Below are 101,769 nucleotides of genomic sequence, written 5' to 3'. Positions count from 1 at the left end.
GAGGTTGTTAAATGAATAAAATAGGAAAAGATGAATTAGTAGTTACCTCACTTTTATCTATGCTTTTGGATGATACACTTGAATATTATAAAATTCATTTAAGTGATCCGAGTAAATCTACAAACGATAATGATCCTTATGCAAGAGCAAGAAGTATTATCGCAAAGCTATCAGATAAAGACCAAGAAAAGATTTTTAATTTTCTGCGTATAGTAATGATAGATACAATGTCAACAATTTTTGGCACCATAGATGGTTCATGTTTTCCTCCTAATATTAGTGGTGATTTCATTCTTGAGTATGATGGAGATGAAATACAAGGTTCATTGCAAGATGAGTTAATTGCCAAAGCGGAAGAGATTGGTGTCTACAATTAATGAATTAATCATTTTCCCCCGATCTGCTAGTAGGCGAAAAACACAACAAACAGGGATAGACCGACTACTGTTATGATTGCACCAACAGAATTGAAGCGATTGCCATCAAAGATACTGGGAAATTCTGCTATACGATGATACCCCAACCTATTAGCGGGATCGAAAGCGTGTTCCTAAAAAAAGAGGTCGATGCTAATTATGGCTAAACGTGTTGTTTGGAAGAAAAATGATCTAGTCAATATCCAATTACGTGATAATTTATACACAATTGGACAGATGCTAACCAGCCCTGAAATGCGCTTTTATGATATTTTCAATTCAGATGGTGCATGGCAGAATTTAGATTTAAATAAAATAGAACCCTTGTTCAGCGTTTTTGTTGGGAATGTGATTAATAAGTCGTTAATTCAAGGGAAAATAAAATCCACTACAGTAATACCCAGTTCAAAGCCTAGCGAAAGATATTGGATTGATGCCTATACTATTTTGGATGGAGATCATTACAAAGGTGACAAATTTAATTTTCATTTTTTAGGAGGAAAATTAATAGATCTTGTTCCTGATGCTAATGGCATTTTAAGTACAACTAGAGCACCAATTATCAAAGAAGATTTAACGCTTCCACAGGATCGTAAGCTTATTGAACAATATGAACTGACTAATATGTGGGGTGATGTGGATTTACGAGACCGCCTCTGTCGCTATTTTGATACAGGTATTAACCGTGATGATCTGAAGTTTGAAGTATTTCCTGGTTTATGGGATGACAGAGAAAAATTGCGTCCCCTGACACGCCACCTACCAGGGCCGCTTCGTTAAACAGATAATCAAAAGAAAACGAAATTTGATCCTCACCAAAATCTTAGACAATACTCGCCTCTATAGAGGCGTTATTAAAGTAATACGGCTTTTTATACTGCTCAGGCGATATCCAACCATGAGCTGACTGTCGGCGAACTTGTGTGAAGTAGATCTCAATATATTCAAATAGCGCTTTATTGGTTTACCCCGTATTTTGTCATCCACATCATGAATCATGTTATTTTTTAAACGTATGGAAAAAACTTTCAGTAACAGCATTATTCCAACAATTGCCAGCTCAGCTCATACTTTATCTCAACCTATGTTGTAACACTAACCATTTAAAATTCATACTGCAACATTGGCTTTATCAAGCACTAGGTAGTAATATCCCTTTAAGAAATTGACGACAGAATAAGACATTTTAAGTGTGTTACAAACTAAATGCCTATCAATATGCGAACTTGTTTGCTGTCCAATTACTTTTCGAGCAAATTAATCATTATCTAAAGGTATAACCAACGATTTAATGCATTGGACAACAATCATGAAATAGGCTTGTAACAAAAGGAGTAATGTTATTATTTTTCATCATTTTATAAAATAAAAACTTCAATAAAATCAATGGTTTTTCTGACTGATTTTTATCATGCCCAGCTAACCTTTCTCTCTGATATATCATAGCCGTTGACTCTGATATCATGTACTAAGCTTGTTGCACCTAAACGGGCTTTATGCTGCCAATAAAGCGCTTTGATATTATCAAACAACTTCCATTAATTTAAGCTCGCATTTTAGCCAAGCATAATAATCTGATACCCTCACGTTCAACTGACGACTAACTGGCAGTACCAGATACGATAACAACATTAATTAGTTTTCTTACATTTATTTTGCTTATTCTGTTTATTCAAATCAAACAATGTAGTTTTTATTATTTTCCATCATGTTTTGACGTGTCATTAATATGATAAATGCTAATTATGAATGGAAATAAACAATAAACTAATATAACCATAATTTTGTTATTTCCATTTTTTCCTTTTTATGTATCTACGTGGTGTTTCAAGAAAGCTAATAAAAAATACATACAATATAAAAATAAAAACAGCCAACCAGAAAAAAATAATATTTGAAAAAAAGCCTTCTCCAGGCTGACTCATCATTAATAAGCTATATAAAAAAATAAAATAAAAATAAAAAATAGCCCAACGTCGTTTACGATTTAACGTTTTATCATTAGCATAGTCCGTTGCAATATATCCCGAAAAATAGTACCGAATAAAGAATCCAACGATAGATAAAAAATAATAACTTATACAGACTAAAATACTCATGCACATCGACCTTATTTTATAATATTACCATCTCTATCTTTTCGATATGTTGAACCATCACTGCTTTCACAGCTATAATAATCGGGTGCATCGTCATTACCTATTGTGATTATCAATGAACAGTTCTCAACAATTTGTCTAACATTAATAATTGTTTCAGGCTCTTTAACAACCATACTTACTTGTTTGGTATCTTTATTAAGTATAAAAGCGTTTATTAATTTTTTAGATAAATCATATAAAGCCTTTACATCAATCATTGCTTCCAGAGCTAATAATTTTTTACTCATTTGTTTATAAGCACTTTCTAAATCACTGCGGCCATATCTAAAGAGTTTAAATGTCGGATCACCCAATTTATTAAATTTTTTCGGCACTAATTTAAAGAGATTTCCTACTGACATCGTTAAATCTAAACTATCATAAGCTATATCGCCAATTGAAGAATCGAAACCTAAAGCCTCGGCTGCATATTTATATCCACTTCTTAAAGGTCCATCAACTTCCATACTTCTGTTGCCACCTTCAATTTCGTTAATAGCACCATTAACAATTCCAGCGGTTCCTTCCTATATTCCATTTACTCCATGCGCTATCATGGGGGCTCCAATAAAACATGTCCAACCCACGGAACAAAGTGCAAACCCACCTGTACTCATTCCCGCACTACCGAAAATAAACAAACCGTTTTTCACCCATACAAGACTTTGTTCCCATAAATTATTTTCTTCAGTCTTTATTTTCTTTGCGCCTTCCTCATAACTCATTTCACCACTTTCAACTTTATTGAAAATATTCATGGCATATGTATCAACATCATCAATAAAAGCTTGTTTTATTTCGTTATAATAAAGGTGTTTTTCACATACTTCGTGGGCGCAGTCCATTAAGCGTTTGGCGTCCAATCGAATTTTTGAGGTGTCATCACTCATTTCAAGTGATGAGTCACTTTGCGTATACATTAGGTTTTGAAAGATAGGTAATAACGTTTCTGAAGGGCTAGGTATTTTAAAACTTGCGCTCTTTGCTGATGAAGAGCTTACAACATTCACATAAGCAAAGCTTTTAGTTGTGATAATTCGATTATTTCCTATTGGGCATCCGCAAGCCACAATGCAACCATCATAGGCAGCCGGTTTACCATCTACAATACAATCATATGTTCCTTCAATAATGGAACCATATCCTTTTGTACATTTAGGACAACTTGCGTAATCGCCTAAGCATGCGATACCTTGACCTTGAGAAAAACCACTATTTGATGCAGAAATTACTTTACCACCAGTTGTCGTATCATCGCCCAACATGGCTAATAATTTATTCATCCCTTTTTCTACTAAACAAATTTAATCGTTAAAATATTCTCAATATAATCTATATAAAATTAAGCTTACTATTAGATATCGTTTTCTAATTTAAAAAAATTGAATAAAAAACTGATTGCTGTTGTGATAATTTTTCGTTCATACCTATTACAACGTCATTAAAAGCTACAATGGCGTAACTTTAAAAAATTATGGTTTATGACTGCGTTGTTCTCGCTCAATCGCACGATAACCAATGTCTTTACGATAAAAACAGCCATGCCAGTAAATATCTTTTATTTGCTCATACGCTCGTTGCTGCGCTTCAAGTACGGTATTGCCCAAGGCAGTAACACACAGTACTCGCCCACCATTGGTATATACTCGACCTTTTTCTAAACTGGTTCCCGCATGGAAAATTTTGCAATTATCGGTTGCCTCTGTGGGGAGTCCAAGAATCACATCTTGCGTATTATATTCGCCTGGATAACCGCCTGCAGCTAGCACTACACCTAAGGCTGATCTTGAATCCCATTTGGATTTGACGGTATCAAGCTTACCATCAATGGCCGCTACACAAAGTTTCACTAGATCTGACTGCAATCGCATCATAATGGGTTGTGTTTCAGGATCGCCTAATCGGCAATTAAACTCAATAACTTTTGGGTTGCCTTCTTTATCAATCATTAAACCAGCATATAAAAAGCCAACATAGACATTCCCTTCTTGTGCCATGCCATTAACGGTTGGGTAAATAATTTCATCCATAATTCGTTGAAAAACGGCATCAGTAACCACTGGCGCTGGGGAATAAGCGCCCATACCACCAGTATTTAAGCCCGTATCGCCATCGCCAACACGTTTATGATCTTGGCTTGTTGCCATTGGCTCAACATTTTTGCCATCAACCATGACAATAAAGCTCGCCTCTTCGCCCTCTAGAAACTCTTCAATAACCACTCGATGACCAGCATCCCCAAAGGCATTACCCGCTAACATATCGCACACGGCATCTTCGGCCTCTTTGAGTGTCATTGCTACAATAACACCTTTACCCGCAGCAAGCCCATCGGCTTTAATCACAATTGGAGCGCCTTTCTGACGTATATAAGCAATAGCGGTGTCAATTTCTGTAAAGTTTTGATATTCGGCTGTTGGAATATTATGTCGAGCTAAAAAATCTTTAGTGAATGCTTTAGATCCTTCTAATTGCGCGGCGGATTTTGATGGGCCAAATATTTTTAATCCTGCTTTTTGAAAACTATCAACAACACCAATAACGAGTGGCGCTTCAGGACCAACAATTGTTAAATCTATTTGTTCTTGTTGCGCAAAATTGAGCAAACCGCCAACATCAGTTGCTTTAATATTAATATTTTCTAAACTAGGTTCAAGTGCAGTACCTGCATTGCCAGGAGCGACAAAGACTTTTGATACTAATGGTGATTGTGCGACTTTCCAAGCAAGTGCGTGTTCACGCCCACCATTACCTATGACTAAAACTTTCATAAAAGATCCTTTGAATACTAAAATCTGAAAAAAGGATTGTAAATTTTTATGTTTTACAAAACCCAGTGTAGTAATTTATTTTGAGTGAGTTAATGCCCACTCATTTTACTAACAATTAATGTCTAAAATGGCGCATATGAGTAAACATCATCGCAATATTGTGTTCATCTGCCGCTTGTATGACTTCGTCATCACGAATAGAGCCGCCTGGTTGAATCACACAAGTTACACCTGCGGCAGCCGCAGCGTCGACTCCATCCCTAAATGGGAAAAAGGCATCCGAAGCCACAACACAACCAGCAACATTTAGATTCTCATCTTGCGCTTTAATTCCAGCAATTTTGGCTGAATAAACGCGGCTCATTTGACCTGCGCCAATACCTATTGTCATTTTATCTTTTGCATAAACAATGGCATTGGATTTAACAAATTTAGCCACTTTCCAGCAAAATAGTGCATCTGAAAGCTCTTTTTTTGTTGGTTTACGCTTAGTGACAACCGTTAATTGATATTCGTCTATTGTGCCTAAATCACGTTCTTGAACTAGAAGCCCACCATTAACACGTTTAAAATCTAAACTAGCAGGCGATGATGTTGTCCACTCACCACATTCAAGTACGCGTACATTTTTTTTAGCTTGGATAATTGCAAGTGCTTCTTGAGTAACGGATGGTGCAATAATGACTTCTACAAATTGTTTATCGGCAATGGCTTTTGCAGTATCAGCGTCGAGTTGACGATTAAAAGCAATAATGCCACCAAAAGCCGATGTTGGATCGGTTTTAAAAGCGTTTTCATAAGCGTGCAAAATATTATCACTGACTGCTACACCACAAGGATTGGCATGTTTTACAATCACACAAGCAGGTTCATCAAACGACTTCACACATTCAAGCGCAGCATCGGTATCAGCAATATTATTATAAGAAAGTGCTTTCCCTTGCAGTTGTTTTGCAGTTGCAATTGATGCTTCTTTAACATTTTCTTCAACATAAAAAGCCGCTTGCTGGTGGGCGTTTTCGCCGTACCGCATATTTTGTTTTTTAATGAATTGCAAATTTAACGTTCTAGGAAACTCGCCCGCTGGCTCATTTGTCTGCCCCATATAAGGCGGCACTAATTTCCCAAAATAGTTGGCAATCATACCATCATATTTTGCTGTATGCTCAAAAGCTTTAATAGCAAGATTAAAACGATATTCAAAAGAAAGGGAATTGTGATTCTCATCCATCATATTGATAATATTGGTATAATCGCAACTATCAACTACAATGGCGACATCTTTATGATTTTTTGCGGCAGATCGAACCATTGTCGGTCCACCAATATCAATATTTTCAACAGCATCATCCAATGTGCAATGTGGATTAGCAACAGTTTGTGCAAATGGGTAAAGATTAACAACCACCATATCGATAGGTTCGATCTGGTGTTGCTGCATAACTTTATCATCAATACCTCTACGTCCTAAAATTGCTCCATGTATTTTGGGATGTAGCGTTTTAACTCGTCCATCCATCATTTCTGGAAATTTTGTATAGTCAGAAACTTCGGTTACTGGTATTTGGTTTTTGATTAATAATTTTGCTGTTCCCCCAGTTGAAAGCAGTTCCACATTTCGTTCTGATAAAGCTTTAGCAAACGCTAAAATACCCGTTTTGTCGGACACACTAAGTAAAGCACGGCGAATAGGACGAAACTGCTGCATAAGAGGCTCCGAAATTGATATCTAAATCCAAGTTATTGAATTGATATTATATATAAATTATACCTAGATGTTTAGCCCAAACTGATTAAAAAGCTCAAAACCATTGAATAATAAATTTGGATTTTGATAGCAAAACTTGCTGGCAGGTTCGTATTTAGTATAAAAATGAGTTTTTTAGCTGACCGTCATTTTAGGCATGTTAAGTTTTAGCAATAAAATAACTATTGATGATAACGTTCAGAACTACAATATTTCTTAAAATAAACCCATTTTATCCTATAAAAATAGCCTAGGAAAACTTTTAATTTTATAGAATTTTTTATTCTCAAAAATATCCCCTAATTAAAATATCGTTATCAACCTTTCCATAAAAAAAGCGCCTTTACTTGTTCATTGTAAAAACGCTTAACTCTAGTCCCCTTTGCAGGTCTCGCCTTGTCCTAAGCCTTGTTCTTTAACCACTTTACCTTAGTTAGCTCCATCATCCCTATACACAATAAGAATGAAGAACTAAAAGTTAATAGGTACAAACGGCATAACGGGGGTTATAAACAGAGCCCTGGATTATAGTGCCGCCAGATGGGCCGACAGAAAACTGAGTAGCTCCAACTGCATCACTAGTCCAGTAGCTAACCCTACTGATAAAACCTGCTCCAGAATAATCGTTCATCTTGCCCCACTCCGTAAATAAGCCGGCACCTATATTGCGGGCATAATTGTTTTTTAATGATATTGGTGAAGCACCTTTTATGCATGGGGAACTGCTTCCACAATTCGCATTGGTCAGCTCTTCTACTCTTGGCATACGATATCCTATCGCACTACACCATGCTAAGAGGTTAGAATATTCATCAATTACATCACCACTATTGACAAACCATTTTTTCAACACAAAACCGTATTTAATTACCTTAGCACCATTTCTATCATAACCCACTATCTCAAAGGTCTGGGGCAATGCAGGTTTAGCAAGTTGGCTTAAATTGCGGCTACCATTTGCCGATGGCCCTATTAGTGTAACTTTTAATCCATCAGCTTCAAAAAAACCACTACCTAATAATGGCCGACGACGTGGCTCTATTGTCATGCTGACCTCTATACCATCACCCGTTACCGTTGGCCAAGTTAATTCACGAGGGTCAATTCCGCCTATTTCTAAATAAAAATACATTTTATCAGCGCCCGTTGTCGGAAAATTCTTCCCATACGTTGATTGAACTAAAAATCCTTTATCTTTATTCCATATGTGTGATGGACCTGCATAGTCGTCATTACCCCATTGAAGATTTGGCCTTGCGAAACAAACAACAGGTGATGCTTTAGGATTGATATAATATGTTACCTTACTACTACCAAATGGACTATTATTTGGAATACCATACTCTGTACTTAAAACGCCATTTGTGCTACTTAATACAACTTTATAGGGGGCATTACATGGTAATAATTTTTCATTGCGATTCACGGGATTGTCATCTTTATCCGTAATATTGACTGATAAAATGCCCGTAGCTCTAATCCCATTAGCCCCCTGCCCATCACCATCATCATCGCGCCAATAATTATTAGGACCGATTAATGAATTTATGTCTATTGAATTCACATTCGGTGGAACAAACATACTAATATCTGTAAAACGTTCCTCCTCTTGCGGCAAAACAATTGGGTTTGTTTTCCTTGAATAATTAGTTTGTGGAGTAATAACCGAATCATCCGATAACTTAATGCTTAATAACCCCTCTGCCGTTGAGCTTCTCGTTCCCACATTATCAAAGGTTAAATACGGTGCACTACCTTGAATAACCTCCGAGGTCTGCGCCGATAATGCCTGCGAACCAAACGAACAAAGCAACAGTGGCAATAATATCAATCTTGTTTTTGATGAGGATGATTTTAATATCAACGGTGATTTAAACGGCGGTGATAATTTAACATTAAGTATTGTGGGGCTTTTGGCTCCATTTGAAGTTTCTTCGTGCATTACTTTGAAGAAACAAGTCGCAAATCGGCTAAATGTAAAATTATTCTTACGGAATATGTGATGTGATAACTTGAATGATTTAAGAGATAGACCGGCTAATGCCAGACAAATAGAATGGTACTGCATTACGTTCTCCCGTCAAGTAACTTTTGTTTTATTTCGCTTTTCTATGTTTTTTGATTATTAATTGATCTTAAAAAATTGACGAAAGTATAACCACTTAAAAAAAGTTTAGCCAGTCTTTTGGATGTTTTTTTGTAAAGAAATGTAAAGAAAGAATGATAGTTTACTTTTTCAGGCAGGCTTTATTTCAAGTATTTAAAGTATTTAAAGTTTTAGTGATAAAAATAATTATAAATGATAACGCCAGAAATGACATAAAATTCAAATAACCCCATTCAACCTTAAAAATCATTCAGCAAGATCATTGATTTTATTTTTATTTATCTTTTTAAGTTAAATCCAATAATTTTTGTAAAATGAATAGCGTTTCAGTATAAAATTAAATTTTGTTTTTGCTGGTATACTCTGTCATTGAATAAGACAAAACAACCTGTTTCAACTATAAACAATGAACGTATTTTTCTATAAAAACCACCTAGTAAAACTTTAATTTTATTAGGCGGTTAAAGAAAGTTAGGTATCTTTATACCTAATTTGTTACAAAAAATCGCTTAAAATTTTTAATCATCACTATAGCCTAAGCTTCGTAAAGCTCGCTCATCATCAGCCCATCCCGCTTTAACTTTTACCCAAAGTTCTAAATGGACTTTGTTGTCAAAAAAGGATTGCATATCTTTGCGGGCTTCGATGCCTATTTTTTTGATTTTTTCGCCTTTATTGCCGATGACCATTTTCTTTTGCCCATCGCGTTCAACTAAAATCAATCCGTTAATTCGGTACATTCCGTTGCGTTCATCCACTTTGAATTGTTCAATCTCAACCGTTACCGAATAAGGTAATTCATCACCTAAAAAGCGCATGAGCTTTTCACGGATGATTTCTGATGCCATAAAGCGTTGCGAGCGGTCGGTTATGTAATCTTCAGGAAAATGGTGTTCACCTTCTGGTAAATGTTTTTTGACGATATCTTTTATAATATCAATACATTCGCCTTTTTCAGCGCTAATTGGTACAACATCAATGAAATTTGCTTTTTGGCTGATCGTTTGTATATGTGGTAATAATTGTGTTTTGTCACTAACGTTGTCAATTTTATTAATCACTAGCAATATAGGGCTTTTGCAGTCTTTTAACTTGTTAGCGACCATTTCATCATCATCATTCCAATGTGTCCCTTCAACCACAAAAATAACAAGCTCAACATCACCAATTGAGCTACTTGCCGCTCGGTTCATTAAGCGGTTAATCGCCCTTTTTTCTTCAATATGAAGTCCTGGTGTATCAATATAGATAATTTGATCGTTATTTTGTGTGTCGATACCGATAATGCGGTGGCGGGTCGTTTGCGCTTTACGTGATGTAATCGAAACTTTTTGTCCAAGCAACTGGTTTAATAGCGTTGATTTACCTACATTTGGTCGCCCGACAATGGCGACAAACCCGCAATGTTGTGTTGTTTCTATCATTTTATACCTAATTGGTTGAGAGCTTCTTGTGCGGCAGCTTGTTCTGCTTTTCGGCGACTTAAGCCCCGCCCCAAATACTCGTGGCTATCGTCGTCAATTTTACATTGAATTAAGAACTCTTGTTCATGATTATCACCTGTGACTTCAAGAATTAAATAACACGGACGAGGGCGATGAGTTCCTTGTAAATATTCTTGTAATCTTGTTTTGGCATCTTTTTGTTTAATGCCAGGTTGGATTTGGCTTAATCGCGTTTGATACCATGATAAGATTAACAGGCGTATTGTTTCGATGTCGCTATCTAAGTAAATGGCTCCAATAATAGCTTCGACAGCGTCAGAAATAATGGATTCGCGACGAAACCCTCCACTTTTTAATTCACCTTGCCCCAAAATAAGGTGATCGCCCAACTTGAAATCTTTTCCAATTTCGGCAAGTGTTTGCCCACAAACCAAGGTTGCTCGCATTTGGCTTAGATCACCTTCATCTTGTTTGACAAAGCGATGATAGAGTTCATCAGCAATGACGAAACTTAAAATAGAATCGCCTAAAAACTCTAAACGTTCGTTATGCAGTTTATTAGCACTTCGGTGAGTAAGTGCTAATTCAAGTAAAGAGAGATCCTGAAACTGATAGCCGATAGATTGTTGAATTTCAGTAAATGTTTTCATAATGATTAATGTATGCCACCAATACGATTAAAGCGGATACCCGTAGGCCATTCGTTTGGTTGTTTTTCAAAGCTGATCCAAATTGCTGTTGCTTTACCAACAAAGTTAGCTTCAGGCACAAAACCGAAATATCGACTGTCGCCGCTGTTATCACGATTGTCGCCCATCATAAAATAATGACCTGGTGGTACGATCCAAGTAGCATCAGGTTGACCATCTTGGTGATAATAATATCTTGGGTTTTCTTGTGAACCTTGTGTGATTAAGATTTCGTGTGCTCTGTCGCCTAAGGTCTCTTGTTGAATTTTCATATTCAATGTCACAATAGATTCAGAGTCGACAATACCTTTATCAGCATATTGTTCTTCAGTATAAAAACTAGGGTTTGGTTTCAACTGTTCGTGAACTTCTTTCCAATTGCTTAGCTTAGGTTCGCTGTAATGCAAATCAAGTGGTTGCAATTGTTGGCCTTGGCAATTTATATCGGTTGGTTGGCAGGCCGGGTAGATTAGAACTTGCTTTTCTTTAACCTGATACACGATTTTATCGCCAGGCATACCAACAACCCGTTTAATCAGATCCATGCTTGGAATATCAGGGTGCTTAAATACAGCCACATCACCACGTTTAGGTTTTCCTGTAGGGATGATAACAGTATTGGTAATAGGATCACGCATGCCGTATGCATATTTTTCAACAGCAATAAAATCGCCAATTAATAACGTTTGCATCATTGAGCCAGATGGAATTTGAAACGGCTCATATATAAATGAGCGAATAACAAACACCACAAACAAAACTGGGAAAAATGATGATAAGTTTTCAACCCAGCCTTTAGGCTTGCCAACTTGAGCAAGGACTTTTCCATCGACTTCACCATCGCTTTGTGTGCGGATTTCTTCAACTTTGCGTTGTCTTGCTGGTTTCCATTTGAATTTTTCTAAAAACCAAAAAATACCTGTAATAAGTGTCGCTAATGTTAATATGATGGCAAATGTTCCAGCCATTTTTTTCCCTCTTTAAATAAATCTTTTTATCGATTTGTCTTTAATTGGTTAATCTTTCCCTACATGCAAAATCGCTAAAAATGCTTCTTGCGGTAATTCCACATTACCTACTTGTTTCATTCGCTTTTTACCTTCTTTTTGCTTCTGTAGAAGTTTCTTTTTACGGCTTACGTCGCCACCGTAACATTTGGCTAATACGTTTTTACGTAATTGTTTTACGGTTGATCGTGCTATAACATGATTACCAATAGCTGCTTGAATGGCGATATCAAATAGTTGACGGGGAATAAGATCTTTCATTTTTTCAACTAATTCTCGCCCTCGATATGGTGCATTATCTTTATGGGTGATTAAGGCTAATGCATCAACGCGTTCACCGTTAATTAATACATCCAATCTTACCATGTCGGCAGCTTGGAATCGTTTAAAACTGTAATCTAATGAGGCATACCCGCGCGATGTCGATTTTAACTTATCAAAAAAGTCTAATACAACTTCAGTCATTGGGATTTCATACGTTAAAGCAACCTGATTGCCATGATAAACCATGTTGGTTTGTACGCCGCGCTTTTCAACACATAATGTAATTACGTTTCCTAAATAAGTTTGTGGTACTAATATGTTACATTCAGCAATCGGTTCGCGTAATTCTTGGATGTTATTTACTGCCGGTAATTTAGCTGGGCTATCAACATAAATTGTTTCGTTCGATGTGGTTAGCACTTCATAAACAACCGTTGGCGCGGTAGTGATAAGATCGAGGTTGTATTCACGCTCTAAACGCTCTTGAATGATTTCCATATGTAGTAAGCCAAGAAAACCACAACGGAATCCAAATCCTAAAGCGCCTGAATTTTCTGGCTCATAAAATAGTGAAGCATCGTTTAGGCTCAATTTTCCAAGCGCATCACGGAAAGCTTCGTAATCGTCAGAACTGGTTGGAAATAACCCTGCGTAAACTTGTGGTTTGACCTTTTTAAAACCTGGTAATGGGGTTTGTGCAGGTGCTTTTGCCAAAGTCAGAGTATCACCCACTGGAGCGCCTAATATATCTTTGATAGCACAAACAACCCAACCTACTTCACCACAATTGAGGCGCTGTGTATCTACTTGTTTTGGAGTAAAAATACCTAGCCTGTCCACGTTATAAGTCATGCCAGTACTCATTACTTTGATCTTATCGCCTTTGTTTAACTCACCATTTTTAATGCGAATTAGTGATACTACACCTAAGTAGTTATCAAACCACGAATCGATAATAAGTGCTTGTAATGGTGCATTAGAGTCGCCTTCTGGTGGGGGGATATCACTAACTAATTGCTCAAGTACATCAATAACACCAACACCTGTTTTAGCCGAACAGCGAACCGCATTACTTGCATCAATGCCAACAATATCTTCGATTTCAGCCGCAACACGTTCTGGTTCGGCTGCGGGTAAATCTATTTTATTAAGAACGGGTACAACTTCAAGATCCATATCTAACGCGGTATAGCAGTTTGCTAGTGTTTGTGCTTCTACGCCTTGCCCAGCATCCACAACTAATAATGCCCCTTCACAAGCAGCAAGCGAGCGAGAGACTTCGTACGAAAAGTCAACATGGCCTGGCGTGTCAATAAAATTGAGCTGATAGGTTTCGCCATTTTTAGCATGATAATCAAGCGTTACGCTTTGTGCTTTAATGGTGATCCCTCGCTCACGCTCAAGATCCATAGAATCGAGCACTTGGGCTTCCATTTCGCGATCTGACAGCCCACCACAAATTTGAATGATGCGGTCTGAAAGCGTTGATTTACCATGGTCAATATGAGCAATGATTGAAAAATTGCGGATATTTTTATTCATATTAATAAATTAGTATCTTGGTTATTAACGGTTAACTATCTAAAGTGCCTTTTGGTTATTACCAGCATTGCTAATAATTACATAGACAGAAAGAGGAACATTTTACACATTTATCACTACTAAGCATAGCGTTATCGAGAAGTTTGTCTTTATTTCTGGATAATATTTTGTGCAATACGCTCAACAGTAGTTTGTGGCAAATTACCAATGATGATAATATTTTTGTGCCCAAAGTTCGTTGAATAAATAGTCCGCCCACCCTGTTGGATGATTTGATTTGATTGTTTAGCTTGCTCAGAAGATACATTAACCGTAAACGAAAATACACCATCTGAGTACAATTTAGTGGCAATATCAGAGCTATAAAAATTCAAATTATAGGCGGCTATTTCTTTAAACCCTTTAGGCAACCAAGCTAATCGCCATTGGCCAAGCACATCTTTTTGCTTTTCAATCGATAATAAAATCGGATAAGTTCGGCTATTGATGTAGTTTGCCAGTTCATTCTTATCAAAATCTTTCTCAAGTTGAACCACTTTTAGTTGGCTGATGACATCATTATTTTGATCTAATAAATCAATTCTCATCGGTAAATCGGTTTCATCATCAATCCAAATCACATAGCTATAACGGTCGTTATCTTTAGCGACAACTTTTACCAATTGTACGCTTCGGTTAGCAGTTCTAGTTTGACCTAATTCAATAAAATCATAAATGTCTTTAAGCGCATCGAAATTGTTATAGATCACATCAGGAAAAGCTTCCAAAATACGTGAGCTTGTAATAGAAAATGATGGGCTATCAGGCTGAAAATAACTGGTGACGCCTTTATGTAAAATGATCTCTTTATCAGGACCTTCAAGATAACGCAAACACGCATTAATATCTTCTTTTTTAGTAGCGCCCAAATGGCTATATTCAAATGTGCTTACATATTGGTTTTTATCTTGAGATAAAAAGTAAATTCGGTAATCTTGCGTTTTTACAGCATGATTCATTCTATTTAAGCGTATTAGGGCATCGTCGGTATCCTGAGCAAAAATAGACGCTGAAAAAAACACAAAAAACAGAGCAAATATAATATTTCTGCTCTGTTTTAGAGAATATATAACAAAATAATGTAATGATTTCATTTCGAATTAACGAGCATTTAATCTTTTTTGTAATTCATAATCTTGTACAAGCAATCTAATTTTGTCATATTGGCGTTTTTCAAGTAATTGCTGATCGTTTTGTTGGTGAGTTCCCCCCACTGGTGCAAGGTTTATCCCTACTGGTACTGTATTTAATATAGGGCTTGCGTTAACACTATCTGCTTGTCCTTGATGATATTGCACACCAACAATAATGCCAAGGGTTACACACGCTGCAAGCCCAACTTGGCTAGCTTTAGCAAAAAAGTCTTTAACGTGAATCCACATGAGATTTTCAGATTTTGGTGGCGCAGTGGCTTCAACATTAGGTTGATTTGTCGGTTGGTTATATAAATCTTCAGCCATAATTACATTAGCTACTTGCTTAGAAACATCTAGCGTTAATAAGCTACTATGCAACTCGCCACGCATTGTATTTCTTACAAGGTGGTAGCGCTGCCAGCATGATTGCAAACTTTCGTCATATGATACTGCATCAACAATATGATCATTGTCAAACTCACCGTCCATAAGTAGTGAAAGTTGCTCTTTCTGTTCTATTTGCATAGTAAATACCTTAAATTTATGACTACTGCTTATTAATTTGTTTGTAACCGTTAACTAAGTAATGGTTTAATTTTTTCATCAATTGCATCGCGTGCTCTAAAAATACGTGACCGCACTGTCCCTACAGGGGTATCCATAATTTTAGCGATTTCTTCATAGCTTAAACCGTCAATTTCGCGCAACATGATTGCCGTTTTTAAATCGTCGGGTAATGCCTCTATGGCAGCAAATACTGTTTTTTTCACTTCGTCTGAAAGCGCTAAATTTTCAGGATTATCGAGATCTCTCAATGAATCTGCACCTTCGTAACTTTCAGCCTCGTTAGCATCAATATCTGATGCTGGAGGACGCCTTCCTTGAGACGCTAAGTAATTTTTTGCCGTATTAACCGCAATTCGATACAACCATGTGTAAAAAACACTTTCACCTTTAAAAAGGCTTAATGAACGGTATGCCTTTATAAAAGTATCTTGCACAACATCAGGAACTTCAGACGCTAATACATAACGAGAAACCAAATAAGCCAATTTGTTTTGATAACGAACAACAAGTAAATTAAAAGCGTTTTTGTCTCCCTTAAGAACGCGATCAACTAGTACTTGGTCTGTTACTTGCTCCCCCATTAAAGGCCATTCCTTATTGTGTTAATAACTGTCGTTCGGCCCAAATTTGCGCATACAAACAGTTAGATTCTTAAATTGAAAAAAAGTTCCCACTATTTTAATAGAAATTTAATTATTTTACTCATTAATTGTAAATATTTAATCTTTATAAACTCAAAAATAAATTTTTCTGAAGTTTTTTGACAACGATTATTGCAAATAAGATCGGGTTTCGATTTTTTAATTAAGCGGAACGATCTCTCGCTCACCACGTTCATTATAAGTGATTTGATAAAATTGAGGTAGATTAAAATTAACCGAGCTACTGGTGGTAAACGTAAAACGATCGTCAGATAAAACATAAAATTCGTTGATATCTTTCACCATATTGTCTCTTGAACCGTTGCAGTTACGATAAATTTCAACTTGATTATGTTCATTTAAAATGAAAAGATCAAAGCCCGAATCGGTATTTTCAAAGAAGAATTGAATAATCCCTGCATAAGCAACACTATCAATTTCTTTCGGTAGTTCGTTAGTTTCGTCTAAAATATTCAGTGGCCTACCTTGTATTTTATTATTTGATACCGCGCCATAAAAATCAATTGCATTGTCAAATTGATGACTTGATACGCCTAGTCGTTCAAAAAACAGATACCAAGAAGCTCCTCCAACCCTTAATGGTTTAACTTGTGTTGAGTTGTTTTCAGTCGTGGTTAAACGTAAATCAATACATTCATCCATTAGCTTTTTCATGTCCTGTTTGATTTCATTGCTTAGGTACTCACTATAACAAAAAATTTCGATTGAACTGGGCAAGTCAGCGTCTTTGTGCATACGATTTAACAAAGCCTTAATCGCTTCAAGCACCGATAGTGTGCCACTAAAATGAAGTACACGAATTTCATTCCATGAATTACGATAAAGAAGATCTATCGATCCCACCAAGCTCAGCTCATGCTGACCATAATTAAGCACGCTATTAGTTACTTGGTCGTCTAATTCAATATTCACTGTTGGATCGTCTTCTAAATTTAAAATAATAGCTAAATGACGAATTTCACATGGTCCATATAACTGATCTTCAGTTGCTGTAGGCACATCAATAGGAAAATATTTTTTTAGATCCTCAATCAACTTATTAATTTTTGTGTTGTTTCGATTTTCTCCATCGCGATAATAAAAAGAGGTAGAATCAGCTATTAAGCCGTTAAAGTAACACCATCCTACTAATTTCACTAAATATTTGCTGTATTCTAGATATTGATGACCAACAATTGATTTCAACATAGGTTTTTGATTATAAACATACCATCCAGCTCGATTAATACGATCTTTGGCGACATGAATAAATGTTAATACCTCTTCTTGTAGATTATCAGATATATTAAGCTTTAAAGTGGTAATCTTTCCCGGTAGTACTTCAAAAGCAGCATAGAGCTTTCGTGTTAATATCGCCAAATCTTTAGGGCTAATCTGTGAGTCTAAATTATTACGCCGACCAAAATTAAGCAAATTTCGATAGCCCGCCATCATGGTGTGTAACAAAATTTCATGCATTTCTCGAACTTGCCCTATTTTCCATTTTTGGCAAGCATCTAATTTTGCAATTTGTTGTTTATTCCATCCCCAGCTTTTAACTAAGTTACTAAGTATAGCACGGCGCCAAGAAAGTGATTTCATTGGAATAGAGAGCTTTTCATTTATTTTTAAATAAAAACAGTTGCGAATTAACTCAAGTCGTTGCCAATCATTAATTTCAATGAGATAGTTACTAATTCTGTCTAATAGCATGTAATACGAATCTAGATACATTCCTTTATGTATTTCGCCGTTTTGAATGAGTTCTCTCATTTGATAAGCAATTGGTTTATTTTGTGGGTAAATCCATGAATACGCTTCTAATAACATAGTTTTAAGCACAGCTTTAAAAGGTGAATCAATGCTTTTATAAAGTTGCCACAAACTTGCACCAAAATACTCTTCAGCTGATAGATTTGTTAACGGTCCAAAATCAATCCACTGATCTCGTTCAATTAAATTAAGATCAACCATGGCGTTAACACATTCTTCATAAGTGGAGTAAATGACGTTATTCACAGTAAAGTTATGGGGCACCACAAACCACAACAAAAATTTGCCAGCTAATAAATTTGCGGAGCGATAAAACTCTTCAAGCAACAAAATGTGCTGTGCAGAACCACAATTCTCACCCATTAAGCATTCATGATGTTTATTAATAAACCGATCGGCATCAACAACAAATAACGTTAATTTAACCTGCAACGTTGCGGCCCAATCTTCAATTAGGCGACATTTTAACTGTAAGAATTCTTTTTGTTGGTCAGTTAAACTATTTTCAATGCATATCCAAATATCAAGATCCGATTGAACCGACTGCCCCATAGAACAGGTGCTGCCCATTGAATATAAAGCTGATATTGCAGGAACACGAGTCACTTTAGTTTTATTTTTGGTGGGAGCAAAATTAAATTTATGTTTAAGTAGTTTTTTTGTATCAGTAGATAATTGATAACAAGCAATCCCTGAAGGTATATTACCTTCCATATATCCGGGTAATTCAGGAGTATGATAGTGAAAAAGAGCAGGAAGCAACAAAAATACTTGTTGAAATTCATCAGGCATGCCAATAAGAGCCCGTTCACGCTTTAGATTGGCAAGCTCTTCAAGTTCTTTTTTTATGTTATTGATATAATATTGCATAGCTTCAATTAGGTAAAACACGCGTATTAAACTAACGCATTTGGTAAATCTAGCATGTTATTAGTGCAAGGTAAATAGGGCTAAAATTTAATCTTAGAGTAAAACACATTAATATGATCACAATTGAAAATATAACTAAGCAAATCCAAAAAAAGCAGGCAACCAAATTTGTCGATAATAAAGCTGCGGTATTGTTACCAATCGTCGAGGTTAATCACCAATTGCATCTGTTATTTCAGGTCAGATCAGAAAAACTAAAATGGCAACCTGGCGATATCTGTTTTCCTGGTGGTCGGGTTGAATTGACTGACCCCAATCCCGAATACACCGCCAAGCGTGAGACTGTTGAAGAATTAGGTATAGCCTACAATCAAATAACGATTTTAGGGCAATTACCTAAATTTATTGCAACATTAGGTATGATTATTTACCCATTTGTAGGCACAATAAACTCGCTAAATGATTTGCAACTAAACCATGACGAAGTAGAACAAATCTTTACCGTTCCGGTTGAGTGGTTTATTCATAACCGCCCAATGAGTGCAACAATGTTTGTAGGGCATAAACCTGCCGATGATTTCCCTTTTAATATCATTACTAACCGTTCACAAAGCTGGCAAAAACGCGAGCATCCCGTCTATTTTTATCAGTATCGTAATAGGGTTATTTGGGGGTTAACCGCTCAAATTCTTATGCGTTTCATCGAAACAATTCGTGAATAATCTATAGGGTAAATACAATTTTACAAAAGTAATCACAAGTTTAATCAGCAAAAAGTTAACACTTTTTTTAACAAATTATTTCATTTTAAGCAATTTGTGCTAGGCTCTATTCTATTTAATGAAAAGAGCTTGAGGATTATCACTGAACATCTTATAACTATAGATAGTTGTTTTACAATTCATTCAAACCAAAACAACTATTATATGTCTTAACACTTTTTACAAGTAGACAAGGACAAAACATTCTGGAGCTCCACAAGTTAGAACATTCTCAAAGCAACACTATATTAATATATCTGTAAATTAAATAAGCGTTAACAAAGTGATTTTCTATTTTAATAATTCAAAACGAAGGATTCAATCATGAAACGTTTTACCAAAACTTCTATTGCTTTAGCCGTACTATTATCTTTACCCGTTGCGAATCTTTACGCTGCTGAACCTTTAACAGCCAAAGAAAGTAGCCATTTAGTGCCATTAAAAGAAATTTCAGTGACTGGAAGTTACTTACAAGCCGATAACGCAGCTAAGGATATTTCACGTGCGGCCGACGAAGCGGGAGCTAAATATTACCACATTACTGCCATCGAAAGCCCAGCTAATGGCACTTCATCAGATCGCGCTATTGTTTATGCAAATATTTATCAATCTAATGCACCTATTGCCGTGCAGAAAGATGAAACCACCTATAATGGTGTAGTTTCTTATAATCGTTCAAAGGCGCTTTACTATTTACCATTTGAAATTGTTAAATTTAAAGGTAATTACAATAACACATCCGAAATCACTCAAGCAGCAAGTAAATTAGCCGCTGAGAAAAATGCTTATGCGTTTTATATCGATTCAATTTCGTCGGCTAATGCCAGCAGTCAAGCTGAAGATATCGAAGTTGCCTTATACAAACAAGATGCGCCAATCAGAGATTATATCGCTACAAATGCGATACAAGGTCAAGATGCTTACGAAATCAGTAGTGAAGCGTTTAAACATATGACCCCATTTAATACAATTAGCTTCCATGGTGTATTTAACAATACTGCAGAAATTAGTTCGGCTGCACAAAAACATGCTATCGCTAATGGCGCCCATTTTTATTACGTAAAAGAAGTATCTGCCAACCCTGCAAACACAGCGCAAACGGTGTTTGTAAGCCTATATAAATAAAGTCACAGTTTTCTAAAATAAGTTCTACATGAGCAATGTTTTTTGCTCATGTGGGCTTCACATCAAAAACGTTAATCTAAAACATTAACTTTCATGGTAATTGCTTAATTATTAATATCAATTTTTAACTAAAATCGGTCAGATATCCCAAATTAAGCATACAGATAAAATTCTGCCAACCTCATTTGGCAAAGACAAATAGATAGCAATTAGGAATTTTAATCGAAGGATACACTTTAGCAATCAAAATGATCAAAGTATGGCTGGGGTACCAGGATTCGAACCTGGGCGTGGCGGGATCAAAACCCGCTGCCTTACCGCTTGGCTATACCCCACTATAGAAAACAAATATCGTACACAATATACGTTAGTGAGAACTAGAATAAATCTAGCACATCTACCAGTTCCATCTATATGCAATAGCATTAATGGAATCAGCATGCTGGATATAAAACAGATTATAGAGTAAGATATCTTAAATATGCATACTGGAATGGCTGGGGTACCAGGATTCGAACCTGGGCGTGGCGGGATCAAAACCCGCTGCCTTACCGCTTGGCTATACCCCAATTAAAGGATAAACATTAAGATTAAATGGTGCGGGTGGAGAGACTTGAACTCACACACCTTGCGGCGCCAGAACCTAAATCTGGTGCGTCTACCAATTTCGCCACACCCGCACTGAATACTTCCGGTAAAAGTATTACCCAATCTTAATGGTGGCTACGACGGGATTCGAACCTGTGACCCCATCATTATGAGTGATGTGCTCTAACCAGCTGAGCTACGTAGCCATTCATTCGCAACGTCGTAACCAACATTGCGAGGCGCATTATGCTTGTGTTACGACAAATCGTCAACCCTTTTTTTAAGATATTTTGAAAAAAAGTTGCGATTGATTAAGATGCAATCAAATCCAGTTTATTAACGCTTCAATTCGCCTTTTTTGTAACTCGCAATGAATTTGTTTTCCAGTATAACCATCAGCAATAATGTGTTGCACGTTAACACCATTGGCGATGCTATAAGCTTCTTTTAAATAATTTGCTTGTGTAAACGATGTTGTTTTAGCGAAAGCTTGGCTTGCGATGATTAATTGATTTAGGTGCAAAGGGTTGCGCCATACATCAATGTTATTTAACAACGAAACAATTTGCTCAGCAGTGAGTGTCTGCGCTCTTTCAACATCGCCACGATATTGGCGAGTCATAATCGCAATTTTAGTATAGTTGTTGGGGGCTTTGATTTTTGCGCACAATGATTCGACCACAGACTTACTAGGCAACAGCCCACACAATACAGCAAAACGTATAGTTAAATCGTCAGTTAGTAGGGTTGATTTTTTTAGCGCATCAAGAATATCAGCTGATAGGCATAATAATGGAAACAACAACGTAAGCGCCCCACATTGCTCAAGTACTTGAAAATAGATTTGAGGATTTGAAGTTGACAATGCTTTTTCTGTTTCCTTCCATACGCGTTCTGGCGTTAAACAACTCACCTCACCAGCTGATACCATTTGTTTCATTAAGTCTAAGGTTTGTGGCGCTACAGTAAAGCCTAATTGATGAAAACGCGCTGCAAAACGTGCAACTCGTAATATACGTAGCGGATCTTCTCGAAAAGCTGGTGAGACATGGCGTAAGATTTTATGTTTGATATCATCAACACCATGATAAGGATCGATAATATTGCCATTTTCATCCATGGCAATGGCGTTAATGGTTAAATCTCGGCGAATCAGATCTTGTTCTAATGTAATTTCTTTACTAAAATCACAAATAAATCCAGTATAACCTTTACCGGATTTTCGCTCAGTCCGAGCCAATGCGTATTCTTCTTTTGTTTTGGGGTGCAAAAATACAGGGAAATCTTTACCGACTTGTTGATATCCTAATGCCAAAAGCTCCTCTGGCGTAGCACCAACAACAACCCAGTCATGATCAATAACAGGCAGATGCAACAAACTATCGCGCACACTACCTCCAACAAGATAGGTTGCACTCATCTATCGCATCCAACGATCTTTTTTACGTCGACTAGGTATAATCCTTGGTAATATAAGCCCTAAAATAAGGCCACCACCAGCTACAAGACCACCATAGGTGAACCAAGTTACAATAAGATCAAGGCGTTTATCATCCACTTGATTCAGCATTGATTCAATTCGCGTCCCCTGCTCTTTGAGCTGTTGTTCTAAAACTTCATTTTTACTTTGAAGTGTTTCAATTGTTTTTTCCGCTGATTGCAACTTTTGGATGTATTCATTGACCAATTTCTGTTGGTTCGCATCGGCGTTATCGGCTTTATCTTTATATTCTGCAAATTTTGCTTCTAACTCAGGAAAGCGTTCTTTATAGCTAGCTTGTTCGTTCAGTTTAGCCGTTTCTATCCAAGCAACACTACCATTATTAAGTTGAATACGACTGTATTTACCATCTGCACTTTTTTCTAGCTCAATGACCTTTTCTCCAGCTTTAACTACATTAGAAAACGCATACTGCGAACCAGGGCCTCGCCGCAAATAAATATCAACATCATCTGTCACATATTTGTCTATAGCGTAACTATTAAAAGCAATCGCAAAAAGCGGAAGCATTGTAATAACATTATGTTTTTTCATCATATTTACAACAATAACCTATAAATATTTACATAATAACATAAATAAATGGTAATTCGCATAATCATTTTATTTGTAAGTGGTTATCAATCTTAAAATAAAGTTAATATCCCCAGAAATGGAATTGGTTATATTTTGTGCTTTGCTAACCACCAAATAAGGAATTAAAGATACCCTTTAAGACACATAGCCATATGAATCACCACCTCAACAATCGCAATATAGATGTCTATTTTCGTACTGCACCTTAGCAGAGCTATATTATTTTGGTAAACGATTACAAAACTCACAACCACAAACAATTGACAAGTTGAGCCCAACTGAACCTAATTGTTGTATAAACGCCAATATGCCATCTACTCTGTGCCCAGAAGAAAGTTTAGGTAATTTTATGCACGTCAGGGCTTGAAAGTTACCAAAATAGTAAAGGCTGACTACCAATCTTTGCAATAAAAAAACTTTTTAAAACCGATAATGGCATACTATTATTAGCAAAGATTGTATTGCTAAACTGCATTAAACCAGTCACTTTATTTTAGGTAAAAGAGGCATATTGTATATGCCAAAATACTTTAATCAATTTAGGTGAAAAACCATATTAAGTTAATCGATTTTCAGTGATATTGCTTATTTTTGAGCGAACACAAAAGCTCATGACGTTTAGTGACTACTGGATTAAAGAATTCTTACCTCACAAAACCCCAATAACCCATTATGGTTCTTCATAAAAAAATCGCCACGCGCGAACATCACTTGCAAAAGTTGATTCACGTTTATATACCAGCTTTAGCTAAAAATAACGTAGGTCTACAGTAGGTCTACACCAGTAAACCGTTAACTTTTCATCTGAACTATATAAATAAGCGGTATTGAGCTAAACCTATAATAAAGTTCAGATGATAAGTTTTATATCATATCTATAAAATTACAATTAAAACCAGACTTCGGTTTGTACACCAAAACTAATTTGATGATCTTTACCATTAAAATCAAATTTACTGATATCATTTTGTAATGCCTCTATATAAGAAACATAAAAACGGATATCGGGTCGTGAAGATAAAATACTTTTTCCAACTTTGAACGAATGATAAAGCGTGGTTTTGTATCCTTCTTCAACATAAGTTTTATTTTTGACTTTGTTCTTTTGTCGAAAATAACCAAGCTCAACACCACTTTGATTATAAGTATCCCAGATATAAGCTGGTCTTATAGCTGATTTAAAGCTTGTAAAATCGGTATGTGGGCGGTTAAGATCGTAAGAGTAAACATCATTACCTGAAGTTAACGCCAAAGCATGAGCCACAATAATATCATTACTTAGATAAGCTTCCCCCTCTGATACAAAGCGATAAGCTTTACCTCCTGTATGCGTACCAATATAGTCATTATCTGAATTACTGGCAAATTCTGGATTATTCGTATTAATATTTGCTAACTGTGAAGCAACAGAATTGGTTGCTGTCTGCAATGTAAACTGATTAAATCCACCAAAAAATTTATTTTGACGCAAAACAAAACTACCAAGCCAAGCATTTTTTACAGATACATTATCTTGGATTTTAGATTTATTTGGAGCTGAATAACGAGCATTCACCCCAAGCGTTGCATCTTTCCATAATGGAATATCACGATAGCGGATTTCTAGTTCGTTTAAATCAACTTCTTCTTTTTTATGTTGAATAATTTCATTGCCATTGCTATCTATTTTAGCTACTCCTTTTTTGCTCTTTACATTTACATCTGCTCTTACTAAAGCGACATCAAAAGCGCCGATACCGACTTTAAGATTTTCAACACCAATCCCCCCACCAGCGGGTGTTTTTTGGGTTTTCCAATCAAGCATTTGAATTTCATTATAAGGTAATGAGTGCTTACCAACCCATAATTTTGCATCAGGAAAACTTGGTACAAATCCTTTTGTTTCTAAATAAATATCTGAAAATTGCATAAGATTGTCATCTTGAGTATTAAATAACCCCGCAGCTTTATTTGTCGCTACATTTCCATCAATCATAACAATTGTATCAACACGTCTTCCATCTTGATCATAGATTTTTTGCTTAAAGACAAGATCATACCAACCGCCATATTCATTACCAAATCGACCTAATGCTCCTTCAGCATAATTCTTAGGTTTACCATTACTTGAAGTTGACCAGCCACCACGAAAATAACCATTATAAGAAAAACCGATTTCATCTTTAATATAGTCTTTAAATTCAGCTAAAGTAAATGATCTCTTTTCTGGTGGATTTTCACCTAGTACGGTGTCTGCTTTTGGTGTATTAACTAGCACAATTTGATTATTACTTATTTGTGCAGGATTACTAGGTGGCTGTTGCTTTGTAAGTACTGTTTTTTGGCTATTTTTAAGTGCTTTTTTCTGATTATTTATAACAATTTGTTGTTTTTGAAGATGATTATTTAACTGAGCGAGCTGTTTATTCGACTCAATCACTTGCTTTTTCAAATCATTAGACTCTTGACTAAGTGCTAATAATTTTTGTTCTAATAATGCAATTCTTGCTTCTAATTCATCTTGAGTAGCAGCAATAGCATTTGGTAAATAACATAAACAAAGCATCGTCATTAAAACAATTCGTTTTGGTTTTACTTTACATATTTTTTTTATTGAATATTTCATTTTTCTCTACTCATTATTTTAAAGAATAAATAAAATCTTTTAGATTTAAAACAAAAAAAAACCTAAAGGGTAGCCATTACTGCCCTTTAGGTTTTGCCCGCTATAGATCGGTAACAATCCAATACTTTTTAATAAGCAATTTTAATATAGCGAATAAAAACGATTGTTCAAAAACTAAATACTAATAGTGTGATTGATATCACATTAAAAATTATCATTTTATATACATATCGTGCAAAATACAGCCAGCAGCCTTTAAAAAATAGGAAGTGACAAAAACATTTAATAATATATAGATACCATTCTATACAGGCTAATTAGATCGTTGTTTTTCATCAGATGTAATGGATAAAAATTGTTGGAGGGTGTGAGCATAACTATGATTAAAAATTATTATAAACAAGCCCTGCAAGTAGAGAATGTATAAATTTCCTTTTCATTAAAAATGATAATTAATTATCCAGAAAGTATATGGTAAAAAGTATCTTTGATTTTCTACTTTAATAATAAATATACCTATTGATTTAATAATAAATATACCTATTGAAAATTTTTATAAGTTGCAACTCCTTGAAGGTACAGCACTAAAAATTGATGATGCAAATAAATTAAACAATGTTTTCTCCATCAAATAACTTATCAAGCTCTTCAATAAAGGCTTGTTCAGGTCGATGGTAAAAGACGCCATGTTCAGGCATGCCACGCAAAAACAGGTAATAAACACCGCCAAAATGCGTTTGGTATTGGTAATTTGTTAAGCGATTTTTTAAAAAACGATGCAATGCTAAACAATAAAGTTGATATTGCAAATCATAGCGATGCTCACACATCACTTTTTCTAAAGCGGCTTGATGATAAGACTCAACGCACTTACCTAGCCAATTTGATTTGTAATCAACCACATAATATTTTCCTTCAAATTTAAAGACTAAATCAATAAACCCTTTTAGCATGCCTTGTACAGCGTCAAAGTCTAACTTTGGGCATAATTTTGACAAATTATCATATCGTTTACATAAGCTATCTAATTGCTGGCTAGTTACCATTTTGCGTATAGGGAGATAAAATTGCAATTCATTAATATGTTGATCCAATAATACTTTTGATAGGATTAAATTTGGCTTATGCAGTTGTGTACCCAATACTTGCTGCATCCATTTAGTTATTACGCTATGCCATGCTGGTTCTAAATTTAGCTTTGTCAACATGTTATTGCATAATGCATCAAGGTTATCTGGCGTGACCTCTTCCATAATGCTATGCATTAATGTACCGACATATGCCCCTTTAGGAAAATGATGAATATCATATTGAAAATCAGCTGGCAGGGAACTGTTTGTGTCAAGTTGTGGTTCGTCCCAGTCATTAATAATATCAGGATGGTAAGCCAATATTTGATCATTATGTTTTTGTAATTCCGTGTAACTTGTGACCCGCCAATCACTTGAGATATTGCGCGAAAATACGTTAGCTGACAAAACTGGGTTTGGCAAAATTTGAGGAATATACTGCTTACACTCTACGGGTAATTGTACATCGACTAAATTAGCCATACGTTCAATTGATCTTAATTCACTATTTAATAAATAATTAATAGCAGATTGATTGGCCTTCAATGAGGCAAGACCAATGTAACAATGGTAAACAGAGCGCGTCATTGCAACATATAATAATCGTAAATCTTCAGCAAGTCGTTCGTTTTCTATTTGTTGTTTAATCTCGTCAGTTAACCGCCATACATAATTTAGCTGATAATCATCATTTTTATCATGATAAAATTGGCTATCTGATATTCGACACAATGAAATAAATGGTAACCAAACAATCGGGAACTCCAATCCCTTTGATTTATGAATAGTAATAATCTTAACGAGATTTTCATCACTTTCGAGGCGTTGCTGATGATTTTCTAAGTTAAGATCTGGGCTAACTATTTGCTTTGTAAACCAACGAATTAACGCATGTGGGCTATCTAATTCATGTGATGCATCTTGTAGTAATTCCCCCAAATGCATTAAGTTGGTTAATATTCGCTCACCATCTTTGTGAGCTAATATGTTTTCAGCTAAATGACGTTTTTTCATCATTCGGCGTAACATAACTAACACACCATAATATTGCCAAATTGCTTGGTATTGTTTGAACTCTTCAACTAAACTTTCCCATTTGTCTTGATCGTCAGTGATTTGCTCTAGCTCGGTCATGGTTTGCCCTAGCAATGACGTCATCAACGCTAACCTTAGTGTTGCTTCGTTTTCAGGCATTAAAACAGCCTGTAGTAGATTCAATACATCTTTTGCCTCATTTGACGAAAAAACACTACTATGGTTTGATAGGTAAACACTTTTAACACCACAATTAGCCAATTTTTGTTGAATAATTTCTGCTTCACGCCCAGTGCGTACTAAGATGGCAATATCAGCCGTTGTTACGGGGCGCTGTTGTTTTTCATTATCAATTAATATTGATGAGTTAGATAACAAAGTCACAATTTGATCAGCACAACAATTTGCCATGTGATTTTGATAATCTGTTTTGGTTGTAATTTCGTCAGGCAATAAATATGCCGTTAAGGCACCTATTTCTTGGTTATTAATTTGCAAAGACTTTTGTTGATTCTGCTTTGCTACATCCATAGGTAAAAAAGGAATATCTTCAAATATGAATGGATTATCGCAATTAGCAAACAATTGGTTAACAGCGTTAACCATTGCTGCCGACGAACGATGGTTTACATCCATGGTAAAATAATTTTCTCCTGCCGATTGTTTAGCTTTTAAATAAGTGAATATATCAGCGCCCCGAAAACTGTAAATTGCTTGCTTAGGATCGCCAATAAACAGTAAGCCTCGATCGGTCTGTTTGTTACCATAGATATGGTTAAAAATTTGATATTGCGCAGGATCGGTATCTTGGAATTCATCAATCAAGGCAACACAGTATTTTGAAGCTATACTTTTCGCTAATCGTGCACCTGTTTTTGCATGTAATGCGCGATTAAGTTGCCCAATAAGATCATCAAAGCTCATTTCGCCATTTTTAAGTTTCTCGTTGTAAAGATCTTTTTGAATCACACTGACGATATCTATTAAAATTTGGCTACGTAAATCAAACGATTGTTTGAATAAGCCGTCAATCTGATCAAAAACAAAATGGTATGGCGCATTCTTTCCTTCTTTCGTTTTTTCAATTAAAATCGATTGCTTAAACTTTTCGAGCTCATTAGGTAATTGGAAAGATTGAGTTACATTATTTGCCCATGCTGAGACTTTAGTCACCCAATTAGGTAAATTTCGACGGCTATATGATTGTTTGCTGACACCTGATTGAGAAATGATATCGACTAACTCATCAACCGACGCTAGCCAAGACTGCTTAACATTTTCAATTTTCTCATAATTTATTTGATGAAATGCTTTAATTTTAGCTGTGATATCTGGATTTATCGGTTTATTGTCGTTTAGATCTAAGCCTAAATATGGGGTAATATCTTTCAATAATTCCGTTGGATCTTGCCATGTTGCAAGGACTAAATAGGCAAGCGATTTATCCAGTGGCGTAAAGTAGTGGCGCCAAAAGTCTTGTGTTACTCGCAATTTTAGTTGTGATTCATCTGAAACTAACTTTTGCTCAAATAACACGCCAGATTCAAACGCATGACTGGTGAGTATACGCTGGCAAAAACTATGGATAGTATAAATTGCCGCATCATCCATTGATTGTTGAGCAACGGTAAGTCGTTGCACCGCTAATTTTCGATCGTCGACTAATTCAATGAGTTGTTGATAAATAGGATCTTGATGTTGTCCTTCCAATAATCCAATTCGTAGTTCTTGTATATTTTTCCTTATTCGAGAACGTAGTTCTTGGGTCGCCGCTTTGGTAAAAGTAACCACCAGAATTTCGTTAACCTCTAAAGGTCTTGGGTAGCTATTTTGGCCAATGCCAAGTAATAACCTTAAGTAAATGAAGGTGAGTGAATAAGTTTTGCCTGTTCCAGCCGATGCTTCAATTAAAGCTCGACCAGTTAACGGCAAATCAAAAAGATTAAGTTTTTTTACTCCGCTTGATAAAACCATTCAAGTTTTCCTGCAGAGTCTAACGACAAATTAATACAAGCAATTGCCGCTGTAGGAAACATAGGAGGATTGATTTGCGGGCACAATTCATTAACTAAATATCCCACTAGCGGTAGATGTGATACCACTATTACATTTTCAGTTCCTTCAGCTAGCAACATCGTTAATATGCCAGCGACATGTGATGAGTTACCACCGGGCACTAAAAACTGATCAGTTTCAATCTTTGCAACATTAACATGTGATGATAATGCAGTAAATGTCTGTTGAGCACGTAAATAAGGGCTGACTAAACCAAGCTCAAATTGATAACCTTGCTCTTTAAGCCACATTCCAGCTTGATTCGACTGTTTTATGCCATAATTGGTTAAGGCTCTGCTAAAATCCGATGAAGCAGAAAACCCTGCTTCACCGTGTCTCATAATGCAAACTTTCATTTATAGTTAATTTTCATCTATAGTTAATTAACGTAATTTTAATTGAAAAATCATAGATTCTGCACCACAGCAAAAGGTAAATTTTACTGATAATTTAAATCCATCGTTAACTTTTTCAATATTGCTATCAATTTTGCATGGTTCTGTTTCAACATTTTTTGCAGCTTGTGTTAATGAAGCCAATTTAGCTTGAACTTCTGATTCTGTTGCAAAAACGTGCTCATACCCAGCAGTACAATCTTCGTTGTCAATTATTGTACCAACATCCACACAACAACATGCTGCTGTTTCATTAGCTTTACATTTATTTAAGGAATTTGCCATGCTATACCTCTGTTTACCGTTTAATATTAGCAACAGTATACTCTCAATCCTAACTTAGGGCAAAACACTAACATTGTTTTATTTTAGTTTCTTTCTCAGAAAAAATTTATGACTAATTCATTATGTCTATATTACTTATTTGCAATAACTAGACCGCTAACCATACTTACCTCGTATTGATTAACTTTTGAAGTTATATCATTAATTTTCTAACTCAATCTTGCATGGCCTCAATATTGCATGGCATATAGGGCGAACGACTTTGCTAGTAGTTGTTCAAAATGAGAGGAGATAAATTTACCTCTGCCAGATGGCAGAGGTTAACATCATTAAAATTTAGGTGCTGAAGGGCGACCACGTTTTTTTGCAAATCCTTTATCAGATATATCAGATTTGCCACTTTTACGGCCTCGCTTTGCTTCAGCCGTTGTGCCAGTACATAGACTCATTTTCATTGGTTGATTAAGAACTCTTACTTTTTCAAAATGTTTCAACATGTCTTTCGGCATGCCTTTTGGTAATTCAACAGTTGAATAAGTATCATAAAGTTTAATATTACCAATGTACCGACTACTAATATCACCCTCATTGGCAATTGCTCCAACAATATGACGAACTTCAATACCGTTTTCTTTACCCACTTCAATGCGGTACATATCCATATCGCCAACATCTCGGCGCTCTCGACGTTTGGGTGATTCACGGTTATCACCACGCAACCGACGCTCGCCTCCTCGGCTATCACGATCTCGCATTTCTCGCGCAGGTTTAAATACTGGATCTGGTGGTAAAATTAGTGGGCGTTCACCTTGCGCTAATTTTAATAAAGCAGTTGCAATTGTTTCTAAATCAGCTCCGCTATCAGATTGTATTTGTGCTAATAGATTTTGGTATTGGTCTAAATCGCTACTTTCAAGTTGTTTTCGGACTTGTTCAGTAAATTTAACTAAACGACGTTTTTCGAGTAGCTCTTTAGATGGTAATCCAACTTCTGGAATCGGTTTTTTAATAGTTTGTTCGATATTCTTAAGTAAACGACGTTCACGGCTATCAACAAATAAAATAGCTCGACCTGCTCGACCTGCTCGACCTGTTCGTCCAATACGGTGAACATAAGATTCAGAATCTAATGTGATATCATAATTGATAACTAAACTAATACGCTCAACATCTAGCCCACGAGCAGCAACATCAGTTGCAATTAAAATATCAAGCCGACCGTTACGTAAGCGATCTAAGGTCTGTTCTCGTAATTGTTGTGTCATATCGCCATTTAAAGCAGCGCAACTATAACCATTTTTTTCAAGTACATCAGCTACATCTAAAGTGGCTGATTTTGTTCGAACAAATATGATAGCGGCATCAAAATCTTCTGCTTCTAAGAAGCGAACAATCGCTTCGTTTTTACGCATACCACGAACAAGCCAATAACTTTGATCAATATCAGGTGCTGTTTGATTAGTCCCTTTAATTTGAACTTCCTTTGGATTATGCATAAATCGTTTAGTAATACGACGAATTGGTGCTGGCATTGTTGCCGAAAATAATGCTGTTTGATGATCTTCTGGGATCGTTGCCATGATGCTTTCTACATCATCAATAAATCCCATTCTTAGCATTTCATCTGCTTCATCAAGTACTAAACCTTTTAGATTGGAAAGATCCAATGTTTTGCGATTTAAATGATCAAGTAAACGTCCTGGTGTGCCAACCACAATTTGTGGACCTTGTTTTAAGGCACGTAACTGGACGTCGTAGCGTTGCCCACCATATAAAGCAAGAACTTTTACTCCTTTCATATATTTTGAATATTCAGAGCAAGCATCAGCAACTTGTATCGCTAATTCTCGTGTTGGTGCTAAAACTAAAAGTTGTGGTGCTTTTAAATTTGCATCAATATTCATTAAAAAAGGAATTGAAAACGCAGCTGTTTTACCGCTACCTGTTTGTGCCATACCCAATACATCATTACCATCTAATAATAGAGGAATACACTCAGATTGGATAGGTGATGGTTTGCTAAAACCAAGATCATTTAAGGCGTTAAGGATATCCTCGGATAAACCAAGGTCAATAAAAGAAACTTCTTTTGTCATGTAAACTCGCTTATAAATTTTGAATATATAAACTTGTTTATTTCGTTGGCAAAGATATTAATATTTATGAATAAACATCAATAGTTAACTATCTTATTTTGCCAAGCAAATAAACAAAGCAAATATAAATTTATGCCAGCTCACTAAATTGAAAATTTACAACTAACCCCAATAACTAACTGCCGATATTGACTTAACAACGATTCGATATAAAACAAAATAGATTTAAAACAAAATAGATTTAAAACTAATTAACGTTTATATAATCGAAAATAAAGCTAACAGCATTATTCAATGTTAAGAATATATTACTGGCAAATCAGAATACGCTATAACGACATTTTCACTTTTAAAACTGGCATGACCCTTGTTACTTTTCTTCAAGTAACTTCATTTCATAGAGTGCCTGTTGATGTTCAACATAATTATAAATATTATTTGCTAAAGCATATTTAAATAACATTTTGGCACGCTCGTCGTCACCTTTACTTTGGTAATACTTACCTAAGTAAAAGTAGGCTTCACAAAGGCGTTCGGCTAACTGCCGATTACTCTCAACGCCTTCTTGAAGGTTTTGCATTAATTTAGGCTCACTTATTTTTCCTAAATAAAATGCAATAATACTACCACTGTAACTCGTTTTATCATTAATCAGCTCATAACGTTTTTGTAGCTCATTTTGCGCAGACTTATTGTCTGTTTCTTTTTCGATCAAATAAAGCCATAAAATCCTGATAGGTTCATTCACATCATATTGATAAAACTGCAATGCATCACGTTCTGCTGCTTGGTAATGCCCAGTGCGATACAAGGTAATTGCCCGATTTAAATAGGCATAAGCATAAGTAGGATCAAGCTCTAATGTAGTATTAAAGGACGTTAAAGCCTCATCAAAATTACCTTCTCGCAGAGCATAAGTTCCCAAAAAATTATAAACATCAGGAATTCCAGGGTTAAAATTTAACAAATAAGAAAAATCACTTTGTGCAAAAGCTTTAAACCCTAATGAATCGTAAACAATTCCACGCTGAAAAATGAGCTGCATACGCGTTGCAGTGTCAATATTTTTTTGAGATAGCTGTTGGCTGATCTGAGCAATTTTTAACTCATCATCATAAGAAACTTGCTCAGGAACAGCCAGCAGGAGCTGAGAGTTAGTACAACCCGATAAAAGAATAACAGCCAGTAAAAAGCAGTATACAGTCCTCAGGTTGAATAATCTCACTTTTATCCCCCTAGTGAATAATATGTTTATTCTGCAGTCGGAGCTACGTCTACCGCTGGCTCAACAGCATCTTTCATACTGAGACGGATTCTACCTTGGCGATCAATTTCAAGCACTTTGACATTGACTTCTTGGCCTACTTTTAGATAATCAGCCACTTTTTCGACTCGATGATCAGCTATTTGGGAAACGTGGACTAGCCCTTCCTTTCCACCGATAACAGATACAAAAGCACCAAAGTCAACAATTCTAGTTACTTTTCCTGTATAAATTTTACCTATTTCAACATCAGCAACCAAGTTAGTAATGCGAGCCATAGCATCTTTAGCTTTATTTCCATCAGAGGCTGCAATCTTAACGGTACCATCATCTGCAATTTCAATGGTTGTACCTGTCTCTTCGGTTAAGGCACGAATTGTTGCACCACCTTTACCAATAATATCGCGGATCTTATCTGGATTAACATTCATCGTATAAATACGAGGAGCAAATTCAGAAATCTCTTGACGAGGTTGATTAATTGCTTGCTCCATCACACCTAAAATATGCAAACGAGCACCTTTAGCTTGATTTAATGCAACTTGCATAATTTCTTTAGTGATACCTTCAATCTTGATATCCATTTGAAGCGCACTTACACCGTCACGGGTACCGGCTACTTTAAAATCCATATCACCAAGATGATCTTCATCACCTAAAATATCAGATAACACAACAAACTGATCGCCTTCTTTCACTAGCCCCATTGCAATACCAGCAACAGAAGACTTAATTGGTACACCGGCATCCATAAGCGCAAGCGAAGCGCCACAAACCGAAGCCATTGAAGACGAACCATTTGACTCAGTGATTTCAGAAACCACACGCACAGTGTATGGGAATTCTTCCTTACTTGGCATTACCGCAGCAACACCACGTTTAGCTAAACGACCATGACCGATTTCTCGACGTTTTGGAGAGCCGACCATACCTGTTTCACCAACAGAATATGGAGGAAAGTTATAATGAAGTAAGAAGCGCTCAGTATATTCGCCTGTTAACTCATCTATGATTTGTGCATCGCGTTCAGTTCCTAAAGTCGCCGTAACTAATGCTTGCGTTTCGCCACGCGTAAACAATGCACTACCATGTGTTCTTGGTAAAACATTAGTACGAATATCAAGTGCACGAATCATATCTTTTTCACGACCATCAATACGTGGCTCACCGGCAATAACACGTTGGCGAACAATTTGGCTTTCTAAATCGACAATAATATTAATCGCTTCGTTTTCATCAAGCTCTTCATTTTGTTCTTTTAACGTAGCTAATACTTCTTCTTTGATTAAATCAATTTGTGCATAACGCGCTTGTTTTTCGGTAATACGATAAGCTTCACCTAAACGCTCTTTAGCTAGCTCAACAATCGCATTATATAATGCTTCGTTTTTTTCTGGAGCTACCCAATCCCATTTTTCACAATTGGCTTTTTCTACAAATTCATTGATATTATCGATAACAATTTGTTGTTGTTCATGACCAAATACCACTGCGGCTAACATTTGATCTTCAGTTAGTAGATCTGCTTCAGATTCAACCATCAATACTGCACTTTTGGTTCCTGCCACAACTAAATCTAAACGACTTGTTGCTAGTTCTTTTACTGATGGATTTAATACAAATTCATCATTAATAAAACCAACACGAGCCGCACCAATAGGACCATGGAATGGTACACCAGACAAACAAAGTGCGGCAGAAGCACCAATCATAGCAACTAAGTCAGGGCTTACATCAGGATTGACTGACACAACTGTTGCAATAATTTGGATTTCATTAACAAATCCTTCAGGAAATAATGGACGAAGTGGACGGTCGATTAAACGTGCAATTAAAGTCTCGCCTTCACTTGGTCGGCCTTCACGTTTGAAAAATCCACCTGGAATGCGTCCCGCTGCATAAGTACGTTCTTGATAATTAACCGTCAACGGAAAAAAGTCTTGACCATCTTTTACTTTTTTATTGGCAACAACTGTAACAAACACAGCTGTATCATCCATATTGACCATAACAGCTGCCGTTGCTTGACGAGCCATAATACCAGTTTCTAAAGTTACTGTATGACGGCCATATTGAAATTTTTGAGATGTCGGGTTAAACAAAATAATGTCCTCTTGTTCTTTATTATGTTGAAGTTGGATATTTCGACTGGGAGTAACCTTACATTACTCTTATTGATATTCTCTTCAACAATGTGGGGGATATTTTCAACAAAAAGATTATTTCACTATCACGACTAATGACAAATCTATAAGTTATAGAGCTCTCATTAGTCGCGCGAAACATGAGATACAATCTTCACTTTGTTGAATTACATAAAATGTTAATTTTTATTTTCGTGCTCTACATTATATCAGAACGCTGTTTTTTCACAACGAAAAAGAGGCCTAAGCCTCTTTTCAAGTAGATTATGAATTAGCGACGTAAACCTAGTTTCTTAATCAATTGACTATAACGTTCAATATCTTTACGACGTAAATAATCTAATAATTTACGACGACTAGACACCATACGTAATAAACCACGACGACTATGATGATCTTTCTTGTGCTCAGAAAAATGACCTTGTAAATCATTGATACGCGCAGTCAAAAGAGCAACTTGAACTTCAGTTGAACCAGTGTCGTTAGTTCCTCGCCCATATTCGGCAACGATTTTCGCTTTAGCTTCTACAGTTAGAGACATAACAAACCTCTTAAAATCAAAATAAAATACGGAATGACCGATCTCTAATTCAGACATTCCTCGATATTCATATAGTAGCTATATTAGCAGCTATATGAATTACGCGCAATTATACTAGAATTTATTAAAATAGCAATTCGATTTATTCTTAATTTAACAACCTTATTTCAACTTAAAACCATATTCTTCTTGAATGAGTTTTTTAAGCGCTTCAATATAATTTTGCGCTGATATACTTAATTGCGCTTTTTGTGAGGTGATCCAGCCAATTAGGATTTTTTCTTCTACATCTAACGGTATTGATAAAATATCAGATCCATTTAAATCCGTACTTAACACCCCAGTGCTAATAGTATAACCATTAAGACCATGCAATAGATTAAACAACGTGGCTCTATCACTTACATGAATACTTTTTTTATGATAAACCGTACTTAAAATCTCTTCAGAAAAATAAAATGAGTTATACTCACCTTGCTCAAAAGAGAGGTAAGGGTAATCTTCTAAATCATCTAACGTTAATGATTTCATTTCAGCTAATGGATGGTGAGTACTGATAAATACATGAGGATGCGCTTCGAAAAGTGGATAAAATGTTAATCGATGCTCTTTTAGTAAACGTAAAATGACCTTTTGATTGAAATCCGTTAGGTATAAAATGCCAACTTCACTGCGCAAATTGGCAACATCGGTGATAATATCATGGGTTTTTGTTTCTCTTAAAGTAAACTCGTACTCATCAGTATGGTTTTTTTTAATTAAATTAACAAAAGCATTCACCGCAAACGCATAATGCTGAGTAGATATGCTACATAATTGCTTAGAAGGCTCTTTTTTGGAATAGTGTTGTTCTAATAACTCGGCTTGATCTAATACTTGCTTAGCATATCCTAAAAACTCAACGCCATCTGGCGACAAAGAAACACCTTTAGAGCTACGCACAAAAATTTCAATGCCAAATTCAGTTTCTAAATCTTTCACTGCCGTTGATAAACTCGGTTGTGTAATGTACAAATTTTTAGCAGCCTCATTAATTGAGCCGGAACGTGCAATTTCTAAAATATAACGTAGTTGTTGAAGTTTCATAATATCAGTTAATGCCTTAACACAAACTATCTTGCTTAACACAAATATATACTAAATCATATTTAAGTGAAGTAAATAATTGTTAACGTTTTTATACTCAAACACATACTTTCCTGAAAGTTTTTAACAACGATTTTGTTGTGCTATTGTAAAATAGTGATGAAAAATAAATAGTAATGATTAAAATGGTGAGCAATTAAAAGAAGTTTTCGTAAATTAATTTTATACTCATAAGCGTTGAAACAGTAATTAGCATAGGTCTGATTAATTTGCGACCTTTAGCAATGACCATCTTAGCACCAAGTCTTGCACCTATAAATTGACCAACTAACATGATAAGTCCAATTGACCATATCACTTCACCACCAACAATAAAAAACAGTAAACCAGCTAAATTTGAAGTGAAGTTTAACACTTTGGTATGTGCTGTCGCTTTAGTTAAATTAAAGCCTGCCAATGTAATATAGGCTAAAGCATAAAACGAACCAGCACCAGGTCCAAAAAAACCATCATAAAACCCAATACCCAAAGCAGGAACAAAAGCAAATTGGATAAGTGTAAGTTGGCTTTTTCGATCGTTTTCACCAATGGTTGGAGATAGTAAAAAATAAAGCCCAACTCCGATGGTTAAAATAGGCAATAATAGTTTCAAAAAGTCAACTTGGACATGCATCACTGATAATGAACCCATTGCAGAGCCAATAAAAGCAAAAGCAATTGCCCATTTTTGTTGTGTTAGATCCACCATGCGCTGACGAATAAAATATAAGCTAGCCGAAAATGATCCGCCACAACTTTGTAATTTATTTGTAGCCAATGCACTTGCAGGCGGTAAGCCAACTGCTAGTAAAGCTGGCACAGTTAATAAACCACCACCACCCGCAATTGAATCAATAAATCCCGCTAAAGTAGCAATGACAAACAGTAAGATAAGTAATTCATAGCTCATAGCTGATTTACATCGCTACATTGAGCTCGGTAACGTAAATAATGATCCATTAGCACAATAGCAACCATTGCTTCAGCTATGGGTACTGCACGTATTCCCACACAAGGATCATGTCGTCCATGGGTTGAAACTTCAACTTGTTCACCATAAATATTGATTGATTGACCAGCAATTTCAATACTTGGCGTCGGCTTTAAGGCTATACTTGCTAATATCGTTTGCCCTGAACTAATCCCCCCTAAAATACCGCCAGCATGGTTAGATAAAAAACCTTGCTTGGTTATTTCATCTCGATTTTCACTGCCTCGTTTATTAACAACTGCATAACCATCACCAATTTCAACGCCCTTCACTGCATTAATACTCATTAACGCATGTGCAAGTTCAGCATCTAATTTGTCAAATACGGGTTCACCAAGTCCTACTGGAACATTTTCGGCAACAATACAAACTTTAGCGCCAATTGAGTCGCCTTCTTTTTTTAGCGCTCTAAGTAACTGATCAAGTTCTTTTAATTTACTTTCATCAGCGCAAAAAAATGGATTTTGTTCAACTTGTTGCCAATCTTTTAATTCGCATTTTACATCGCCCATTTGAGCTAAATAACCACGAATAGTTACGCCAAGCTTTTCTTGTAGATACTTTTTAGCAATAGCGCCTGCAGCAACCCGCATGGCTGTTTCACGGGCAGAAGAGCGACCTCCACCACGATAATCGCGTATACCATATTTATTTTGATAGGTATAGTCAGCATGACTTGGTCTAAATACATCTTTTATTTTGCTATAATCTTGGGAGCGTTGATCAGTATTTTCAATAAGCAAACCAATACTTGTGCCTGTTGTAACACCCTCAAACACGCCTGATAAAATCTTGACTTGATCTGCTTCACGGCGTTGAGTGGTATAACGAGATGAGCCAGGTCGACGACGGTCAAGATCATATTGCATATCCGATTCAGTTAAAGCAAGTCCAGGAGGAACACCGTCAACAACGCATCCTAATGCGATGCCATGCGATTCTCCAAATGTGGTCACTTTAAATAATTTTCCAATTGAGTTTCCTGCCATAATAAATTTATTCCAATTATTAAAAACAGCTTATTTAAAACAGTAATGGTATTGAACCAGCGCTTCACGTGTGATTGAAAATACTCCCAGCCCACCATGCTTAGTTTCAATCCAATTAAAAGGTACATTGGGGTATTGTTGCTGTAGGCTAACCCAACTATTACCAACTTCACAGACTAATACACCCTCAGGTGTTAAATAATCTATCGCATCTCGTAAAATTCTTTTTACAAGATCTAAGCCATAAACGCCTGCCTCTAATGCTAATTTAGGTTCATATAAAAATTCGTCAGGCAAATCACTCATATCTTCACTATCAACGTAAGGTGGATTTGTGACAATGAGGTCATATTGTTTTACAGGCACATCATTAAATAGATCTGACAAAATAGGCGTAACTCGAAAATCCATTTCGTGCATTTCAATATTTGTTTGTGCAATATCTAATGCTTCTAATGAAATATCGGTGATATCAACTTGAGCATCGGTAAACTCATAAGCACAAGCAATGCCAATACAACCACTGCCCGAGCATAAATCTAAGATATTTTTAGGTTCAGCGGATATTATCTGTTTAAAATGGTTATCAATTAATTCACCAATAGGAGAACGAGGAATTAATACCCGTTCATCAACATAAAAAGCGTGCCCACAAAACCAAGCTTGATTAGTTAAATAAGGCGTTGGCACACGATCTTTAATGCGTTTATGAATAATCTCCAACAGTTGATTTTTTTCTTCATCGGTCAGATTTGCGGAATAAAATTCTGCAGGGACAAATAACGATAATCCTAATGTTGCCAAAATTAATTGTTTAGACTCATCAATAGGATTATCCGTACCGTGCCCTAAAAAGACATCTGATAGGCTAAGTTGTGATGCCGTCCAGCGTATAAAATCCTGAACAGTGCGTAAATTTTCCATAGTAGCTCCAAATAATCTAGGAGAGGAAGGTATTATTTGTTATTGTAGCTAGCGACCCTCAATAAAGAGAATTTGTTAAAGCAAACTTAACGATTACTTCTAACAATAATGTTGAACTAAGGTGTTCTATTCTTCAATAACAAAATATGGCGGTGAGGAAGGGATTCGAACCCTTGATACGTTGCCGTATACACACTTTCCAGGCGTGCTCCTTCAACCACTCGGACACCTCACCTAACTGTTAGAGCCAGCTTTTTTTTAAAGCAGGCTGCATACTATAATAATCACAAGATAATTAATCAAGCTTTTTTAATTCATACAAACAATAATACCAAATGTCGCTAGTACAGCTAGTATGCCAACTGTTGTGATCAATGCATATTTTAAATTTAAGCACATTATTATTACCTCCACTTATTTATTATTAGTTAGCCTTTTCGATCGGTGAATCAAACGAAATAATTTCGTTAATAGATTTATTGCTTTCAATTTTCGGATATTTAGGCACAAAATCAAGCAGTATCTCGATAGATTCATCTAAGTAAGCATCAGGTTGTTTATAATCTTTGGGTAAATCGTCTAATTTATTAATTGATGGTAAACCAGCCTTCTTTAAACGCTCATTCATTCTTTTCAAATCGCGTTCATCATTTGTTTTTTGTTCTGCTTCTCGTTTATTTTTATTAAGCGAAACAATATATTGGCGATCTTTTTGATCATTGAACCTTTTAATATCTTCATCAATATAAATAAATTCAGGATTTTTTGAAATTCTAGCCAAGTGCAATGATTCAAGCTCAGGTAACAGTAACTTGATATTGGCAAGAGTCAAATAATTAGCTGACGGTATTTTATCCCAAGGTAACGCATTATCTAAGAATCGTTCACCTGTCTTATCAGCATACTTCATTTTATTCATTTCAATATCTGGTTTAACACCTTTTAATTGAGTGCTTCCACCATTAATACGATAAAACTTCTGAATAGTGTATTGAGCTCCTCCCAATTCAGGCCAATTCGGGTGTAATCTCGCATCAACTGGATAAGAAATGTTACGAGATGTTTGTACAGTTCCTTTCCCATAAGTTGTTTCGCCAACAATTAATGCGCGCCCATAATCTTGCATAGCAGCAGAAAATATTTCTGATGCTGATGCACTATAGCGATTAACCATTACAACAAGCGGTCCGGTATATTCGATACCTTTATTTTTATCATCATAAGTAATGACTTTTTGCAAATTGTCTCGAACTTGAACAACAGGCCCACTATCAATAAACAAACCAGTTAAAGTGATAACTTCCGCTAATGAACCACCACCATTATCACGTAAATCAATAACCAGACCTTGCAAATTTTCTTTATTTGCTTTCGATAAAAGAGATTCCACTTTTTCGGTTAATCCCATGTAGAAACTCGGTATTTCAATAACACCTACTTTACCTCGTTCATTATTAATGATCTTTAATTTAGCTTCACGATCTTCAAAATGAATTTTATCACGAGTAAGCTCAATGATTTTTGCCTTACTATTATTACCAGCAGGTAAAATTTCTAATTTGACTAAAGTGCCTTTTGGACCACGAATTTTATCGACAATATCATCTAAACGCCAACCAATAACATCTTCTATTGCAGAACGGCTTTGACCTACACCAATAATTTTATCGCCTACAGAAAGTAGCTTACTTTTTTCTGCAGGTCCACCTGTTACAAAAGACATAATTACTGTATAGTCATCTTGCTGGCTTAACGTTGCGCCAATACCTTCAAATGATAAACTCATTTCAGAGTCAAAATCTCGTTTTTTACGCGGTGCCAAGTAGCTAGTATGGGGATCGATTTCTCTTGCAAATGCATTCATAAAAATCTGAAAAGCATCTTCATTATTTGATTGAACTATCGTCTTTAAAACACGATTATAACGTTTAGTCAAAACTTCGCGGATCTCTTTCTCATTTTTTCCTGATAAGGATAAACTTAATTCGTCATATTTAACACGCTTATTCCAATAAGTATTAAGTTCAGCTTCAGAAGTTGGCCAAGCAATGTCTTCACGATTAAAATCAACTTCATCATTGGTAGAAAAATCCATTGGGCGTTGTAAAACTTCAAGTGCATATTGATAACGGCTATAACGTTTTTGTAAAAAAAGATTATAAATGTCATAAGCTGTTTTTAAATTGCCATCAATTAATTCTTGCCCTAAAGACTCTTGCCTATTTCGAAAACTATCAACATCGCTTTGTATAAATATAAACTTATTGCCATCTAATAATTTAAAATAGCGGTCAAAAATCTGAGCAGAAAAAGCACCATCTAAAGCAAAATTACGATAATGTGATTGAGTAAAAAAATTAGTTACACGTTTAGCAACAACTTGGTGGATTTCATCTTGCTTCAAAACTGGGATTTGCTCTTTATTATTTTGTGGTTTTGCCTGAACATTTTGACCAGCAACACTCAAAATAAGGCCAAGAGCAATGATACCTTTCAGTAATTTATTCATTCAAATTCTCTACTTATTGATAATATGTTCAGGTTTAACCGTTAATTCCATACCTGCCCCAATCTTTACTTTAATCTGCTCTTTTTCAATATTAATTATTTGCGCTTTTATAGGTTTTTTACCTATTAAAACTCTAATAAAATCACCATTTTTTAGAATTTTAGTTTTTTTAGAGGGAGCACGAGTAGTTTTACGTTTTTCTTTTGCTTGTTCTTTAAAACGCTCTTTAGCCTTTTCCTTACTCTCTTTCAACTGTTGTTGAGCATGTTCCATCTGTTCTTGGCTAATCGCCTCACTTGGGTTTCCATCTAAATCAACGCGATTAACCCCTTCTTTTATACTGTATAAGTAACGCCAACTCATTGTGTATGCTCTCAGTGCAGCACGTAACTTAGTTTTACTTAGCGCTCCATTCTCGTTTAAGCGAGAAAGTATATCTTGAAAAATTCCAATCTTTAATGGTTTTGCTTCACCTTCAAGGGTAAAACAATTAGGAAATTGTTGAGATAAATAAACAATAATTTCTTTACTATTTGTTAATTGAAACTGACTTTCCATTGGTTATTCCATAGCAATTAAATTGAACTCTACATAGAGTTAAAGTATATCGCAGCTTACACAATAACACTAATTATCTTTTTTCTGTTTGTTAATAAAAGTAATAAATTCTTTAATACCATTTCGCATCAACCATGAAGCAACAATAGATTGCTCATCAACGGATAACTGTTCAAACGCAGTCATCCATAGTTGTAAAGGCTCGATCGGCGAAACGACATAACTAGCACTTTCTTCTTCAATATATAACGCTTTTTTAACATTAAGCGGTAAACTACCTATATGATATTCTACAGCCTTACCGCGAACACCAACTCTTTTTCGGGCTGTCCAATTTTCAGCTCTCGCTTTTCGATTAACCCCTTGTATCGTTGATGGCATCCCTGCAATATTTGATAGCTCTTTTGATGAGAACCACTCTTTCATTTTTACTATCCCATTTTAACAAAATAAGAAAAAGTTATAGAAATTAAAGAAACTTTGATACAATAAATAAGAAATAAAAATTATTATTAGCTAAAGTCCAATTATAAACTTACACGTTTTAGTAACATAAGAGCATAACATAGATATACAAGGTTATAAACTAAGAGGAAATAAAAAATGAAAATAAAGTCTAATGATTGGCATCCTGCAGACATTATTGCCGCCCTAAAAAAGAAAGGTACAACACTTGCAAATCTATCACGCCAATCCGGTTTAAGCTCATCAACGCTTAGCAATGCGTTAGTTCGCCCATGGACAAAAGGGGAGGTTATTATTGCTAAAGAATTAAATTTAGAACCTCACCAAATTTGGCCTAGCCGTTATATCGATCGAAAAACTAAGCAGCCAATAAAGCGAGTGTTGCGACAGAGTAAGGAATAAACTTTCAACTAAACCATAATAAAAAATGAACATAAAAACACTATTAAGAAAAAATATGGAAACATAAAGAAACAAAAATAACTGTTTCCATATTTTTATTATTAACAGCCTATTCTAATTTAAATATTATTTGTCAATAATAAAAAATACAAGCTCACCTTGAACGTTGCCCAACATGTGCTATTATTGGCAAACATCAAGGTATTAACATTAAACAACGATACATGAAAAATTTAAAAAAGCTTCTTATTGCATTCCTATCGATCATAATTTTATCAAGTTGCTCAAAAAAGAATTTTTTAGAACAAGGAACCACATTAAATAAAGAAAAAGTGAGTAAAATAGTCGAAGGATCAACAACTGAATCACAAATGATTAAACTATTTGGTGAGCCAACAATTCGAAAAGAGATTAATTCAAATGAGATACAATGGACATATCAATATGTCAAAAAAAGTTCAACCAGTCATATGTTTATCGGTGAAACCCAATACGATATTGTTGAAGGAACTCTTGATGTTATCGTGTCAAAAGGCTTAGTCATTTGGTTTAATTATAATGAAAAACACAAACAGAAAAAATGGTAATTAAAAGACAATCCAGTCCTAGATTTAGCCCTATAAATAATTTTGTGTATTTGCTTACTTTTAATACCTTGTAATATAAAATAAAATGGGAATTATCACAACAAGGCTGTTTATACCCTACTCGCCCTGAATTTAGCAGCGAAAAAGAAAGCATTAGGTTTATATTTATCTGAAAACGAAAGGGTGCATTTTTGGTTATCTATTTTGACCGATTTGCAAAACAAATGAAAATAGCTTGCTCAAGCTGTGGTATTTGAGGTGGCAAAATGCAAGAAAATACGGGCAATACTAACCCTAAATTTGAATTTAGCATTGTCACAGTTGATGTTATTTTTCTCTAATCGTCTTGATAAGGTGCTCACTTTGTGAATAAAACTGACACAGAATTATGAACAATCTCCACTCGTTCTATTGATTGCCAATGCAAAAACATCATATTGATTTAATCATTTTCAGCGTAAATCTCTATAATCAACTGTTATTTAACTTAGTCTTACTGTCGCATGATCCTCGCCAAAACTTGAGATAGACTTTTAATCAAAGAATTAATATCATTACCCACCACCATAAAAAACTTAAATAAAATCAATTGGTTTTCTGACTGATTTTTATCATGCCGATTTATCCTTCTTACTGTCTCATCGCAGCCTTAGTCCCTGATATCATGGACTAAGCTTGGCGCGCTTAAACATGCATTAAATAAAGCATAATCCACAGCCTATTGTTTGAATACTATACTAAATTTTTACTTATATTGATTTAACATAGATATTGAGCAGATAATATACAGCATATAACCATAAGGATAAGTAATGCAGGTATTTATCAGCAAATGCGGAGGTATAAATCATATTGTATGCTTACTCGTTTTTTTGCTGAACTTGCTGAAAATTCAATATTGTTAGGTTTAAGCGGTGATGCCAATATTGAGGTTTATTGCTGATGTACCGTTATATGATAGGTGCATTTGTTGTTTTATGCATACTCTCTTTGCTGGTAGGCTCTGATCCGATTTCATGGACAGGTTTACTGGTCGGTTCAGATGCTGACTGGCTAACTTTGAAAGCCAGCCGTTTCCCGCGCCTGCTGGCGATTATTCTTACTGGTATGGGGCTTTCTATTGGCGGGGTAATTCTACAACATATTGTCCGCAATAAGTTTGTTGAGCCGGAAACGGCCGGCGGGCTAGATGCAGCTAAGCTGGGGATTCTGATGTCACTGGTACTGCTGCCTTCGGTTGGGGTATTAAGTAAGATGCTGGTGGCTCTGGCGTTCTGTTTTGTGGCTGAGCTGATTTATATCCTGATTATTGCCAGAATCCGCTATCAGCAAATTGTGCTGATTCCGGTAATTGGGCTGATGTATGGCGGTGTGTTAAGTGCCGGCGCTGAATTTTATGCTTATAAAAATAATCTTTTGCAAAATGTTCAGGGCTGGCTGCTGGGTGATTTTTCGCGTGTGGTACAGGGGCATTATGAGTTGCTGTATGTTCTGATACCGGTGATTGTGCTGAGTTATGTGTTTGCACAGCGGTTTACGGTGGCAGGTATGGGGCAGGAAGTGGCTACCAGTCTGGGTGTGGGCTATAAAAGCACGGTGGTGCTGGGGCTAATGCTTGTGTCTGTTACTGTTGCGGCAACGGTGATTACGGTGGGCTCCATTCCTTTTATCGGGCTGGTGATTCCGAATCTGGTGGCACTTAAGTATGGTGAACATTTAGCCAAAACTTTACCGATGGTGGCTCTGGGCGGGGCATGTCTGCTGCTCGTATGTGATATTAGCGGCCGTTTAATCATTTATCCTTTTGAAGTCCCTATTGGTCTTACTGCCGGTGCTGTCGGCGGTATTGTCTTTCTGCTGCTGATTTTGCGGGGGCTCCGCTAATGAATCGCAGATTCTGGCTGTTTTGTGGCTGCATCATTGCTCTGGCTGTGTTTTTTATGCTGTTTGATTCTGGCTTTGATGTTGATTATGTGCTGCCCAAACGTCTGTTACGGCTGGCTACTATTTTGCTGGCCGGTATCTGTATTGCGGTGTCGTCGGTGGTGTTTCAAACGCTGGTAACTAACCGGATTTTAACGCCGGCAATTATGGGCTACGAGGCGGTTTATCTGTTCTGGCAGGTACTGCTGTTGTTTTTTCTGGGGCAAAGTGGTCTGGGATTACTGGGGCTTAATGGCAATTTCTTTGCCTCGGTAGGCTTAATGCTGCTGTATTCGTGGATGATTCATCATTTTTTACTGCCGCGTGCACGTCATAATCTGTGGCTGTTGTTGTTATTTGGTCTGGTACTGACCATGGTAATCACTACTTTAACCCAGTTTATCCAGCTCAAAATCAGTCCGGGGGAGTTTTCGGTATTTCAAGGCATTAATTATGCTTCTTTTAATCATTCAGAAACGCTGACGCTGGTATATGCTGCTATAGCGATGCTGGTGGTGGGCTGGGTGGCCTACCCGTATCTGCCTATGCTGGATGTGATGGCTCTAGGTGAAGAACAGGCCATTTCGCTGGGCGTGGATTATGCCCGCTATGTGCGCTGGGGGTTTGGTCTGATTGCGGTGCTGGTGGCGGTATCCACCAGTCTGGTTGGACCCACGGCATTTATGGGGGTATTTATTGCCAATATGGCTTACGCCTTTGCCGGCCACTTTCAACATAAACGCATTCTGTTATTTGCCAGTGCTGTGGCTGTTGTGGTGTTTCTGGTGGCGCAGATTCTGGTGGAACATGTGTTTAATTACAGGACTACGGTAAGTATTTTAATCAATCTGATTTGTGGGATGTATTTTTTATTGCTTATTGTTTATCGTCGAGGAATGACATGATTCATATTCAAAATATTGGCAAGATTTATGGCAATAAGCCGGTACTAAATAATATTAATCTGGCGCTACCGCTGCATCAGGTGACGGCGCTGATTGGACCCAATGGCGCGGGTAAATCTACTTTGCTGATGATACTGGCACGGTTATTGGCACCTACTACAGGCAGTATTCTGTTTGAGCAACGGGATATTGCCAGTATCCGCATTGCTGATTATGCCCGCTTGGTGGCCACACTGCGATAATCGCCCAATTGTGACCTGCGTCTGACTGTAAAGGAGCTGGTGTCTTTCGGCCGTTTTCCATATGGACATGGATCGTTGTCGGCTAAAGATCATCAGCTAATAGATAAAGCAATAGATTTTTTAGATTTAAGTTCACTGCGTGATACATATATTGATGAATTATGTGGTGGGCTGAGGCAAATGGCTTTTTTGGCTACGACTATCGCTCAGGAAACGCAGATTCTTCTGCTGGACGAACCTTTAAACAATTTGGATATGAATCATGCGGTACAAAAATTAAAACGTAACAGTCATCATAGCTAAAAGCCATTTCTAAATAGCGACCTTCTAGTTTTTCATCATAGCAAACACCATCAACTTCAACAAGCGAGCTAATTTTACCTCTTTTGCTTTTAGGTAGCGGTTTTAATGTAATATTAGATATCGGTTTTATCATGTTTATCCCAAAAAATGCTTATTAATAAAAACCTATCAATAAGAAACTTAATAAAGTCAACAATTAATAAGCAAAATAATAAAATACCCATATTGAAAATAAATTATAAAACTAATTAATGAATAGAACTTGAATTAATATTATTACAATATAAAAACCAATATACACACAATTACATTTGAATTAGATTCATTAACGATTCTATTTTTGCAATTCTATCTTCAACTTTTTTGGCTGCACCATCCAATGAATATCCATCTTCCATCAATTCTTGAATTAAAACAATTTTTTTTATATTCGCTAAATCAAATTGACGAGACTTAGATTGTGGATCAACCGTTTTAATGATACCTTTTTCTTCCCAATATCGTAATTTTCTAACTGGAATTTTTGTCATCTCAGAAACCTCTCCAATACCAACAATCACGGTTGATAAAAAGTCATCATATGAATTTTTAACAGATATATCTTCCATAATAAAACCTTTTTCATCGTTTATTTTTTTATATTTTATCGATTAAATTATATTGTACAACAAATTATGTTGATTTAAAAACCATAATGGATATATACTCCAATTGTTGTAGTTTAAATACAACAATAAAACTTAAAGGACTCATCAATGAAATATAAGTTAATCGTAGGAACAACATTAATTCCTTTTATAGCACTTGCTGTTGTTACCCTTCTATACATTTTTTTACCCATTCCAGAAAATTTACTAATTTTTATCAAAGGTAGCACACCAAGTAATGTCAGCTTATTGACAAGTGTGTTTGGTATTTTTTACGCGATTGGACTAATTATTTGGGGAATTTTATCGGATAAAATAGGCAAAGATTTTACTTTAGCAATAGGCTTACTACTTTTAGCATTAATCACTTTTATTATTCCATTGATAAGTGGTTATTATTTATTATTGCTAGCACGTTCCATCCAAGGCTTTTGTGCAGCCTCATTTCCACCTGTTGCATTAGCGTGGATTTCGGTCAACCTTGCTGATGCAACAAAATCTAAAGCAATCTCAATTATTAGTTGTGCGTTTCTACTCGCAACAACCATTGGGCAATGGTTTGGTTCAATAATGATTGTTGATTCACTGCATAAATCTATGTGGTTTTTAGGTATTATTTACGCATTAGGCGCTGTATGCTTTTATTTCAACAGTTCAAAAAGCAATAGAAAAAAAACAACGCCCCAAAAAACAACAATAACTTCAATTTTTAGTAAACTTCCCAATATTTTGTTTAATAAAAAATTATTTCCTATCTATTGTTGTTCGCTCTTTGTTTTACTTAGTTTCGTTAGTCTTTATTCAATATTACACCATAGCTCATTAATCATTTATGTACCAACACTACGTAATATAAGCATTATTGCTATATTATTTAGTCTAACAGCTGGTTATATATTTAAGCTAATCAAACCATTATACGTATTATTCATGGCATTATGCCTAATGAGCATTTCGTTATTAATTCACTGTTTTTATATTAATGACCAATTAAATTTTGTTAGTTTTTTATTTATTATCCATTTTATATTTATTTTTGGACTAGCCTATGCCATTCCATCAATGATTACATGTATTACAATCGAATCTGAAGCTGAAAGTCGTGGCATTGCCATATCGCTATACACCTGTGTTTTATTTATTGGTGCGAGTGTAGGCGCCTTTTTACCAACCATTTTTGAAACAAATACTTTAATTTTACTCGTCACCCTTTTCCTATTTATTTGTGCATTGCAACTAATGTTAAATAAAAGAAATTACCATTAAGGTTTTTATAATGAAAAAAATATTTATTAGCTTAATAATTATAACAAGTTTTTTAAATTCAACTTGTTACGCCGAAGAAATGAGTACAATAAAGGAACCCACTATGAACTCAACGCAAATACAACAAGCAAAAAACATACTTGAACCAAATTTTCAAAAGTTATTACAAAATGCAGAACGCGATTTTAATTTTGTATTAACTAAACAAGGACTCCACAATAAACAGCCTGTCACTCTTTATCGTTTTGAACCCAATGAAAGCATACATCTTGAACAACAACATGTTTCATTATTAATAAATGATACTACTAAAAATTTACAAGGATTAGTAAGATTACTACCTAAATATCAGTCTTCTAGCCAACAAGTTTCCAAAGAAATCGCATTACAAATTACTCTAAATTTTCTTAAAGACTATGCACCAGATTTATTAGAAAACTATAATAATAATTGGATCAATACCCATAACGAAACTATTATTGTTGATGGCAAAAAAAACACACTAACTGGAATGAAAGTCAAATGCCGTGATTTAAATACTGGCCTCTATTTTTGGACTATTATAGGACCTGATCAAACAGTAATGGTTTTTGAAAGAGATATTGACTGGGATTTTATTCGAGCAGGAAGGCAAACTCAAAAATGGTTACATGATAGTTGGTTAGCTAAACACTTATAATAGAAAAACAACTCTAAAAAACAAACGCTACAATTATTTATCAAATAAGCAAATTTTATACTGAAACGCATAATTTCCTGAAACATCTTAACAAGTATATTAACTTGTTAAGATGCAGTTATTTATAATAAAGATATCAATTACGAAATTCGCATTCCTGGTTTAGCGCCACTATCTGGTGATAGTAGGTACACACCTTCGCCATCATCTTTACCACTTGCACAAAGCACCATACCTTCTGAAACGCCAAAACGCATTTTGCGAGGTGCTAAGTTTGCAATCATAATAGTTAAACGACCTATCAGTACTTCAGGATCTGGATAGAATTGCTTAATGCCAGAAAACACATTACGCGTTTCATCACCAATATCAAGCGTTAGTTGAAGTAATTTATCTGATCCTTCAACAAAACTGGCGTGTTTAATTAAAGCAACTCGCATGTCGACTTTAGCAAAATCGTCAAAATTAATTGTTTCAGCGATAGGTTCGGCAACTTGGGTTTTAGCTGGTGTTGCTAAGACAGCTTGTTGTTTAGTTTCTTCAATCATGGCTGTGACTTTGTCCATATCAATACGGTTAAATAAAGCTTTAAATTGATTAATCTTGTGGTTTGTTAACGCATCCCCAATGGTATTCCATTCTAATTTACTATTTAAAAATGCCTCAGTTCGTTCAGCTAATGACGGTACAATCGGTTTTAAATAGGTCATTAAAATGCGGAATAAGTGAATCCCCATTGAGCAAATATCTTGCAATGCTTGATCTTGTCCTTCTTGCTTAGCAACAACCCATGGTGCTTTTTCGTCAATATAACGATTCGCTTCATCGGCAAGCGCCATGATCTCACGAATGGCTTTACCTGATTCGCGTTGTTCAAAGAAATCGGCAATCACTTTCGCTTTTTCCACAAATAATCCATAAAGCGCTGGCTCTGCCACTTTATCCGATAATTTGCCCTCAAAACGTTTATAAATAAATCCAGCCGAACGTGAAGCAATGTTGACCACTTTATTAACTAAATCACTATTCACACGTTGCACAAAATCTTCAAGGTTTAAATCAATATCATCAATATGCGGTGATAATTTAGCGGCGTAATAGTAACGTAAACAATCGGGATCTAAATGTTTTAAATAGGTGCTTGCTTGAATAAATGTACCGCGTGATTTAGACATTTTAGCGCCATCAACGGTCACATAGCCATGAACAAAAATATTCGATGGTTTGCGATATTGGCTACCTTCAAGCATTGCAGGCCAAAATAAGCTGTGGAAGTAAACAATATCTTTACCAATAAAATGGTAAAGCTCTGTACTTGAATCTTTATTCCAAAATTCGTCAAAAATGGGTTTATTTTGTTTATTGCAGTAATTTAAAAAAGATCCCATATAACCAATGGGCGCATCTAACCAAACATAAAAATATTTACCTGGCGCATCTGGGATTTCAAAACCAAAATAAGGCGCGTCACGGCTAATATCCCATGGTTGCAAGCCAGCTTCAAACCATTCTTGCATTTTATTAGCGACTTGATCTTGCAACGTCCCAGAACGGATCCACGCTTGCAACATATTTGAGAAAGCAGGCAGATCAAAAAAGAAGTGCTCTGATTCTTTCATAATGGGGGTGGCTCCCGAAACAACAGACTTAGGGTTAATCAAATCAATCGGGTTATAAGTTGCACTACAAACTTCACAGTTATCACCATACTGATCTGGCGCTTTGCAACGTGGACAAGTGCCTTTTACAAAACGATCGGGCAAAAACATCTGTTTTTCAGGATCGAATAGCTGTGAAATGATTTTAGTTTTAATGTAACCATTAGCCTTTAAACGCTGATAAATCTGCTCTGATATTTCGCGATTTTCAGGACTATGTGTTGAGTGGTAATTATCATAACTAATATGGAACCCAGCAAAATCACGTTGATGTTCAGTTTTTACTTCACTGATCATTTGCTCTGGCGTGATACCTAATTGTTGAGCCTTAAGCATAATTGGCGTACCATGCGCATCATCAGCACAAATAAAATAAATTTCATTATCACGCATGCGTTGATAGCGTACCCACACATCAGCTTGAATATGTTCAAGCATGTGCCCTAAATGAATTGAACCATTGGCATAAGGAAGTGCACAAGTCACCAATATTTTGCGTTGAGTTGTCATATTAATTTATTGTCCCTTTTTATATAATAGCAGAAATAGTACATCAATCGTGGGATTATCGCTAGATTTATGCCATAATTTGATTAAATTTCTATACTCGATTGCGCTTTGTAAGCAAGTAAGCAATGATTCTTTTTGAGGATGAAAATAATGTGCTTGATGGTGTCCCACCATTTACGATGTTTTACCCTCTTAAGGAGAATTGATTGAAAGTGAAATGGGCCTAAATGTCGATACATAAAGAGATAGCCATAATGAACATTGAAGTCAAAAAAATTCTTGAAAATTTTACGCATCCAACTTTACAAAAAAATTTACTTGAACTTAAAGCACTAAAAAAATGTGAAATAGTTAATCATTGTTTATCTATCACTTTAGCTATGCCCTTTGTTTGGCAAACCGCTTTTGAGGAATTGAAAAAAAAATCCACTCCTGAATTACTCAAGCTTAACAACATTAACGAAGTTGACTGGCATATTGAATACCCAATAGCGACATTAAGGCGCGCTAATGACCAACATGCCATTAACAATATAAAAAATATTATCGCCATAAGTTCAGGCAAAGGTGGCGTGGGTAAATCATCAACAGCCGTCAATCTTGCACTAGCTTTACAAAAACAAGGCGCCAAAGTAGGTATTTTAGATGCAGATATTTATGGCCCTTCAATTCCAACCATGTTAGGCACAGAAAAACAGCAACCGTTAACACCTGACAATAAACACATGACCCCAATTATGGCACACGGATTAGCCAGTAACTCTATTGGTTATTTAGTCGATCCAGATAGCGCCATGGTATGGCGTGGACCAATGGCAAGCAAGGCATTACTGCAAATATTACAAGATACATTATGGCCTGAACTTGATTATTTGGTTATTGATATGCCTCCGGGTACTGGGGACATCCAATTAACCCTAGCACAAAGCATTCCAGTAACGGCAGCAATCATTGTCAGTACACCACAAGACATAGCATTAATTGATGCCCAAAAAGGCATGACCATGTTTAATAAAGTCAACATCCCTACACTAGGCATTATTGAAAACATGAGTTACCACATTTGTGAAAATTGTGGTCATCACGAAGCCATTTTTGGCGAAGGTGGAGCACAGCGTTTAGCTGAGCAATATCAAACAAAATTACTCGGGAAAATGCCACTCCATAAAATGTTACGCCAAGATCTCGATACAGGGCAACCTACTGTTATTAGCCATCCTGATAGCGAATTTACCCAGCTTTATTGCCAAATTGCCGGGCGTATTGCCAGTGAGTTATATTGGCAAGGCGAAGCAATTTTACCGGATATTTCCTTTAAGGCGCTATAATAAAGAATAAGCTTGGCTGTCAACAACAGCCAATGCTATTGATATTTTATAATTAATTTGGCATCACATCGCCATGATCAGCTGCGCAATAACTGCCCATTATCACCCTTATTTTAAATGGCGGAACTCGGCTTTTGCCTTCGTTAATTGTTGATTAAAAACGGTATTCGTATGTAATTGAGCAACCACCGCAGCTGCCATCACCTTAGCAGCATCAACATCACTTTGCCAATGATAGCCACAAATAACGCGGCTTTCGCCAATCTCATAACCTCGTTTTAAAATTTCATTTTGACGCGCTGGATTTATCTCTGCTAACACAAGTGAAATAGCAAACCCCATTGTTGTATGACCAGAGGGATAGGATCCATTGGTCGATAGCGCTTTTTCATCATCTGGGCGACAGGTTGGTTCATGGAAAAATGAAAACGGTCGAATACGATTATAATGGTTTTTAGCTGAGCGCGTTGCCAAATCCCCTGCATCTTCTTTCATTGTAGTAACTAATTTGTAAATTTCTGGTGTTTTCTTATCAGAAATTTCAAAACCAAAAGATGGTGAAAATTGCTTAGTGATATTATCTTTACTTGAATCAGCATCTAAATAGGCCTGTTTTCCACGTTCTGTATTACGAACAGACTTACCCCAATCGTACATTGCTTTATCGCGTAAAAAATCAATGCTGTCAAAAGTAGGAGGCGGTGGCAAAAGCAGCAAGCTATTAGGTGCTTGTTCTTCTTTAAGGAAAAAATCATTAGGATCTGTTGTTACATCTTTTCCCCCAGAAGCAAAAACATTTGAACATATTAAAGAAGCAACAAATAACGAACAAAAAATTTTTTTTTGCATATACTTCTCCTTATACAAATAAGGGATAACTATCAAAACATGTTATCGAAACAAAAAACGCTTAAATAACATCCAATTAATGATTTTGTATGAAACAATAACACGGTCAGCAAGATATCAATAGCTGTTCAACAATAAAATACAGCAACATATTAATAAAGATTGAGTATTTTTAATGTGATAGTCATCACAATTATATTTACAGTGGAATATTTGAAAGGCTAATTTAGATCATTACCGTGACAAATATGCTCAATATTTATCACGGTTCTAGAATGAATTTAAGCAAAAATCTTATCGCGGAACATAAAAAATACTGCACCTAAAAGACACAAACCCGCCCAAATATAGTCTGTCTTAAATGGCTCTTTTAAAATATAAATTGAAAAAGGGATAAAAACAGACAAACTAATTACTTCCTGAATAATCTTTAATTGACTTGCGCTGGCAACCTGAAAACCAATGCGATTAGCAGGCACTTGCAATAAATACTCAAATAACGCAATCCCCCAGCTAGCAAACACCGCCACTAGCCAAACTTGGTTATGTAAAAACCGCAAATGCCCATACCACGCAAAAGTCATAAAAACATTACTAAAAGTCAGTAAACAAACAGTAATAAGTAATTGATTCATAGTGTTGATATAAGAGTAAAGAAAGGGACTGGCATTATATACCATTGTCTAATAAACATACAAAATAGAAATAATTTAATTACATTAAAAAAACAACATTATTAACAATAGTTGAAATTGGCTAATTCATCACTAAAAACATGATAGCGCTATTGCTCAGTAGTCTGTTTAGGTCTATATTGAATCAACGCCAATAGGTGCAAAATCTTTAATGCATTGAACGTCGTTATCCTATCAACACTGAAATTTATTACAACACAATTATTATCCCCCCAAAGGAAACAGTTATGCAAAAAAGAGTCAATGAAGTTACTATGCGTGGAGCCCCCATTACTTTGTTAGGTCCCAAAATCAACGTTGGTGACATAGCACCTGATTTTATTGTGCAAGATTTAGTAATGAAACCCATTAAATTATCCGATTTTAAAGGTAAAATCAGAATTATTAATTCGGTACCATCCATTGATACTTCGGTATGTAGTGCCCAAGTTCACCGTTTTAATGTCGAAGCGGCAAAATTAACCGATACTATAATATTTTCAATTAGCCTTGATTTACCTTTTGCATTAAATCGCTATTGTGCTGCTGAAGGCATTAATGCCGTTAAAGTGACGTCAGATCATAAAGACCTTGATTTTGGCCTAAAATATGGCACTGTTATTGAAGAACTACGTTTACTTTCCCGAGCCGTATTTGTTATTGATAAAAATGACAAAATTGCTTATGTTGAATATGTTAAAGAAACATCTTCAGAACCTAATTATGACAAAGCCCTAGCGGCGGTTAAAGCATTAGCATAAATCAAAGCAATAATACATCGCCATCCTCTACAAATAGTGGTGGCGATGATTTACTTTAAGATTTATTTAGAGTAGCTATTTAATAGACAAAATTATTCAGTTATAATCCAATAAAAACATACCTCTTCCATAATCTTAATCATGAATAATAGTATTCCCCGATCTCGCATTTGGTCATCAATTCTTTGCCTTGCATTTGCGGCATTTATTTTTAATACAACGGAATTTGTGCCCGTTGGGCTATTACCTAATATTGCTGAAAGCTTTTCAATGGATGTCGCTCATGCTGGATTATTACTCACCATTTATGCGTGGGCTGTCTCGTTATTATCATTGCCACTCACAGTATTAACGTCAAAAATGGAACGAAGAAAGCTACTCATCCTTTTATTTTGCCTATTTATTGGTAGTCATATTTTAGCTGGGTTTGCGTGGAATTTTTACAGTTTGATGGTAGCAAGAATTGGTATTGCTTGTGCTCATGCGGTATTTTGGGCAATTACAACACCACTTGCCGTTCGGTTAGCGCCCAATGGTAAAAAAGCTAAAGCCATGGGCTTTATTGTTATTGGCGTATCGATGGCAACCATTCTAGGCATTCCAATTGGCACCATCATAGGACAACTCGTTGGCTGGCGTGTGACTTTTTTATGTATTGCTGGTATCGCTTTTTGCGTGATGATATTACTACTCCGCTTATTGCCTACTGTACCAAGCATGGATATTATCTCTATCAAAGATATTCCAATGGTATTAAAACGCCCAATACTGCTAAACATTTATCTATTAATAGCCATTATAATTGCTGGCCACTTCACTGCTTATACCTACATTACGCCATTTATGAAAGATGTTGGCGGATTTAATCAAAATGTTATCGTCGCTTTATTGTTAGTAGTCGGTTTTTCTGGCATGATTGGCAGCGTTATTTTTGCAAAATACGCCGAAAAAAATCCAACCGCCATTTTAGTGATCCCTATGTTGTCATTGATCGCTTGTTTATTATCACTTTATGTCTGTTCGTTCACACTTTATACCGCAATCATCCAATGTTTGATCTGGGGGCTTTCGATTACCATTATTGGCATGGTCATGCAAAGCAAAGTCATCGATGCAGCGCCCGATGCAACCGATATTGCCACATCTGTTTATTCAGGTATTTACAATATTGGAATAGGCGGAGGTGCTTTTATAGGTAGTAAAGTATTAATTTTACTATCAACGGAGGATATTGGTTTTGTTGGCGCCGTTTTCGTTATTATTGCGTTGTTATTTTTCTGTCTTTGTTCTAGAAAATTGTGGAATAATAAAACCATTTTATAAAAATCTTAAAGCTCAGAAACAGCATTATTTATTATATAGCGCCAATAAATAATGCTGAAAATAACACTCTTACATTATGATTTACTTAAAGACTCTAACTGTTCCCAGCGTTCAAAAGCAGATTCTAATTCGGCTTCTTTGTCGGTCAAAGATTGTAAGATTGGACCTGTAACCTCGTGGGGTTGATTAAAAAAGTCGCTTTGACTAATCTGTGCTTGTAAATCAGCAATGGCTAATTCTAATTGTTCTATTTTGCTTGGTAATTGTGTTAACTCTCGTTGTTCATTATAACTCAGCTTAACCTTCTTTTTAGTGGCTTGATCATTGCTTTTGTTATTCGCCGTGCTTAATGCTTTTTTAGGCTGTTTAACATCATTAACTGTCGCTACTTTAACCGGTTGTGCTTGTTGCTGTTGTTGCAGAGCATCGGCATAACCACCGGCATAAATACCAATATGCCCTTTGTCCTCAAAAAAACAACATTGGGTAACCACATTATCAACAAACTGCCGATCATGACTAACTAGTAAGACTGTTCCCTGATAATCATTAACCAACTCTTCTAACAATTCCAGTGTTTCAATATCCAGATCATTGGTCGGTTCATCAAGTATTAATAAATTACTAGGCTTTAAAAATAGTTTAGCCAGCAATAAACGATTACGCTCCCCACCTGATAATGCACGAACAGGTGTTCGGGCGCGTTTTGGCGGGAATAAAAAATCTTGCAGATAACCAAGTACATGACGTGATCGTCCATTAACCATCACTTCTTGTTTACCTTCAGCTAAATTATCCATCACGGTTTTTTCAGGATCGAGCTCTAACCGATATTGATCAAAATAAGCTACTTCAAGCTTGGTACCGCAATGCACACTACCTGATGTTGGCGTTAAATTACCCAACATCAGTTTTAACAACGTTGTTTTACCAATACCATTAGGGCCAATTAAAGCAATCTTATCACCTCGTAATACTTGTACAGAAAAATCATTAACGAGCAACTTATCCCCAATCTGATAGGTCACATTTTCAAGCTCAAAAACGATTTTTCCTGAACGTAATGCCTCTTCAATTTGCATTTTGGCACTACCCATCACTTGGCGACGCTCGCTATACTCTTGGCGCATTGCTTTTAATGCACGTACTCGCCCTTCATTACGTGTACGGCGTGCTTTAATCCCTTGGCGAATCCAGACCTCTTCTTGGGCTAATTTCTTATCAAATTCGGCATTTTGCAACTCTTCAACACGTAGTGCTTCTTCTTTGCCAATTAAATAGTTATCGTAATTACCACTCCAAGAGGCTATTTTGCCGCGATCTAAATCAATAATGCGTGTTGCCATTTGGCGAATAAAAGAGCGATCATGAGAAATAAATACAATACTGCCATTAAAGCTTTTTAAAAACTCTTCTAACCATTTTATAGTTTGAATATCTAAATGGTTGGTTGGTTCATCAAGCAATAAAACCGACGGTTGGCAAACCAAAGCTCTGGCCAATGCGGCTTTACGAAGCCAGCCACCAGATAGCGAAGATAGCAAAGCATCGCCATCAAGCGATAGCGACGAAATAACATTATGAATACGACTATCTAATTGCCAGCCATTTTGGTGATCTAATTGCTCTTGCATTTTAGCTAATTTGGTTAAATTGCTTTCGCAAGGGTCTTGCTCTACTTGATGTGCCAAATCGTAATAATCACGTAATAATTGCGCTTGTTCATGCAACCCTTCGGCCACAAAGTCAAATACATTGCCTTGCACATCGCGAGGAGGATCTTGTTGCAAACGTGAAACAATCACATTATTTTCATAAATAATTTGACCTTCATCTAATGGTATTTCTTTGTTTAATACTTTCAGTAACGTTGATTTGCCCGCACCATTACGACCAACAAGGCAAACTCGTTCGTTTGGTTCAATAGACATATCAATATGATCGAGCAGTGGCGCATCACTAAATGAAAGGTAAGCATTGGTAAGATTAATTAATGACATAATGGTGATTTTTATTTGGATATTAAGTAATAAGGCATTATTCTACCATAAAGTTAGCCAAGGCAAATAAATCAAAAAATAAAGAAGCACTAATAGGTCTCACAAATATTAGAAATCACTGTTCTATCCTATAAAAAAAAATAAATACTGTTATATTAATGAATAAAAATATTAATGAGTTTCGGTGTGGAGATTATTATGAGCCATATGTGGACATTCCAGCGCGTTGGTGGGTTGGATCAAGTTGTATTTAAAAGTGCTGATGACATTATCAATTTACCAGATTTAGACCCTAAATTATGGGTAGCATTAAGCTGCCCAACAACAGGGTTAGATTTTGACGAGCGAACCTTAGCATTACTTGATTCAGATCAAGATGGACGTATTCGCATTCCTGATATTTTAGATGCTATCAGTTGGACACAAGATAAAATCGTGTCATTTGATAGCATTTTAACAATGAGTGAAACACTACCTTTATCACAAATTAAAACGTCTACCCCACAAGGGGAAAAACTCTCTACTACGGCACGGAGTATTTTGGCTAGTTTGAATAAAAGTAATGTGGATTATTTAACACAAGATGATATATGGCAATCAATTAAAACCAATGCTGATAAACTTTATAATGGCGATTTAATCTTCCCTGCATCAAGTGAATTATCAAGCGACATGCAAACCTTTATTCAAACAGCAATCAAAACCACTGGTGCACAAAAAGATATGAGTGGACAAGAGGGGATTGATTTAAACATTGCCACCACATTTGTTGAAAACTTAAAAACTTGGTTGCAATGGCAAGCAAAAATAAATAATACCGATACACCATTTGGTGAAAATAGCGCTGAAATATGGAAGCTAATTCAACTATTAAAACCCAAAATTGATGATTATTTTTTACGTGTTGAATTGGCGCAATATGCCCCACAAGCACAAACAGCGCTTAACGTAGACGAAAAGTATATCGTACCGACACAAAATGGATTATTGTCTGATGAGGCTTTAGCCGAATTACCTCTATCAAAAATCGACACAGTTGAGGTGCTTGATTTAGTCAATGGAATAAACCCTCTTTGGAAAACTAAAATTAGTCGGTTTAAAACATTAGTAGAAACATCCTTATCCAATTCAGACCAGCTAACACAGCAAGAATGGCAACATATTCAACAGAGCTTGCAAGTTTACGCTAAACTGATTAGTTCTAAGCCCGAATTAGCACAATTAACTGTTGCAATTGAACCCTCTGCTAGCATAGAAGATATACCAAGCAATCTCATGATTAGCCTCGCTAACGACGATTTGTTAACCGAATTTAAGCAAATGGTTGAACAAGATAATAAAACACCAATATCGGCGTCAGATATTCTTATATTAGAAAAATTAGTTTTATTTCATAAACATTTATATCGTTTATTGGTTAACTTTGCGTCTTTTGCTGACTTCTTCTCACCAAATACGCGAGCTGCATTTCAGCTTGGTAAGCTTTATATTGATGGTCGCTGTGCAACCCTTTGCGTTGCAGTTGATAATATTGCTAAGCACGTAACAATGGCAAATTATTCCGAACTTTGTTTACTTTATTGTGAATGCACAAGGCATGGGCAAAAGCAACTCATTGCCGCGGCAATGACAGCAGGGCAAGGCGACTTATTGCTTGAAGGTCGCAATGGTGTATTTATCGATAATAAAGGAAATGATTGGGATGCCAATGTGGTTAAAATAATCACTAAGCCAATTAGCATTCAACAAGCAATTTTAGCACCTTATCAACGTATTGGTCGCTGTATTACTGAACAAATTAACAAATGGGCTAGCAGTAAAGATGCCAATATTGAAAAATCAAGTGAACAAGCTTTGCAAAACCCAGCAAATAAATTTGATATTGGTAAAAGCGTTGGTATTTTTGCCGCAATTGGTTTAGCTGTAGGTGCAATAGGTACGGCATTAGCCTCTATTTTTCAAGCAATTTTTTCGCTAACTTGGTGGCAATTTCCTTTATTCTTTATTGGATTATTCTTAATTATTTCAGGACCGTCTGTTATTTTGGCATGGTTAAAGTTACGACGTAGAACTCTAGGTCCACTACTTGAAGCATCAGGTTGGGCAATTAATGGCCAAGTTAAAATCAACTTAATGTTGGGTAGTTTGCTCACCAGCAAAGCTGAACTGCCATCAAACGCAAAACGCAATTTGCGTGACCCAATGAAAAACAACAGCAACAAAGTTTTAATTGCCGCTTTTGGGTTAGCTATTTTACTTGGTGTTGGTGCAACGGGAGGTTGGTTATGGCACAAAGGTTATTTAGAACACTATATTGAACTACAAAAGCAAGAAAAAGCCCAAGATAATACAACGAATGATAAATAAAAATCATTTTATAAAACAAGCTATCAAAAAAATCGCCGACAATAGTCGGCGATTTTTTATCAATAATTAATGCTGATAAACTGGTAATCGACGGCAAATAGTTAACACTTTTTCTTTCACTGTTTGAATGGTTTGTTCATCATCAATATTGTCTAACACGTCACAAATCCAATTGGCCAAATCACGTGATTCGGCTTCTTTAAAGCCTCGACGAGTAATAGCTGGTGTACCAATACGCACACCCGATGTTACAAATGGGCTTTGCGGATCTTTAGGTACGCTATTTTTATTAACAGTAATATTAGCACTACCCAAAGCGGCATCAGCTTCTTTACCTGTAATATTTTTGTCGACTAAATCAATTAAGAATAGGTGATTGTTTGTTTCACCAGATACCACTTTATAACCACGATTTAAAATCACTTCCACCATAGCTTTAGCATTGTTAACTACTTGATGTTGATATTGTTTATACGCAGGTTCCATGGCTTCTTTTAATGCAACAGCTTTAGCAGCAATCACATGCATTAAAGGACCGCCTTGTGCCCCAGGGAAAACTGCTGAATTTAGTTTTTTATATAAGTCCTCACTACCACCTTTAGCTAAAATTAATCCCCCTCGTGGGCCTCCTAGGGTTTTATGTGTTGTAGTGGTAACAACATGCGCATAAGGAACAGGATTTGGATAAACGCCCGCTGCAACTAAACCTGCTACATGCGCCATATCCACAAATAAGTAAGCGCCTACACTATCGGCAATTTCGCGCATACGCTTCCAATCAACCACGCCAGAGTAAGCCGAAAATCCGCCAATAATCATTTTAGGTTTTGATGCTTGAGCAATGTTAGCCAGCTGTTGATAATCAATATGACCAGAATCATCAACGCCATAAGAAACAACATGATAAAGTTTGCCTGAAAAGCTCACTGGCGAACCATGCGTTAAATGACCACCCTCGGATAAATTCATACCTAAAACGGTATCCCCTGTTTTTAACAGTGCCATATAAACCGCAAAATTAGCTTGCGAACCCGAATGCGGCTGCACATTGGCATAATCCGCGCTAAATAACTCCTTAGCACGATCTATTGCTAATTTTTCAACAATATCAACATATTCACAACCACCATAATAGCGTTTGCCAGGATAACCTTCAGCATATTTATTGGTAAGTTGTGAGCCTTGCGCTTGCATTACTCGTGGGCTGGTATAGTTTTCTGATGCGATCAGTTCAAGATGATCTTCTTGACGTTGTTCTTCGCCTTTAATGGCATCCCACAATTCCTTATCATAATCGGCAATAGTCATATTTTTACTAAACATGTTGACTCCTTATTGTTCATTGCATTAGTCTTAAAGGCTTTGCTATACATAGTGTATAAAAATATTACTGTCAGTTATCCTTACTTAATTAACGTGCGATTTCAATCTTTTTTTAAGGTTATAAAAAAAATTTATGACAAATCGATATTAAGAATAACGCATTTACAAATCATCATTAAAATAGTGGTTTAATGTGGATATATTTAATATTTTCAAAAACAAGGAAGTATTTGCATACTGTGAATAAAAGACTGCCAAAAAAGAGTGCATTTTTACCTCTAAAAGTTGTTCAGAAAACCTATTGATTTTATTAATTTTTTTAATTGCATTTACTTACCAATACAAAACGAACTAAATATACGGCCTAATAAGTCATTGGAGGTAAATTCTCCCGTGATTTCGCTTAAAGCTTCTTGAGCTAACCTTAGCTCTTCAGCTAACAATTCACCAGCATGAAAAACAACGAGTTGATGTTTGCCATTGTTTAAGTGCTGAGCTGCCTTTTCGAGTGCTTGTAGGTGGCGGCGGCGTGCTAAAAATCCTCCCTCGGTACTACTGGTATAGCCCATGGCTTGTTTTAGATGATCACGTAGCAGTTCTATTCCCTCACCTGTTCGTGCAGATAGTTGGATCTGCGAGTAACCATTTGCTTCGCTATAACCTAGCGATTCGCCAGTTAAATCTGCTTTATTGCGAATAACAGTAACAGGCAAATTTTTAGGTAAGCGTTCAATAAATTCTGGCCATAATTTTTCGGGATTGGATTCGATCGTTGTTGTGCTGTCGACCATAAACAATACTCTATCTGCTTGTTCAATTTCTTGCCAAGCTCGCTCAATACCAATTCGCTCCACTTCATCACTGGCTTCACGTAGACCTGCGGTGTCAATAATATGTAACGGCATACCATCGATATGAATATGTTCACGTAGTACATCTCGGGTCGTTCCTGCTATATCAGTCACTATGGCGGCATCACGCCCTGCTAGTGCATTAAGCAAGCTTGATTTACCCGCATTAGGGCGCCCAGCAATGACCACCTTCATTCCTTCTCGTAACAGTGTTCCTTGCTTAGCTTCTTGGCGAACTTCAGCTAAGCGAGTAATTACTTCATTTAGCTGAGCCTCAATTTTACCATCCGATAAAAAGTCTATTTCTTCTTCAGGAAAATCAATTGCTGCTTCGGTAAAAATGCGTAAATGGATTAATGATTCAACCAGTGTATTTACTTTTTTAGAAAATACACCTTGCAAAGATGATATTGCAGATTTTGCTGCTTGTTCTGAACTTGCATCAATTAAATCAGCAATGGCTTCTGCTTGGGCAAGATCTAGCTTATCATTTAAAAATGCGCGCTCTGAAAATTCACCAGGGTGTGCAATACGGACATTAGGCACTTCCAGAACTCGTTTTAACAATAAATCGAGAATAACTGGCCCACCATGCCCTTGTAGCTCAAGCACATCTTCGCCAGTAAATGAATGTGGATTTGGAAAAAATAAAGCGATACCTTCATCTAAAGTTGAACCATCTGATGCTAAAAAAGGTAAATAATCAGCGTGGCGTGGTTTAGGTAATTTACCTAATATAGATTGAGCTACTGCTCGGGCTTGAGATCCCGAAATACGTAAAATCCCAACACCTCCACGGCCAGGTGGGGTTGCCTGTGCAACAATAGTATCTAAATTCATATGTATTAATTTCTAAATTAAATAGCAATGTGCCATAATATCATGGACAAGATGCCAAAAACAGCTACTGCTTACTTATCTAGTGATGATAAGAATGAGCTATATTCAAAAAATATATAAAAGAATCAAAAGATTTGATAAGTTGTTAAAAACTACCATACCTAATTTAATTTTTAGGGTGATCAAATAACCAAGAATTAGCCAAAGCAAGTGGTTCTCTTATCATTGCAATATATTTATCAAAATTAGAAAAGCTCAAGGGCGCTGACAATCCAGATACATCATTAAATCCTGAGCGTTTAGCCAGCATTACTGAACGTAATAAATGAAAATCATTAGTTACAACTATCGTTTTTCCTAATGGTAAAATGCGATTAGCATACACGAATTGTTGCGCAGTTCGGGTTGATTTATCTTCAATATAGATTCGTGAAGCATCTATTCCTTTATTCACTAAGTAATTAAACATCACACTGGCTTCACTTGCTGATTCATCTTTACCTTGTCCACCACAAACAACGACTTTAGTTTGAAGATTATTTTGTAAGTAAGTAGCAGCAATATCTAAACGAATTTGTAAAGTTAAAGGCGCTGTAGCTGGCGTGCCGACAACTTGAGATCCTAACACAACCATAGTTTCAGCATTATCAACGGGCTTTTGTTGTGCATAAATAAAAATAATAATATTACAGACAATAAAATAACTTAATATAGTGATTACGGAATACTTTAATAACTTCAATATATTCATTAAATTAACATCCTTTTTTAAAGCAATTCTGAAAATGATCATCAACCAGTCCCATTGATTGCATAAAAGCATAACAAATTGTGGAGCCAACAAAACTAAAGCCTCTTTTTTTTAACTCCCTTGACATGTTGTCAGATATTTCGGTGCTTACAGGTACTTCACTTTTATCTTTAAAGTGGTTAATAATGGGTTTACCGTTTACAAAAGACCAGATAAATTGCGAGAAATCTTCCCCTTTTTTTTGCATGTTTAAATAAGCATGGGCATTTTTGACAATGCTATTTAATTTTAAACGATTACGGATCAATCCTTTATTTTCAAGTAATTGCTCAATATCTTCAGTTGACAATCTTATGATTTTTTTAGGGTCAAAATTGAAAAAGCAGCGGCGATATTCATCACGCTTTTTCAAAACAGTAATCCATGATAACCCTGCTTGTTGCCCTTCAAGGCAAATCATTTCAAATAATTTAAGACTATTATGTTGAACAATGCCCCATTCGTTATCGTGGTAATGAATATATATGGGATCATTCAAAACCCAATCACAACGTACTTTTTCGTTATTTTGCATCAAATTTTACCTAGCTTATCTATTATTAATTATGCTTTATGTCGATTTGTATTTTTTAAGCATAAATTGGTTGGATTATAAATCAAATAAGTTGATTTGTTGTATACATTAAATTTTTTTATGATGAAAAAAAGGACTTTTTTTTATGGCAGAATGAAGCTCACATTTTTATCTTAAATCAATAAAAGACAGTTCTTTATTTTTTACTTAATTTAATAATAAGGTTTTCCATGAGTCAGTCTGAGATCAACACTGAATGGCAGCCTAGCGCTCGACCATTAACTTGTCAGGATTTTAAAACGTTAGTTTTATCCTCTTTAGGTGGTACATTAGAATTTTATGATTTTGTTATCTATGCACTTTACATTGATACCATCGTCAAGCCACTCTTTTTACCGCATACACTTTCACCATTAACGTTAGATTTGTTTGCTTGGGGTATTTTTGCTGCCGGTTATTTAGTTCGCCCTGTTGGTGGCATTATTATGGCTCACTTTGGTGATAAAGTTGGGCGTAAAAAAATGTTTACCTTAAGTGTTGCTATGATGGCTCTACCAACATTTATCATTGGTATATTGCCAACTTACGATATGATTGGCATTTTTGCACCGCTGTTATTGTTAGTAATGCGAATGCTACAAGGTGCTGCTATAGGTGGCGAAATGCCAGGTGCGTGGGTGTTTATTGCTGAACATGTGCCAAAGCAACGTTATGGGCTTGGTGTAGGGACATTAACTTCTGGCATCACTGGTGGTATTTTACTTGGGTTTATTGTAACTATTATTATTGATCTTTGTTTTACTAAACAAAATATTTTAGATTATGCTTGGCGTATTCCGTTTATTATTGGTGGTATTTTTGGCATTATTTCAGTTTATTTAAGACGTTTTCTCTCTGAAACACCTATTTTTAAAGAGTTAGCCGCCCGTAAAGCTATCGAAAAAAATATTCCTGTAGTTACAGTGCTACAGAAACACAAAACAGCATGTGTGATTGTTGCATTACTAACTTGGTCGTTATCAACAGCAATTATGGTGGGGATTTTAATTACTCCTGGACGTATTGTCGGTGGAATGTATCACTTTACTAACCTTGATTGGCGTGTTGGCGGTTGTATTGCAGCATTAACATTAACAATCGGCTGTGTTATTTCCGGTTGGCTAGAAGACAAGTTAGGAACCACTAAAACCGTTGTCATTACTTGGGGTGGGTTGGCTATTACTAGTATCTACTTTTATAGCTCCTTAAGTCCAGAAATATCGTTAACTCAACTTTATTGGACATGGGCTGCATTTGGTCTTTTCATTGGGGCTATCGCTATGACACCAATTATTGGAACGAGAACTTTTCCTCCAGCTATTCGCTATTCTGGCTTATCGTTTTCTTACAATTTAGCCTATGCACTATTTAGTGCATTTACACCGACTTTAACAATTTATCTATTAAGCCCTGAACATTTATTAGGTCAGTATAGTTATCTTGGTGCAGGCCTTTATATCTCTTTTGTGGCATTAATTGCGATTGCTGTCGGTTTCTACCCACTTGCAAAACAAGGATGGAATAGTAACTCGGGTCATTAATCAGTAACTACAACCAATAAAAAGCAGGGCTTTTACCCTGCTTCAGATTGATGACAAAGAACTCGCTTTTTGACGAGTTCTTTGATCTAATAGAGAGGAGTCCATTATAAGAGAAGTTCTTCTATGCTAAAAAAACCAACTCCAGCGACACCAGAAAAAATAGAGCAAATCTCGCTAGATGCGCTTGTCCCTCAAAATCATCTTGTTCGTAAAATAGCTAAAGTCATTGATTTTGAATTTATTCGAGAAGCGGTAGCACCACTTTATTGCCCTAATAACGGTCGTCCGGCAGAAGATCCGGTCAGACTGTTTAAAATCATGTTATTGGGATATCTTTTCGGTATCCCCAGTGAACGTCGTCTGGTTCAGGAAATTCAGGTCAATTTAGCTTACCGCTGGTTTCTGGGAATGGGATTAACCGAAAAAGTGATTGACGCCTCAACACTTAGCCAAAATCGTCGCCGTCGGTTTAATGACAGTGAAATCTATCAACAGATTTTTGATAATATTGTTGAGCAGGCCATTGCCAAAGGGTTGATAAGTGGTCGGGTTTTATATACGGACAGTACTCACCTAAAAGCAAATGCCAATAAAGGCAAAGCACGTAATGAGCAGCATATTGTTGAGCCCAGTCAATATATTGATGCGCTTAATCAAGCCATCAACACAGAAAGAGAATTAAACGGAAAAAAGCCTTAAAGCCATCGACGGTAGAGAAATACAAGGAGGTTAAAGTCAGTACAACAGATCCAGACAGTGGCTTTATGCATCGGGAAGGCAAGCCTAAAGGATTCTTCTACTTAGATCACCGAACGGTTGATGGCAAACATAATTTAATTACCGATACCTATGTCACTGCCGGAAATATCCATGATTCCCAGCCTTATATGGCTCGATTAAAACGCCAGCCAGAGCGGTTTGGCTTTAATCCGGTTGGTGTCGGTCTTGATGCGGGTTATTTTACGGCTCCCATTTGCCATTTACTGCTGGCAGAGCAGATATATCCGGTGTTGGGTTATCGCCGCCCCACCCATGGTGCGAATCCCATCAGAAAAAAGCAGTTTATCTATAACAGTCAAAACGATACTTATACTTGCCCAAACGGGCAAACATTAATATATAAAACTACCAGCAGGGAAGGTTATCGTCATTATCATTCTGATGCAACAACCTGCAAAATCTGTCCGTTATTGTCACAGTGTACACAGAGTAAAAATACACAGAAAGTCATCACACGGCATATCTGGGAAGCAGATAAAGAGAAAGCCAACGAGATTCGTTTAAGTCAGTAGGGTAAAAAAGTCTATGCTCGGCGAAAAGAAACGATAGAGCGCAGCTTTGCTGATGCTAAACGACATCACGGACATCGCTATGCACGATTTAGAGGAAGAGCGCAGGTTCAAATGCAGTGTTTATTGGCCGCAACGGCTCAAAATATCAAGAAAATAGCGATAAAGCTATTTTTGTTACGTTTTTTTAAGCTATTTTTTAATTTATTTAATAAAATCCAAATTAAAAATCCTATTTATGGTTTAAATAAAAAAATAAACCCCGAATTATATCGAGGTTTGTCATCAATCTGAAGCAGGGCTTTTACCCTGCTTTTTATTTTAATGTGTACTACACAATAACTGATACTATTAACGCATTGTGACAAACTCTTCAGCTGCGGTTGGGTGAATTGCCACGGTATTATCAAAGTCTTTTTTAGTAGCGCCCATTTTTAATGCCACTGCAAAACCTTGTAGTATTTCGTCCATACCATAACCAATGCCATGAATACCGACGATTTTTTCATCTTTACCTACACAAACTAGCTTCATGCGACATGGTTGGCGATGTTGAGTAACTGCGGTATACATTGCTGTAAATGTTGATTGATAAACTTTTACATTTTCAGATCCATATTGCTTTATTGCGTCTGGTTCTGTTAAGCCTACGGTACCAATTGCCGGATGAGTAAATACTACAGTTGGAATATTACTGTAATCTAAATGTTCATCAGGTTTATTGTTAAATAGCCTTTCTGATAAACGACGTCCAGCAGCAACCGCAACAGGGGTTAATGCTGTTGCGCCTGTATCATCACCGACTGAATAAACTCCTGATATATTAGTATTTTGATATTTATCAACTATCACAAAACCTTTACTATCAACAGCAATGCCTGCTGCTTGTAAATTCATATCATGGGTCGCAGGTTCACGGCCAATTGCCCAAATTAAGCTATCGACAATATAGCTTTCGCCATTTTCAAGAGTTAATGTTAATGAGTTATCGCTATTTTTAGTAACTGATTTCGGAATGGCAAAAGTATGTAATTGTTGCCCTTCTGTTGCAATCACTTCCATCAAGGTATCAATAATAAGCGGATCAAAAGCTCGTAGTGGCGTAGCGTTACGAATAAATTGGTGTGTTTGTGCACCCAGCGAGTGTAATACGCTTGCAATTTCACAAGCAATATATCCAGCTCCAACAACGGCTACACGTTTGGGTAAGGTTTTTAGAGAAAAAAAGCCATCCGATGTTATACCATATTGAGCACCAGGAATATTCGGGATACTTGGTTTACCACCAACAGCAATCAAAATATGTTCAGCACTATAATGTTCACCATTGACTTCAACTGTATGAGCATCAACGAATTTAGCATAACCATGAATAACATCAACGTTATTGTTATTAAGGACACGATCATAAGATTGATGGATTCTATCAATATAAGCATTTCGGCTGGCAATTAATTTGTCCCAACTGAATTGATTAATGGTGGTATTAAAACCATAATCAGGGCCATAATGATTAATGGCTTCAGCAATTTGTGCACCATACCACATGACTTTTTTGGGCACACAACCAACATTAACACAGGTTCCACCCAATAATTTTGCTTCAATTAGTGCACACTTTTTTCCATAGGATGCCGCTCGGTTAACTGATGCAATTCCTCCACTACCACCACCGATAGCTATATAATCATAATGTTTGGTCATTAAATATCCTTAATACAATTTTCATTAGTTAGCTATTAGCTTTACATAAAACGAAAGATAAAAAAAGTATTCATTCTAAAATTTAATAATAGTTATTAACGATTGATCATGCTAATAATTGTTGATATTTTATTAGTCAGTTACTGAAAATAGTGCTTAGCGTTAACACTATTTTCCAAGAAATGCGTAAAATAGAATAATAAGCAAGTATATTGATATCGGATCATAAATCTTATCAGTGGCACGCTGAAGCAACCGATAAGATTTGTTAATTTAGCGATTTTTTATTGCATTAATAATATTGGTGGTTGAACAACCATCTTCAAAATTGAGGACTTTAACTGTGCCGCCTGCTTCAATGACTTCTTTACCACCGGCGATATTTTCGGGTTTATAATCACCGCCTTTGACTAAGACATCAGGCAAGATACTTGCAATTAAACGTTGTGGTGTTTCTTCTTCAAATGGTACAACCCAGTCAACTGAATTAAGTGCACCAAGTACAATCATACGTTGCATTAGCGGATTAATGGGTCTGGATTCCCCTTTTAATTGTTTAACCGAAGCATCACTATTCACTGCTACAATTAAACGGTCGCCTAGTTTACGCGCATTAGCAAGGTAAGAAACATGTCCTGCGTGTAAAATATCAAAACAACCATTGGTCATAACAATTTTTTCGCCACGCATACGCGCTTTTTTGATTTCTTCTTTAAGTTCTTCTTCTGTCATTACTCCAAAACCGTCATTGGCACGGGCTCGAATGGCATTACTCAATTCAACTTGTGAAACAGTTGAAGTACCTAGTTTACCAACAACCACACCCGCTGCGACATTTGCTAAGAAACAACTTTCTTCTAAAGATTGACCAGCAGCTAATGCTGCAGCTAATGTAGCGATTACTGTATCGCCAGCTCCTGTTACGTCAAAGACTTCTTTTGCTTGAGTTGGTAAGTGGTAAATTGGTTTATCTAACTGTAATAATGTCATGCCTTTTTCGCTACGTGTTACTAGTAAGGCTTTTAGATCATATTGTTTGATGAGTTGATAACCTTTTTCAACAATCTCTTCTTCAGTTTTGCAATGTCCGACTACTGCTTCAAATTCTGACATGTTTGGAGTTAACAATGTCGCCCCGCGGTAACGCTCAAAATCGGTTCCTTTTGGATCGACTAAGATAGGCACATTGGCATGATTAGCAAGCTTAATCATTGATTGAACAGCAGATAACGCACCTTTGGCATAATCCGACAGTACCAAAACTTTATGGGTCGTTAATGCTGATTGAATACGCTCTAGAAGAGGCGTTGCATCAATATTGTTAAATCCTTCTTCAAAATCAAGGCGAATCAATTGTTGATTACGTGATAGAACGCGTAACTTTGTTATGGTTGGGTGTGTTGATACAGAAACAAAATCACATTGAACTTTATGTTTACTTAATTGTTCATTAAGAATTTTTGCTGGTTCATCTATGCCTGTTAGACCGATTAGGCGTACATTACCGCAAAGTGAAGTAATATTCATAGCAACATTGGCAGCACCACCAGGTCGTTCTTCTAACGAGTCAATTTTAACTATAGGTACTGGCGCTTCGGGCGATATACGATTCGTTCCCCCATACCAATAGCGATCCAACATAATATCGCCCACAACTAACACATTGGCGCAATTAAAATCAGGTAATGATGCTTTCATTATGACTCGTTATCCTTAGTTATTTTCAGTTTACTCATTCTATATTTGTTTACGTCTCATCAAAATCATGGTTGTTGTCATCTTCCATTTCGTCATTTTTGCGCGGTTGATAAAAACGGGCAAAAAAAGTGCCAATTTCAAATAGTAAACAAATAGGTACAGCTAATAGTATTTGTGAAAATACGTCTGGAGGGGTAACAAACATAGCAACAGCAAATACCCCAACAATAATATATGGTCGCTTGTTTCGTAAACTTTTTGGTGTAGTTATTCCTGTCCAACAAAGCAAAATAATAGCAACTGGCACTTCGAAAGCAAATCCAAAGACAATAAAGAGTGTCATTACAAAATCAAGATACTTGGTAATATCAGTATTAATCGCCACATCGATCGGTGCGGTATGGATAAAGAAGTAAAACGCTAATGGAAACACAGCGAAGTAAGCAAATGCTATACCAAGATAAAAAAGAATCGTGCTTGATACAATTAACGGCATAACCAGACGTTTCTCATGTTGATATAACGCTGGGGCAATAAATCCCCAAATTTGATATAGCACATAAGGAATTGAAATAAAGATCGCCACTACAACTGTTAACTTAATTGGTGTAAAAAATGGCGCTGCAATATCCGTTGCTATCATATTACTGCCTTGTGGCAATTGACTCATAAGCGGATTTGCCACAATATGATAAATATCATTGGAAAAATAAAGCAAGCAAATTAATACCAGCAAAATACAGATAATACACCGCAAAAGCCGTGTTCTAAGTTCAACAAGATGTCCAATTAATGGTTGAGTAACGTTGTCTGTCATGGTGTATTTTTATCTGTACGAGTTTCAGTATCAATTTTCGTGGCTGAATCGATTTCTTTTTGTAAGGATTCGGTTACACGTTTTAAATCATCAATAGATTCTTGAATTTCTGGTGTAAGTGTTTTTAAACCACTTTGTTCGGCCTTTTTTAAGCTGGCTTGCAACTCTTGCAGTTTGAGCTCTTTATTTAGTTCTAATTGTACCGTAGCAGACATTCGGCGTAGCACTTTTATCCACCCTGTAACTGTTTTTATCGCAATGGGTAGCCGTTCTGGCCCTAAAACTACCAGACCAATAATTAAAACTAATAATAATTGACCAAAACTAATGTCAAACACGGTTTACTCTTTTTTACTCTGATTATTAGCATCAGATGAATCGATATTTTCAGATTTTTGTGAATTATCAGCATCTTTTTTATCGTCATCATCATTCATTGCTTTCTTAAAGCCTTTAATTGATTCGCCAAGATCGGAGCCCAATGAACGTAATTTTTTTGTTCCAAATAACAATACAACAACCGCAATTAATATTAAAAGTTGAGGTAAGCTTGGCATCATGATAATTATCTCCGATGAGGTAAATAACCAAATTATACACGCAAATTATAATATTCCCAAGACAATCAGCTTAATATGAAACCAATATAATAATAGATAAAGCACACACTAACCCCATCATTTTATATAGATTCCGTTCACGCCTTTTACTAAGCTGTAATTCTTGAGTAATTTGTGTTAGTTGGGCACTCATTTGTTTACTGATTCGTTCGTAGTTATTTAATTTTTCGGGTAACTTTGGCAACATAGTTTGCCACGCGGGTAATGATTGCCAAGTTTGTTGTAGTATTTTTTTAGCGCTATATTTATCTTGATACCATTTTTCTAAAAATGGTTTTGCTGTTTTCCATAAATCTAGTTCAGGATAAAGCTGGCGACCTAGCCCTTCAATATAAAATAACGTTTTTTCAAGCAGGGTTAATTGGGGTTGAATATCCATGTCAAATTGGCGAGCAACTTGAAATAATTGTAGCAAAATTTGTGAAAATGAAATTTGGGCAAGGGGTTTTGCAAATGCAGGTTCACAGACGTTACGCATTGCCATTTCAAGCGCCACAACATCAGTTGTTTCTGGTACCCAGCCTGATGTGATATAAATTTGGGCTATTTTGCGATAATCTCGATTAAAAAAGGCTAAAAAGTTTTCAGCAAGATAACGTTGATCATCCTCAGTCAATATACCAATAATGGCACAATCAATGCCAATATAACGGGGGTTTTGTGGTTCGGTAATATCGACAAAAATATTACCGGGATGCATATCTGCATGGAAAAAGTTATCACGAAATAACTGGGTAAAAAATGCCTGAACACCTCGTTCAGCTAGTAATTTCATATTGACGTTATTTTGCTTAAGCTGCTCAATATTTGAGATAGGTATACCTTTAATTCGTTCTTCAACTAACACATTTTTTCGACAAAGGTTATGATATACATAAGGAATATATAAGATATCACTATTAATAAAATTATCGCGCAATCTAATCGTGTTGTAAGCTTCTTTTTGTAAATCTAACTCTTTTAATAGCGTGATTTCATAATCACGCACTATTTCAACAGCTCGCAATTTTTCGCCTGATTTTATGCGATTGGTAAATTGTTTAGCTACCCAATACATTAAACGTATATCAGCTTGAATAATAGGTAAAATATTAGGGCGTAATACTTTAATAATAACTTCAGCTTGGCTATGCTTTAATATTGCTGTATGGACTTGGGCAATCGATGCTGATGCTAATGGTTTTTCATCAAAATGGGAAAAATAATAATCTATTGTTTGACCTAATGCCGATTCAATAAGCTGTTTAGCAATTTGTCCATCAAAAGGAGCAACTTGATCTTGCAATTTGGTCAGCGAATCTGCAATGTGTTTAGGTAAAATATCGCGTCGAGTTGAAACCATCTGCCCAAACTTTATCCATACGGGACCGAGCTCCTGTAGCGCTTGACGTAATCGCTCACCAATTTCTTGATGTTTAGCTTTGGGTCTAATCCAAAATAAACACTTTAAAACCAACCGTGGCCACCTTACTAAATGGTGTTTTGGTAATAATTCATCTAATCGATAAGCACGAAATATCGCAAGTATTTTATAAAGTCGAAAAAAGGTCATTATTTTTTATCGCATCAAAATTTAAAGCCAATATGTAAAGCTACAATGCCACCTGTCATGTTGTGGTATTTCACATCAACAAATCCGGCATCTTCCATCATTTTTTTCAGTGTATTTTGATCAGGATGCATTCGAATTGATTCGGCTAAATAGCGATAACTTTCAGAATCATTTGCCACAATTTTGCCCATTAACGGTAACATAGTAAATGAATATAAGTCGTAAGCTTTATTTAGGATCTGATATTGCGGTTTAGAAAACTCCAGGATTAATAAGCGCCCACCAGGTTTTAATACTCGCCATATAGAGTGTAAAGCCTTTTCTTTATCAGTGACATTGCGCAAGCCAAATGATATGGTTATACAATCAAAATAGTTATCAGCAAAGGGTAACTCCTCTGCATTAGCTTGTACATATTCGATATTTTTAAATAAGCCTTTGTCTCGTAGTTTATCTCGCCCAACTTTTAACATTGATTCGTTTATATCAGCTAAGACAACTAATCCGTCATCACCAACAAGTTGCGAGAATTTTGCCGTTAAATCACCTGTGCCACCTGCTAGATCTAAAACCTTTTGGCCTTTACGCACACTGCTATACTCAATGGTGATTTTTTTCCAAATTCGGTGAATGCCAAATGACATAAGATCATTCATAACATCATATTTATCGGCAACAGAGTGAAATACTTCAGCAACACGTTTTACTTTTTCTTGTTTTGGGACTTGAGTGTAACCAAAATCAATTTTTTCTTGATTTGTATTGTCTTGTTTGTCAGAAGATTGAGACATAAAATTTACCTATCACAAATAATTGGCTTATTTTAGCATAAGCCATAATAAATGTGATGAACTAAATCAATAATGCTTCAATCTTCTTTGAAACAGTTTCAAAATATTCAAGCTGCGAGGATTGAGGATTTAAATCTTTTTCATGAATGACTAAATCAAAATGGCAACTTTCTTTTAAGGCTCTTAAAACGTCATTATTTTTTTTGAAAATTTGACTGTAATATTGTGCAAGTGTTTCAAAATCGATTGAAGTAAAAACAAGTTTATTTGATGTTTCAACGGCTTTTGCAATTCGTTCAACATGTAACATTGCAATTTTCATATAATCGGATTCGCTCAAATAACGTTTATTATGTTGGATTGAAATTTCTCGTTCAATATAATTAATATAGCCATTGGGCACGTATTGAGTATTATAAATATTAGCAAATTGGAGTGGTAAGTCACAAAAACGGCCTTGGCCAATAATAGCTACTTTTTTTACAAAAAAAGGTTTTGCTGCTTGTGCAATAAAATTCCAGTTTTTATATGGATTTTGGCGGATTTGTGTTGCACTAATGTTAACAAATTCTCGATTAGCATCAACAATAACGACTGGGCAATCAAAATAGATCTTATGGTTATTAACATCTTTTGGCTCGCTAGTAAATACCACATTGGGCTTAATTTTATGCTCAGCAAGAATTTGCTTTACCCGATCACTCCAATCTTGCCAACCATTAGGGTAAAACTCAATACCAGCTTCATCAAGTACATGGATATGAATATTATGGCGATCTTTAAATGTCTCTTTTAACCATGAAAAGCGGTCACTTATTTGTGGTTGTTTTGGTAAACGGCTTTGATTAAATAGTTGCTTATCACGCGATGCTTCACATCCCAAAAAGATATGTAATACATCAACTTGGTTCATCGCTTTTTCAATTAGATAAATATGACCACAATGTAAAGGATAAAACTTCCCAAAAATTAAACCAACTTTATGCTTAAAAGTCATGACGCATACCAAAATATATAAAAACTAGTACAATTTACAGAAAAAAAAAGCAATTTCTAACCAAATGATGCTATTTGATATATTTTATCAATGAGTAAAATAGTTTTTTACCAATAACTCATTGATAGTAAAAATATTAATTTACTTATGTAAGTTCGATAATAAAACGCCCGTTGCAACCGAAATATTTAATGCGGGCATGTTATCGTTGCCTTTTAAATGTACAACAATATTAGCGCTGTTAATTAGTTTCATATTAATTTGTTGAAATATGACTACCGCAACTTTTTTATTAAAATGGATTTGGTGCAATTCACTGGATGTAATTGACTTTACTTGACAAGGTAATAGGGCAATAACTTGATAGCCATGTTGCTTAAGCATATCTATTGAGGCCACAAAATCATCACTTTTAATTGACTCAACAGCTTCAACGCCACCTTCAGCCACACGCATAGCAGCACCGCTATCAAGTAAATTTGTTTGGCGTAACATGACACCATTAACGCCATAAAAAGCGGCACTACGAATTAACCCACCAAGATTATGGGGATTATTGACATCATCAATCGCTAAAACACAATCATGATCTTTATCGCTATTGTTTTCTAGATAATCCAATAACGTAAGTGATATACGTTTTTTAACAATTAAACATACGCCACCATGATGTTGCGTTTGAGTTATTTTACCAATCTGTTCGCTAGAGACTACATCATAACCTAAACGTTGTTTAACGAGCCACTCAATTAACTCTTTAAATTGATAAGTCATTTCTTGAGTAATAAATAATTTAACAATTGCTGTGCGACGATGTTTGAATACTGCCTTACAACTATTTTCGCTATAAACTAATGTTTCTTCTTTACGTTGGCGATATCCATCATAACCAAAAGTTGGAGTTTGTTCATTTGTACGAAGCTTTTTTTGCCATGGTGATTCATTCTCAATAGGCAATTTAGATTGATTAAGATCAACAATAAAACTCTTTTTTGCAAATGCAGATTTATCATTTCTAGGTTTGAATGTTTCAATACGATCATGACGATCCCGTTTAAGTTTTACTTGAAATGAGTCTTTACTTTTCCAGTCAGTCTTTTTTTTAGTCGCTGAGCGAAAAGGCTTTTTAGATTCGCTATTTTTGGCATAAAAAATAGTAGGTTTGCTTTTTTCGGTATTATTGTTCATATCAATCTCATAATTAATTGCTTATCGAGTACGAATGGTTGGGGCTATTTTATCTAATACACCATTAACAAATTTATGGCTATCTGCAGCACCAAATGTTTTAGTTAAATCGATAGCTTCATTAATCACAACTTTATAAGGTACATCTTGACGTTTTATTAATTCATACAGTGCGATTCTAAGTATGGCTAATTCAACTTGTCCTAACTCATTAATAGAGCGTTCAGTGAGATAAGGCGTCATTTTGTCATCTAATTCACTGGTGTTTTTGGCTACACCATTTAATAGCTCACGAAAATACTTAGCATCAACGCCTTTCATATCTTGTTCTGCAATAAAACTTGTCTCAACATCAGCAAGATCGTTTCTAGAAACTTGCCAAGAGTAAATGGCTTGCACTGCGCATTCTCTTGCTCGACGACGAGGATTAACTAATGCCACTAAATTACTCCTTAATTGCTTTAATAATATTTAGCATTTCCAGTGCAGTTAATGCCGCTTCAGCACCTTTGTTGCCAGCTTTTGTGCCTGCACGTTCAATAGCTTGTTCTATACTTTCGGTAGTTAAAATACCGAATCCAACTGGAATAGTGTTATCTAAACTTGCACTTAATAATCCAGAACTTGATTCACCAGCAACAAAATCAAAATGTGCCGTACTGCCACGAATAACCGTACCTAGCGCTACAATTGCATCATATTTTTTTGACTGTGCAGCAACTTTAGTAGCAAGTGGAATTTCATAAGCACCTGGAACCCAAATAACAGTAATATTTTTATCATCAACTTGTCCAATGCGTGTTAACGCATCAATTGCACCATTGACAAGGCTATCATTAATAAAATGATTAAATCGTGCTACTACAATTGCAACCTTAGCTTTTGGTGCAGCAACTTTACCTTCAATTGTTTGCATATTCATTCCTTATTGATTCTACTTTAAATGCCTTTTCACTCTTTTCTTAAGCGAAAAAATAATTGTTAAATTGTATCACGAATTAAAGACTTATCCTATTGGCAAATAGCGTTATGACCGAGTTTTATGCAAGATATTATTTAAAATAAATGAAAAAATTCAGCTATTGTAAATGTATTATTTATTAATTTTAAAATTAATCTAAATTTTGTTGTTATTTCACTCTTTAACTGTTAGTCATTATTTTAATTTATTTGGACTTTAACATTTATATTTGAAACATATGTACTTAATGTACATATCTACCTGAAAGTTTTTGCCAAGAAAAGTAATTTTATTTTTATCGCTTGCAAGCTATTTTGAAAAAATTACAATAGTACAATAAATTTATTTAATGATGGGGAAGTATCAGTGTACATTGACAATATTCGTAATGAGTTAAACCAAGCCATTGAGGTCTTAACTAGTTTTGTTTCGGATGATAAAAATCTTGAGCAGATTCAAAAAGCGGCTGTCTTAATTGCTGATTCATTTAAACAAGGCGGTAAAGTTTTATCATGTGGTAATGGCGGTTCTCATTGTGATGCGATGCATTTTGCTGAAGAGTTAACAGGTCGTTTTCGCGATAATCGCCCAGCTTACCCTGCAATTGCTATATCTGATGTAAGTCACATTTCGTGTGTGGGTAATGATTTTGGGTTTGATTTTATTTTTTCACGTTATATTGAAGGTGTAGGTCAAAAAGGTGATGTACTTTTAGGTATTTCAACCTCAGGGAACTCAACCAATGTGCTTAAAGCCATTGAGGCAGCAAAACAAAAAGGGATGAAAATCATTACATTAACCGGTAAAGATGGTGGGAAGATGAATGGGCTTGCCGATGTTGATATTCGTGTTCCACATTCTGGCTATGCCGATCGTGTACAAGAAATCCACATTAAAGTAATTCATATTCTTATTCTTCTTATTGAAAAGGAGATGTCAAAATAATATGTGTGAATTATTGGGTATGAGCGCCAATGTGCCAACCGATATTTGTTTTAGTTTTAGTAGCCTAATTAAACGAGGTGGGGACAAAGGTCCTCACAAAGATGGTTGGGGGATTACTTTTTATGAAGGAAAAGGTTGCCGAACATTTAAAGATCCTGAGCCTTGTAGCTATTCACCTATTGCTAAAATGGTAAAAGAATATCCCATAAAATCTAAAGCCGTGGTTGCTCATATTCGACAAGCAAATCGAGGCGGTGTCGCACTAGAAAATACTCACCCATTCACCCGCGAACTCTGGGGTAAAAATTGGACTTTTGCCCACAATGGACAATTAACCAATTACCAAAATTTAGATACAGGGCTTTTTCAACCTGTTGGAGAAACCGATAGCGAATATGCTTTTTGCTATTTAATTAATCAATTACAGCAAAAATATTCACAAAAACCTATCGATGATCTTGAGCTATTTAATTTTATTAAGCAATGTGCCGATCAATTAAGCCAACTAGGCATATTCAATATGCTACTTTCTGATGGGCAATATGTATTTGCCTATTGCACAACGAATTTGCATTGGATAACCCGTAAAGCACCATTTGGCAAAGCAAAGTTACTGGACGAAGATGTAGAAATTGATTTTCAAAAACATACAACACCCAATGATATTGTTACTATCATTTCAACCTTACCATTAACTTCAAATGAGATATGGCAAAAACTTAATACTGGCGAAGCGATTTTATTTAAAGATGGCGAAATTAGCCAATCTTCCGCATTTTAATAGGATGCATTGGCGACTCATTTTTTAAAATTGATGATGCAGATAACTTAAAGTTAATAGTCCAATTGTAGTAAGCACTATCCATGGAAGGTGCGGAAATCCTATTTGCATAGCAATATCATATAACCAACCAGCATCGGTATAACCAATAAATCCACTAAGCGCAAGCCCTAAACGAATAAATCCCATATAACTACCTTTTGCTTTGGAATTACTTAATACAGTCGACTAGGTTTCACGAGCAGGTTCAGCAATAGTCGCACCAAAGTAAAATAACGCAATAAGTGATAATAATACGGTTAATTGTGATGTAAAACCAATAATGATAAAAGCAAATGACATCAAAAATAGACCAAATTTAAGACGCTGATCTAATCTGAAATATTTTTCGCTCCATCGAGTAAGTGGATAAAGCAATACGAGAGAAATAGAAGCTTGAATAGCATACATCCATTTTACATAACTCGGGCTACCTGACACATTTGTAATTGTTAAAGGTAACATCAACATTATTTGCACCCATAATACATAATAACCAGTTAACGTAAGAACATAACGGGTGAACTTTTTATCTTTGAAAACCATTTTCATGCCATTAATAATAGGCGCTTTGCCAATAGCAATATGGTAAGCTGGCAGGGAGAAAAAATTAAAAATTCCACATAATAAAAAAATAAAAGCACCACACCAGCATACTAAATGGAAGTCATAATCAATTAAAATTCCACCAATAAGAGCACCTATTACTGCTCCAGCATTATCTTGTATCATTAACAGTGATATGAACTTACCTCGCTCATGTGGATGAGTAAATTTAATAGTCAGTCCCATACGAGGTGGATCAAATAATAGTCCTCCTAACGATGAAAGCAAGCAAGCAAGAAAGTAATAATAACCAAGGCTCACTAGCATTCGCCATAGAAATAAAACCAATACCTTGTTGAACAAATTGCCGAAATCCTAACGCAAAACCAACAAAGAGTGCACTCCAACCAACTTAACTAACAAAGTGGGTTGAAACAAGCGGAAACACAACATAAAAACCCAAGACAATAAACAGATTATCAAGTAAAAGTATTTGCCGCTCTGTTTTACGAATTTGAGATGGTATTGGTATTTATTTAACTCTTTGAGTTAAATAGCTTTGATAATCGGGAATTTCAATATCAACTTCTTGCGTAAAAATAGAGGATTGAATCAATGCATTGGCTGTGGATTGATTAGTGGCAACTGGAATATTCCAAACAGTAGATAATCGTAACAACGCTTTCACATCTGGATCGTGAGGTACAGCATTAAGTGGATCCCAAAAAAAGATTAGGATATCGATTTTGCCTTCTGCAATTAATGCACCTATCTGCTGATCGCCCCCCATGGGACCACTTAGCATTGGCGTGATATTTAGTCCTGTTTTTTGCTTTATTAATGTTCCAGTGGTACCCGTGCCACATAAATTATGACGAGAAAGCACTTCACGATTTTTTTTACACCAAGCTAATAAAGAATCTTTCAAGTGATCGTGAGCAACTAAAGCAATATTTTTTTTAGCCGATAATTTGCGTGTGGTATAAAGCATCATAGTTATCCTAATTTATTATTATCTTTCTAGATTTTTTAACAGAGTATTAGTTATAGTGCAAGGGATATTTAATCAATAGCAAATTAAAAAAGGCACCGAAGTGCCTTTTAAAAATAAAGATACAATCAATTAGAATTGGTAAATTAAACCAAGTGCCACTGTGTCTTTTGTTGTGCCCTTGATTTGTGATTTAGTAAATGAGCCATCTTCATATAAAGCACTTCGTGCACCGATGTCATCTTTATCTAACAAGTTAATTTTATAATCGATAATAGCTTGTAGGTTTTTGTTAAAGTCATAAGTTAAACCAACATCAACATATTTAGCTAAATCATTACCTTTAAGCCCTGCATCACTTGAATAACTAGATGCATCTTTAACTTTATGTTGAATATATGCAACAGATGGCGTTAAACGACCCACTTCAAAGTCAATACCATATTGCGCAACAAATTCATAACCTTTGGTTTTTAAGTCATTCGCACTGTGTGTCGTTAATGCATTATCCCAACCATATTTTTGTTTACCTTGAATATATAATGCGGCTAAATAAAGGTTGTTATTATCATATTTAACACCAGCTGACCATGCTTTAGCATCCTTATGTCCACCAGTTTGAGCATAACCTGCACCAACAGATAAGCCTGTATCAAGCACATTCCAATCAACTACTGAACCCCAAGCTTCAGCGCTATCGCGTTTTTCACCATTACGATCATGTTTGGTGAAATGACGAGTAGAGCTATTATCACCATTATCCGCATATTGAACAGCAAAATTCAGACCGTTTACTAAGCCAAAAAAGTCTGAGTTACGATAAGTCGCAACAGCTTTGGTGCGCGCTGTTAATGCATAAAGATCATTATCCGAAGCATCACCACCAAATTCCGGTAAAACATCCGTATAAGACGTTAATGTTTTTAGCACACCATCATTACGGCCGTAATCGAATGATCCGAAATCACCAAAATTTAAACCAGCAAAAGCATAACGAGTTTCGTTATCAGCATCTTCACCAGTTTTGGCCTCATATTCCCAACGACCATAACCAGTTACACTGTCTGTTACTTGAGTTTGACCTGACATACCTAAACGTGCTGTGGTTTTGTCACCTTCACCCGTTTGATTATTACGATCAGTAATATAGTTTAAAGCATAAACTCTACCATAAAAGTCAACTTTATTACTGTCTTTATTCCACACTTCAATTGAAGCGTTAGCTGTGCCTGCAATTAAGAGCGCAGGAATAGCGATAGCTAATAGATTACGTTTCATTTTTACCCTCTTAGGTATTTTATATTATTAAAGATGCAAATTACTTTGCTTTGGTTTAACAAATAACTGCTAATAATTAGCAATTATATTATTATTGTGATATCGATTCTCTTATAACAGAACAGATTTTATTACCTATTTAACACTGGAAGTTAGATTAAATCTGCGAATTTTCGAATATTTTAATACTTATTATAAATTTTTTTAGGCTTAAAATGTTTTTTTAATAGGAATGAATTTAAAAGGTGAAAAAAAAGGCACCTAAGTGCCTTTTTATAAGATATTAAGAAATTAGAATTGGTAAATTAAACCAACACCTAACACGTCTTTAGTACCTGGTTTAGTAGATTTTTTATAACGCCCATCATTTTCAGTATTCAATTCAGCACCAAGATCTTTACGATCAAGAAGATTGAATTTATATTCAACAATTGCACTGAAGTTTTTGTTTAGATCGTAAGTTGCACCTAAAGATACATATTTAACTACAGGTGAAGTGCGTCCACGAGCATGATAACGAATATTATCTTCGACGAAATTCACTCCATCAGCTTTAAATTTATGTTGAACATAAGCTAAAGATGGAGTGATGCGACCTACTTCTAAATCAATACCATATTGAGCGACTAATTCAAAACCTCTAACTTTACCATCAGCAGTTTTATAATTACCTCTATGCGTCGGTCCATATGAAAAAACATCTTTAAATTTAGATTGGAAATAGTTAGCGCCTAAATATAAATTATAGTTATCATATTTAAGACCACCAGCCCAAGTACTTTGACGATTATCACTGTTTGAAGTTTGTGCATAACCAGCACCAGCAGTTAAACCAGTGTCAAAGATGTTCCATTGAACGTTTGCACCATAAGCTTCACGAGATTCACCTCTGAATGGATCTTCTTTAAAATCATTTGAGTTATCTCCGTTATCAGCATATTGTAATGCAAAGCTGATATCATCAGTTAAACCAAAGAAGTTGTTATTACGGTAAGTTGCAACAGCTTTAGTACGTGAAGATAATACGTGCCAATCGTTGTTTGATGCATCGCCACCGAATTGTGGTAATACATCAGTGTAAGCAGTGATTGCTTTTAACACACCATCGTTACGTCCGTAGTCAAATGAACCCGCATCACCAAAGTTTAAACCAGCAAATGCATAACGCACTTCGTTATCAGAATTTTTACCTGCTTTAGCTTCATATTCCCAACGACCATAGCCAGTTACGCTATCGGTGATTTGAGTTTGACCAGACATACCTAAACGAGCTGAAGTATCATCACCCTCACCTTTTTGAGCACGGTCAGTGATGTTGTTAGCTGCTTTTACTCGGCCGTAAAAGTCAACTTTATTACCATCTTTGTTCCAAACTTCAATAGACGCATTTGCGCTAGCTGCGGCTAAAAGCGCAGGGATAGCGATTGCTAATAGATTACGTTTCATTTTTTACCCTCATGGTTATTTTTTAAAAAGACACTTCCATAAGTTTAGTGTCAATTTTCGTACAATAATTATTCATCCAAAAAATAATATTTCTATCTATTATTTTTCTACTTTTTACAGTAGTGTAAATTATGTATAAATTTTTTTTAAAATCAAGCGAACTTTTCATTAAATGCAGTGTCTAAGTCTAAATTTAAGCCTGTTTGATTGTTTTTTAAGCTAAAATTGATCGATATCTACCAGTTATAACTCCCAATAAATTCTTATTAGGGATTTTTATCAACTTAAAAATTTGCATTACGCGGCGTTCTTGGGAATGGAATAACATCGCGCACATTTTGAACACCAGTTACATAAACAATTAAACGTTCAAAACCAAGTCCAAAACCTGAATGTGGCACAGTACCGTATCGACGTAAATCACGATACCACCAATAATCTTCTTTTTTGAGTCCCAATTCTTCCATACGTTTATCTAACATATCTAAACGTTCTTCACGCTGTGAACCCCCGATAATTTCACCAATACCTGGCGCTAATACATCCATTGCCGCAACGGTTTTACCATCATCGTTCATGCGCATATAGAATGCTTTAATATCTTTCGGATAGTTTTTTACCACCACTGGTGCTTTAAAATGTTGCTCAGCTAAATAACGCTCATGTTCTGAAGCTAAATCAATTCCCCAACTGACTGGATTTTCAAACTTAGCATCACAATTTTGTAATATAGTGATAGCATCAGTATAGTCAACTTGGGCAAAATCAGCATTAATGAAGTTTTCAAGGCGTGTTATTGCTTCTTTATCCACGTGCTGTGCAAAAAATTGCATGTCGTCAGCACGTTTTTCTAATACTGATTTAAACACATATTTCAGCATGTCTTCGGCAAGCTTAGCATTATCATTTAGATCGGCAAATGCCACTTCGGGTTCCATCATCCAAAATTCAGCTAAATGACGAGTTGTGTTTGAGTTTTCAGCCCGAAATGTTGGGCCAAATGTGTAAACTTTAGAAAGAGCACAAGCATAAGTTTCAGCGTTTAATTGTCCAGAAACAGTTAAGAAAGCTTCTTTACCAAAGAAATCTTTATCAAAATCAACCTTACCATTATCCGATTTAGGCAGGTTTAGCATATCGAGTGTTGAAACGCGGAACATTTCGCCCGCCCCTTCAGTATCTGATGCGGTAATAATGGGAGTTGATAGCCAATAAAAGCCACGATCATTAAAAAACTGATGAATTGCTTGCGCAAGTGTATGGCGTACACGCGTTATCGCACCAACAATATTAGTTCTTGCACGCAAGTGTGCCACTTCACGCAGATATTCAATTGAATGGCGCTTTGCTGCCATTGGGTAAGTCTCGGGATCGTCAACAAAGCCATACACTTCAACTTGCGTTGCTTGTAATTCATATTTTTGACCTTGACCTGGTGACTCCACCACTTTACCGGTGACTTTAACCGAACAACCAGCCGTTAAACGTAAGATCTCTTGTTCATAATTAGGTAAATTATTTTCAATAACAGCTTGAATAGGGTCAAAGCAGGAACCATCGTAAACAGCTAAAAATGAAATACCTGCTTTAGAATCACGGCGAGTTCTTACCCAGCCTTGAACTGAAATAGTGCTACCAACAGCAATTTTGCCTTGTAACACATCAACAATAGGTGAAACTGAATTCATTTTAATTTTCCATCTCTACATTATTTAATGTTATATCTAAACTAAATACTGGCATTTCCAGCCTTTTTAATGCCACTTACTACACACAAAATATCAAAAGTTTTTGTTAGAGCGCGCTTTTATAAATTATTTCTGGTTGTTTATTTTTATGTTAAGTAAGATTATTGATTAATACTTAACACTGAACGTCCGTTTTAATTCATTAACGAAAGCTAAATCTTGAGAGATAGTCTTTCCAGGGCTATCGGATAATTTAGCGACTGACTGATTATTACATTCTGTCAATTTAATTACAATATTCAAAGCCTTAATGTTAAAATCTGGCGATGGAATATCGCAAGCTAAAAAACCACCTATACCAAAAGACAATTTTACACGATGATTAAAGTGTTGATAAATGCTAATCGCTTTGTCAAAATTTAAGCTGTCTGAAAATACTAGCAATTTTGTTTTAGGATCAATGCCTAATTGTTGGTAGTGCGCAATCGCTTTTTCCCCCCATTTTATTGGATCACCTGAGTCATGCCGTAATCCTTGATAACAAGAGGCAAAATGGGAATCGAAGTCCTGTAAAAACGCATCCATGGTAATACAATCAGTTAAAGCAACACCTAAATCGTTGGTATACTCGTCTAGCCAAACTTGCAGTGCATTTTTTTGGCAATCTTCTAGATTTGAGCTTAGGCGCTGATGAGCTTGAAACCACTCGTGTGCTTGCGTTCCAACAGGAGTAAGGCCTAAACGATAAGCAAGTAAATAATTACTAGTACTATGAAAATTATTAAAATTATTTTTTAAATAACTAACAACTGCCTCTTGCACTGCAAATGAATAACGCCTACGTGTACCAAAATCCATTAAATTAAAGCCCGACATATCCATATTAGCTGTTTTTTCATTAAACAACACCAATTTATCTTTTAGCCGAGCTAGTGCTTCAGGGACACCAATATTAGGCGAACGATCTTTATGAACAATTTCACTGATAACGGCAAGTAATGGCACTTCCCATAAAATAACATCTAGCCATTTACCTTCAATTGTAATAGAAAGCACGCCATCTTTATTTTTAATAGTGAGCAAATCACTATTAAAACGCCATTTTTTAAGCCATCTTAAATAGTCGGATTTAAAAAAGGAAATATTTGATAAATAGTTAAATTCATCATCAGACAGCGCTAATGATTCCATTAATTTCACTTGATGTTTTATTTCATCAACATATTGCCCCAATAAATCATCACTACGACAACGAAACTGCGCAACGACAGTTACCTCTGGGTAGTAATGAAATACAGCCTGCTGCATATGCAACTTATAAGCATCAGTATCTAATATTGATGTAATTATTGCTGGTAACATGTAAATTTAGTGCTATTGCTTTAAATAAAAATTTCAAAGATTATAGCAGAATAATAATGAAGATATAGATTAATTATGTAATAAGATTGTTTTTAATCAGCTATAATATCAACCAGTATAAAATATAAATTGATTTCAAACCAAAAGGTCATAACAGAATGAATACAAAAACACCTGAATCGCAGCCTATTGCCAAAAACCGTCTTGATTATAAATCACCAGATTTTACCATTACCGACATTGATCTTGATTTTGATTTAGCACCCGAAATAACAACCGTCACAGCTCGTAGCCGTGTCGTTAAGAAAAATAATGAAGCGGGCAATTTAATTTTAGATGGTGAAGACCTTAAATTGATTTCTGTTAATATTGACGAACAACCATGGCATGATTATCAGCTCACAAAAACCGGTTTAATCATTCAGCGTGTTCCAGCAGAATTTACATTAACGATTGTTAACGAAATCAAACCAATTGATAATACAGCACTTGAAGGATTATATGTATCAGGTGAAGCGCTTTGTACTCAATGTGAAGCAGAAGGATTTCGTCATATCACTTATTATCTTGACAGGCCCGATGTGCTTGCACGCTTTTCAACACGCATTACCGCGAATAAACAACATTATCCTTATCTACTTTCGAACGGTAATCGCATAGCACAAGGCGAACTTGCTGATGGACGTCATTGGGTACAATGGCAAGATCCTTTTCCAAAACCGGCTTACTTATTTGCCTTAGTTGCTGGTGATTTTGATATTTTAAAAGATCAGTTTATCACGCAATCAAAACGCAAAGTTGATTTAGAAATTTACGTTGATAAAGGTAATTTAGATCGTTCGCACTGGGCTATGACAAGCTTAAAAAATGCCATGCGTTGGGACGAAACACGCTTTGGGCTTGAATACGACTTAGATATCTTTATGATTGTAGCAGTTGATTTTTTCAATATGGGAGCAATGGAAAATAAAGGTTTGAATATCTTTAACTCAAAATATGTGCTTGCCAAACCACAAACAGCAACAGATGATGACTATCTCGGTATTGAAGGTGTAATTGGTCATGAATATTTTCACAACTGGACAGGTAATAGAGTTACCTGCCGTGACTGGTTCCAACTCAGTTTAAAAGAAGGATTAACAGTATTTCGTGATCAGGAATTTAGCGCCGATATGGGAGCACGTGCAGTAAAACGTATTGAAGATGTCAAACTCTTGCGTACTGTTCAATTTGCCGAAGATGCTAGCCCAATGTCTCATCCTATTCGTCCAGAACAAGTCATTGAAATGAATAACTTTTATACAGTAACCGTATACGAAAAAGGGGCTGAAGTTATTCGTATGATGCACACCTTGTTAGGTGAAGATAAATTCCAAGCAGGGATGAAACTTTACTTTAAACGTCATGATGGTAGTGCTGCAACGTGCGATGATTTTGTTGCAGCCATGCAAGATGCCTCAGGTATCGATTTAACTCAGTTTAAATTATGGTATAGTCAATCAGGTACGCCTGAACTTGCCGTTACCGATAATTACAACGAAAAAAATCAACAATATACTTTAACGGTAGAACAATATACGCCAGCAACTCAAGATCAAGCACAAAAACAAGCCTTGCATATTCCACTTGATATCGAGTTATATCAACATAATGGTGAAATAATTCCACTGCAATACCAAGGCAAAACTATTCACCATGTTTTAAATTTAACACAAAACAAACAACAATTTATCTTTGATAATGTCACTCAAAAACCGATCATTTCATTATTACGTGATTTTTCAGCGCCTGTTAAGTTAACTTATGATTATCAAGATAATGATCTTATTTTCTTAATGCAACACGCGACTAACACATTTAGCCGTTACGATGCAGCTCAAATGTTATTAGCAAAATATGTTCGCCTAAATGTAAAAAATTATCAGGAAAATCAGAAATTAATGCTACCTGATTCAGTATTAGATGGTTTTAGAGCGGTATTGTTATCAGAAAATACTGATCCTTTCCTTATTGCGCAAATCTTGACCTTACCGTCTGAAAACGAGTTGGCGAATTTATTTACTTTGGTTGATCCAATCGCAATTTATCAAGTGCGTCTATTTTTATTAACTCATTTTGCAAACGAACTCTATGATGAATTATTAGCCGTTTATCACCACAATAAAACATCACAATATCAAATTGAACATAATGATATTGCTAAACGATCACTTAAAAACTGTTGTTTAACTTTATTAGCATATGCCGATGATAATTTGCGCGCTAATACACTAGTTAGTCAGCAATATCATCAAGCAAATAATATGACTGATTGTTTAGCGGCCTTAAATGTAGCGGTAAAAGCTGAACTGGATTGTCGAACTGACTTATTAGCTGACTTTGATAATAAATGGCATCAAGATGGACTTGTTATGGACAAATGGTTAGCATTGAACGCAACAAGCCCAGAAAAGAATGTTCTTGCTACCGTGAAAAAATTATTAACTCACCGCTCATTTACACTCAGTAACCCAAATCGGATTCGTGCATTAATTGGCGCCTTTGTCAATAATAACCCTGTGGCATTTCACGCTGAAGATGGTAGTGGTTATCAATTTTTAGTTGAGATTCTCACTGAGTTAAACCAAAAAAATCCGCAAGTTGCAGCAAGGCTTATCGATCCGCTTATTCGATTAAAACGTTATGACGAAAAACGTCAACAACAAATGCGAAAAGCACTTGAAGCATTACTAAAAATTGAAAATTTATCTAAAGATTTATTTGAAAAAATTAGTAAGGCATTAGCGGTATAAGTGGTAAAAATATATCCTGCAATATCATTGCAGGATATATTAATCAATTTAAAATTGAAATTTTATACTGAAACACATACCTACCTGAAACTTTTTGACAATTATTCTAATGAGTTTTACATAATGACAATAAAGGAAATCACCCCAGTCGAACTTGTACAAAAATTAAAGCAGCAAGAAAATCTATTTCTGCTTGATGTACGAGAATCCAATGAAGTAGCCATTTGTGTTATCAATAACGCAACGCATATTCCAATGAATATGATCCCGCTATATTTAGATAAAATCCCAGATGAGATCGATATAGTTATTTATTGTCATCATGGCAGGCGAAGCCTAAACGTTGCTTATTATTTAGCAGAAAACGGCTTTGATCCCAACTTCCTATATAACCTTACGGGCGGGATTGATGCTTGGGCTGTAATGATTGATAAACAAATGCCAAGATATTAAAGCCTCCTTTATCAAGCGAGCTTGATTTAGTTATCGTTTATTATTGATGCATAATTCTAATAACTATTTGATTATGCGTTTAATAGATTTCTTTATTCACAAATATCAAGTAAAATAAGCGAAATTATACTAATTTAGTAGTCTAGGAAGTCACTGTGGCGAGCGAATTACCGAAAAATCTGGTCGAAATTCATGACATGTCTTTTTATCGTGGAACGCGACCTATTTATAAAAATATGAGTTTGAATGTCCCTAAAGGTAAAGTGACAGCAATCATGGGGCCATCAGGAATTGGTAAAACTACACTACTAAGGCTCATTGGTGGTCAATTAAAACCTCAGTCAGGACAAATTGTATTTGATGGTGAAGACATCCCTTGCATGTCTCGATCTAGACTTTATGAAGTCCGCAAACGTATGAGTATGTTATTTCAATCAGGTGCATTATTTACTGATTTATCTGTATTTGATAATGTGGCTTATCCGTTACGTGAACACCTTAACTTACCTGAGCCTGTGTTGCATAATTTAGTTTTAATGAAGCTACAAGCTGTTGGATTGCGCGGTGCTGCACATATGATGCCAGCGGAATTATCTGGAGGAATGGCAAGGCGTGCGGCTTTGGCGCGTGCTATTGCACTTGATCCTGATTTAATTATGTTTGATGAACCTTTTGCTGGGCAAGATCCTATCTCAATGGGTGTTATAGTTAAACTTATCGCTGAAATTAACCAATCATTAGGATTAACCTGCATTGTTGTTAGCCACGATGTAAACGAAGTGCTCAGTATTGCTGATTACGCTTATATTGTTGCTGAACAACATATTATTGCCGGTGGCACATCACAACAATTACGTGATAATGACGATTTACGAGTTAAACAATTCCTTGATGGATTGGCAGATGGTCCTGTGCCTTTTCATTATCCTGCTGATGATTATAAATTAGACCTAAGCAGAGGTATAAAATAATGTTGAATTTATTAGCAAAATTAGGGCGATGTTTTATCAATATTATTTCGATGATTGGCCGTTCTGGCGTTATGCTTTTTGGTGCATTAATTGGTAAACCACAATTTAATAAACAATTTCCATTATTAGTCAAACAATTTTACTTTGTTGGCGTTCAATCACTAACGATTATTATGGTTTCAGGCCTTTTTATTGGCATGGTACTTGCCTTACAAGGCTACTTTATATTAACTACGTTTGGTGCCGAAGCAAGCCTTGGAATGATGGTCGCACTTGCCTTACTTCGTGAACTCGGCCCTGTTGTTGCAGGCTTGCTGTTTGCAGGCCGTGCGGGTTCAGCATTAACGGCTGAAATAGGTTTAATGAAAGCAACTGAACAGTTATCAAGCATGGAAATGATGGCGATTGATCCATTACGACGTATTATTGCTCCACGTTTTTGGGCTGGTTTTTTTAGTATGCCGTTTTTAACAGCAATTTTTGTCACAGTCGGCATTTTAGGTGGTGCACTTGTTGGTGTTGATTGGAAAGGGATTGATTCAGGCTTTTTTTGGTCATCCATTCAAAGCAGTGTTAATTGGTGGCATGATTTGGGCAATTGTTTTGTAAAAAGCTTTGTATTTGCTATCGCTAGCACTTGGATTGCACTTTTTAATGGTTATGATTGTGTACCAACATCAGAAGGAATTAGCCGAGCAACAACGAACACCGTTGTTTATTCATCATTAGTTATTTTGGGGTTAGATTTTATTTTAACCGCATTAATGTTTAGTCATTGAGGTCATTAAACATGAGTCGTAAAATTGAAATTACAGTAGGATTATTCATGGTGCTGGTCATTTGTTCAGTGCTATTTTTATGCTTTAGAGTCGCTGATCCAACATCATTTGCTAGCCATAATTCCTTTCGGGTTTATGCTGTATTTGATAACATTGGTGGGTTAAAAGCTCGATCGCCTATCAAGATCGGTGGTGTAGTGATTGGGCGAGTTAGTGATATTTCGTTAAGTTCACCAAATAACGATGAGTACAAGCCGTATGTAGCTATGGATATAGATACTCAGTATAACAAAATTCCAAGTTCAAGTTCTCTTGCAATTAAGACATCTGGAATACTTGGCGAACAGTATATTGATATCAATATAGGTGTTGATAGAGAAACGGAATTAAGTATTGACTCACTAGATGTTGATCCAGACATTTTGGCTAAGGCAGAAAAAAATAAAACTCCACCGTACTTAGTTGAAGGTTTTGTTGTGCACAACACAACGCCTGCAATTGTTTTAGAAGATCTTATTGGTAAATTTCTTTACAGCATAGGTGGTTCATCAGATAAAGACAAAGATGATAAAGATAAAAAACAAGATATAAATGAAAACTAAGGAGTTAACATGTTAAACAAATTTAAAACAACCCTTTTTTTAGCATTAGCTTTATTGTTTAGTGCTAATACATTCGCGGAAAATGATCCCTATAAAGAGATGCAAGTAGCCGCCGATAAAATTTTTACCACAATGAAGTCGCAATCATCGGTGATTAAATCAAATCCAAACAGACTTAAAGACATTGTTAGACAAGATTTATTACCTTATGTACAAGTCAAATACGCTGGTGCGTTAATTTTAGGAAACTACTACAAAAGTGCAAGCGAAGCGCAGCGAACAGCCTATTTTGATGCTTTTGAAAACTATTTAGTACAAACTTTTGCACAAGCGCTTTCAATGTATAATGGTCAACAATATCAAGTTGAGGCAGCAAAAGATTTAACGGGGAAAAATCTTATTTCTATTCGTGTACTCTTAATCCAACCAAACCAAGGTCAACCTTTACGCATTGATTTTCAATGGCGTAAAAACACTGTAACTGGCGAATGGAAAGCCTATGATTTAGTTGCCGAAGGTGTAAGCATGATCAGCACTAAACAAAATGAATGGTCATCAATTTTACGTCAAGGTGGTATTGATGCATTGACGAAACAATTAACCGAGCTTTCAAATCGCAAAATTGATCCAAATACGAAACCAAAAGGCTAGTTTAAAATGTCGCGAATCACAACAGAAAAACAACAAGATGTATTGTGTTTATTTGGTGAGCTAGATGTTCACTCATTAAACGATCTGTGGTCTACACAAAATACCATATTAAATGGTATAAAACACATTGATGTAGGGCAACTTACTCGTGTTGATTCTTCAGGACTCGCGACTTTAGTTTATTTTTGCAATAAATATAACGTAGGGCTTAAAGGCATTAATCCTCAGTTACAAACATTATTAACGCTGTATGATCTACAACAGGTAATTAACAGCTAACACATTAGCTTTTATACAGAACGCCTAATCACCTGAAAGTTTTTTGACAAAAAATAATCCCCATAATTTATATTAGTGATGAGAATGAAGAATGGATAAACAAGAAATTATAGATAAATTAAAAAGTTCACTTGAGCTTGATGATGTACATGTGCTGACCGATGATGGTAGTCATTTTCAAGTTATTGCAGTAGGTGAATTATTTGCTGATTTAAATCGAGTAAAAAAACAACAAGCTATTTATGCCCCTTTGGCAGAATTTATTAATGATAACCGCATTCATGCACTTTCTATAAAAACCTATACTCCCACTGAGTGGCAACGTGAACGTAAGCTTATGGGATTATAAGTATTCCCTTGCATGAAATTCTCTTGAATTATTCACCTTTGCCATCATATTATGTTCTATTAATAGACAAAACCATTTGTATAAAGGTATCTCAACATGACTAATCCATTACTAACAGATGTACCATTACCGCTTTTTTCTCAAATTAAACCTGAACATGTCTTACCTGCCATACAAGAGGCGCTAAAAAATTGTCGAAATACTATTGAAACTGTACTTAAACAAAATAGTAAATATACTTGGGATAATTTGATCCAGCCCATTGATGAAGTAGACGAAAAATTTAGTCGAGCTTGGTCTCCTGTTAGCCATCTTAATTCAGTTAAAAATAGCTCAGAATTACGCGAAGCCTATGAAGCTTGTCTACCCTTACTTTCTGAGTACGGTACATGGGTTGGGCAACATAAGCCTTTATATCAGGCCTATAAACAACTCAAAGAAAGCGAACAATACGCAACGTTGAGCAAAGCACAGAAAAAAGTTATTGATAATGCATTACGTGATTTTGAATTATCCGGAATTGGTTTACCCGATGATAAACAAAAACGCTACGGTGAAATTGTCGCAAAATTATCAGAATTATCATCAAAATATAGTAATAATGTACTAGATGCGACTATGGGTTGGTCAAAACTAATTACTGATATCAAAGAGCTGTCTGGTATGCCTGAAAGTGCGCTTGCAGCAGCACAAGAACAAGCTAAAATTAAAGGCAAAGAGGGGTGGTTGCTGACATTGGATATACCAAGTTATCTTCCTGTGATGACTTATTGTGATAATCGTGATTTACGGTTTGAGCTTTACCAAGCTTATAACACGCGTGCATCCGACCAAGGACCAAATGCGGGTAAATGGGATAATACAGAGATCATTAAGCAAATTCTGGACCTACGTTACGAGCTAGCACAATTATTAGGTTTCAAGACTTATGCAGACAAATCACTGGCAACAAAAATGGCTAAATCCACAACGCAAGTCATCGAGTTTTTAAGCGATTTAGCAACTAAAGCCAAGCCACAAGGTGAAAAAGAACTAGCTGAACTAAAACGATATGCGTACGAATTTTTTGGTGCCAGTGATATTAAACCATGGGATATTGCTTATTATAGTGAAAAGCAAAAACAGTATTTATATACTATTAATGATGAAGAATTACGGCCTTATTTTCCGCAGCAACGAGTAATTAATGGTTTATTTGAAGTAGTACATCGTATTTTCGGTATTACAGCCAAAGAGCGAAAAGGCGTTGAAGTTTGGGATCCAGAAGTCAAATTTTATGATCTTTATGCTGCTAATGGTGAATTAAAAGGTAGCTTCTATCTTGATTTATATGCACGTGAACACAAGCGAGGTGGTGCTTGGATGGATGATTGTATTGGTCGCATGCGTTTTGCTGATGGTCATATACAAAAACCTGTTGCTTATTTAACTTGTAACTTCAATCGCCCAATTGGAGATAAACCAGCACTGTTTACTCATGACGAAGTCACCACATTATTCCATGAATTCGGTCACGGATTACACCATATGTTAACCGAAATTGATGTTTCATCAGTAGCTGGTATTAATGGCGTGCCGTGGGATGCTGTTGAGTTGCCAAGTCAATTTTTAGAAAACTGGTGTTGGCAACCCGAAGCGCTTACATTTATATCCGGTCATTATCAAACAGATGAACCATTACCCGCAGAAATGCTAGAAAAGATGCTAGAAGCTAAAAATTATCAAGCTGCGTTATTTATTTTACGGCAATTGGAATTCGGTCTTTTTGATTTTAAATTACATACACAAAAAGATCCCGATATTTTAAACACATTAGCTGAAGTCAGAAAACAAGTTGCTGTTGTTCCTACTGTTGAATGGGGACGCTTTCCTCATGCTTTTAGCCATATTTTTGCTGGGGGGTATGCGGCAGGTTATTACAGTTACTTATGGGCAGAAGTTTTATCTGCTGATGCATTTTCACGTTTTGAAGAAGAAGGTATCTTCAATGCGAAAACAGGTAATGCATTTCTTGACAATATATTGTCACAAGGCGGTAGCGATGAACCAATGATGCTATTTAAAAGCTTCCGAGGTCGCGAACCTCAACTTGATGCGCTACTTCGTCACTATGGTATCAAGTAGTTCTAACTTAGCTCAGTTAATACAATTAGCTGAGCAATGGTTATTAGCCCATGCCGATCTTCCGTTTACGTTGGTTAACCAAAATAATCGACTTGAGTTACAAAAAACAGACGAACCCAAATTAGGCTCTATCTGTGTTAATTTTGTTTCTGGCGCGATGGCTCATCGTCGCCAATTTGGCGGTGGTCGTGGCGAGGCAATCGCTAAAGCAGTAGGTGTAAAAGGTGAGTATTTACCCACAGTTATTGATGCAACTGCGGGACTTGGTCGTGATGCCTTTGTTTTAGCATCTATTGGTTGCCATGTCACTATGTTTGAGCGGCATCCTGTCGTTGCCGCATTATTAAGCGATGGTTTACAACGTGCCTACCAAGATCTCGACATAGGTCACTGGATTGAGCAACAATTACACTTAATTTATGATTCAAGCATTGAGGGATTGAGGGCTTACCCTGAAAAACCAGATGTTGTTTATCTTGATCCGATGTTTCCACATCGGCAAAAAAGTGCGCTTGTCAAAAAAGAGATGCGCATTTTTCAACAGCTAGTTGGTAGTGATAGTGATGCTGATAGTTTATTAACACCAGCAAGGCAATTAGCCCGGAAACGAGTTGTGGTAAAACGACCTGATTATGCGCCATTTTTAGCTAACCAAAAGCCAACAGCTGAAATTAAAACTAAAAATCACCGCTTTGATATCTATACACCTTTAAAGTAATAGGGAATATTTTTAAATTATGCGATTAGATAAATTTCTTGCTCATCATTTAGGCGCCAGTCGTACTATTGTAAACAAAGAGCTCAAAGCTAAAAAAGTGACTGTCGATGGTGAGATTATCAAATCAGGTGCGTATCAATTATCGCCAGATCAATTAGTTGAATATGATGGTTATCAAATTGAACAAGTGACCAGCCAACGCTATTTTATGCTCAATAAACCGCAAGGCTATGTTTGTTCGACTAATGATCCCGATCATCCAACAATTCTTTATTTTATTGATGAGCCGATGCCTGAAAAATTACATGCAGCAGGAAGGCTTGATCTTGATACTACTGGGCTTGTTTTGCTTACAGATGATGGCAAGTGGTCACACCGAATTACATCCCCTAAACATCATTGTGAAAAAATTTATGTAGTCACCGTTGAACAACCATTAAAAGTTGAGCTCATTGATATATTTAAAAAAGGCATTCAATTGAAAAGTGAAAAGTCACTCACTAAACCTGCAAAACTAACCATTATTGATGATTTTCATGCTGAATTAATCATTAGCGAAGGTCGCTATCATCAAGTAAAACGGATGTTTGCAGCGGTTAATAATCACGTAATTGCGTTGCATCGAAAACAAATCGGTAACGTGATCCTTGATATACCGGAGGGAGAATATCGACCATTGACTCAAGATGAAATTCATTCTTTTAGCTAATATCAATTGTCGCAATGATAAGTCGTTAAGATGAGGCATTCTATTTATATTTATAGATACTTTAAAGCTAGCCACACCGCAAAAATTAAGCTTGTCCTTAATTAAATTTTATATAAAAGCCGTAAAAAGGAACGATTTGTGCAAAACCAAAACACACAGGTAGAAATAAAAATATCTAAAAAAGCGCTGATTTTTATCCTTGGTTTACTCTCTATGCTTATGCCATTATCTATAGATATGTATTTACCAAGTATGCCAACTATTGCGCACAACTTTAATGTAGCCGATACAGCTGTACAACTAACTATTAGCTGCTATTTACTAGGCTTCTCCGTTGGGCAACTTTTATTTGGGCCGCTTACTGATAGTTATGGACGACGCAACGTTTTAATTTTTGGCCTAATTATCTTTATAGGCGCGGCATTAAGCTGTGCAATTGCTACCAATATTAATCAATTAATTACCGCTCGCTTTTTTCATGGTATTGCGGCTGCGGCAACCACAATAGTCATTAATGCGTTAATGAAAGATATTTATCGTGATCGTGATGAATTTTCTAAAATGATGTCCTTTGTCATGCTGATATCCAATGTTGCTCCATTACTGGCGCCGATTATCGGTGGATTTATTTTATATTGGTTTAATTGGCGAGCCAATTTTTACACTATCTGCTTAATTGCTCTCGCTTGCTTTGGTTTAGTTGTCACCAATATCCCTGAAACACTCGCAAAAGCCAAACGAGATCGGTTTAGCTTAGTTCGTATTTTAAGCAATTTTATTATGCTGTTTCGACACCGCCAAGCACTCACTTATATGATGATAGGCGCATTTTCAGGGGCGGGGTTATTCTCTTTTTTAAGCTTAGGTCCCTTTGTTTATATGAATTTACATGGCGTTGCATCCACTAATTTTGGTTATTACTTTGCACTCAATATTATTGTGATGATATTGATGAATACCGTAAATAGCCGTTTTGTTAAACGTGTTGGTTCGATTAAAATGATGCAGTTAGGGCTTTTTATCCAATTTACTATGGCAACAAGTCTTCTTGTTGTCAGTCTATTTAATCTAGGGTTTACCTGCCTAGTTATTTGTATTGCTGGTTATATTGGTTGTATGTCAACCATTGGAGGCAATAGCATGGCGATTATTTTAGATCTTCATCAGCATATTGCCGGTACAGCTTCTTCTTTAGCAGGTACAATTCGCTTTGCAGTGGCTGGCGCAATGGGTTTATCATTATCAATGTTAGCATCAACGCATTCGACTGTAAGAGAAACGGTAAATAACTCGACCGAATGGTTAATGGTTGGCTCTATGGTGTTATGTAATTTTCTTGCTGTTAGCTTATTTTTGTGTGCCAAAAACCAAAAAAGGAAAAATCATGATTTACCAATTAGGTGATTTACATCCGCAAATTCATCAACATTGTTTTATTGCAAAATCAGCTGAAATAATTGGTAATGTAACTTTAGAGCAAGGTGTTTCGATCTGGTTTAATACTGTTTTACGTGGCGATATCGCGCCTATTCATATTGGTCAAAATAGT

General features: G+C 35.9%; 87 protein-coding genes, 5 tRNA genes and 5 pseudogenes (1 of these 97 cut by a window edge). 33 read left to right on the top strand and 64 right to left on the bottom strand.

Going from position 1 to position 101,769, the window contains the following annotated elements; translation table 11 throughout:
- The first annotated feature begins 11 nt into the window (after positions 1-11).
- Together A9G40_RS07140 and A9G40_RS07135 are read left to right on the top strand one after the other, a co-directional pair.
- Positions 12-377, top strand: a complete 366-nt coding sequence (locus tag A9G40_RS07140) for a hypothetical protein (protein ID WP_065581867.1) — start codon at positions 12-14, stop codon at positions 375-377.
- 198 nt (positions 378-575) lie between these two features.
- Positions 576-1,196: a hypothetical protein gene (locus A9G40_RS07135; RefSeq protein ID WP_065582481.1), complete on the top strand. Its 621-nt coding sequence runs from the start codon at positions 576-578 to the stop codon at positions 1,194-1,196.
- Positions 1,197-2,203: 1,007 nt separating this feature from the next.
- Here A9G40_RS07135 and A9G40_RS07130 read toward each other — a convergent pair.
- From A9G40_RS07130 to A9G40_RS07065, 14 genes are all read right to left on the bottom strand, one after another.
- The gene (locus A9G40_RS07130; RefSeq protein ID WP_065582473.1) at positions 2,204-2,515 is read right to left on the bottom strand and encodes a hypothetical protein; all 312 of its coding nucleotides are present in this window, start codon (positions 2,513-2,515) and stop codon (positions 2,204-2,206) included.
- Between the two features lie 11 nt (positions 2,516-2,526).
- Positions 2,527-3,069 carry a DUF4225 domain-containing protein gene (locus A9G40_RS07125; RefSeq protein ID WP_255307298.1) on the bottom strand — a complete coding sequence of 181 codons (543 nt, stop codon included), beginning with the start codon at positions 3,067-3,069 and terminating at the stop codon, positions 2,527-2,529.
- Between the two features lie 15 nt (positions 3,070-3,084).
- The gene (locus A9G40_RS07120; RefSeq protein WP_065582471.1) at positions 3,085-3,840 is read right to left on the bottom strand and encodes a PAAR domain-containing protein; all 756 of its coding nucleotides are present in this window, start codon (positions 3,838-3,840) and stop codon (positions 3,085-3,087) included.
- A 189-nt stretch (positions 3,841-4,029) separates the two neighbouring features.
- A complete protein-coding gene (purD, locus tag A9G40_RS07115) occupies positions 4,030-5,328 on the bottom strand; it encodes a phosphoribosylamine--glycine ligase (RefSeq protein WP_065582470.1) in 1,299 nt (432 codons plus the stop codon).
- 115 nt (positions 5,329-5,443) lie between these two features.
- Positions 5,444-7,036 carry a bifunctional phosphoribosylaminoimidazolecarboxamide formyltransferase/IMP cyclohydrolase gene (gene purH, locus A9G40_RS07110; RefSeq protein ID WP_065582469.1) on the bottom strand — a complete coding sequence of 531 codons (1,593 nt, stop codon included), beginning with the start codon at positions 7,034-7,036 and terminating at the stop codon, positions 5,444-5,446.
- A gap of 517 nt (positions 7,037-7,553) precedes the next feature.
- The gene (locus tag A9G40_RS07105; RefSeq protein ID WP_065582468.1) at positions 7,554-9,017 is read right to left on the bottom strand and encodes a hypothetical protein; all 1,464 of its coding nucleotides are present in this window, start codon (positions 9,015-9,017) and stop codon (positions 7,554-7,556) included.
- Positions 9,018-9,700: 683 nt separating this feature from the next.
- Positions 9,701-10,606 (bottom strand): GTPase Era, encoded by a 906-nt coding sequence (gene era, locus A9G40_RS07100; protein ID WP_065582467.1) that lies wholly within the window; start codon positions 10,604-10,606, stop codon positions 9,701-9,703.
- On the bottom strand, positions 10,603-11,280 hold the full coding sequence (rnc, locus tag A9G40_RS07095; RefSeq protein WP_442902718.1) for a ribonuclease III: 678 nt from the start codon (positions 11,278-11,280) through the stop codon (positions 10,603-10,605). The genes era and rnc overlap by 4 nt, the downstream gene beginning before the upstream one ends.
- A 2-nt stretch (positions 11,281-11,282) precedes the next feature.
- Entirely contained in the window at positions 11,283-12,284 is a 1,002-nt protein-coding gene (gene lepB / locus A9G40_RS07090) for a signal peptidase I (protein WP_065582465.1), read from the bottom strand.
- Positions 12,285-12,332: 48 nt separating this feature from the next.
- Positions 12,333-14,129, bottom strand: coding sequence for a translation elongation factor 4 (lepA, locus tag A9G40_RS07085; protein WP_065566485.1), 1,797 nt, complete (start codon positions 14,127-14,129; stop codon positions 12,333-12,335).
- A gap of 149 nt (positions 14,130-14,278) precedes the next feature.
- Positions 14,279-15,127 (bottom strand): MucB/RseB C-terminal domain-containing protein, encoded by an 849-nt coding sequence (locus A9G40_RS07080; RefSeq protein ID WP_065582464.1) that lies wholly within the window; start codon positions 15,125-15,127, stop codon positions 14,279-14,281.
- Between the two features lie 141 nt (positions 15,128-15,268).
- Positions 15,269-15,829, bottom strand: coding sequence for an RseA family anti-sigma factor (locus tag A9G40_RS07075; RefSeq protein WP_065582463.1), 561 nt, complete (start codon positions 15,827-15,829; stop codon positions 15,269-15,271).
- A 50-nt stretch (positions 15,830-15,879) separates the two neighbouring features.
- Positions 15,880-16,452, bottom strand: coding sequence for an RNA polymerase sigma factor RpoE (gene rpoE, locus A9G40_RS07070; protein WP_065566482.1), 573 nt, complete (start codon positions 16,450-16,452; stop codon positions 15,880-15,882).
- Between the two features lie 219 nt (positions 16,453-16,671).
- A complete protein-coding gene (locus A9G40_RS07065) occupies positions 16,672-19,155 on the bottom strand; it encodes a class I adenylate cyclase (protein ID WP_065582462.1) in 2,484 nt (827 codons plus the stop codon).
- Between the two features lie 113 nt (positions 19,156-19,268).
- Between A9G40_RS07065 and A9G40_RS07060 the strand changes: the two genes are divergently transcribed.
- A complete protein-coding gene (locus tag A9G40_RS07060) occupies positions 19,269-19,877 on the top strand; it encodes an NUDIX hydrolase (RefSeq protein ID WP_081302180.1) in 609 nt (202 codons plus the stop codon).
- Between the two features lie 363 nt (positions 19,878-20,240).
- Positions 20,241-21,041, top strand: coding sequence for a YdgH/BhsA/McbA-like domain containing protein (locus A9G40_RS07055; RefSeq protein WP_065582461.1), 801 nt, complete (start codon positions 20,241-20,243; stop codon positions 21,039-21,041).
- A gap of 260 nt (positions 21,042-21,301) precedes the next feature.
- On the opposite strand, the gene A9G40_RS07050 is transcribed toward A9G40_RS07055, so the two are convergent.
- From A9G40_RS07050 to A9G40_RS06945, 23 genes are all read right to left on the bottom strand, one after another.
- Positions 21,302-21,376, bottom strand: a tRNA-Gln gene (locus tag A9G40_RS07050).
- 159 nt (positions 21,377-21,535) lie between these two features.
- Positions 21,536-21,610 (bottom strand) — tRNA-Gln (locus tag A9G40_RS07045).
- 26 nt (positions 21,611-21,636) lie between these two features.
- Positions 21,637-21,721 (bottom strand) — tRNA-Leu (locus tag A9G40_RS07040).
- A gap of 37 nt (positions 21,722-21,758) precedes the next feature.
- Positions 21,759-21,835: transfer RNA gene (locus tag A9G40_RS07035), tRNA-Met, on the bottom strand.
- 116 nt (positions 21,836-21,951) lie between these two features.
- On the bottom strand, positions 21,952-23,049 hold the full coding sequence (locus tag A9G40_RS07030; RefSeq protein ID WP_065582460.1) for a CCA tRNA nucleotidyltransferase: 1,098 nt from the start codon (positions 23,047-23,049) through the stop codon (positions 21,952-21,954).
- On the bottom strand, positions 23,050-23,667 hold the full coding sequence (locus tag A9G40_RS07025; protein ID WP_065582459.1) for a TIGR04211 family SH3 domain-containing protein: 618 nt from the start codon (positions 23,665-23,667) through the stop codon (positions 23,050-23,052).
- Positions 23,668-24,595: 928 nt separating this feature from the next.
- Positions 24,596-26,311 carry a carbohydrate porin gene (locus A9G40_RS07020; RefSeq protein WP_081302179.1) on the bottom strand — a complete coding sequence of 572 codons (1,716 nt, stop codon included), beginning with the start codon at positions 26,309-26,311 and terminating at the stop codon, positions 24,596-24,598.
- Between the two features lie 608 nt (positions 26,312-26,919).
- On the bottom strand, positions 26,920-30,390 hold the full coding sequence (recB, locus tag A9G40_RS07015; protein WP_065582458.1) for an exodeoxyribonuclease V subunit beta: 3,471 nt from the start codon (positions 30,388-30,390) through the stop codon (positions 26,920-26,922).
- Positions 30,369-30,812: a phosphohistidine phosphatase SixA gene (gene sixA, locus A9G40_RS07010; RefSeq protein WP_218057729.1), complete on the bottom strand. Its 444-nt coding sequence runs from the start codon at positions 30,810-30,812 to the stop codon at positions 30,369-30,371. Before sixA ends, recB begins: the two co-directional genes overlap by 22 nt.
- Positions 30,813-30,854: 42 nt before the next feature.
- Positions 30,855-31,151 carry a YfcZ/YiiS family protein gene (locus A9G40_RS07005; RefSeq protein ID WP_065582456.1) on the bottom strand — a complete coding sequence of 99 codons (297 nt, stop codon included), beginning with the start codon at positions 31,149-31,151 and terminating at the stop codon, positions 30,855-30,857.
- 329 nt (positions 31,152-31,480) lie between these two features.
- Positions 31,481-33,247, bottom strand: a complete 1,767-nt coding sequence (locus tag A9G40_RS07000; protein WP_081297840.1) for a DEAD/DEAH family ATP-dependent RNA helicase — start codon at positions 33,245-33,247, stop codon at positions 31,481-31,483.
- A gap of 370 nt (positions 33,248-33,617) precedes the next feature.
- The gene (nlpI, locus tag A9G40_RS06995) at positions 33,618-34,472 is read right to left on the bottom strand and encodes a lipoprotein NlpI (protein ID WP_065567221.1); all 855 of its coding nucleotides are present in this window, start codon (positions 34,470-34,472) and stop codon (positions 33,618-33,620) included.
- 26 nt (positions 34,473-34,498) lie between these two features.
- On the bottom strand, positions 34,499-36,613 hold the full coding sequence (gene pnp / locus A9G40_RS06990) for a polyribonucleotide nucleotidyltransferase (RefSeq protein WP_065582455.1): 2,115 nt from the start codon (positions 36,611-36,613) through the stop codon (positions 34,499-34,501).
- Between the two features lie 313 nt (positions 36,614-36,926).
- Positions 36,927-37,196 carry a 30S ribosomal protein S15 gene (gene rpsO, locus A9G40_RS06985; protein ID WP_065567223.1) on the bottom strand — a complete coding sequence of 90 codons (270 nt, stop codon included), beginning with the start codon at positions 37,194-37,196 and terminating at the stop codon, positions 36,927-36,929.
- Between the two features lie 162 nt (positions 37,197-37,358).
- Positions 37,359-38,282 (bottom strand): LysR family transcriptional regulator, encoded by a 924-nt coding sequence (locus A9G40_RS06980; RefSeq protein WP_065567224.1) that lies wholly within the window; start codon positions 38,280-38,282, stop codon positions 37,359-37,361.
- A 196-nt stretch (positions 38,283-38,478) separates the two neighbouring features.
- Positions 38,479-39,231 carry a TSUP family transporter gene (locus A9G40_RS06975; protein ID WP_065582454.1) on the bottom strand — a complete coding sequence of 251 codons (753 nt, stop codon included), beginning with the start codon at positions 39,229-39,231 and terminating at the stop codon, positions 38,479-38,481.
- The gene (gene aroC / locus A9G40_RS06970) at positions 39,228-40,301 is read right to left on the bottom strand and encodes a chorismate synthase (protein ID WP_065582453.1); all 1,074 of its coding nucleotides are present in this window, start codon (positions 40,299-40,301) and stop codon (positions 39,228-39,230) included. Before aroC ends, A9G40_RS06975 begins: the two co-directional genes overlap by 4 nt.
- 30 nt (positions 40,302-40,331) lie before the next feature.
- A complete protein-coding gene (prmB, locus tag A9G40_RS06965) occupies positions 40,332-41,225 on the bottom strand; it encodes a 50S ribosomal protein L3 N(5)-glutamine methyltransferase (protein WP_065582452.1) in 894 nt (297 codons plus the stop codon).
- 147 nt (positions 41,226-41,372) lie between these two features.
- A tRNA-Ser gene (locus A9G40_RS06960) sits at positions 41,373-41,460 on the bottom strand.
- 74 nt (positions 41,461-41,534) lie between these two features.
- Positions 41,535-41,624: a cytochrome bd-I oxidase subunit CydH gene (gene cydH / locus A9G40_RS15845; protein WP_141672040.1), complete on the bottom strand. Its 90-nt coding sequence runs from the start codon at positions 41,622-41,624 to the stop codon at positions 41,535-41,537.
- Positions 41,625-41,649: 25 nt separating this feature from the next.
- The gene (gene prc, locus A9G40_RS06955; RefSeq protein ID WP_065582451.1) at positions 41,650-43,734 is read right to left on the bottom strand and encodes a carboxy terminal-processing peptidase; all 2,085 of its coding nucleotides are present in this window, start codon (positions 43,732-43,734) and stop codon (positions 41,650-41,652) included.
- 9 nt (positions 43,735-43,743) lie between these two features.
- Positions 43,744-44,292, bottom strand: a complete 549-nt coding sequence (proQ, locus tag A9G40_RS06950) for an RNA chaperone ProQ (protein WP_065582450.1) — start codon at positions 44,290-44,292, stop codon at positions 43,744-43,746.
- A 69-nt stretch (positions 44,293-44,361) separates the two neighbouring features.
- Positions 44,362-44,718: a DNA-binding protein gene (locus A9G40_RS06945; protein WP_065567230.1), complete on the bottom strand. Its 357-nt coding sequence runs from the start codon at positions 44,716-44,718 to the stop codon at positions 44,362-44,364.
- A 177-nt stretch (positions 44,719-44,895) separates the two neighbouring features.
- Between A9G40_RS06945 and A9G40_RS06940 the strand changes: the two genes are divergently transcribed.
- The 6 genes and pseudogenes from A9G40_RS06940 to A9G40_RS14275 form a co-directional block, all read left to right on the top strand.
- Positions 44,896-45,159: a helix-turn-helix domain-containing protein gene (locus A9G40_RS06940; RefSeq protein ID WP_065567231.1), complete on the top strand. Its 264-nt coding sequence runs from the start codon at positions 44,896-44,898 to the stop codon at positions 45,157-45,159.
- 224 nt (positions 45,160-45,383) lie between these two features.
- Positions 45,384-45,746, top strand: a complete 363-nt coding sequence (gene bamE / locus A9G40_RS06935; RefSeq protein WP_065582449.1) for an outer membrane protein assembly factor BamE domain-containing protein — start codon at positions 45,384-45,386, stop codon at positions 45,744-45,746.
- Positions 45,747-45,830: 84 nt separating this feature from the next.
- Positions 45,831-45,971 (top strand): annotated as a pseudogene (locus tag A9G40_RS15470) (IS256 family transposase); the annotation flags it as partial.
- A 717-nt stretch (positions 45,972-46,688) separates the two neighbouring features.
- A complete protein-coding gene (locus tag A9G40_RS06930; RefSeq protein ID WP_065582448.1) occupies positions 46,689-47,630 on the top strand; it encodes an ABC transporter permease in 942 nt (313 codons plus the stop codon).
- Positions 47,630-48,574 (top strand): iron chelate uptake ABC transporter family permease subunit, encoded by a 945-nt coding sequence (locus A9G40_RS06925; RefSeq protein ID WP_065582447.1) that lies wholly within the window; start codon positions 47,630-47,632, stop codon positions 48,572-48,574. Before A9G40_RS06930 ends, A9G40_RS06925 begins: the two co-directional genes overlap by 1 nt.
- Positions 48,571-49,098: pseudogene (locus A9G40_RS14275) on the top strand (ATP-binding cassette domain-containing protein); the annotation flags it as partial. The gene A9G40_RS06925 and the pseudogene A9G40_RS14275, both read left to right, overlap by 4 nt.
- Here the strand turns inward: A9G40_RS14275 and A9G40_RS14960 are convergent.
- Complete coding sequence (locus A9G40_RS14960; RefSeq protein WP_065582445.1) at positions 49,016-49,252, bottom strand: hypothetical protein; 237 nt, start codon at positions 49,250-49,252, stop codon at positions 49,016-49,018. The pseudogene A9G40_RS14275 and the gene A9G40_RS14960 overlap by 83 nt on opposite strands.
- 172 nt (positions 49,253-49,424) lie before the next feature.
- On the bottom strand, positions 49,425-49,727 hold the full coding sequence (locus tag A9G40_RS06910; RefSeq protein ID WP_065582444.1) for a MerR family transcriptional regulator: 303 nt from the start codon (positions 49,725-49,727) through the stop codon (positions 49,425-49,427).
- Between the two features lie 147 nt (positions 49,728-49,874).
- Between A9G40_RS06910 and A9G40_RS06905 the strand changes: the two genes are divergently transcribed.
- Together A9G40_RS06905 and A9G40_RS06900 are read left to right on the top strand one after the other, a co-directional pair.
- Positions 49,875-51,032, top strand: coding sequence for an MFS transporter (locus tag A9G40_RS06905; RefSeq protein ID WP_065582443.1), 1,158 nt, complete (start codon positions 49,875-49,877; stop codon positions 51,030-51,032).
- Positions 51,033-51,135: 103 nt separating this feature from the next.
- Positions 51,136-51,711 carry a hypothetical protein gene (locus tag A9G40_RS06900; protein ID WP_065580444.1) on the top strand — a complete coding sequence of 192 codons (576 nt, stop codon included), beginning with the start codon at positions 51,136-51,138 and terminating at the stop codon, positions 51,709-51,711.
- 140 nt (positions 51,712-51,851) lie between these two features.
- Here the strand turns inward: A9G40_RS06900 and metG are convergent, their stop codons facing one another.
- Positions 51,852-53,879 (bottom strand): methionine--tRNA ligase, encoded by a 2,028-nt coding sequence (gene metG, locus A9G40_RS06895; protein WP_065582442.1) that lies wholly within the window; start codon positions 53,877-53,879, stop codon positions 51,852-51,854.
- A 227-nt stretch (positions 53,880-54,106) separates the two neighbouring features.
- On the opposite strand from metG, the gene apbC reads away from it, so the two are divergent.
- The gene (gene apbC, locus A9G40_RS06890) at positions 54,107-55,207 is read left to right on the top strand and encodes an iron-sulfur cluster carrier protein ApbC (protein WP_065582441.1); all 1,101 of its coding nucleotides are present in this window, start codon (positions 54,107-54,109) and stop codon (positions 55,205-55,207) included.
- A 108-nt stretch (positions 55,208-55,315) separates the two neighbouring features.
- On the opposite strand, the gene A9G40_RS06885 is transcribed toward apbC, so the two are convergent.
- Complete coding sequence (locus tag A9G40_RS06885) at positions 55,316-56,056, bottom strand: acid phosphatase (RefSeq protein ID WP_065582440.1); 741 nt, start codon at positions 56,054-56,056, stop codon at positions 55,316-55,318.
- Between the two features lie 281 nt (positions 56,057-56,337).
- On the bottom strand, positions 56,338-56,691 hold the full coding sequence (locus A9G40_RS06880) for a DMT family protein (RefSeq protein WP_065582439.1): 354 nt from the start codon (positions 56,689-56,691) through the stop codon (positions 56,338-56,340).
- Positions 56,692-56,978: 287 nt separating this feature from the next.
- Here A9G40_RS06880 and tpx point away from each other — a divergent pair, with 287 nt between their 5' ends.
- Positions 56,979-57,491: a thiol peroxidase gene (gene tpx, locus A9G40_RS06875; protein WP_065582438.1), complete on the top strand. Its 513-nt coding sequence runs from the start codon at positions 56,979-56,981 to the stop codon at positions 57,489-57,491.
- 141 nt (positions 57,492-57,632) lie between these two features.
- Complete coding sequence (locus A9G40_RS06870; RefSeq protein ID WP_065582437.1) at positions 57,633-58,814, top strand: sugar transporter; 1,182 nt, start codon at positions 57,633-57,635, stop codon at positions 58,812-58,814.
- A gap of 74 nt (positions 58,815-58,888) precedes the next feature.
- On the opposite strand, the gene A9G40_RS06865 is transcribed toward A9G40_RS06870, so the two are convergent.
- Positions 58,889-60,814 (bottom strand): ABC transporter ATP-binding protein, encoded by a 1,926-nt coding sequence (locus A9G40_RS06865; RefSeq protein ID WP_065582436.1) that lies wholly within the window; start codon positions 60,812-60,814, stop codon positions 58,889-58,891.
- Positions 60,815-61,012: 198 nt separating this feature from the next.
- Between A9G40_RS06865 and A9G40_RS06860 the strand changes: the two genes are divergently transcribed.
- Positions 61,013-63,181 carry a MerC domain-containing protein gene (locus tag A9G40_RS06860; RefSeq protein ID WP_065582435.1) on the top strand — a complete coding sequence of 723 codons (2,169 nt, stop codon included), beginning with the start codon at positions 61,013-61,015 and terminating at the stop codon, positions 63,179-63,181.
- Between the two features lie 66 nt (positions 63,182-63,247).
- Here A9G40_RS06860 and glyA read toward each other — a convergent pair whose 3' ends face one another.
- The 4 genes from glyA to A9G40_RS06840 form a co-directional block, all read right to left on the bottom strand.
- Positions 63,248-64,504 (bottom strand): serine hydroxymethyltransferase, encoded by a 1,257-nt coding sequence (gene glyA / locus A9G40_RS06855; RefSeq protein ID WP_065582434.1) that lies wholly within the window; start codon positions 64,502-64,504, stop codon positions 63,248-63,250.
- Positions 64,505-64,833: 329 nt separating this feature from the next.
- Positions 64,834-66,195, bottom strand: a complete 1,362-nt coding sequence (gene mnmE, locus A9G40_RS06850; protein WP_065582433.1) for a tRNA uridine-5-carboxymethylaminomethyl(34) synthesis GTPase MnmE — start codon at positions 66,193-66,195, stop codon at positions 64,834-64,836.
- 166 nt (positions 66,196-66,361) lie between these two features.
- Positions 66,362-66,946, bottom strand: a complete 585-nt coding sequence (locus tag A9G40_RS06845; RefSeq protein WP_065582478.1) for a YdcF family protein — start codon at positions 66,944-66,946, stop codon at positions 66,362-66,364.
- Between the two features lie 4 nt (positions 66,947-66,950).
- Complete coding sequence (locus A9G40_RS06840) at positions 66,951-67,520, bottom strand: DNA-3-methyladenine glycosylase I (RefSeq protein ID WP_065582432.1); 570 nt, start codon at positions 67,518-67,520, stop codon at positions 66,951-66,953.
- Between the two features lie 230 nt (positions 67,521-67,750).
- Here A9G40_RS06840 and A9G40_RS06835 point away from each other — a divergent pair, with 230 nt between their 5' ends.
- Together A9G40_RS06835 and A9G40_RS06830 are read left to right on the top strand one after the other, a co-directional pair.
- Positions 67,751-69,100: an MFS transporter gene (locus tag A9G40_RS06835; RefSeq protein WP_065582431.1), complete on the top strand. Its 1,350-nt coding sequence runs from the start codon at positions 67,751-67,753 to the stop codon at positions 69,098-69,100.
- A 123-nt stretch (positions 69,101-69,223) separates the two neighbouring features.
- Positions 69,224-70,683, top strand: a pseudogene (locus A9G40_RS06830) (IS1182 family transposase).
- 57 nt (positions 70,684-70,740) lie between these two features.
- Here A9G40_RS06830 and gorA read toward each other — a convergent pair.
- From gorA to ribH, 11 genes and pseudogenes are all read right to left on the bottom strand, one after another.
- On the bottom strand, positions 70,741-72,093 hold the full coding sequence (gene gorA, locus A9G40_RS06825) for a glutathione-disulfide reductase (RefSeq protein ID WP_065582430.1): 1,353 nt from the start codon (positions 72,091-72,093) through the stop codon (positions 70,741-70,743).
- Between the two features lie 273 nt (positions 72,094-72,366).
- On the bottom strand, positions 72,367-73,791 hold the full coding sequence (hldE, locus tag A9G40_RS06820; protein ID WP_065582429.1) for a bifunctional D-glycero-beta-D-manno-heptose-7-phosphate kinase/D-glycero-beta-D-manno-heptose 1-phosphate adenylyltransferase HldE: 1,425 nt from the start codon (positions 73,789-73,791) through the stop codon (positions 72,367-72,369).
- A 49-nt stretch (positions 73,792-73,840) separates the two neighbouring features.
- Entirely contained in the window at positions 73,841-74,608 is a 768-nt protein-coding gene (gene tatC, locus A9G40_RS06815; protein ID WP_065582428.1) for a twin-arginine translocase subunit TatC, read from the bottom strand.
- A 56-nt stretch (positions 74,609-74,664) separates the two neighbouring features.
- A pseudogene (tatB, locus tag A9G40_RS06810) lies at positions 74,665-74,946 on the bottom strand (Sec-independent protein translocase protein TatB); the annotation flags it as partial.
- Between the two features lie 3 nt (positions 74,947-74,949).
- A complete protein-coding gene (gene tatA / locus A9G40_RS06805) occupies positions 74,950-75,168 on the bottom strand; it encodes a twin-arginine translocase TatA/TatE family subunit (RefSeq protein WP_065579593.1) in 219 nt (72 codons plus the stop codon).
- A gap of 70 nt (positions 75,169-75,238) precedes the next feature.
- Positions 75,239-76,780, bottom strand: coding sequence for a ubiquinone biosynthesis regulatory protein kinase UbiB (gene ubiB / locus A9G40_RS06800; RefSeq protein ID WP_065582427.1), 1,542 nt, complete (start codon positions 76,778-76,780; stop codon positions 75,239-75,241).
- Positions 76,781-76,794: 14 nt separating this feature from the next.
- A complete protein-coding gene (gene ubiE / locus A9G40_RS06795; protein ID WP_065582426.1) occupies positions 76,795-77,571 on the bottom strand; it encodes a bifunctional demethylmenaquinone methyltransferase/2-methoxy-6-polyprenyl-1,4-benzoquinol methylase UbiE in 777 nt (258 codons plus the stop codon).
- A gap of 61 nt (positions 77,572-77,632) precedes the next feature.
- Positions 77,633-78,568, bottom strand: a complete 936-nt coding sequence (nadR, locus tag A9G40_RS06790; RefSeq protein WP_065582425.1) for a multifunctional transcriptional regulator/nicotinamide-nucleotide adenylyltransferase/ribosylnicotinamide kinase NadR — start codon at positions 78,566-78,568, stop codon at positions 77,633-77,635.
- Between the two features lie 141 nt (positions 78,569-78,709).
- Positions 78,710-79,756, bottom strand: a complete 1,047-nt coding sequence (locus A9G40_RS06785; RefSeq protein WP_065582424.1) for a TrmH family RNA methyltransferase — start codon at positions 79,754-79,756, stop codon at positions 78,710-78,712.
- A gap of 21 nt (positions 79,757-79,777) precedes the next feature.
- On the bottom strand, positions 79,778-80,197 hold the full coding sequence (gene nusB, locus A9G40_RS06780; protein ID WP_065567674.1) for a transcription antitermination factor NusB: 420 nt from the start codon (positions 80,195-80,197) through the stop codon (positions 79,778-79,780).
- Positions 80,198-80,201: 4 nt separating this feature from the next.
- Positions 80,202-80,672 (bottom strand): 6,7-dimethyl-8-ribityllumazine synthase, encoded by a 471-nt coding sequence (gene ribH, locus A9G40_RS06775; protein ID WP_065579589.1) that lies wholly within the window; start codon positions 80,670-80,672, stop codon positions 80,202-80,204.
- Between the two features lie 411 nt (positions 80,673-81,083).
- Between ribH and lpcA the strand changes: the two genes are divergently transcribed.
- On the top strand, positions 81,084-81,662 hold the full coding sequence (lpcA, locus tag A9G40_RS06770) for a D-sedoheptulose 7-phosphate isomerase (RefSeq protein WP_065582423.1): 579 nt from the start codon (positions 81,084-81,086) through the stop codon (positions 81,660-81,662).
- A 1-nt stretch (position 81,663) separates the two neighbouring features.
- Positions 81,664-82,443 (top strand): class II glutamine amidotransferase, encoded by a 780-nt coding sequence (locus A9G40_RS06765; protein ID WP_065582422.1) that lies wholly within the window; start codon positions 81,664-81,666, stop codon positions 82,441-82,443.
- Positions 82,444-82,467: 24 nt separating this feature from the next.
- Here A9G40_RS06765 and A9G40_RS15840 read toward each other — a convergent pair.
- The 6 genes and pseudogenes from A9G40_RS15840 to pncB form a co-directional block, all read right to left on the bottom strand.
- A pseudogene (locus A9G40_RS15840) lies at positions 82,468-83,560 on the bottom strand (MFS transporter).
- Entirely contained in the window at positions 83,561-84,019 is a 459-nt protein-coding gene (locus tag A9G40_RS06755) for a methylglyoxal synthase (RefSeq protein WP_065582421.1), read from the bottom strand.
- Positions 84,020-84,151: 132 nt separating this feature from the next.
- The gene (locus A9G40_RS06750; protein WP_065582420.1) at positions 84,152-85,297 is read right to left on the bottom strand and encodes a porin; all 1,146 of its coding nucleotides are present in this window, start codon (positions 85,295-85,297) and stop codon (positions 84,152-84,154) included.
- Positions 85,298-85,588: 291 nt separating this feature from the next.
- Entirely contained in the window at positions 85,589-86,743 is a 1,155-nt protein-coding gene (locus tag A9G40_RS06745; protein WP_065582419.1) for a porin, read from the bottom strand.
- A gap of 284 nt (positions 86,744-87,027) precedes the next feature.
- Positions 87,028-88,431, bottom strand: a complete 1,404-nt coding sequence (gene asnS, locus A9G40_RS06740) for an asparagine--tRNA ligase (protein WP_065582418.1) — start codon at positions 88,429-88,431, stop codon at positions 87,028-87,030.
- Positions 88,432-88,599: 168 nt separating this feature from the next.
- Positions 88,600-89,793 carry a nicotinate phosphoribosyltransferase gene (pncB, locus tag A9G40_RS06735; RefSeq protein ID WP_065582417.1) on the bottom strand — a complete coding sequence of 398 codons (1,194 nt, stop codon included), beginning with the start codon at positions 89,791-89,793 and terminating at the stop codon, positions 88,600-88,602.
- A gap of 158 nt (positions 89,794-89,951) precedes the next feature.
- On the opposite strand from pncB, the gene pepN reads away from it, so the two are divergent.
- The 13 genes from pepN to A9G40_RS06670 all read left to right on the top strand — a co-directional run.
- Positions 89,952-92,585, top strand: a complete 2,634-nt coding sequence (gene pepN / locus A9G40_RS06730) for an aminopeptidase N (RefSeq protein WP_065582416.1) — start codon at positions 89,952-89,954, stop codon at positions 92,583-92,585.
- 123 nt (positions 92,586-92,708) lie between these two features.
- Positions 92,709-93,038, top strand: coding sequence for a rhodanese-like domain-containing protein (locus A9G40_RS06725; RefSeq protein ID WP_065582477.1), 330 nt, complete (start codon positions 92,709-92,711; stop codon positions 93,036-93,038).
- A 155-nt stretch (positions 93,039-93,193) separates the two neighbouring features.
- Positions 93,194-94,009, top strand: coding sequence for a phospholipid ABC transporter ATP-binding protein MlaF (gene mlaF / locus A9G40_RS06720; RefSeq protein WP_218057963.1), 816 nt, complete (start codon positions 93,194-93,196; stop codon positions 94,007-94,009).
- Positions 94,009-94,788, top strand: a complete 780-nt coding sequence (gene mlaE, locus A9G40_RS06715; protein ID WP_218057692.1) for a lipid asymmetry maintenance ABC transporter permease subunit MlaE — start codon at positions 94,009-94,011, stop codon at positions 94,786-94,788. Before mlaF ends, mlaE begins: the two co-directional genes overlap by 1 nt.
- A gap of 11 nt (positions 94,789-94,799) precedes the next feature.
- Complete coding sequence (gene mlaD, locus A9G40_RS06710) at positions 94,800-95,390, top strand: outer membrane lipid asymmetry maintenance protein MlaD (protein WP_065567662.1); 591 nt, start codon at positions 94,800-94,802, stop codon at positions 95,388-95,390.
- 9 nt (positions 95,391-95,399) lie between these two features.
- Positions 95,400-96,041 carry a phospholipid-binding protein MlaC gene (gene mlaC, locus A9G40_RS06705; protein ID WP_065567661.1) on the top strand — a complete coding sequence of 214 codons (642 nt, stop codon included), beginning with the start codon at positions 95,400-95,402 and terminating at the stop codon, positions 96,039-96,041.
- 6 nt (positions 96,042-96,047) lie between these two features.
- Complete coding sequence (locus A9G40_RS06700; protein WP_065582414.1) at positions 96,048-96,320, top strand: STAS domain-containing protein; 273 nt, start codon at positions 96,048-96,050, stop codon at positions 96,318-96,320.
- A 91-nt stretch (positions 96,321-96,411) separates the two neighbouring features.
- A complete protein-coding gene (locus A9G40_RS06695) occupies positions 96,412-96,669 on the top strand; it encodes a BolA family protein (protein ID WP_065567659.1) in 258 nt (85 codons plus the stop codon).
- A 96-nt stretch (positions 96,670-96,765) separates the two neighbouring features.
- On the top strand, positions 96,766-98,793 hold the full coding sequence (gene prlC, locus A9G40_RS06690) for an oligopeptidase A (RefSeq protein WP_065582413.1): 2,028 nt from the start codon (positions 96,766-96,768) through the stop codon (positions 98,791-98,793).
- A complete protein-coding gene (locus tag A9G40_RS06685; RefSeq protein WP_065582412.1) occupies positions 98,780-99,511 on the top strand; it encodes a class I SAM-dependent methyltransferase in 732 nt (243 codons plus the stop codon). Before prlC ends, A9G40_RS06685 begins: the two co-directional genes overlap by 14 nt.
- A gap of 19 nt (positions 99,512-99,530) precedes the next feature.
- Positions 99,531-100,220 carry a 16S rRNA pseudouridine(516) synthase RsuA gene (gene rsuA, locus A9G40_RS06680; RefSeq protein WP_065582411.1) on the top strand — a complete coding sequence of 230 codons (690 nt, stop codon included), beginning with the start codon at positions 99,531-99,533 and terminating at the stop codon, positions 100,218-100,220.
- Positions 100,221-100,358: 138 nt separating this feature from the next.
- On the top strand, positions 100,359-101,624 hold the full coding sequence (locus tag A9G40_RS06675; RefSeq protein ID WP_065582410.1) for a Bcr/CflA family multidrug efflux MFS transporter: 1,266 nt from the start codon (positions 100,359-100,361) through the stop codon (positions 101,622-101,624).
- On the top strand, positions 101,605-101,769 hold the beginning of the coding sequence (locus A9G40_RS06670; protein ID WP_065579575.1) for a gamma carbonic anhydrase family protein. Its footprint extends 360 nt past the window's final position; the window shows 165 of its 525 coding nt (coding positions 1-165); the start codon lies at positions 101,605-101,607; its stop codon lies beyond the right edge, outside the window. The genes A9G40_RS06675 and A9G40_RS06670 overlap by 20 nt, the downstream gene beginning before the upstream one ends.

Source organism: Gilliamella sp. Nev3-1 (genome assembly GCF_001690435.1).
Lineage (GTDB): Bacteria > Pseudomonadota > Gammaproteobacteria > Enterobacterales > Orbaceae > Gilliamella > Gilliamella apicola_C.
This window is presented reverse-complemented; position numbering and strand designations above follow the sequence as displayed.

Excerpts from the sequence above, each read along its gene's own strand:
- bamE (WP_065582449.1), top strand. The coding sequence starts at position 45,384 with ATGAAAAATTTAAAAAAGCTTCTTATTGCATTCCTATCGATCATAATT.
- A9G40_RS06750 (WP_065582420.1), bottom strand. The coding sequence starts at position 85,297 with ATGAAACGTAATCTATTAGCTATCGCTATTCCTGCGCTCTTAATTGCA.
- recB (WP_065582458.1), bottom strand. The coding sequence starts at position 30,390 with ATGGTTTTATCAAGCGGAGTAAAAAAACTTAATCTTTTTGATTTGCCG.
- ubiE (WP_065582426.1), bottom strand. The coding sequence starts at position 77,571 with ATGTCTCAATCTTCTGACAAACAAGACAATACAAATCAAGAAAAAATT.
- A9G40_RS06930 (WP_065582448.1), top strand. The coding sequence starts at position 46,689 with ATGTACCGTTATATGATAGGTGCATTTGTTGTTTTATGCATACTCTCT.
- A9G40_RS06840 (WP_065582432.1), bottom strand. The coding sequence starts at position 67,520 with ATGCAAAATAACGAAAAAGTACGTTGTGATTGGGTTTTGAATGATCCC.
- hldE (WP_065582429.1), bottom strand. The coding sequence starts at position 73,791 with ATGAAAGCATCATTACCTGATTTTAATTGCGCCAATGTGTTAGTTGTG.
- mlaE (WP_218057692.1), top strand. The coding sequence starts at position 94,009 with ATGTTGAATTTATTAGCAAAATTAGGGCGATGTTTTATCAATATTATT.
- A9G40_RS06900 (WP_065580444.1), top strand. The coding sequence starts at position 51,136 with ATGAACTCAACGCAAATACAACAAGCAAAAAACATACTTGAACCAAAT.
- A9G40_RS06865 (WP_065582436.1), bottom strand. The coding sequence starts at position 60,814 with ATGTCATTAATTAATCTTACCAATGCTTACCTTTCATTTAGTGATGCG.
- A9G40_RS07130 (WP_065582473.1), bottom strand. The coding sequence starts at position 2,515 with ATGAGTATTTTAGTCTGTATAAGTTATTATTTTTTATCTATCGTTGGA.
- A9G40_RS06700 (WP_065582414.1), top strand. The coding sequence starts at position 96,048 with ATGTCGCGAATCACAACAGAAAAACAACAAGATGTATTGTGTTTATTT.
- A9G40_RS07075 (WP_065582463.1), bottom strand. The coding sequence starts at position 15,829 with ATGCAAATAGAACAGAAAGAGCAACTTTCACTACTTATGGACGGTGAG.
- prc (WP_065582451.1), bottom strand. The coding sequence starts at position 43,734 with ATGAATAAATTACTGAAAGGTATCATTGCTCTTGGCCTTATTTTGAGT.
- A9G40_RS06745 (WP_065582419.1), bottom strand. The coding sequence starts at position 86,743 with ATGAAACGTAATCTATTAGCAATCGCTATCCCTGCGCTTTTAGCCGCA.
- A9G40_RS14960 (WP_065582445.1), bottom strand. The coding sequence starts at position 49,252 with ATGATAAAACCGATATCTAATATTACATTAAAACCGCTACCTAAAAGC.
- A9G40_RS06910 (WP_065582444.1), bottom strand. The coding sequence starts at position 49,727 with ATGGAAGATATATCTGTTAAAAATTCATATGATGACTTTTTATCAACC.
- A9G40_RS06885 (WP_065582440.1), bottom strand. The coding sequence starts at position 56,056 with ATGCAAAAAAAAATTTTTTGTTCGTTATTTGTTGCTTCTTTAATATGT.
- A9G40_RS07080 (WP_065582464.1), bottom strand. The coding sequence starts at position 15,127 with ATGAATCATGCTGTAAAAACGCAAGATTACCGAATTTACTTTTTATCT.
- aroC (WP_065582453.1), bottom strand. The coding sequence starts at position 40,301 with ATGGCAGGAAACTCAATTGGAAAATTATTTAAAGTGACCACATTTGGA.
- A9G40_RS06685 (WP_065582412.1), top strand. The coding sequence starts at position 98,780 with ATGGTATCAAGTAGTTCTAACTTAGCTCAGTTAATACAATTAGCTGAG.
- ubiB (WP_065582427.1), bottom strand. The coding sequence starts at position 76,780 with ATGACCTTTTTTCGACTTTATAAAATACTTGCGATATTTCGTGCTTAT.
- A9G40_RS07000 (WP_081297840.1), bottom strand. The coding sequence starts at position 33,247 with ATGACAAAAGAAGTTTCTTTTATTGACCTTGGTTTATCCGAGGATATC.
- A9G40_RS06845 (WP_065582478.1), bottom strand. The coding sequence starts at position 66,946 with ATGAATATATTGAAGTTATTAAAGTATTCCGTAATCACTATATTAAGT.
- A9G40_RS06925 (WP_065582447.1), top strand. The coding sequence starts at position 47,630 with ATGAATCGCAGATTCTGGCTGTTTTGTGGCTGCATCATTGCTCTGGCT.
- A9G40_RS06695 (WP_065567659.1), top strand. The coding sequence starts at position 96,412 with ATGGATAAACAAGAAATTATAGATAAATTAAAAAGTTCACTTGAGCTT.
- gorA (WP_065582430.1), bottom strand. The coding sequence starts at position 72,093 with ATGACCAAACATTATGATTATATAGCTATCGGTGGTGGTAGTGGAGGA.
- prmB (WP_065582452.1), bottom strand. The coding sequence starts at position 41,225 with ATGGAAAATTTACGCACTGTTCAGGATTTTATACGCTGGACGGCATCA.
- A9G40_RS07135 (WP_065582481.1), top strand. The coding sequence starts at position 576 with ATGGCTAAACGTGTTGTTTGGAAGAAAAATGATCTAGTCAATATCCAA.
- A9G40_RS06785 (WP_065582424.1), bottom strand. The coding sequence starts at position 79,756 with ATGAACAATAATACCGAAAAAAGCAAACCTACTATTTTTTATGCCAAA.
- purH (WP_065582469.1), bottom strand. The coding sequence starts at position 7,036 with ATGCAGCAGTTTCGTCCTATTCGCCGTGCTTTACTTAGTGTGTCCGAC.
- proQ (WP_065582450.1), bottom strand. The coding sequence starts at position 44,292 with ATGGAAAGTCAGTTTCAATTAACAAATAGTAAAGAAATTATTGTTTAT.
- A9G40_RS06860 (WP_065582435.1), top strand. The coding sequence starts at position 61,013 with ATGAGCCATATGTGGACATTCCAGCGCGTTGGTGGGTTGGATCAAGTT.
- era (WP_065582467.1), bottom strand. The coding sequence starts at position 10,606 with ATGATAGAAACAACACAACATTGCGGGTTTGTCGCCATTGTCGGGCGA.
- rpoE (WP_065566482.1), bottom strand. The coding sequence starts at position 16,452 with ATGGGGGAGCAAGTAACAGACCAAGTACTAGTTGATCGCGTTCTTAAG.
- tatC (WP_065582428.1), bottom strand. The coding sequence starts at position 74,608 with ATGACAGACAACGTTACTCAACCATTAATTGGACATCTTGTTGAACTT.
- glyA (WP_065582434.1), bottom strand. The coding sequence starts at position 64,504 with ATGTTTAGTAAAAATATGACTATTGCCGATTATGATAAGGAATTGTGG.
- lepB (WP_065582465.1), bottom strand. The coding sequence starts at position 12,284 with ATGGCTGGAACATTTGCCATCATATTAACATTAGCGACACTTATTACA.
- rpsO (WP_065567223.1), bottom strand. The coding sequence starts at position 37,196 with ATGTCTCTAACTGTAGAAGCTAAAGCGAAAATCGTTGCCGAATATGGG.
- mnmE (WP_065582433.1), bottom strand. The coding sequence starts at position 66,195 with ATGAATTTAGATACTATTGTTGCACAGGCAACCCCACCTGGCCGTGGA.
- A9G40_RS06905 (WP_065582443.1), top strand. The coding sequence starts at position 49,875 with ATGAAATATAAGTTAATCGTAGGAACAACATTAATTCCTTTTATAGCA.
- mlaC (WP_065567661.1), top strand. The coding sequence starts at position 95,400 with ATGTTAAACAAATTTAAAACAACCCTTTTTTTAGCATTAGCTTTATTG.
- A9G40_RS07105 (WP_065582468.1), bottom strand. The coding sequence starts at position 9,017 with ATGCACGAAGAAACTTCAAATGGAGCCAAAAGCCCCACAATACTTAAT.
- ribH (WP_065579589.1), bottom strand. The coding sequence starts at position 80,672 with ATGCAAACAATTGAAGGTAAAGTTGCTGCACCAAAAGCTAAGGTTGCA.
- A9G40_RS07120 (WP_065582471.1), bottom strand. The coding sequence starts at position 3,840 with ATGAATAAATTATTAGCCATGTTGGGCGATGATACGACAACTGGTGGT.
- A9G40_RS06940 (WP_065567231.1), top strand. The coding sequence starts at position 44,896 with ATGAAAATAAAGTCTAATGATTGGCATCCTGCAGACATTATTGCCGCC.
- A9G40_RS06975 (WP_065582454.1), bottom strand. The coding sequence starts at position 39,231 with ATGAGCTATGAATTACTTATCTTACTGTTTGTCATTGCTACTTTAGCG.
- A9G40_RS07020 (WP_081302179.1), bottom strand. The coding sequence starts at position 26,311 with ATGAAATATTCAATAAAAAAAATATGTAAAGTAAAACCAAAACGAATT.
- A9G40_RS06835 (WP_065582431.1), top strand. The coding sequence starts at position 67,751 with ATGAGTCAGTCTGAGATCAACACTGAATGGCAGCCTAGCGCTCGACCA.
- apbC (WP_065582441.1), top strand. The coding sequence starts at position 54,107 with ATGTCGATACATAAAGAGATAGCCATAATGAACATTGAAGTCAAAAAA.
- sixA (WP_218057729.1), bottom strand. The coding sequence starts at position 30,812 with ATGAGACACGGTGAAGCAGGGTTTTCTGCTTCATCGGATTTTAGCAGA.
- prlC (WP_065582413.1), top strand. The coding sequence starts at position 96,766 with ATGACTAATCCATTACTAACAGATGTACCATTACCGCTTTTTTCTCAA.
- tatA (WP_065579593.1), bottom strand. The coding sequence starts at position 75,168 with ATGATGCCAAGCTTACCTCAACTTTTAATATTAATTGCGGTTGTTGTA.
- A9G40_RS07055 (WP_065582461.1), top strand. The coding sequence starts at position 20,241 with ATGAAACGTTTTACCAAAACTTCTATTGCTTTAGCCGTACTATTATCT.
- cydH (WP_141672040.1), bottom strand. The coding sequence starts at position 41,624 with ATGTGCTTAAATTTAAAATATGCATTGATCACAACAGTTGGCATACTA.
- pncB (WP_065582417.1), bottom strand. The coding sequence starts at position 89,793 with ATGTTACCAGCAATAATTACATCAATATTAGATACTGATGCTTATAAG.
- A9G40_RS07030 (WP_065582460.1), bottom strand. The coding sequence starts at position 23,049 with ATGAGTGCAACCTATCTTGTTGGAGGTAGTGTGCGCGATAGTTTGTTG.
- A9G40_RS07065 (WP_065582462.1), bottom strand. The coding sequence starts at position 19,155 with ATGCAATATTATATCAATAACATAAAAAAAGAACTTGAAGAGCTTGCC.
- mlaD (WP_065567662.1), top strand. The coding sequence starts at position 94,800 with ATGAGTCGTAAAATTGAAATTACAGTAGGATTATTCATGGTGCTGGTC.
- A9G40_RS07140 (WP_065581867.1), top strand. The coding sequence starts at position 12 with ATGAATAAAATAGGAAAAGATGAATTAGTAGTTACCTCACTTTTATCT.
- A9G40_RS07025 (WP_065582459.1), bottom strand. The coding sequence starts at position 23,667 with ATGATGAAAAAACATAATGTTATTACAATGCTTCCGCTTTTTGCGATT.
- asnS (WP_065582418.1), bottom strand. The coding sequence starts at position 88,431 with ATGAATTCAGTTTCACCTATTGTTGATGTGTTACAAGGCAAAATTGCT.
- nadR (WP_065582425.1), bottom strand. The coding sequence starts at position 78,568 with ATGACTTTTAAGCATAAAGTTGGTTTAATTTTTGGGAAGTTTTATCCT.
- purD (WP_065582470.1), bottom strand. The coding sequence starts at position 5,328 with ATGAAAGTTTTAGTCATAGGTAATGGTGGGCGTGAACACGCACTTGCT.
- metG (WP_065582442.1), bottom strand. The coding sequence starts at position 53,879 with ATGACAACTCAACGCAAAATATTGGTGACTTGTGCACTTCCTTATGCC.
- A9G40_RS06725 (WP_065582477.1), top strand. The coding sequence starts at position 92,709 with ATGACAATAAAGGAAATCACCCCAGTCGAACTTGTACAAAAATTAAAG.
- A9G40_RS06880 (WP_065582439.1), bottom strand. The coding sequence starts at position 56,691 with ATGAATCAATTACTTATTACTGTTTGTTTACTGACTTTTAGTAATGTT.
- A9G40_RS07060 (WP_081302180.1), top strand. The coding sequence starts at position 19,269 with ATGATCACAATTGAAAATATAACTAAGCAAATCCAAAAAAAGCAGGCA.
- A9G40_RS06765 (WP_065582422.1), top strand. The coding sequence starts at position 81,664 with ATGTGTGAATTATTGGGTATGAGCGCCAATGTGCCAACCGATATTTGT.
- rsuA (WP_065582411.1), top strand. The coding sequence starts at position 99,531 with ATGCGATTAGATAAATTTCTTGCTCATCATTTAGGCGCCAGTCGTACT.
- lepA (WP_065566485.1), bottom strand. The coding sequence starts at position 14,129 with ATGAATAAAAATATCCGCAATTTTTCAATCATTGCTCATATTGACCAT.
- pepN (WP_065582416.1), top strand. The coding sequence starts at position 89,952 with ATGAATACAAAAACACCTGAATCGCAGCCTATTGCCAAAAACCGTCTT.
- A9G40_RS07005 (WP_065582456.1), bottom strand. The coding sequence starts at position 31,151 with ATGGCAAATTCCTTAAATAAATGTAAAGCTAATGAAACAGCAGCATGT.
- A9G40_RS06945 (WP_065567230.1), bottom strand. The coding sequence starts at position 44,718 with ATGAAAGAGTGGTTCTCATCAAAAGAGCTATCAAATATTGCAGGGATG.
- tpx (WP_065582438.1), top strand. The coding sequence starts at position 56,979 with ATGCAAAAAAGAGTCAATGAAGTTACTATGCGTGGAGCCCCCATTACT.
- A9G40_RS06755 (WP_065582421.1), bottom strand. The coding sequence starts at position 84,019 with ATGCTTTATACCACACGCAAATTATCGGCTAAAAAAAATATTGCTTTA.
- A9G40_RS06870 (WP_065582437.1), top strand. The coding sequence starts at position 57,633 with ATGAATAATAGTATTCCCCGATCTCGCATTTGGTCATCAATTCTTTGC.
- A9G40_RS06980 (WP_065567224.1), bottom strand. The coding sequence starts at position 38,282 with ATGAAACTTCAACAACTACGTTATATTTTAGAAATTGCACGTTCCGGC.